This window comes from Staphylococcus hyicus, assembly GCF_000816085.1.
Classification (GTDB): Bacteria; Bacillota; Bacilli; order Staphylococcales; family Staphylococcaceae; genus Staphylococcus; species Staphylococcus hyicus.
This window is the reverse complement of sequence record NZ_CP008747.1, coordinates 1,441,789-1,557,131: the sequence shown is the minus strand read 5'-3', so window position 1 is coordinate 1,557,131 and position 115,343 is coordinate 1,441,789. Positions and strand designations below refer to the sequence as shown.

The following is a 115,343-nucleotide window of genomic DNA, read 5'->3' as shown; positions in this document are numbered from 1 at the left end:
AAAGTCGTAACGGGTTACTTACGTGATGCTGGTTTACAAGACTATTTAGATCAATTAGGCTTTAACTTAGTGGGCTATGGTTGTACAACATGTATCGGTAACTCTGGACCGTTACTAGAGGAAATTGAACGTGCTGTAGCTAAAGAAGATTTATTAGTGACATCAGTACTTTCTGGTAACCGTAACTTTGAAGGACGTATCCATCCATTAGTTAAAGCGAACTATTTAGCATCTCCACCCCTTGTAGTGGCATACGCTTTAGCGGGTACAGTGGATGTAGATTTACAAAATGAACCACTTGGACAAGATAATCAAGGTAATGACGTTTACTTAAAAGATATTTGGCCTTCAATCCAAGAAGTATCTGATACAGTAGATAGCGTCGTTACACCTGAGTTATTTAAGGAAGAATATAAAAATGTATATGAAAACAACGAGTTATGGAACGAAATTGATACAACGAATCAACCATTGTATGATTTTGATCCGTCATCAACATATATTCAAAATCCTACATTTTTCCAAGGTTTATCTAAAGAACCAGGTCGTATTCAACCTTTAAGTGATTTACGTGTCATGGGTAAATTTGGTGATTCTGTAACGACGGACCATATTTCTCCAGCAGGCGCCATCGGTAAAGATACGCCGGCAGGCAAATATTTAACAGACAATGGTGTATCACCTCGTGACTTTAACTCATACGGGTCACGTCGAGGTAACCATGAGGTGATGGTGCGAGGTACGTTTGCGAACATTCGTATTAAAAACCAATTAGCACCGGGCACAGAAGGTGGTTATACAACTTATTGGCCAACAAAAGAAGTAATGTCAATCTATGATGCAGCGATGAAATACAAAGAAGACGGCACAGGTCTTGTTGTGTTAGCTGGCAATGACTATGGTATGGGTTCTTCTCGTGACTGGGCAGCGAAAGGTACGAACCTTTTAGGTGTGAAAACAGTTATCGCGCAAAGTTATGAACGTATTCATCGTTCGAACTTAGTGATGATGGGTGTGTTACCGTTACAATTTAAACAAGGTGAGTCTGCAGATACTCTTGGTTTAGATGGAACAGAACACATTTCAGTCGACATCTCTGAAGCGGTTCAACCAGGTCAAGAAGTGAAAGTTACTGCGAAAAAAGAAGATGGACAAGTAATTGAATTCCATGCAGTTGCTCGTTTCGACTCGAAAGTTGAAATTGAATACTATCGTCACGGTGGTATTTTACAACTTGTATTACGTAAAAAATTAGCTTAAGTCAATATCGTATTGATGTTATCTTGAACAGGGATGGACGTAGGTGTGCCATCCCTGTTTGTTTATAGCGCAAGAGGTTGACGTTCAATTAGAAATTTATCATCATGTTTAAATGTTCAATATGGTATAAGCATCATTTTAAATGAACATAACCTTGTACAAAGTGCTTAGAGTTTTATGTCGTGATTTAAAACCGATGTATGGTACACTAGGCGTGAATGAATGATAGAAAGAGGGACGGCATATGTTGTATGCATTAACTGAGATAGAATCTCGATATCAAGAAACAGATCAGATGGGTGTTATTTATCACGGGAATTATGCAACGTGGTTTGAAGTGGCACGTACAGATTATATTCGCAAATTAGGATTAGATTACAGTGAGATGGAACAAAAGGGTGTCGTATCACCTGTGACGGAATTAAACATTAACTATAAAAAAAGTGTGACGTATCCGGAAAAAGTAACTGTTAAAACATGGGTTTCAAAATTTTCGAAATTACGCTCAAGATATCAATATGAAATATATAATGAAAATGGTGAAATTGTGACTACAGGTTTTACTGATAATGTCATTATTACAAAAGATGATCGCAAACCATTACGCCTCGATAAACGTTTTCCGAATTGGTTTGATGTTTATCGTAAAGTTGATGAGCAAAACCAAGCAGGTGTAGAAAAAGAGTTGACATTAAACTAAATCAAAAAAAGGTTGAGAATACATCTTCTCAACCTTTTCTATAAGGAACAAAATAGAGATATGTTCCTAGTTCTCATGTTTTTTATTTTGATTGGGCTTCATACGTAATTTCGTCATGTTTAACGTCAATATTGAGCTGATCATCATCAAAATACCATACGTCTTTTTCAGCTACAACGACATATAAGCCATCTAATGTTTGTTCGTATCCAATTTCGTCAATATCTTTTACATTTTCAATATTAAAAGCAGGACTAAATCCTTGTTTTAATTGGAATTCGCCACCATAGCGAACAAAAAAATGAAGTGCTTTGCCTTCTTGAGGTAATTCTAACTCTTTTTTGAACCATTCAATTGCTTCAGTTGTAAATTCTAATTGCATCCTTTAAAACTCCTCTCGTAAATAAGGCTTGGTATAAGCTTATTTTATATGGAAAACTCAAGGAAATAAATCGATAAGGGTTACATCCATTTGATTTTTGGTTCTGTACCTTTAATTATGCGTTTAATATTACTGATATGTCTGATAACCAGTAAAGATGCTACAACTAGGCTTATTAGTAATAATATTTTATCATTAATAATAAAAGAACCAATGACACAGCAAATGCCTGCAATAATGCTTGATAGTGATACATATTTTGTTAAATATAAAATACCAAAAAATATGGCGATTAATATTAAGCACATAATTGGGTTAACACCAAGCAACACACCGGCGCTTGTAGCAACAGCCTTACCCCCGCGGAATTTTAAATATACAGGAAATACATGGCCGATAATTGCAAAGATACCAATTAATATACCATGGATATCTACATGAAATAATGCGGGTAAAAATACAACGATAAAACCCTTGAAAATATCAAAAAAAGTAACAGCGAATCCAGCAGGTTTACCTAAAACTCTAAAACTATTTGTTGCACCTGTGTTTCCGCTACCATATTGACGAATATCTTTTTTAAAGAAAATTTTACCAATTAAATAACCACTCGGAATTGCCCCAATAAGGTAACTCAAAACGATTACTAGGAAAATTGACATGTACATTCACATCCTTTTAGTACCTACTACCATTTTACCATATTTTCTGAACGCGTCATGTTTTTTTGTGTTACTAAAAAAGTAATTTCCCATTATAAATGGATGAAATTAAAGGTCAATACCAATTGTGACTTGCATTTTAATGCGATTTATATAAGAATAACTATTGTATAGTTTGATGAACGAACGTATGTTTGTAGGAGGGGAATTGAGTGTCAGCAAAAACGAATCATAACTATTCTGATGATGCAATACAAGTACTTGAGGGTCTTGAAGCTGTTCGTAAAAGACCAGGAATGTACATTGGATCGACAGATAAGCGTGGACTACATCATTTGGTTTATGAAGTTGTAGACAATTCTGTCGACGAAATTTTAAATGGATACGGTGATGAGATTAATGTCACGATAAATCCAGACGAAAGTATCACTATTTCCGATAACGGACGTGGTATGCCTATAGGAATGCATCAATCAGGTAAACCTACTGTGGAAGTCATTTTTACTGTACTTCATGCAGGAGGTAAGTTTGGTCAAGGTGGATACAAAACTTCTGGTGGTCTTCATGGAGTAGGTGCGTCCGTTGTGAATGCATTAAGTGAATGGCTCACTGTTCAAATTCACCGTGACGGTAAAATTGTTGAACAACAATTTAAACATGGTGGTGTGCCACAAACTAAATTAATTGCAAAAGGTAAAACGAAACGAACTGGTACGACTGTTACGTTTAAACCAGATCCTGAAATCTTTAAAAATGCGACCGCATTCAATTTTGATACGTTAAGTGAACGTTTACAAGAATCAGCCTTTTTATTACAAGGGTTAAAAATCACTTTAGAAGATCGTCGTGCGGATAAAGCACGAACGGGAGTATATCATTATGAAGAAGGTATTAAGGAATTTGTAAAATATGTCAATGAAGGAAAAGAGACACTTCATGATGTAGCATTGTTTCAAGGGCAGTCCAACGAGATAGAAGTTGACGTATCTTTTCAATATAACGATCAATATTCAGAAAGTATCATGAGTTTTGTTAATAATGTACGTACGAAAGATGGGGGTACGCATGAAGTAGGCTTTAAAACTGCTATGACGCGTGTGTTTAATGATTATGCACGCCGAATTGGGGATTTGAAAGCGAAAGATAAAAACCTAGAAGGTAACGACATTCGTGAAGGGCTTACAGCTATCATATCAGTGCGTATTCCAGAACATCTCCTGCAATTCGAAGGTCAAACCAAATCAAAACTTGGAACGCCTGAAGCAAGAAGTGCAGTTGATGCAGTTGTAGCTGAAAAATTGCCTTATTATCTAGAAGAAAAAGGGCAATTGTCTAAGGCATTGGTTAAAAAAGCAATTAAAGCGCAGCAAGCGAGAGAAGCAGCTAGAAAAGCACGTGAAGATGCGCGTTCTGGTAAGAAAAACAAGCGTAAAGATACGTTGCTATCTGGTAAACTGACACCAGCTCAAAGTAAAAATACAGACAAAAATGAACTGTACCTTGTCGAAGGGGATTCTGCAGGTGGTTCTGCTAAACTTGGACGTGACCGCAAGTTTCAAGCTATTTTACCTTTACGTGGTAAAGTCATAAATACAGAAAAAGCGAAACTAGAAGATATCTTTAAAAATGAAGAAATTAACACCATCATTCACACGATTGGTGCAGGTGTTGGAAATGACTTTAATATTGAAGATAGTAATTATAATCGTGTTATCATTATGACCGATGCAGATACAGATGGTGCTCATATTCAAGTCTTATTACTTACTTTCTTCTTTAAATATATGCGACCGCTCGTTGCGGCAGGGCGTGTATATATTGCTTTACCTCCTTTGTATAAATTAGAAAAAGGTAAAAATAAGAATAAAAAAGTAGCGTATGCTTGGACTGATGATGAACTTGCATCACTGCAAAAAGAATTCGGCAAAGGTTTTATTTTACAACGTTATAAAGGTCTTGGTGAAATGAATCCAGATCAGCTATGGGAGACGACAATGAATCCTGAAACACGAACGTTGATTCGTGTTCAAATTGAAGACGAAGTTCGCTCTTCAAAACGTGTGTCAACACTAATGGGGGACAAAGTTGCCCCACGTCGAGAGTGGATTGAACGTCATGTACAATTTGGTATGCAAGAAGACCAAAGTATTTTAGAAAATGACGAAGTTCAAATTTTAAATGATGAATCGGAAGAGGAGAATGCATAATGGCTGAAATCATCCAAAGTTTACCATTAGAAGATGTTATTGGTGATCGATTTGGGCGTTACAGTAAATATATCATTCAAGAACGGGCATTGCCTGATGTGCGTGATGGTTTGAAACCTGTACAACGTCGTATTTTATACGCGATGTATTCAAGTGGTAATACGTATGATAAAAATTTCCGAAAAAGTGCAAAAACCGTCGGGGATGTCATTGGACAATTTCATCCTCATGGTGATTCATCGGTATACGATGCGATGGTCCGTCTCAGTCAAGACTGGAAATTACGCCATGTTTTAGTTGAAATGCATGGGAATAACGGGAGTATTGACAACGATCCGCCTGCTGCAATGCGTTATACAGAAGCAAAATTAAGCTTACTTTCGGCACAATTATTACGTGATATTCATAAAGACACTGTAGACTTTGTACCGAACTATGATGATACCGAAATGGAACCTATGGTATTGCCAGCACGTTTTCCAAACTTGCTAGTGAATGGCTCCACGGGGATTTCAGCAGGTTATGCTACGGACATCCCACCGCATAATTTATCAGAAGTGATTACAGCGACGTTAAAATTTATAGATAATCCTGATATATCAGTAAAACAGCTTATGAAATACATTAAAGGTCCTGATTTTCCAACTGGCGGTATTATTCAAGGTATCGATGGTATTAAGAAAGCGTATGAGACTGGTAAAGGAAAGATTATCGTACGTTCTAAAACAGAGATAGAACCTTTACGTAATGGGCGTTCACAAATAATTGTTACGGAAATTCCATATGAAGTGAATAAGAGTAGTTTAGTTAAAAAAATTGACGAGTTACGTGCAGATAAAAAGGTAGATGGCATTGTAGAAGTACGTGATGAAACAGATCGAAGCGGTTTACGTGTAGCGGTAGAGTTAAAAAAAGATGTAAATGCGAATGCGATTTTAAATTATTTGTTTAAAAATACGGATTTACAAGTTGCATATAATTTTAATATGGTTGCAATTAGCGATGGTCGTCCAAAATTAATGGGCATTAAATCAATGATTGATAGTTATTTAAATCATCAAATAGAAGTTGTAACACATCGTACACAATATGATTTAAAACACGCTGAATCGAGAATGCACATTGTTGAAGGCTTGATTAAAGCGTTATCTATTTTAGATGAAGTGATTGCAATCATTCGAAACTCAAAAAACAAAAGTGATGCCAAAAATAATCTTGTTGCTGAATTTGAATTTAGTCAAGAGCAAGCTGAAGCAATTGTCATGTTACAGTTATATCGTTTAACGAATACGGATATCGTTGCACTTCAAGATGAACATAAAGAGCTTGAAACATTAATTGCTAAATTGAAACATATTTTGGATGACCATGGAGCTTTGCTTGAAGTCATTAAAACAGAATTGATTGAGATTAAAAATCAATTTAAATCCCCGCGTTTATCGGTGATTGAAGCTGAAATTGCTGAGATTAAGATTGATAAAGAGGTTATCGTCCCTAGTGAAACAGTGATGATGAGCTTGACGCGCGAAGGCTATATTAAACGAACTTCTTTGCGTAGCTTTAATGCAAGTGGCAAAGATGAGATTGGTATTAAAGATGAAGATCACATATTAACTATCCAAGAGGTTAACACACAAGACACTGCACTCGTATTTACCTCTAAAGGTCGTTATTTACTTATTGCAGTGCACAAATTGCCAGATATTAAATGGAAAGATTTAGGACAACACGTGTCACAAATCGTCCCAATTGATGAAGATGAAAGTATTGTTCAAGCTTTTGTAGTGTCACAATTTACGGATGATGAGGCAATTATTACAGCTACACGTAACGGTATGATTAAGAAGAGCCTGCTTTCAGGATTTAAATCAACGCGTACAACGAAACCCCTTGTTGCTGCTAAAGTAAAAGATGGGGATGATGTGATAGCTGTTATGAAAGTCAATGCCAAAAATGATTTACAGTTGTTAACGATATTTACACATAAAGGTATGTCACTTACTTATCCATTATCTGAATTACCTGACACGGGATTACGTGCTGCTGGTGTAAAAGCCATTAACCTTAAAGATCAAGATTACGTAGTCATGGTCAATACAATTGATTACGATGATACAATTTTGATTGCTACACACCGTGGGGCATTGAAACGCATAAAAGCTTCTATACTGCAATCAGCTAAACGTGCACAGCGTGGCATTACGATACTTAAGGAATTGAAGAAAAATCCACATCGTATTGTAGATGCTAAAGTATGTCGACCAGAACATGCGTTTTTTACATTGTGTTCTGATAGCAATCAGTTTGACGGAAATATTAACGATATACACTTATCTGAACAATATACTAACGGCAGTTTCGTCGTAGATGTGGCTGAATTTGGTGAAATTAAGCATCTTGAAATACAGTAGCTTTTAAAAAATTTATAGTCACTTCACTTATTCAATGGTAGAATAAACCTAGTTGTTTTTAAAATTGAGTATATTTGAAAATTTGATAAGTAAAGAGGGATTAAAGTGAAAGATTTTGATAGTTTAATTCCGGATTGGTTCAAAACACTCGTAACTGAAGGTACAGACTTAATTTGGTCTCAATATTTAATTGGATTGTTACTAACTGCTGGACTTTTTTTCTCAATTAGTTCAAAGTTCGTTCAAATTAGGTGGCTACCTGAGATGTTCAGAGCCTTAACGGAGAAACCAGAAACTTTAGATTCTGGTGAAAAGGGAATTTCACCTTTCCAAGCATTTGCTATCAGTGCGGGTTCTCGTGTAGGGACGGGGAATATCGCTGGGGTTGCGACTGCAATTGTATTAGGTGGTCCTGGTGCAGTGTTTTGGATGTGGATTATTGCCATCATTGGTGCAGCAAGCGCATTTATCGAAGCAACTTTAGCACAAGTGTATAAAGTTCCTGATAAAGAAGGTGGCTTCCGAGGTGGTCCTGCATATTATATTACTAAAGGTTTAAATCAAAAATGGTTAGGTATTGTATTCGCTATTTTAATTACCATCACATTTGCCTTTGTGTTTAATACAGTTCAATCAAATACGATTGCTGAATCATTGCATACGCAATATAGCATTAGTCCTGTCATTACAGGTATTGTTTTAGCAGCACTCACGGCTATCATTATATTCGGTGGTGTACGAAGTATCGCTACATTGTCATCATTTATTGTACCGATTATGGCCATTGTATACATCGTGATGGTATTGTTTATTTTAGTCACACACATTGATCAAATCGTACCAATGATTTTAACAATTATTAAAAGTGCATTTGGCATTGATCAAGCTGCAGGTGGTGCGCTAGGTTTTGCAGTTTTACAAGGTGTTAAACGTGGGTTGTTCTCCAATGAAGCAGGTATGGGTTCTGCGCCTAATGCAGCAGCTACAGCAGCGGTTACACATCCTGTTAAGCAAGGTCTAATTCAATCACTAGGTGTATTTTTTGATACTTTACTCGTTTGTACTGCAACAGCGATTATGATTTTATTATATTCTGGCTTAGAATTTGGCGAAGGTGCTGCGCAAGGTGTTAAAGTAACGCAATCCGCGTTGAATGAACATTTAGGAAGTGCTGGCGGTATCTTCTTATCTATCGCAATTACGCTATTTGCATTCTCGTCAGTTGTGGGTAACTACTACTACGGTCAATCTAACATCGAATTTTTATCTCAAAATAAAATCGTATTATTCATTTTCCGTTGTTGTGTTGTGTTATTAGTCTTTGTTGGTGCAGTTGTGAAAACAGAAACAGTTTGGAATACTGCAGATTTATTTATGGGTTTAATGGCCATTGTAAACTTAATTGCTATTATCGGTCTTTCCAATGTAGCTTTTGCTGTAGCAAAAGATTACCAACTTCAACGTAAAGCAGGTAAACGACCTATCTTTAGACCTGAAGAATTAGAAATTAATTTATTCGGCATTGAATGTTGGGGCGATGCTCAAAAACGTTTAAAGCAATACGATAAATTTTAATTTGATCTCATCATATAATAAATAAAGTGTTTTAAGCTTTCAAAGTTCATTTTTAGTATGGATTTTGAAAGCTTTTTTACAAATTGCAATCGTCCCTATTAATATAAAAAATGTCACTTTATTTATTCTATCTTTCAATATATAATCATTATGAAGTGGTGGAGGAGATTAAAATTATGCCGTCATATTTAATAAAAAAAGTCCTCAACAATAACGTACTCATATGTGAACATCATAATGAGGAAGTGATTATTATTGGCAAAGGGCTCGGCTTTAATCAAAAAGCGGGCAAGCAGATTCAACCAGATAAAGTTATTGAAAAGGTCTTTACATTACAAAATAAAAAAGAACAAGATCATTATAAAATGGTGATTGCACACACCGATGAAAATGTACTTAAAGTCGTTATTGAATCTGTGCAATTGATTATGTCACATTTTGATTTAAGTCAGAATGAGTCTTTTATCGTATCTATCACAGATCATATTGTATTTGCTTTAAAGCGCTATCAACAAAAACAATATATACAAAATCCATTTCTTAGCGAAACGAAATACAGTTATCCTGAAGCATATACCATCGCTAAACGTGTTGTAGCGCGTATTAATTTGCAATTAAATGTCGATTTTCCAGAAGATGAAGTTGGTTTTATCGCATTACACATCGCTTCACAAACGAATCAAATTAATATTGAAGAAACGGAACAAGTTCCAAAACTCATTAATAAAGCGGTGCGCATTATTGAACATGATTTACAAATTAAAATACCGATTCAGTCGATTCAATATCAACGTTTTGTCCGCCATATTCATTTTTTATTACAGCGGGTTCGTAAAGGAGAACATGCACAAGTTCAATTAGATTTTGAAACGCTATTGAAATCCCAGTATCCTTTATGTTACAATGTAGCTGTTAAAATAGTAAAAATGATTCAAACACAAAGTAGTTTGGAAGTGTACCAAGCTGAAATTGCATATTTAACAATGCATATTCAACAACTTTCAACGACTTCTCAATCAAATACGTAACGTGTTACTAAGCGGGATTAGGCATGAGGTTAAATCTGTGGATACATATCCATAGCTTTTTGCTCATGCCTTTTTGTGTAAGATTCATTAAAAAATTGGAGGTATTACTGTGGGAAAGAAACTATTTGGACAGTTGCAGCGTATAGGTAAAGCCTTAATGTTACCTGTTGCGATTCTACCAGCTGCTGGTTTGCTATTAGCATTTGGTGTAGCTTTACAAGGGGAAGCTTTACAACACTATCTTCCGTTCATTCAAAACGAAGGTGTGCAAAACGTCGCATCCATGATGACGGGTGCAGGTGGTGTTATCTTTGATAACTTGCCGATTATTTTTGCAATGGGGGTTGCCATAGGTCTTGCTGGTGGCGACGGGGTTGCAGCTATCGCAGCGTTTGTTGGTTTTGTAATTTTAAACAAAACTATGGGTGCCTTTTTACACGTGACGCCTGAAATGGCGGGTCAAGCAGATAAAGGCTTTGCAAGTGTACTTGGTATTCCAACACTTCAAACAGGTGTTTTCGGTGGTATTATCATCGGTGCACTTGCAGCGTGGTGTTATAACAAGTTCTATAATATTTCATTACCGACGTATTTAGGGTTCTTTGCAGGAAAACGATTTGTACCAATTATGATGGCAACATTGTCTTTCATTCTTGCGTTTCCAATGGCATTAATTTGGCCAACAATTCAAGGTGGATTAAACGCTTTTAGTTCAGGTTTACTTGATTCTAATACAGGTCTCGCTGTATTTTTCTTTGGTTTCATTAAACGTTTATTGATTCCATTTGGTTTACATCATATTTTCCATGCACCATTCTGGTTTGAATTTGGTTCATATACAAATGCAGCAGGAGAAATTTTTAAAGGGGATCAACGTATTTTCTTAGAGCAAATTCGTGAAGGGTCTCAGTTAACAGCTGGTAAATTCATGCAAGGTGAATTCCCAGTAATGATGTTCGGTCTACCGGCAGCAGCGTTAGCGATTTATCATACAGCGAAACCTGAAAACAAAAAAGTTGTTGCAGGTTTAATGATTTCAGCAGCATTAACATCGTTTTTAACAGGAATTACTGAACCATTAGAATTCTCATTCTTATTTGTAGCACCATTATTATTCTTTATTCATGCAGTACTTGATGGTTTCTCATTCCTAATTTTATATTTACTTGATTTACATTTAGGTTATACATTCTCTGGTGGCTTTATTGACTTTGTACTCCTAGGAATTTTACCAAACAAAACCGCTTGGTGGCTTGTTATCCCAGTTGGTTTAGTGTATGCGGTGATTTACTATACAGTATTCCGCTTCTTGATTACAAAATTCAACTTTAAGACACCAGGTCGCGAAGATAAAAAATCAGAAAGTGCTTCAGTAGAAGCAAGCGAATTGCCTTATGCTGTACTTGAATCTATGGGTGGTAAGGAAAACATTAAACATTTAGATGCTTGTATTACACGTTTACGTGTCGAAGTAGCTGATAAAGGGAAAGTAGACGTTGCACGTTTAAAAGATTTAGGTGCATCCGGAGTCTTAGAAGTGGGCAATAACATGCAAGCAATCTTCGGACCGAAGTCTGATCAAATTAAACATGAAATGCAACACATTATGGACGGTAAAACAGTGAAGCCTGTATCTTTAGACGATCATGACGATGAACCGGTTGTGATTGATGAAAATAAACAAGCAACTTCAGATGACACAATTATTGCGTCTCCATTAGAAGGTAAGTTTGTACCACTTTCTGAAGTGCCTGACCAAGTATTCAGTGAGAAAATGATGGGTGACGGTATTGCGATTCAACCAACGAAAGGTGAAGTTCGTGCGCCATTCAATGGTAAAGTTCAAATGTTCTTCCCTACAAAACATGCGATTGGTTTAGTATCTGATGAAGGTACAGAACTCTTAATCCACGTTGGTTTAGATACAGTTAAACTTAATGGTGAAGGCTTTACAATGCACGTTGAAGAAGGTCAAACGATTCAAACGGGTGATGTATTACTTACATTTGATTTGGATTACATTCGTCAACATGCGAAGAGCGATATCACGCCAATTATTTTAACGCAAGGACAGATTAATGATGTGACGGTTTCAGAAGGTCAATCATTAAACTTTGGAGATACATTATTTAAAGCTTAATTAAAAATGGGGTGTGCCTAATTTAGGCGCGCCCTTTTTGTATTGTTGCTAATACATTACTAAATACCTTCAAAGTCAGTGTCGATGACTTTGAAGGTATTTTTTACAAAGGATACTGAGACGTGATTAAATCATACTTGTTTGTAGGTATTGTGTATGTGGTATATAAACGAGAACTTATATATGTATAAGTATTTAATGGTGATACACTATGTTAGGTTTCCGTTTTAATATAAAATGATTTATCATATAAGCACTTATAATATAGGCGTAGAAGAGCATGTGCACTGTTTGAATATACTATCCTGTAATAATAGTACTATTTCCGATATGTATACTAATTCTAAGGTAGATTTAAAGTTTTTACTGTAGTTATATGTTTTAATTTTTTTTAAAAAACGATACACTATAATTAATTTAAGTAAAGTAGGGTGAGAGTGTTATGTCTAATCAAAAAGAAACTCAAGGGGTGGAACGTAAAAACCTTGATTTTCGTGAGAGCCGTTTTATGAAATTTTTCGGAGGGAAAGACTTACTTTTTGCTTTAATGATATTTATTCTTTTAGGCATTGTGATTTTTATATTTGACAAAGTCTCATACGTCTTCCAACCATTTATTATTGTATTTAATACCATCGCTGCACCGATCATTATAGGTTTAATATTATTCTATTTGTTTAATCCTATTATTAACTTGATGGAACGATATAATATTAAACGAATTTGGGCGATTACTATATTATTTGTGGCAATTGCTGGTATTATTACAATTATTGTTAATTTGCTGATTCCGCTTGTTTCAATTCAACTGGAACGTTTAATTTCAAATGCGCCTAATTACATTCATAAAGTAACAGACTTTGTGAATCGTGTTATGCATTTTCCATTTTTAGAAAAGTATTCTACACAAATTGAAAGTACGTTAACAACATTGCAAGAACGTTTACCTAAGATGTCAGACAGTATTGCACCTAGACTGCGTACATTTGCAGAAACACTTGTCAATGCGACGGTTGTACTTATCACTGTGCCATTTGTATTATTCTTCATGTTGAAAGATGGTCATAAATTTAAGGGGTTTATCAATCATGTGACACCACCTAAATTTCGCAAAGATGTGCATGATTTACTTGATAAGATGAGTCACCAAGTTGGGTCTTATATCCAAGGTCAAATCATTGTTTCGTTTTGTATCGGCTTTCTCTTATTTATAGGTTATTCTATCATTGGTTTAGATTATGCTTTAATCCTTGCAAGTATTGCTGCAGTGACAAGTGTTGTGCCATATTTAGGACCAACTATTGCAATCTCACCAGCAATCATCATTTCAATTATTACATCGCCTTTCATGCTTATTAAATTGATTATTGTATGGACTGCTGTACAGTTTATTGAAGGTCATTTTATTTCACCTAATGTTATGGGTAAAACATTAAAAATTCACCCATTGACTATTATTTTTGTTTTATTAAGTGCGGGTAATTTATTAGGCATTGTTGGTGTTATTTTGGGTATTCCAGCTTATGCGATTTTGAAAGTCCTTGTATCACATATATTCCTGTTATTCAAACGTCGTTATAATAAATATTATGCCGAAGATGCGGGATTATACGAAATGCCCGATGATGAATATGCTAGTGCTCAAAGTAAGCCAGCATCTCCGAAATAAAATCAACATCAATTTAGCTCTACAAGACTTGCATAAGTGTCACCCTATCATGTATCATCACAATTTCAGTCAGTTTTTAAATGTTGAAGGTTGATATGAGAGATAAATCTATCAACCTTTTGCATGAATTCAGTCAGAAAGGTAGTGTCATATGTCTTTAAATAAAAATTTAGTGAAATATTTAAAAATTGTATTTGTTTTGGTATTAATTGTAATTGTGACGTCAGTATTAACGAAAGAATTGTCACATATTGATTTTAAGAAAACATTTATACTGTTTAATCACATTAATCGTTTTGAACTTATTGGTTTATTCTTGCTAGGTGCCTTTGCACTTGGATTGTTATCATTATTTGACTGGGTTTTAGTAGCACGATTCAAATTACCAGTGTCTAAATTTAAAGCATTACGTGTTGGTTACATCATTAATGCTTTTAACAATATTATTGGTTTTGGTGGTTTTATTGGCGCAGGTGTTCGGCTATGGTTTTATAGTAACTATTCAAATGAACGTAAAAAACTTGTGAAGTTCATTTCTTATATTTTGACTTCAATGCTTACGGGTTTAAGCTTTCTATCTTTACTTATTGTCACGCATATTCTCGATGTGAGTTTTCTAGATAATACGTCAATATGGGTTAAAATTTTACTCTATATTGTGGCATTGTTGTTACCAGCGTTTATTATAGTGTCTTTAATTTCACCAATTGATCAAAAAGCACGTTGGTTAGGAACACTATTTACAGTAATTTCAAGCGTTGAATGGATTTGTGCCAGTGTGGTACTTTATTTATCGTTACATATTGTTGGGGCGAACCCGCCGTTTCCAGTCGTACTTAGCGTATTTATTGTGGCGGCTATTTCAGGTTTAGCATCGTTTATCCCAGGTGGATTTGGTGCTTTTGACTTAATTATTTTATTAGGTTTGAAATATATCGGTATTCCTGAAGAAAAGATTGTTTTAGCGTTGCTTGTGTATCGTTTTGCTTACTATTTCTTCCCGTTATTCTTTGCACTTGTTATGACGGTATTTGAATTCGGTCCACATGCTAAAAGCTTCATATCAGATTCAAAATACTTTGTTCCAGCTAGAGAAGTGACAGGGTTTATCTTTTCATTCCAAAAAGATTTTGTAAATATTTTTCCATCATTAATTTTAAGTATTTTAGTAGGTATTACGAGTTTAACGTTTTTATTGGTAAATGTGCTTATATTGGCAGATGCGGCGATATCTAAACACCACATTGTGTTCCTTATCCTCTATATATTTAACGTAAGTGCTTGTTTGATTTTAATGTTAAATTTACGAGGGATTGTCGAACGAAGTCAGCGTGCCATGCTTTTTGTCATCGTCGCGATGTGTATTTTAATCATTTCTAATTTCTATGTGTATGGTATTACAATTGAAGTACTGATTGCCGCATTAATTTTAGCACCTTTAGTGTTTGCATATCGTAAATCTCATGTTTTAAAACGTGCGATTCGAATCAAATCAATCTTTTACATTATTTTAGTGAGTGTAGTACTTTTACTTTTAAACCAACATTTTGCAAAACGATTTTTAGATGCTTTTAATATCCAAATGCCAAATGTAGATTATTTTGTATTACGTTCAACATTTTGGCTTTCAATTATAGGGATGTCACTCATCGTAGGTATCATTATTTATATCTTTGAACGTCATTATCGTACGCCGCTTGAAAACGTAGATTTAAAAGTAGGTCAAAACATATTGGGACAATATGGTGGTCATAATTTGAGTCACTTATTGTTCAGTGGTGATAAAAATATGTTTGTTAATGAAGCGCAAGATGCATTTATCATGTACCGCTTTTATCGTAATTCATTAATTGTTTTAGGAGATCCTGTGGGCAATGAAGAGCACTTTGCAGAACTTTTAGAAAAGTTTTATGATCATGCCTCTTATTTAGGTGCAGAAGTCATTTTCTATCAAGTTTCTGAAAAGCATTTATCGTTATACCATGACTTTGGTAACCAATTCTTTAAACTAGGCGAAGAAGCGTTAATTGATGCTCAAGCCTTTACGACGTCAGGCAAAAAACGTCGTGGATTCCGAGCAACGTTAAATAAAGTAGAGTCAATGGGATATACATTTGAAATGTTACAATCTCCAGTTGATGAAGCAACGTTTAATCGACTTAAAGAAGTGAGCGACGATTGGCTTGGGCAAGATAAAGAGTTTTATTTCTCGGTAGGGCATTTCTCTCGTGCGTATCTCGATACTGCACCTATTGCCGTTTTGAAAAATGAAGAAGGACGTATTGATGCATTCTGTACGCTCATGCCGGTTAAAGATAAAGAGATTGTATCTGTGGATTTAATTCGATGGGACAAGTCTATTGATGTACCATTTATGGATGCGTTGTATTTACACATGTTGCAATGGTCTAAAGAAAATGGCTACGCATACTTTAATATGGGTATGGCGACATTATCTAATGTAGGTCAAATGCCATATGGTCATTTGCGTGAAAAATTTGCAGGACGTTTATATGAACACTTTAACGGTTTGTATAGCTTCCAAGGATTACGTAAATATAAAAGTAAATTTAATCCAAATTGGGAATCACGCTTTTTAGTGTATCACCGACGTCAAAATGTTTGGGAAAGTTTAATTAAAGTTACGCGAGTTATTCGTAAAAATGTTTAAATAAAAAATGGATGTAGCCTTGTCGCTACATCCATTTTTTATATGTTAATGATGTTTAGATTGATATTTTGCACGATCTTCTTTTTCTTGTTGATATCGTTCGGGATGCTTTTTATAAAAATCTTGATGATAATCTTCTGCTTCGTAAAATGTGGAAGCTGGTAATATTTTTGTAGCAATGGCTTTGTCATGGTCCAATGTATTTTTCAAAGATGCAATGTAAGCTTCCGCTACTTCTTTTTGATCGCTATTCGTGTAAAAAATAGCTGTTTGGTATTGAGGACCACGATCTTGATATTGACCTCCAGCATCTGTTGGATCTATGACAGAAAAGAAAATTTCTAGCAATTTTTGATATGAGAATAGGGCGACATCGTATTCAATGCGTACGGTTTCGTAATGGCCTGTTTCTCCTGTTTTAACATCTTCGTAAGTTGGGTGTGCGAAATGTCCACCCATGTATCCTGAAGTTACATTTTCAATGCCTTCATTTGTGTCAAATGGTTGAACCATACACCAAAAGCAACCTCCAGCAAAGTAAGCAACATTGATATTCATGTGGACACCCTTTCCCTTTTTTTATTTTAGACCTTAGTCCGATTTTTACAGTTTTCACTTGATTTTTAAAATAATTTTATATAACGTTAATATGTATTAATGATAGTACAGACTATCCCAATTTTGAAGGTATAAGGTTGATAAGATGAGCGAAAATAAATATGAACATAGAAATCCCAAACCGCCAAAAGGAGGTATGAAACGTCGCAAAAAACGACGCATACGTAAACTTCCATTTATTATTTTGGCAATTATCCTTTTATTAATAGCAACAATTGTTTTTTCGGTTTCGAGCTATCGTTCTGGTCTTGAAGTGGCCAAAGATCATAAACAAGCACCTAAGTTACATAAATTTAATGGTACATCTAAAAATGATGCCAAAGCAACGGTACTTATTTTAGGATCTGACCGTGAAGATGGTGGTGTTTCCCGAACAGATTCCATCATGATTGCACAATATGATTTCCTACATAAAGATATGAAAATTGTATCTGTCATGCGTGATATTTATGCGGACATCCCTGGTTACAACCGTTACAAAATCAATACCGCATATTCATTAGGCGGTCCAGAATTGTTACGCAAAACGTTAAAAGAAAATTTAGGCATCGAACCAGAATATTATGCCACGCTTGATTTTAAAGGATTTGAAGCTATGATTGATGAATTAAGTCCTGAAGGTGTGCCTATTAATGTTGAAAAAGATATGTCGGCCAAAATTGGTGTATCACTTAAAAAAGGCGAGCATCGTTTGAATGGTAAAGAATTGTTAGGATATGCGCGTTTCCGACATGATGAAGAAGGTGATTTTGGACGTGTACGACGCCAACAACAAGTGATGAGTGCGTTAAAACAAGAGCTTGTTCAACCGTCGACAATATTTAAATTGCCAAAACTTGCTGGTATTATGCGTGGATACGTGGCAACGGACATGCCTGACTCTGCGATTTATCAAACGGGTATAAGTTTTATTATTCGTGGCGATAAAAACATTAAAACGTTAAGTGTGCCCGTTAAAGGTACATACGAAGATGTTACTACGAATGATGGAGGTAGTGCGTTAGGTATTGATAAAGAAGCAAATAAAAAGCAAATTGAAGAATTTTTAAATCAATAATTTTTCACAAGAGGTTAGGTTTTAAATATTTATTCCTTTGATTATTCCTTAATACGTCACTTTTATGATTACATTATTTCTGTAGAATTAAAATAATAGCCATTAACTTCATGCTTAGATGAATGTTAATGGCTTTTTGAGTTATGGGTGAAGCGATGTCAAAGCCCGAAGTTAAATATAAATATGTTACACATAATGCTTTATATTTTATTTCAAGATTTTTCATTTAATGTTTTTTTAAGATTGATCTGCTTTACGTACGCCGCCTACACCATAATGTTGTGGTTTCATTTCTTCGATAACAACAGAAATGGCATTTCGATTTGCTTTTGTCGTTTTCTCTACGGCATCTGTGACTTCAGAAACGAGAGCTTTTAATTGTTCATCAGAACGTCCTTCTAATAATTGTACTGTAACGATTGGCATGTTTGTCGCCTCCTTTTTCTTTTATTATAGCATTTTCTTAGCAGAAGACTGCCTTATCTTAAGATTTTTAAAATTTTTAGGGTATGATTTGCCAAAAGAATTCTTTTAAAGATATGATAGAGAAAACGTTTAAATCACGGAGGTAGTTTATGGGTTTTGAGAACATATTAACGTCATTAGGAATTAACGGTATGCATGTGTATATTCGGCTAGATCAAAATGAATATCAAGTGTCCGATGCCATTAGCGGGTGTATTCATTTTAAAGCTGGAGACAGTGCACAAACCGTGACACACACAGAAGTCAAACTCATTGAAAAATATGAAAATAATGATGAAACGAGTGAATTTTCACAACTAGAAAATGAATTGGATACGTTTACACTCGAAAACAGCTTCACTGTTGAAAAAGGCAAACCTCAAAAAGTTACATTTAATTTCAAACCAGAAAACCTCAATTTTCAATCTGAAGAGAGTAAAGTGTATTTAAAAGCACACGTATATATTGATTTGGGTGTGGATGAAGAAGTGGAAGAAATCATCCCTTATATCAATCATTAATAGATGTTCATCAGAGAGGCCAAATGCGTACGATTACTGCGCAATGGCCTCTTTTTTATCTACATGAAGAGAAAAATAAGATTTCATTCTTGAAAACAGAACGTATGTTCGTATATAATAAAACCATCTTTCAATATGAAAAAAATGGGGTGGTTGGATGTATGATTATCATTTATTAGAAAACAGGGATATTTTATGTGTGGATCAAAAAAGTTTCTTTGCGAGTGTTTCATGTATTGAAAAAGGTTTAAATCCATCAAAAACCAAATTAGCTGTAGTTGCAGATACGAAACGGCAAGGTTCAGTCGTACTTGCGGCGACACCAAAACTAAAAGAACTCGGGATAAAAACAGGCTCACGTTTATTTGAAATTCCGCACCGGAGTGACATTTATATTATTAATCCTAGCATGCGAAAATATTTAGAGGTATCATTGAAAATTTCTCAAATTGCCTTACGTTATGTCCCAGCAGAAGATTTACATCAATATAGTATTGATGAATTTTTTATGGATGTGACTAAAAGTTATTATCGGTTTAATACCACGCTTCAATTATTTTGCGAACGCTTAATTAAAGAGATTTTTGATGAAACACAAATACAGTGTGCCATTGGTATTGGACCAAATATGTTAATGAGCAAAGTAGCTTTAGATAATGAAGCTAAAAATAATGACAACTATATTGCTGAATGGCGCTATGAAGATGTTCCGAGTAAGCTATGGAAAATTGAACCTTTACGTGATTTCTGGGGGATTAGTAAACAAACTGAAAAAAAGTTAAACCAGCGCGGAATTTTTAATATAGGTCAACTGGCACAATATCCATATCAATATTTAAAACGTGATTTCGGTATCGTAGGTGTAGATTTACATCTTCATGCGAATGGTATAGATCAAAGTCATATTAGTGACACGTATCAAGTGATTAACCCGTCCATATGTAAAAGCCAGATTTTAATGAGAGATTATAAATATGAAGAAACAAAAGTGGTAATGCAAGAACTTATTGAGGAGGTGGCAAGTCGTTTAAGAGTACGTAACCAATTTGCGAAGACAATTCATTTCTCATATGGTTATAGTGAAGGTGGCGGCGTATCTAAACAATATACGTTACAAGATGCGACTAATTTAGATCGTGACATCATTCAAACGGTATTTCGATTGGCAGATGAAAAGTGTGATAAAACGAAATTATATCGTACATTGAGTATATCCTTAACACAATTTGTAGCGGATACAGATCGACAACTCAATTTATTTATAGATGAATATCAACGTCGACGAGATGAAAAGTTAGCAAAAGCAATCGATTATTTACATCAGAAATATGGGCGAGGCAGTGTATCGAAAGCAGTGTCATTTACAGATGCGGGAACAAAACACAATCGGCTCGGCTTAATGGCCGGACATAAAATGTAGCTAAAAATGTCACGATTTAAAAATATGTGTTATTAACGATAAGTTTAAAACAACGATAATTATATTATGTAAACTTCAATAGGTAATCTATAGATAAAACCGGGCAACTAGAGGAGCGTTGCTCGGTTTTATGGGTTAATTAATATACGTATCAAATTGATGTGACAATGCTTGACGACCGGCATCGCGATCAGCAGCCGTTTTAAAACTGATGCGTAATGCGCCATAAATATCTTCACGAACTTCTAAAATACGTAAATTACTAATTGAAATGTGATGGGTGCTTAAAATGTCGAGTACTTGAGAAATTGTGCCAGGCTTATCCGGAATATCAACATATAAATCAAACGAACTGTTCATAGCCCCCTTACTACGCAAAGGTAGTTCGTCACGGTATTGTTTTGCATTGTTAAAAAATGAATACAATCCGTTTGCATCTTGAGATTCAAGTAACATCATTACATCATCTAATTGTGTGCGTAATTGTTTCATAGCATTTAAAATATGTTGCTTGTTTTCTAAAGATATATCTCGCCACATTTCAGGACTACTACTTGCGATGCGTGTAATATCACGAAATCCCCCGGCAGCTAAGTCTTTAACCCAAGGAGAGTCATGCGCATAAAATGCATTTAAATTCACTAAACTCGATGCTACAAAATGAGGAACATGACTGACAATACCAGTGATTTTGTCGTGTTCGTCCGCAGTCATAGAGATGATTTTAGCACGGGTATATTGAAGTAACGATTGTATCTTATCAGAAGCGTGATTGTTTTCAGGCAAATCATGAACGAGTACATAATAGGCATTTTCAAATAAGTGTTTTTTAGCATTAAGCACACCACTCTTATGGCTCCCAGCCATAGGATGTCCACCGACAAGATGAATGTGCTGATCTAATAATGGACGTTCAAATGCTTGTATCGTTGACTTTGTACTTCCAGTGTCTGTCACAATAAGGCCAGGACGTGTAGCGTATTGTGACATCTCTTTAAGGTAAGTTGTCGTCGTTTGAACAGGTGTGGCAAAAATAACGATGTCAGCCTGAGTTAACCCATGTGCATAATCAGTCGTTATCGTATCGACGATTCCCATAGAAATCGCACGTTGTAATTGATGGTGATTGGCATCGTAAGCTGTAATATGAATGTCTTCGTAAAAATACTTTAAATTACTTGCTAAACTCCCACCAATTAAGCCTAAACCTACGAAAAAAATATTAGTCATAATACACCGCCTATTGTAATAATATTCAGATATTTTAACATTTTAAAGCGTTTAATTGCAATAGAATGTACGATGATTTTGTGATGAAATACAAGAAGACAGGTATAATGAAATAAAGAATACTAAAAAGGGAGTGATCAACATGATTAATCAAACAATCACATTTTTAAAAGATTTGACAGCCATACATAGCCCTTCAGGTGATACTGAACTTGCAATACACTATGTTAAAGAACAACTAATAAAAATGGGATATGCACCGGAATTAACGCGTAAAGGTGGTTTATATGTAGAAGTAGAAGGACGAAACAAAACACAAAAACGATGTATTACCGCGCATGTAGACACATTAGGCGCAATGGTGAAAGAAGTATTAGATGATGGTCGCGTACGCATTGATTTAATTGGTGGATTTAAATATAACGCGATTGAAGGGGAGTATTGCTCGATTCGCACAGCTGATGATCAAACATTTACTGGTACCATTTTATTACATGAAACATCACCACATGTTTATTTAAACAACCAAAAAATTGAACGTACCCAAGACCATATGGAAGTCCGTATAGATGCGAAAGTGATATCTAAAGAAGAAACGTTAAATCTCGGAATCAATGTAGGAGATTTTGTGAGTTTTAATCCACGTACAGAAGTGACAGCAACAGGTTTTATAAAATCACGTCACTTAGATGATAAAGTAAGTGTCGCTTTGATGCTTTCATATTTAAAAGAATTAAGTAACAATAAAATAACATTACCATATACAACCATATTTTATATTTCAAATAATGAAGAAATTGGTTATGGTGCAAATTCTAATATTGATACATCCGTTGAAGAATTTATAGCTTTAGATATGGGGGCTATAGGAGATGGACAAAATACTGATGAATATTCCGTTTCAATATGTGCAAAGGATGCTTCTGGACCATACCATAAAAAATTACGCCATCATCTCGTAAATTTATGTCGAAAAGAAAACATCCCATATAAAGTCGATATATATCCTTACTATGCATCTGACGCAACTGGCGCACTTCATGCAGGTGCGGATGTGAAACATGGTCTATTTGGTGCTGGTATTGAATCCTCTCACGCGATGGAACGTACGCATGAAGATGGGATTACTGCGACATACAATTTACTTAAAGCGTACTGTGAATCAGAAACAATGGTTTAACCATAAAAGCGTTTTCAAGTGAGGGGCAGCAGTCATTTAAGATAAATGAAGGATAATGTGTAATGCATTCAAGACAAGCCACGTAAAAAAGTTTAGCTCAAATCGTCTCAATATTGGCGTATTAAGGTTTAATACGTTAAAATATAATGAGACAAAAGTATCGATAATGACACAAAGTATTGATGAAAAACAGCATGTCTTCGAGCGATGAATGAGATTTAAAAATAAAAAACGCGTTACATCTTTGTCAAAACACCTTTCATCAAATTGGAAAAAGTCTATCCAATGTTCGAACATATATGACCATCTCCAGAAATACTTACTAAATGTTTTAGAGAAATAGGAGTTATAAAATGAAATTTACAAATTTAACAACGGCTGAATTTGGCGCATTTGCTGATGCTATGCCATACAGCCATTTTACGCAAATGGTAGGAAATTATGAATTAAAAGTGGCAGAAGGTGTTGAAACGCATCTTGTTGGGATAAAAGACAACCAAAATAATATTCTTGCAGCATGCTTATTAACTGCTACACCTGTCATGAAGTTTTTTAAATATTTTTATAGTAATCGTGGTCCAATTATTGATTACGAAAATAAAGAACTTGTTCATTTTTTCTTTAATGAACTTGCAAAATATGTAAAAAAATACAATGCGCTATATTTACGTGTTGATCCTTATTTACCTATGTTAAAGCGTAACCATGATGGAGAAGTCATTGAACGATTTAATAACGATTGGATTTTTGACAAAATGGCCGAACTAGGTTACGACCATGATGGCTTCACAATTGGTTTTGATCCAATTAAACAAATACGTTTTCATTCTGTTTTAGATTTGCAAGGTAAAACAGCTAAAGATGTTTTAAATGATATGGATAGCTTAAGAAAGCGCAATACTAAAAAAGTACAAAAAAATGGTGTAAAAGTGCGATTTTTAAAAGAAGATGAACTCCATATTTTTAGAAGTTTTATGGAAGATACATCTGAAGCAAAAGATTTCTTAGATCGAGATGATGATTTTTATTATAATCGTTACAAACATTATAAAGAGCGCGTACTTGTACCACTTGCATATATTGATTTCAATGAATATATTGAAGAATTGAAAAATGAAGAACGTACGTTAAACAAAGAAATTGCTAAAGCTGAAAAAGATCTCGAAAAACGACCAGACAATAAAAAAGCACAAAATAAAAAACAAAATCTTGAGCAACAACTTGAAGCGCAGAACGCTAAAATCGAAGAAGCACAGCAACTTCAAGCCGAGCATGGGAATGAACTCCCAATCTCTGCAGCGTTCTTCATCATTAATCCATTCGAAGTTGTCTACTACGCGGGAGGAACAGCTAATAAATTCCGTCATTTTGCGGGAAGTTACGCCATTCAATGGACAATGATTAATTATGCAATTGATCAAGGCATTCCACGCTATAACTTCTATGGCGTCAGTGGTGATTTCTCAGAAGGTGCGGAAGATGCTGGTGTTGTGAAATTCAAAAAAGGGTTTAACGCAGATGTCCTTGAATATGTTGGTGATTTTGTGAAGCCAATTCACAAACCTGCGTATCAATTATATACACAACTTAAAAAAATAAAAGATAGAAAGTAATGTAAAAGAAGGGGATTCATTGGTATGAAATTTACAGAACTCACAGTGGAAGAATATGACCAATTTGTACAAAATCCTGCTTTAGAAAGCCATTATTTCCAAGTTAAAGAAAATATTGGAACACGTGAAGCAGACGGGTTTCAAGTTGTTTTACTCGGCATCAAAGGTGAAAATAATCAAATTCTAGCAGCAAGTTTATTTTCAAAAATTCCTACAATGGGAAGCTATGTATATTACTCTAACCGAGGTCCAGTTATGGATTATTCTGACTTAGGTTTAGTCGATTTTTATTTAAAAGAACTTGAAGTGTATTTACAAAAAAATAAATGCCTATATGTCAAAATGGACCCATATTGGTTATATCAAGTTTATGACAAAGATATCAAACCAATTTCAGATAAAGATGCAAATGAAAAGCTCGTACAATTATTTAAATCGCATGGCTATGAGCATCATGGCTTTACAACATCTTATGACACATCAAGTCAAGTGCGTTGGATGGGTGTATTAAATCTTAAAGATCAAACACCTCAAACCCTAAAAAAACAATTTGATAGTCAACGTAAACGCAATATTAATAAGGCAATTAATTATGGTATTCGCGTGAAGTTCTTAAATGAAGATGAAGTTGATCAATTTTTAGAATTATACCGTGAGACAGAAGCACGTGCGGGATTTGTTTCTAAAACTGATGCGTATTTTAAAAACTTTATTACAAACTATGGTAGCAAAGCACTTATTCCATTAGCTTATATCGATTTAGATGAGTATATTACTTCGTTGCAAGATAGTTTAAATGATAAAGAAACGCGCCGTGACCAAATGATGGCAAATGAAAACAAATCGGATAAACAATTGAAAAAAATTGCTGAATTAGATAAACAAATTGACCATGATAAGAGTGAAATGTTAAAAGCGAGTGAATTACGTAAAACAGATGGACAAATTTTAAATTTAGCGTCTGGTGTGTATTTCGCAAACGGTTATGAAATTAACTATTTTTCAGGTGGATCAAGTGAAAAATACAATCACTTTATGGGCCCATATGCAATGCATTGGTACATGATTAATTATTGTTTTGAACATGGTTATGAACGTTACAATTTTTATGGATTATCTGGAGATTTTACTGAAAACAGTGAAGACTATGGTGTGTATCGCTTTAAACGTGGTTTTAACGTTCAAATTGAAGAATTAATTGGAGATTTCTACAAACCGATTAATAAACCGAAATATTTCTTGTTCAATACGCTGAATAAAGTACGCGCTAAAATAAAAAAATAATAACTAAAACGCTCACAAACGTATGATTTGTGAGCGTTTTAGTTTAAAAGCAATAAATTGTGCGGATATTTAAGAGAGAAATTTAACATATTTATATTATGTAAACCTTCAATGGATTCACTAACATCCTATTACATATAAAACGCTTGTAGGTTAATGAATTGAAGTGTTGTGGTTGCAATGTGCTGTGACATCGTGATATATAGCGGGCTTAAAAATCGTATTTTGAGATTGTGTAATGCTAATGACATGATCTAAAACTGATATACACATATATAGACATATATAACGGAATAACTGGATATAGCAATTTCAAATTTCAATTTAGTTTACATAATATATATTATAGGAAGTTAACTATAATGAGCATGCTCTACCACTTTTTAACAGCACAAAGACCTACTAGCCAATTGCTAACAGGTCTTTATGATTTATATTTTCGTTCAATACGGGATAATTCCTTTTGGTATTTTTTCTCTTGACGTTTTTTACGCCAATGACGTGTGAAGTACCATAAAATTAAACTAAGTATAAGACTAAGCACTGATACGAATGCTGCGAATCCTAACAAAGGTTCATACGTGATATTGTAGAAATTTGGTAAAATGAAAGCCAAACAACCTAAAACAACGAAGCTAAGAATTGCTATAAAAAACCATTTGTTTAAAACTAAAGTACAAAATACAGTAAGTACAATCATTATAGCAATTGATATCCATAAATAGTTAGGCATATCTAAAATCGTCATCATGGAACCCCCTTTATCATATTGTCTCTATTATACCTAACTTTAGAAGTTATGTATGTACAAAGAAATAAATTCATCTTTGAAAATAATGTATAATAGATTTAACTATTCTTAAAAGGAGGAATTTGAATGACACAAAAACTTAAACCTCGTAAGGATGTACCAGTTTCGGAAACGTGGGATTTAAGGGATATTTATGAGAGTGATGTCGCCTTCGAACATGCAATTAATACTTTAGTTACAAAGGCGGAAGTATTTCATAAACACTATGCTACGACGATACATAATGCTGAAAGTATCGAAAAGGTATTAGATGCATTATGTGAATTAACTATTGAAATTGACCGTGTTGCGAATTATGCGCATTTACAATTGAGTGTTGAATCCACTGACCCTGAAAAACAACGCCTAAATGCCCTTTTTAGTCAAAAATATGGGAAAATATCAAGCCAATTGACTTTTGTTGAATCTGAGCTGTTACATCTAGATAAAGCTGTACTTCAGAGTGCAATTAAAACATCAAAATATGATTATTATTTAAAACGTTTATTAAAAAAGCAACCGCATCAATTACATCCCGAAGCCGAAAAAGTTTTAGCAGAAATGGTTGCTGCGCTAAATGTACCGTATGATTTATATGAAGTGACTAAAATGTTAGATATTGACTTTGGGCAATTCGAAGTGAATGGCCAGGTTTATGACATGGATTACACAACATTCGAAGGGGTATATGAAGATGATCCTAACACAGAACTTAGACGACAAAGTTTCAAACATTTTAGTGAAACATTGCGCAAATATCAACATACGACAGCAGCTGTTTATCAGGCACATGTTCAAAATGAAAAATTAGAGGCAAATTTACGTGGCTATAATTCTGTAATTGATTTCTTATTAGAAGATCATGATGTGCATCCAGACATGTATCATCGCCAAATTGATATCATAATGTCAGACTTAGCCCCTATCATGCGTCGATATGCACGATTATTAAAAAAAGTGCATCAATTAGATTCCCTGAAATATGAAGACTTAAAAATCTCTATTGATCCAGACTATGAACCACAAATTTCAATCAAAGATTCTGAACAATATATTTACAACGCACTTGGTGTCCTTGGTGAGGATTATTTAAAAATGACACAAAGTGCGTACAATGAACGTTGGATTGATTTTCCTCAAAATAAAGGTAAAGAGACAGGTGCATATTGTGCAAGCCCTTACTTCACCCATAGTTATATCTTTATTTCATGGACTGGTAAAATGAATGAAGTGTTTGTACTCGCACATGAACTTGGTCATGCAGGTCATTTTCACTTAGCACAGTCACATCAAAATATTTTACACTCTGAATCTTCTATGTATTTTGTAGAAGCCCCGTCAACGATGAATGAAATGCTTATGGCACAATATTTACTAGAAAAAAATAGTGAAGATCCTCGATTTAAACGTTGGGTGCTTAGCTCGCTAATTTCTAGAACGTATTACCATAATATGGTGACGCATTTACTTGAGGCGGCCTTCCAAAGAGAAGTATATCGTTGTGTAGATCGAGGAGAATATTTAACAGCAGACAAATTAAATGCGATAAAAAAACAAGTGATTGAAACGTTTTGGGGTGATGATGTAGAGTTAACCCCAGGTTCAGAATTAACATGGATGCGACAACCCCACTATTATATGGGTTTATATCCTTATACGTATTCTGCAGGTTTAACAATTGGAACATTAATGGCGCAACGCATCAAACATGAAGGTCAGAAGGCAGTAAATGAATGGCTCGAAGTTTTAAAAGCAGGCGGTAGCATGTCCCCTGTTGAATTAGCACAAATCGCACATATAGATATGACGAGCGAAAAGCCTCTCAAAGATACGATTCAATTTATTGGCTCACTTGTCGAAGAAATTGAAAATTTAACACAGCAAATATAATTTGCCTAAGCGCTAACTTGTTTAAAATAATAGAGTTAGCGCTTATTTAGTTTGACTTAAACACTTCATCACTATATATTAAACATATAAACAACAAAATCGAACAAAAACAAACATGCATATTAATAAAATAGCAAGGATGAGTGGAATGAAAAAAGTATTAACCGTGACATTAAATGCTTCCATTGATATTAGTTATCATATGGATGCAATACGAATCGATACGACAAATCGCGTTTCTCAAGTGTCAAAAACTGCTGGAGGTAAAGGACTTAATGTGACGCGTGTAGCGCATCAATTGGGTATTGATGTTACTGCTAGCGGTATCTTAGGTGGGACATCAGGATTATTTATTAAACAACAGTTGGATCGACTTCATATTCCTCACAAATTTTTAGATAGTGGTGTAGAATCACGCTTTTGTATTGCTATGATAACACCGGATGCACAAACAGAAATATTAGAAAGCGGAACTCAATTGGAATTATCAGTTCAAGACCAATTTCTTATTTTTTATGAAACACTAGTTCAAGCGTATGATATTATTGTTATTTCAGGAAGTATCCCACCGGGTTTAACGGTATCGATTTACCAAAAGTTAATTGAAATTGCCAAACGTCAAAATAAATTTGTTATTTTAGATGTGAATGGTGCGACATTAGCAACGATTTTAAATGATCATACGTCTTTTAAACCGGATCTCATCAAACCTAATGAAGAAGAAATAGCGGAATTAACTGGTTATAACGGTCATTTTTCTATGCAAGGATTACAAGAGGCATTGAAAAAACCGCTATTTAATGATCTGTCAAACATTCTTGTGACACTTGGTAAAGATGGTGCACTGTTAAAGCATCAAGACCAGTTTTATCAAGTCAACATTCCCGAAATAAATGCAGTGAATGCTGTTGGTTCTGGAGATAGTTCAATCGCAGGTTTTTGTTCAGGGTTAACACAGTCTTCCGATATTATATCGGCCACTAAACACGCAATGGCAGCAGGCATGTCGAATGCCATGCAACATGAAACTGGAAAAATTAATCTTGATGATTTTGAAAGTTTGTTATCTCAAATCACCATTAGTCATCTATAATGTCATAAAAAATCCTTCAAAGGTCAGTAATTGACCTTTGAAGGATTTTTTAAATATATGCTACGTGTCATCTATTAAGCTTGATTATCTTGAACGTGAGCCCACCCTTTTTTAGTAAGAACAATTTTACCTGTTTCAATATTGATGAGTCGTTTTTTATATAAATGTCCAATTGCACGTTTAAATGCACCTTTGCTCATATTAAACACTTCTTTAATAGCTTCAGGGCTTGATTTATCCCAAAATGGTAATTCCCCTTCGTATTCCATCAGGAGCTGAATAATTTTTTCACCATCATCATCAAGACGTTCATGTGCTAATGGTAAAAATGATCCATTTAATTCTCCTTTTTCATTAAAACCTATAATGCGTACTTGCATCGCTTCTCCTAATCTTGGTTCCTCACGTCTTTCAGATTCATGAACAAAAATTTTGTGCCCTTTTTCTGAAAGTAAAAAAGTACCTACACGTAAGAGTCGATATGGTCGTGCTGATATAACCTTATTTTGAAATTGGTCATCATGAATAGGTGTAAACATTTGTTGCACTGTCGTTTCTGAGGCTAAACGCGCAAACATTTGTCGCTCACGGTCAATACGTAGTGTACAGAGAACGGCATCTCCTTTTTGTGGCCATAATGATTTGATTTTAGGCAAATCTTCCCATGGTATTAAAACTTCGCGGGGTAAGCCCACATCGACACGTGCACCGTCACGATCCGTACTAATCACATTTACAAAGTCGTAACGCCCTACCGTGATATCAGGCATATTTTGAGTAGCGAAAAGTTCCCCAGATCTATTAGGGAAAATAAAGAAACTGTAGGATTCACCTATTTCTAAATCATCATCGTCGTTAATCTCTGATGGATTTAATTTTACTCTTTCTTTATTTGGTCCTTCTAATATATATGTTGATCCTTCTAGTGCTTTTACTTCTAAAAAGTCTATAGTCCCAACGATTTCATTTTCTTTAAAAGACATAATTATCTCCTCATAATTTGATTAATACTATTATATCATGAGTCAAAGGTAGAAGCATTAAGTGTTCGCTTTAACTAACGGCAAATCATGTCGAAACCCTTCTAAATATATGGTATAATGCACCCGTTAGTATTAATGTATAAAGGAGAAAATGCATGTTACAAGTTACCGATGTTAGTTTACGTTTTGGTGATCGTAAATTATTTGAAGATGTTAATATAAAATTCACACCTGGAAACTGTTATGGTTTGATTGGCGCAAATGGTGCGGGTAAGTCTACTTTTTTAAAAATTCTTTCAGGAGAAATTGATTCTCAAACGGGTCATGTCTCACTAGGGAAAGATGAACGTTTAGCTGTGTTAAAACAAGATCACTTTGCATACGAAGATGAGCGTGTGTTAGATGTTGTCATTAAAGGTCATGAGCGTTTGTTTGAAGTAATGCAAGAAAAAGATGCGATTTACATGAAGCCTGATTTTAGTGATGAAGATGGTATTCGAGCTGCAGAACTTGAAGGTGAATTTGCAGAGATGAACGGCTGGAATGCTGAATCTGATGCGGCTACCCTCTTATCTGGTTTGGGTATTGCGACGGACTTACATGATAAAAAAATGTCTGAGTTAGAAAATAACCAAAAAGTTAAAGTATTGCTTGCACAGAGTTTATTCGGCGAACCCGATGTACTATTACTCGATGAGCCTACAAATGGACTTGATATCCAAGCGATTAGTTGGTTAGAAGATTTTTTAATTAATTTTGACAATACTGTCATTGTCGTGTCGCATGACCGTCATTTCTTAAATAATGTATGTACACATATTGCTGATTTAGACTTTGGTAAAATCAAGATTTATGTCGGGAATTATGATTTTTGGTATCAATCTAGTCAATTGGCACAAAAAATGGCGCAAGAACAAAATAAGAAAAAAGAAGAAAAAATGAAAGAGCTTCAAGACTTTATTGCGCGTTTCTCTGCGAACGCTTCTAAATCTAAGCAAGCAACGAGTCGTAAAAAACAATTAGAAAAAATTGAATTAGATGATATCCAACCGTCATCACGTCGATATCCATTCGTTAAATTTACGCCAGAACGTGAAATTGGTAACGATTTGTTGTTTGTTCAAAATATCTCTAAAACAATTGATGGAGAAAAAGTTTTAGATAATATTTCATTTACAATGAACCCTAATGATAAAGCAGTTTTAATAGGTCAAAGTGAGATTGCTAAAACAACGCTTTTAAAAATCTTATCTGGAGAAATGGCGCCAGATGAAGGTTCAGTAAAATGGGGTGTCACAACATCTCAAAGTTACTTCCCTAAAGACAATTCGGAGTACTTTGATAATGTGAATATGGACCTAGTTGAATGGTTACGTCAATATGCACCTGAAGATGAGCAAACGGAAACATTTTTACGTGGCTTTTTAGGTCGTATGTTGTTTAGCGGTGAGGAAGTTAAGAAAAAAGCAAGTGTACTTTCAGGTGGAGAAAAAGTACGTTGTATGTTAAGTAAAATGATGCTTTCAAGCGCAAATGTATTATTACTTGATGAACCTACAAACCATCTTGATTTAGAAAGTATTACATCAGTCAATGAAGGGTTGAAATCATTTAAAGGTTCTTTAATCTTTACTTCTCATGACTTCGAATTCATCAATACCATTGCCAATCGTGTGATTGATCTTGATGAACCTGGAAGTTTATCTAAAGAAATTTCATATGAACGTTATTTAGAAGAAAAAGGTTTATTAAAAAAGAAATAATTCATAAAGATAACGGTGTGGGCTAAAATTTTTCAAATGTGAGTGCCCATGCCGTTTTTATAGGTATAAGTTTTCAGTAAATTTTAAAAAATCGCCCTTTTCTGTTTACATGAGAAGTGCTGCTATGTATAATGATAAACATAACAAATAAATCATTACTGATGAGGCGCATCAATCATAAGTAGATATATCGTTTATTGCCTGCAAGCATGATATATCCAAAGGGTGAGATGCCGAAATAAACAGGATTTGCAGAAACTGTTTGTTGGATTCTGTGGTTAAGAGCTAAGAGTCTGTCATTATTTACGGATAATGGAGTGCATCACTTGTATATATTCTTAAACAAGTTCGCACACCGAACTTGTTTTTTTATATATTGGTGCCCTATCTATAAATGAATGATCTCAAGTAATGTCTAAATACATACAAATGGAGTGAATAAACATGACAAAATTAGCAGTTGTAGGTGCAACAGGATTAGTAGGAACTAAAATTTTAGAAACAATTGAACGTAAAAACATTCATTTTGATGAATTGGTATTATTTTCTTCTAAGCGTTCAGCAGGCCAAGAAGTAACATTTAAAGGCCAAACCTACACTGTTCAAGAATTGACTGAAGCGGCAACTGATAGTCAATTTGATTATGTGTTGATGAGTGCGGGCGGTGGAACAAGTAAACGGTTTGCCCCACTTTTTGAAAAACATGGCGCAATTGTCATAGATAATTCAAGTCAGTGGCGTATGACAGAAGATATTGATTTGATTGTACCAGAAGTGAATGAACCGACTTTTCGACGTGGTATTATCGCAAATCCTAACTGTTCGACGATTCAATCTGTCGTACCTTTAAAACCTCTTCAAGACACATTTGGTTTAAAACGTGTTGCTTATACAACATACCAGGCTGTATCAGGGTCAGGGATGCAAGGTAAAAAAGATTTAGAAGATGGTGCAACAGGTGCTGCACCTAAAGCTTATCCCCACCCTATTTATAATAATGTATTACCGCATATTGATGCCTTTTTAGACAACGACTATACAAAAGAAGAACAAAAGATGATAGACGAAACGCGAAAAATCTTAAATTTACCCGATTTAAAAGTAACAGCGACTTGTGTGCGTGTACCTGTACAAGATAGTCATAGCGTTCATATGAATGTCACGCTTCAAAAACCAACAACTGTTGAAGAAATTCGTACATTATTTGATAAAGATGATCGTGTGGTTTTAGTCGATGATCCTCGAAACAATGCTTATCCATTGGCGATGAACTCAACGGGGAAAGACGATGTTTTTGTAGGACGTATTCGTCAAGATGACTCTTTAGAAAATACATTTCATATTTGGTGTACGTCTGACAACTTACTTAAAGGTGCGGCATTAAATGCAGTACAGGTGCTTGAGCAAGTATTGAAATTAAAAGGGTAATTTTTGAAGGGAGTCAGATATTATGACGTATATTTTTGAAGGCACGGGTGTTGCTTTAATCACCCCATTTTCAAACCATCAAGTTGACTATCCAGCCATTCGTAAACAAGTTAATGATTTAATAAATCAAGGTATTCAGTCGATAGTTGTAAACGGTACAACTGCTGAGAATCCAACACTCACGCAAGATGAAAAAGATAACATTTTAAAAACTGTCATTGAAGAAAATGCATCTCGCGTGCCTATTATTGTGGGCACAGGGACGAACAATACAGCATATTCAATTCAAGCCTCATTACGTGCTAAAGCACTTGGCGCAGATGCGATTATGTTGATTACACCCTATTATCTAAAAACAAGTCAACGTGGTCTTATTGCTCATTTTGAAACGATTGCTAATGCCGCTGAACTACCTGTTATTTTATATAATGTTCCAACGCGTACAAATTCCACGATTGAAGTTGAAACACTCGTGCATTTAAGTAAACATCCATATATCGTGGCATTGAAAGATGCTACAAATGATTTTGATTATTTAAATGAAATTCAACGACAAATTGACACTACTAAGTTTGCTTTATATAGCGGTAATGATGACAATATTGTTGAATATTATAATCGAGGTGGCCATGGCGTTATTTCAGTAGTAGCAAATGTTATCCCTAAAGCAATTCAAGAAGTTTATACTAATCAGGCATCAAGAGCACAGTTGTTTAAACCAATTGCACAACTGTTAGATGCAATGAGTGTTGATGTTAATCCTGTACCAATTAAATACTTAGCTGCACTCGAAGGATATGGTCAATATGAAGTACGTCTTCCTCTGGTTCCTTTAAATGACAAAGAACAAGCACAATTAAAAGCAGTTTATCATCAATTTAAAGAAGGTGTTGAAACTTGAATATCTTATTGATAGGTTACGGTGCAATGAATCAACGTGTTGCACGATTAGCAGAAGAACAAGGGCATCATATTATAGGAGTCATATTAAAAAATCAAAATCGCGATATCCCCTACCCGATATATAGTAAATTAAGTGACGTTGAATTTGCAGATGTCGCCATAGATTTTTCACATCCAGACTTATTACTACCTTTGTTGGAAGATACGTTTAAACTACCATTAGTAGTTGCAACTACAGGTGAAAAGGAACGTATTACCTCAAAATTAAAAGACGTAAGTGAACATATGCCGGTATTTTTCAGTGCTAATATGAGTTATGGTGTGCATGTGCTCACTAAACTATTAGAAGTGGCGGTACCGCTATTAAGTGATTATGATATAGAACTCACTGAGGCGCACCATAATAAAAAGGTAGATGCGCCTAGTGGTACTCTTGTTAAACTTTATGATGTAATTAAAGATTTACGCGAACAAAGTTATCCTGTATATGATCGTCATGAAAAAACAGAAAAACGAAATGCTGATGAAATCGGTGTGCATGCCATACGTGGTGGCACAATTGTAGGTGAACATGACGTGCTTTTCGCTGGCATTGATGAAACGATTACAATAACACATCGTGCGCAGTCTAAAGATATATTTGCGAATGGTGCTTTAAATGCAGCAGCAAAATTAATCAATAAAGAAAATGGGTATTATACATTTGATCATTTATAAAGGAAGTGACACCTACTATGGTACAAAACTTTACAGCTGAAGAAATTATTAACTATATTAGTGAGGCGAAAAAATCTACACCAATTAAAGTATATATTAATGGTGAATTTAGTGAAGTACAGTTTCCAGATACTTTTAATGTATTTGGCGCTGAAAATTCAAAAATCATTTTTTGTGAAGCAGATGATTGGAAGGCATTTTATGAGGAAAATCATATGTTGATAGAAGATGTAGAAATTGAGATGGATCGTAGGAATTCAGCAATTCCGTTAAAAGATTTAACAAACACAAATGCGCGAATTGAACCCGGTGCGTTTATTAGAGAACACGCAGTGATTGGTGATGGTGCTGTGGTGATGATGGGAGCCACAATTAATATTGGAGCAGTAGTCGGTGAAGGAACGATGATTGACATGAACGCGACATTAGGTGGACGCGCGATAACGGGTAAACACGTACATGTTGGTGCTGGTGCTGTCTTAGCGGGTGTGATTGAACCACCAAGTGCCGAACCAGTTGTTATTGAAGATCATGTGCTCATTGGTGCAAATGCTGTCATTTTAGAAGGTGTACGTGTCGGCAAAGGTGCAATAGTGGCTGCTGGTGCTATTGTTACGCAGGATGTTCCTGCTGGCGCAGTTGTAGCTGGTACGCCAGCTAAGGTGATTAAACAATCGCATGAAGTCAAAGATTCTAAACGTGAAATTGTAGCAGCACTACGCAATTTAAATGATTAACACTCTAAAAGTGTTACTGTAAAGTACTGTATTTTTAAACGTTTTTATAAAATGAATCACATACGTGTATTAATTTACTCCGTGGGGTGCAGCGTGTTAAGTCGACAAAGTTGTCTTACGCTTAACTGCGCCCCTCTTTATACATAAGTAGAGGTGAAAAGAAATGGACGAACTTCAATTTGTAACAATGCACCGTAGATATTTGCATCAACATCCCGAGTTGAGTTTAGAAGAATATGAAACAACAAAGTATATTGAATCATTTTTAAAAGAACTGAATATTCCCTACCAACGCCCTTTGAAAACGGGAATTATTGGTTATCTTGAAGGAAATAGTCATCACACATTAGCTTTTCGCGCAGATATTGATGCGTTACCAATTCACGAACAAAATACTGTAGATTATCGGAGTCAATATGACAATAAAATGCATGCATGTGGTCATGATGGTCATACCACAGCTCTAATGTTATTTGTAAAACGTTGTAAAGCACTATTTGATGCTGGGAAATTACCTCACAATGTAGTGTTTATCTTTCAACCAGCTGAGGAATCAGGTGGTGGCGCCAACCTTCTCATTAAATCAAACGCACTCGCACAATACCAAATCAACGCAATTTATGGCGTCCACATCATGCCCTTTATAAATGAAGGTACTATAGCCATTCGAAATGATGAGATTACAGCAAGTGCGACGGAGTATCGTTTTTATTTAGAAGGTCAATCGAGTCATGTTGCAAATAAAGAACAAGGGCGTTCTGCAGGTGAAGCATTGCATCATGTCATTACGCAATTGGCTCAAATACAACAATATCATCTCAATGGGCTTCAACGAAATATTGTACATGTTGGCCATTTTAAAGCAGGTGAAGCCATTAATACTGTTCCATCGAATGGCTATTTAGAAGGAACCATTCGCACCTACAGTATGAATGATTTAGCAGTGATAAAAAACCAAATGCAAAAAATTTCTGAAAGCGTGCATCATTTATTCAATGTAAAATGTGATGTGACATTTGCTGAGGGATATCCACCTACGATGAATGATCCAAGTTTAAAGAAATATGTTGTAGACAGTATTGAATTTAATGGCAATACAGTTATAGAAAATGAAACACCCTACTTATTTGGTGAAGATTTTAGCTTTTATGGTCAGGTAGCCCCAAGTTATTTTGTTTTTGTAGGGACTAAAAATGAATTAAAACAGTATGTAAGTGGATTACACACCCCACACTTAAATTTTGATGAACATATTTTAATCCGTGTTGCGGATTATTATCAACGATTGTTAATGAATTACAATGAGGTGTAAGAATGACAGCAATATGGCAAGTAAACACGCAACTTTTTCGTGAAAATATTCAAAATGTGAAACAACATCATAATATTATGGCTGTAGTTAAAAATAACGCATACCATTATGGCTTGGCATTTGCTGTAAAGATATTTATGAAAGAAGGTATTGATACATTTAGTACGACTTCTCTTTCTGAAGCGGTTCAAATAAGAAAACTTGCACCAACAGCAACGATATTTTTAATGAACCCATCCCAGCAATTTGATGTGTTACGAGACTATAAAATTCATGTCACCCTTCCATCTAAATCCTATTATGAGAAATATAAAAAAGAGTTGTGGGGAATACATGTACATTTGGAATATGAAAATTTGTTACATCGATCGGGTTTTAAAAATCTAGAAGAAATTCAAGAAGTACTTCAAGACCATTTTAAAAATGAAAACAATAAAATGATTGTGGCAGGATTATGGACGCACTTCGGATATGCAGATGAATTTGATGTAGATGAGTATGATATTGAAAAACACAATTGGATTACTCTCGTTGAGACACTCCTTCAAGCAGGTTTCGAATTTAAATATATACATGCTCAAAATAGTGCAAGTTACTATAGAGAATACGGCATCTTGCCACATCATACTCATGCGCGTGTAGGTATTGCACTATATGGATCGCGACCTTATTCTAAGGTTCCTCGTCATCAAATTAAGCAATCACTTAAGGTAAAAGCTCAAGTGATTCAAGTTAGAACTGTTCAAAAAGGTGAACATTGTGGATATAGCTTTGCTTATACCGTGGAGAATGATGATACGAAATTGGCAGTGATTGATATTGGATATGGTGATGGGATATTGAGAACGCGTGCACAACACGATGTACTTATTAATGGAAAACGCTACCCTATTCGTGCATTGATGATGAGTCACATGTTTGTGGAAGTCGATGATACTGTAGAGCCTGAAGATGAGGTTATCATTTACAATGATATTTTACGAATTGACGATTATACGTTTAAAGGCGTTGGTGCAAACTCTGAGCAGTTAAGCGCGCTAAATGTAAATTCTTTAAAAAAGGAGTATTTGTAATGACAATACAATACAATAATAATGGTGAACTGACTTTAGGTCATACTAATTTAAAAACGCTTGCACAGAGCTTTGGCACTCCGACCATTGTTTATGATGAAACATATATTAGAAATCAAATGAGACGCTATCATCGTGCTTTTCAAAACGTGGGTGTGGATTATGTTTTATCTTATGCGTCGAAAGCCTTTACTTGTATTCAAATGGTTAAGTTAGCTGATGAGGAAAAATTTGACTTAGATGTGGTCTCTATAGGTGAACTTTATACCGCAATTGAAGCTGGATTTGATCCTCAACGTATACATTTTCATGGGAATAACAAAACGTTAGAAGAAATCCAATACGCTTTAAAAAGTGATATAGGTTATTTTGTTGTAGATAGTCTTGATGAAATTGCGTTAATTGATAGGTGTGCGACTAAACCGGTTGATGTACTTTTACGTGTGAACCCAGGTGTAGAAGCGCACACTCATGAATTTATTCAAACAGGACAAGAAAAAAGTAAATTCGGCTTATCTATTAAACATGGATTAGCCAATAAAGGTGTTGAATTGGTGCAACAAAGTAAGCATCTTCGTCTAAAAGGCATACACTTTCATATTGGCTCACAAATTGAAGAAACTACAGGCATGAAAGAAACAGCTAAAATTGTTCTCAACTGGCTTCATAATTCTCAAATTTACATAGATATGTTAAATATTGGTGGCGGCTTTGCCGTAAAGTATGTAGATGGAGATTGTGCATTTAATATTGAAAAAGGTATTCCTGAAATTGTGGAGAATATTAAATCAACTTGTTTAGATTTAGGCTACGTACTCCCTACAATTAGTATTGAACCTGGGCGGTCAATTGTTGCTGAAGCAGGTGTTACATTATATGAAGTGGGTTCGATTAAAGAAATTCCCCAGGTGAATAAATATGTTTCAGTAGATGGAGGTATGAGTGATCATATTCGTACAGCGCTCTATGACGCAAAATATAATGTAATGCTTGTCAATCGTGAAGAAAAAACTGAAGAAACGGTTTCAATTGCAGGGAAATTATGTGAATCGGGTGATATTTTAATTCACGAAGCAAAACTACCAAAAAGTGTTCAACGTGGCGATTATCTTGCAGTATTATCTACCGGTGCTTATCATTACAGTATGGCATCAAACTATAATCAAATTCAAAAACCTGCAGTGTTTTTCGTATGTAATGGCAAAGCCAGAGAAGTCATAAAAAGACAATCTTTGCGTCAATTGATAATCAATGATATAAGGTAATAGCGCTTGGGACTGAGCCATAGATTTTCTCGTTTTAAAAGTTTCCCAAGGTCGTGCTTTTATATCTCTTATTTATAAGGTGTTTCGGTTTCGGAAAATGCTTGAGACGTTTCAACTAAAAAATCAAAATAAATGTTTCATAGTTTTTCACCTTACCCCCTCGACGTCATCACTTTACGTTGTTTATAAACATTAATAATGATAGCCACCAAAATTCATAAATACGATATGAATTTTGGTGGCTATTATAATGACAAGAGCTACTATGTCACAGTTTCATATAATGGACAGGACAAACGTAAATAAACATGGAACGTGTTCTCCGAGTTTAGGATGGGCTTTTTCATTGAAGATATCTCGTTGGTATGGAGACGGCTTTAATAAAAATAAAAAAACAGTGAAGCAGTCCTCACTGTTTTGTATTAGTCAATATTGCATCTATTTATTATAGTTTTACAACGTTTGCAGCTTGTGGACCGCGGTCGCCTTCAACTACTTCAAATTCAACTGATTGACCTTCTTCTAATGATTTGTAACCTTCTTGGTTAATTGCTGAGAAGTGTACGAATACATCGTTTTCACCTTCAACTTCGATAAAACCAAAACCTTTTTCAGCGTTAAACCATTTTACTGTACCTTGTTTCATAATCTGTGAAACCTCCAAGACTAAAATTCAATATGCGTTATTCGCATATTACAAAAAATACTATTTTAACCATATAAAGCATGAAAATATTCTTTGCAATATGGAATAATGCCATTGCTTAAAAACTATTATACGTGAACACTACACTATTTGCAATATCGAAATGAAATTTTTTAAATTAGTCAATTAAAGGTAGATTATAATAAATTTTTTCATTGTTTAATATGATAAAGCTATCAAATATTTGGAGATCTTCATCACAATGTTCACAATAATTCATATCACAATTATTATAAAATGCATACATATGGTACTTACCTACGATGCAATTATCATAAGATGCTTGTGCCTCTTTAATCAAATGTGCGTATGTATTGATAAATGAAGCGTATGTCTCAAAGTAGTAAGTTTCGATACGAAAGTCTCTCCAATCGTCAAACAGCCACCATCCCTCATAATCGGTGCGTATTTTTACAACTTCCCACATTGATTTAGCCCCCTATTCGTGCAAGTGGTAATAACTATCAAAATAAGCTTTTTTGTATGAAATTGCAAGTGTAACAATAAGGATTCCACTTTTTAATTGATGTAAGCAGTTAAACAATTTAAAAATCATATGCAGCGTAAAAATTGCTCATAATCATGCGATTTTACTATATGAACGCACGTATTATTTCTACATATATATAGATTAAACGAATTTGATATGAAATTGCACAAAAATTGCTTAATGAAATGTGACTATTAGCGAATGTTACCATGTTAGTGCACTGCTAACGTACCATTATTTTGTATAGTACAATTTTGTTGCTTTGGTTTGGCAAATTATTAGTTTTTAAGTTCGAAAATACGTATAATTAATGTAAGAGGTGGTAGTTATGAAACATAATTTCATCAGAGTATATGGACGTGTTCAAGGTGTCGGTTTTCGTTATTTCACCCAAAGATTAGCCCATAAATATGATATCGTTGGCTATGTAAAAAATGTTCAAGATTTTGTAGAAGTCGATGCACAAGGGTCTGCTAATAACTTAAAGTTATTCACAGATGCTGTTATAAACGGTGCTTCTCCTGCGTCTGATGTTACTGATTATACAGTTGAAACTAAAGAAATAGATACGACTTTAAAGGAATTTAAAGCAGTATGATGATAAATGAAGGAAGATGACTATGAAATATCAAATTTCAAGACTTTTTGGAGGACTTGTAGGCATTCCAGTAGCTATTGGTGCTTTTTTAACAAGTATTTTTACGTTAGATATTATGTTTATTTATGATATCTTAATTGGATCAGCTGGATTTATTATTGGATATATCCCTACTCAAAGATTAACATCAAGAAGTTACTTGAAGGAATTAAATTTAACGCGTAAGGACTATCGATATATTACGCATCAAATTCATACGACACAAGGTAAAATTAAACGTATTTTCAAAACATTTATCAATGTTCGTTCTATTAATGATTTTAAGCTTGTAAATGATATTTATCGTATTTCTCGAACAGTAAATGCGACTGTACGACAAAGACCAGACCTTTTCTATAATATTGAAAGTTTTTATTACACACATATAGACAATGCCTTGAATTTAATAGAAAGTTACACACGACTAGCTAAAATGCCTGTAAAGTCAACGGAAGAACGTCAAATGTTGCAACAAACACGCATCACATTAGAAGAAGTAAGAAGAAATTTAGTAGCGGACTTAAAAGAAGTGAATGCACAAGATTATAATCAATTAGACACTGAGATGAAACTTAATAAAATTTATCAAAAACGCAAAGAAATGGAGCATAAAAAATGAGAGAATATGACAATTCTAAAGTGGATCAAGGTCATCCTCTAGATCAATATTTTAATTCATTTGATAGTAATGATGTGAAACCTAAACATGCTCATATAGAAGCAATGCATGAAAAACAGCCACAATTTTCTAAGGAAGATCAAGATAAAATAAAAAGTTTATCGCAACAAATTAAACCTTTAGATCATGACAGTTTATTACATTTTGGCTCAAATGCACAATCTCACCTTTCTCAATTCTCCCATCAGATGTTAAATGAAATTCAGTCAAAAGATGTTGGACCTATTGGGGATACTTTAGAAAACTTGATGAAAAAATTAAAAGAAGTCAACCCAGAAGAATTGTCTCAAAAAGATGATGGTATTTTGAAAAAGTGGTTTAAACGTTCTAAAAATTCAATGCAACAACTCTTTTCCCGTATGCAATCTGTGAGTGCGCAAGTGGATCGCATTTCTGTTGAACTCGATAAAAACAAATCATTACTCGTTAAAGATATCAAGTTATTAGATCAACTGTATACTCAAAATAAAGATTATTATGATGTACTAAATTTATATATTGCAGCAGCCGAAGAAAAAAAACAAGAAATCGTTACCCAAGTGTTACCTGATATGCGTGCAAAAGTAAATCAAACTGAAAATCAAATGGCTGTCCAAGATGTTGCGGATATGGAGCAATTCGTAGACCGATTAGAAAAACGCATATATGATTTACAATTGTCACGTCAAATTACATTACAATCAGCGCCACAAATACGCATGATTCAAAATATTAACCAAGCACTAGCTGAAAAAATACAAAGTTCTATATTAACTAGTATTCCATTATGGAAAAATCAAATGGCTATTGCACTCACGCTACAACGTCAAAATAAAGCAGCTGTTGCTCAAAAGCAAGTGACGGATACTACGAATGAAATACTTCTAAGAAACTCAGAAATGTTAAAACAAAATGCACGTATTACGGCTGAGGAAAATGAGCGTGGTATTGTGGATATTGAAACATTGAAGACGACACAGGACAATATTATTCAAACGATTGAAGAGACACTCCAAATTCAAGCTGAAGGAAGACAGAAACGCATGCAAGCTGAAAAGGACTTGCAACAATTAGAGGCGAATTTAAGAGAGCGTCTCGGTGATGCTGAAACGCACCGCAAGCAAACTGATTTATATGAACAGTCATAATATAACGCCCTCAATCATCAATAAAATGATTGAGGGCGTTATTGTTTTATTCTTTTTCATATACGATAATGTCTGACTTTTTGATAAACGCTCCAATGATATATGCAATGATGAGTGTTACGACCATGATTGGGAACCACTCTAAAGCGAATTGATGTAATGGTAATTTGCTAATAAAGCTAAGGTTTGCCCAACCATTTGCGTGTATTACACTAAGAATAGATTCGAGTGAAATTACGGCAACGGTAATTTGTTGTGTAATGCGTCGTGTTGGAATAAAACGCGCAATTAAAATGAGTAAAACCGTTGTAATCGCGATTGGATAAATAATTGATAGCACAGGTACAGACAGTTTGATCACATCATTTAATCCTAAATTAGATAAGAATAAACTGATAAGTGTAAAGATGATTACAAAAAATTTGTAAGATATTTTTGGAAATAATTTATGGAAATATTCACTAACTGCAACAACTAAACCACAAGCAGTTGTTAAACAAGCCAATGCAACAATAATTCCAAGAAGGTATTTCCCGAATGCACCATAGCCGGTATTTGCCATGGTTACAAGCAAATATGCTCCAATGTTTTGATCATTCGCTACGAGTTTGTTCATCGTCGCCTCAGATAAAACAATATGATTGCCGATAAATCCTAATGAAATATAAATAACTGCTAATGCAAAAGCAGCAATTAAGCCAGCTAATGCTGTTTGTTTAAAAATTTGATTCGCATGTTTAACACCTGTTGCTTTAATAGCATTAATTACAATCATTGAGAAAGCAATTGCTGCGATGGCATCCATTGTTAAATAACCATCAGTAAAACCTTTAGAAAAACCAGCTAAATTAGAGGTATACACTTCAGGGTCTGCTTGGTTGTTCGGTTGACCACCAAAATCGATGAAACCTTTAACAATCATTGCAAGTATCGTAATGAGCAGTAATGGCGTTAAGATTGCACCAATACGGTCTACGATTTTGCCAGGATTTAAACATAAGTAAAGCACAATCGCAAAATAAATAATTGTGAATATTAATAAGGCGATAGGATTACTCGTGCCAATAATCGGTGTGATTGTCATTTCGAAAGACGTAGATGCTGTACGTGGAATCGCAAACAATGGACCAATTGTTAAATAAATGGCAACTAAAAATAAGATCGAAAATCCTGGGTGGATTTTATTAATAGCACCTACATAACCTTGTTTATCAAGTGCCCCTACTACTATTCCCAATAGCGGAAGACCTATACCTGTTAAAACAAAGGCTAAAATAGATGGCCAGAAATATTGGCCGCTTGAAAGGCCTAAATTTGGTGGGAAAATCAAGTTACCTGCACCAAAAAATATCGCAAATAACATAAACCCAATAACAAGTGTATTTTTGTTCATATTGCTACTCCTTCAATCAACTTTTAAAATTTATGTCTCATTCTATCACATAATATATATAGACGTCTATAAGAATTCAGAAAATTTGAAAATATTTTCGTCGTTTTTAGCTTTAATGCGTTAAAATGCTTTAAGTAATAGTTTTTTTAATAGTGGTGATAGTAAACTTGGCAAATTTTCAACACCTTCTACAAAAATTGCAAAAGCACCATATATATTATGAATGGTTTGTTCTGTAGATTCAGTTATTGCGTTTTGACTTAAGAAGACATTAAACACTTCAATACCGAGTTTACGGCTATTTTCTACGGCTTCATATGTGTCCAAAATACCATCTTGACTATAGTTAAATGCCGAAGGTTCCCCATCTGAAAAGACAATTAAAAATTTTTGTTGCTCAGCACGCGTTAGCAATCGTTCACTCGCTATACGAATCGCCACGCCATCACGGTTATCATCTTGCGGGGTTAAGGTCATTATTCTAGGTGCTTCACTATGGTAAATCGATTGATGGTATTGAATGATTTCATCGATAATGTTAGGTTGATATGTTTCATCAGCGTCAAAAGCATCTTCATTAAATGCAAGAATTTCATGACGCACATTGAGCGTTTTCAATGTTTCGTGAAATAATACAACGCCTTTAATGGTTTCATCCATTTTGTCATGCATACTAGCGGAAACATCAATTAATAATGTAAAAGTTGCATCAAAAGTTTGACTCATATCAGCTTTTTTATAGAAAACTTTATATTGATCATCTACAAACCAGTTGATTAAATTTTTTTGTAGTCGACCTTTCGTCAAATTATTACGATGGTCTTGATATTCACGATCAATGGTCTTTTTAATAATTTGTATTAAATCCCGTGTTTCATATTGTATGGATTGTTGCACTTGTGTATAAGACGCAATGTGTTCAGGTTTAATTTCTGGTGTATTCCATTTTATATCTACATATTGATTGATACCAGTTAATGCCAAGAGTGGTTGGCGACCATGTATCATACCGCCATCTTCATGGTTAATGTTGTCTTTAGTACCTTGTCCCTTTTTGGCTTCCATGTTAGTCATGTCATCGGTACTATCACCTTCTCTTGCTGTGTCACCATCATTTAAAACATCACTATTTTGCCCTTCGTGAAGTTCCATTTCTAAATATGCGCCTCCAGATGTTTCACTATCAGCGGATTTTGTTTCGAGAGATTCTGTATTTGTTTCGCTTGACTCTTTAGATTGGCCATCCGTTTGAGCTGCATCCATACGCTTTATATCATCTAGCGTTAAATGGCGAAGGGCTTCATAGACTTGACGTGGAATATGATAATATTCATTCAGCATATCTTCAGATAACCATTCATCAATTTGAAACATAATACGCTGTGTTAATAATAAGCTATCTTCACTATGTTTTAAGTTGAAAAAATCAGGCAAGTAGTGATACATATGTTGTAAGATACCGCTTAATTCATCGTGTATAATTGGAACGTCATAAAAGTTTTCAGTTAAAAAGGCTAATTCTAAATTTAAAAACAATAAATCTGAATAAATAGTTTTAGTTCGATATACCTTAATTTGTGTTTCACAATATTGTTGTCGAATGTGACGCCGTGTTCGAATCAATTTAGACGCACTAGGACGTTCATTTTCGATTAAATGAAGGATGCGCATTTCTTCAATAAGTTTAAAAAGTTGTCTGTATAATTTAGGATGCTGAAATCCTTCTTCGTTATTTAGTACCTCATTTACGATTTGTGGTGACATATTAAAATAGCTGTAAGTCGCCAATAACACATCTGTTTTTAAGCCTGTTTTTTCAATATGTTCGGGGCGATGCGCCCAAAATGAACTACAAATCACATTGTTTTCAATCGCATCATAATATGGGAATTTATGAATTTTAACTTGTGTGTCCGGATTTTTTAACAATAAACGGGATAAATCTTGTAACATCATCACTTTCATAGCGTCTAACTGTTCATCGTTAAATAGTATAAAACGATCACTCATTATGTCACCTTCTAAAAGTTTAGTTCTACAGCATTTTGAACAGCTTGTTGTTCTCTTTCATCTTCTAACTTATCTATAATAGTCCGTTGAATCGCACGCTCGATTGGAATCGCTGTTGCTAAATCGCTCAAATCTATGAGTGCACGAATACTGGCTGCCTCTTCAGATAGTTGTCCTTGTTTCGTCATCGTACGTAAATCTTCGTTGAATTTTATAATTTGATAAATTAATTTTGAGTCTTGCAATAAGCTTTGCGCTTTTATAACATCGTGTAACGTTGCACCATCAATATAGTCTACGTTTATAACTACGAAGCGATTTTTTAATGCTTCATTCATAGGTAAAGTGCCGACATATCCTTCATTAATAGCAGCAATTACTTTAAAGCCTTCAGCTGCTTTAATGACTTCACCAGTAAAAGGATTTGTTAGTTGGCGTCTGTAGTCTAATACACCATTTAATATAGGTAGCGTTTCAGGTTTGGCCATGTTAATTTCATCAATATATAAAATGTGGCCCTGTTTCATCGCTTGGATCACTGGTCCATCGATAAAAATAATTTCTTGCTGTCCATTTTCGTTCGTCTTAATCGTTTTGAAACCTAATAAACTTTCAGTATCAAGATCAACAGAACAGTTTACTTGATGCATAGGTATATTAAGTGTTTGGCTCAATGTTTCTGCAAGCTTTGTTTTACCTGATCCTGTAGGACCTTTTAATAAAATATTTTTATTCAATTGGAATAGCTTTACTGCATCTCCAAATACATTTTCATCAGCATTAATATATCGTTTCATTTGTTGTGTCACTTCATTCACCCTTCTTAACAAGAAAAAAGACGTGAGTACTAATGTACCCCCGTTTTTTTCGACATTTTTAAATTTTAAAGTTCTTCAAAATACGTTTTATAGTAGCCACCTACTAGTCCTGAATTATCAATAATTTGATAATATTCTTCAGTTTCATTAACGACATTATATACTTGGCCTACCGTTAACATATGACTGACTTTAAATTTTTTGGCATCCACATGGACGACCTTCACTTGTTTAATTGGCGTGTTTTCTTTCCACGTTTCATGTAACATATAATCACCTTTTAAGATTCATCTAGAGTTAATATAAACGACATGCCGCTCACATCATTGATACGAATTGCACGTGTATTATCTTGCTCATTTTTAAGTTGTTGATAAGGAAGTTCGTTTAAGTCAAGTTGCTTTATCGCAGTGTTAAAATGGTGTTCGTCGCGAGCAGTAAATTCAAGTTGTTCTATAATACCAACCTCAGGAAATTGCACAGGTGTTGAAGGTGTATATAAATGTACCTCTGTACCTAATCCCCCATTATCTTGATGTAAAACAATGACTTTATTCTCCTCATGGTCCTTTGTGTATTCACCCAGTGGTGTGAAATCAAATATTTGAGTGAGCAGTGAATATGTAACCATGATTTCATTTGTTTTTAAGACAATAGGACCTAATCCTTGAATTTGATGAAGTGGATTAACATTACTCTCATCGTAAGGCATACCCAAACCGATACCAGTATTATGTTCATTTGAGAATATTGAAAAGTTTTGTTGCGTAGTGTCTTTAAATTCAAAATATGCATGACCATTAAGCAAACGCGGGTCAGAATAGTGAATTTCGGCGTTTTCTAAAATGTGCGTATAATGTTCTAACCCTTCATTTGAAGGTGTTCTTAAGCCAACCGTCTCAAAATGACGATATGGACTTTGTAAACCATTTGGTACTTCTACGAATTGAATACGTGTGCCGGGTGAGAGTTCACCGTCGCCAAATTGAACAGACCCTTTATATTTTTTATAATTAAGTCCTAGCGTTTTATGAAATAATTGTATTGTTTGACTTATATCATTTGTAGCTAACGTAACACTTCGAATACCACTCATGAGACAACCTCCACCTTAATCAACACTTCATATATGCATTAGTGTACCATAAAGCACTAATTTTGTAGAGATGACAGATTAAAACTTAATAAATAAGATTAATCAATTTATTACATTAAATGTTAATTTCTTGCCATTCTACAGTGATGTAAGCGCCTTTTAACTGTTGATACTACAAAAGTGAAAGCGTATCATAATTATGGTATGCGTAAATATGAAGAATCCCCACCTAGCACACGTGTAGGTGGGGAAAGTTAACGCGTTACTTTTAAGATTCTAAAAGTAAATCTTCAGGATTTTCAATTAAATCTTTAATCGTTTTTAAGAACCCTACTGCTTCTTTACCATCAATAATGCGATGATCATAACTTAAAGCTAAATACATCATAGGGCGATTTTCAATTTTATCGCCATCGACTGCAATTGGACGCGTAATAATGGAATGCATGCCTAAGATTGCTGCTTGGTTTCCATTTATAATTGGTGTAGACATCATTGAACCAAAAATTCCACCATTTGTAATCGTAAATGATCCGTTCATCATATCGTCGAGAGAAAGTTTATTATCGCGCGCTTTGGCAGCTAAGTTCGCGATTTCTTCTTCAATTTCAGCAAAATTCTTTTTATCACAGTCACGAACATTCGGTACGAGTAAACCACCTGGCGTTGATACAGCGACACCAATATCATAAAACTGTTTCGTTACCATGTAGTCACCATCAATTTCTGCATTCACCTCAGGATACTTCTTCAATGCAGCGACTGCAGCTTTAGTGAAAAATGACATGAAACCTAATTTTGTGCCATTATGGTCTTCCATAAACTTTTCTTTTTTGCGTTTACGTAGGTTCATTACATTCGTCATGTCTACTTCATTAAATGTCGTTAACATGGCAGTTTGATTACTAACTTCGAGTAATTTTTTAGCTGCTGTTTGTTTTCTGCGTGTCATTTTTTCTCTAATGACCGGTTTTGAAGGTGTTGATGGTCTTTGCGGTTTCGATTCAGTTTTAGATGTTTTATCGCTATTAGTTGAAGCTTGTTCTTGAGAACCGCGTTCTACATCTTCTTTACGAACGATACGATTCACTTCATTTAAGCTAATACCTTTTTCACGTGCAGCACGACGCGCTGATGGTGTTGCATTGATGCGTTCTTTTGAAATTGATTCTTGTTTTTCAGTTTGTGATGATTTCTCTGACGCTTGTTTCGTTGTCTCGTGATGTACTTCTGAAGATTTTTCTTCAGATGACGATGGTTTTGTAGTTTGACTGCCACCTTCACCAACGATTGCAATAGCTTGACCAACTTCAACTGTGTCACCTTCATTGGCTAACAATTCTTGAAGTGTACCTGCTTCTTCAGAAACAACTTCTACATTGACTTTATCTGTTTCTAATTCGAGAATGGCTTCACCTTTTTCAACTGTGTCACCAACTTGTTTTAACCATTCTGCAATGGTACCTTCTGTAATAGATTCAGCTAATTCTGGAACTTTTACCTCTGCCATTTTCAAATGCCCCCTAGATATTTAAACTTTTTTCAATAATGATATTTTGAACGAGTTTGTGTATTTCTCCATCACCTTCAGATGGTGCTGCACGATGTTTACGACCTTCGTATTGAAGGGCAATATCTTTATCAAGAATGCGTGAAAGAATCGGATAAACATAATGCCAAGCCCCTTGGTTTTGCGGTTCTTCTTGAACCCATGTCATGGTTGTGATGCCATGAAGTGAATTTAAGATTTGCATCACTTCCTCTTCTGGGAAAGGATAAAGGCGCTCAATTGCGACTAATAAAATTTCTGGGTTAGGTTCTTTTTGAAGACGCTCTTTAAGGTCTATAAACACCTTACCTGTTGCTAAAATGACTTTTTTCACTTTAGAGGCATCATAATCTTCTACTAAGATTGGTTCAAACCCACCTTGAGTAAACTCTGATATCGGCTTCGCTACAGTTTTATTTCGTAATAAGCCTTTAGGTGACATAATCACCAATGGTCTCATTGCATCAGTATTTAAGCTTGCTGCTTGTGCGCGCAATAAGTGGAAGTAATTACTAGAGCTTGATAAGTTACATACTGTCATATTATTTTCAGCAGCAAGTTGTAAGAAACGTTCTAATCGTGCTGATGAATGTTCAGGACCTTGCCCCTCAAATGCATGTGGTAAAAAGAAAGTAAGACCAGAGCGCTCACCCCATTTTGCATTTCCTGAGAAGATAAAGTTATCAAAATACATTTGGGCCATGTTAGAGAAATCACCAAATTGGGCTTCCCAAATGTTAAATGATGAAGGATTTTCCACATTGTATCCATATTCAAACCCAACTACAGCTGCTTCAGATAAAGGTGAATTGTGGATGTCGAATGTCGCTTTTTGATTCGGTACATGTTGAAGAGGAACGAATACATTACCATTTTCTTGATCATGTAATACAGCGTGTCGATGACTAAATGTACCACGTTCGCTATCTTGTCCAGTCATACGTATCGGTGTACCTTCTTGCATAACTGTAGCAAAAGCAAGTTGTTCAGCGTGTGCCCAATCTACAAGACCTTCTTCATTATCAAATGCGTTACGACGTTGTTCTAGTATACGATTTAACTTTTTAAATACGTTAAATCCTTCTGGGTAAGTCAACATTGCATCATTGATTTCTTTTAAGCGTTCAAATGAAAGTGCACTCTCATTACTTTCTAAAGGTTTAGAGATGCCTTCTGGAATATTCATATCTGTATTATTATTTTTATCGTTTTTATCTATCGCATCATGTGCCTCACGCATTTCTTTTTGAACATTAGAAATGACTGTATTCATTTCATCTTTTGTTATAATGCCTTCGTCTATAAGTTTATGACCATATATTACATCGACAGTATCATGCTTTCTAATGTGTTTATAAGGCAATGGATTGGTAAGTGAAGGTTCATCCATTTCGTTATGGCCATAGCGACGGTAACCGACTAAGTCGATAACCACGTCTTTATTAAACGTTTTTCGGAATTCCATTGCGATGTCGATTGCCTCTATTGTAGCTTCAACATCATCCGCATTCACATGCATAATCGGAACATCGTAACCTTTAGCAACATCTGTAGCGTATGTGGTAGAACGGCCATCAATTGGATCAGTTGTGAAGCCGATACGGTTATTTGTAATGATGTGTAGCGTGCCACCTGTCGTATAACCTTCCAAACTTCCAAGGTTCATTGTTTCAAAGTTAACGCCTTGCCCTGGATAAGCAGCGTCACCATGTATAATAATTGGCATACCTTTATTAAAGTCTGTTTCGATATGGCCTGATTGGTTTGCGTTATCTTGGGATGCACGCGTTCGGCCAGTCACAACAGGCGCTACGACTTCTAAATGACTCGGATTATTAGCTAAAACGATGCGTTGTTTTTGCCCGTGGTCATGTATCGTTTTAACACCGCCTAGGTGATATTTCACATCACTTGTCCAACCTGAAGTTAAATTTAAGCTACCATCTTCTGGTAAAAATTTCATTGCATCTGTATGCATAAATTCAGAAAGCATCATACTATATGGCTTTTTAAGAATATGTGTTAATACATTTAAACGACCTCGATGTGCCATCCCAATTTGAATGTTCGAGATGTTTTCTTCAGATGCACGTTTAATCGTGCGTGATAACATTGGCACCAATGCATCTACACCTTCAATAGAAAAGCGTTTTGCACCGACGAAATTCTTATGCAAATATTTTTCAAAACCTTCAACATGAGCAAGTTGGTTAAATAATGCTTTTTTCTCTTCAGTGTTGAGATTTGCTTTGTATGGAGTTTCTATACGACGTTTTAACCAAACACGTTCTCTATTGTTATTAATATGTGTATATTCGAACGCAATAGGTCCTTTGTATCGTTGCTCCATTCTTAAAATTGCCTCATAGGCATTATCATAAATATCTTTAAAATGTTCTGATACGATGTCGGCAGATATACCTTCGAGCGTTTGTTTATCTAAATCAAAATCTTCAATCGTTAATTTAGGTAAATGTTTACGTTCAGGCTTATTTACAGGATAAATATCTGCTTGTAAATGCCCATATTGCCTGATGTTATCAATCAACCTCATAACACGTTTAATCGTGCTATCTCCTGAGCTTGTTTGATTTGACTTCTGTGATACTGTTGCATCGCCATCTTTGATTGTGCTAAAGAGCACTTGTAAATCTTCAGTGACTGAACTTGGATCTTCTAAAAACTGATCATAGAGTTCTAACATTAATCCTAGATTCGCTCCGAAGTTTACAGGTGCCTCAGTCACCTGTTTATCGTTCTTCATAATCCACCCTCCACTGTATAAATAAAAACGCTTACAGGACAATCATAGCATTAATTTGTGAACATTTAAAGGCAAAAAAACCGTGCAATTTCTAGTTTTGACCAGCATCAAAATGGATTGTAAAAGTTGTAAATTTACCCACGTCACTTTTTACTGAAATACGGCCATGATATTGCTTTACAAGTTTTTCTGCAATCGATAAACCTAATCCATTCCCACCTTGATGACGTGATCTAGACTTATCAACGCGATAGAATCGGTCAAAGATGTAATTAATATCCTCTTTTGGGATCCCAGTCCCGTGATCAGTAATGTCAATTAAAACCTGGTTGTTTATAAAACGTGTGGAAATGTCAATTTTTTTATTAATCGTGTCGTACTTAATTGCATTATCAAAAAAGATCAACAATATTTGTTCGAAGTGAAACGCGTTAATATTTAAATAGATGAAATCTTGGTTTGTATTAAAAGTAAAAGTGTAAGCATCATGTATTTTACGAATCGCACGTATGCGTGTTTTGATTTCTTCATTAATGTCCACTTTTTCAATTTGATGGTCTGCTTGTCGCATATCATTTTTAGTAAGTAACAGTAATTCTTCAACTAATTTTGAAATACGATTCATTTCTTCTATTGAAATCGACAATGATTCTTCTAAAATATCAGGGTCTTTTTTGCCCCAACGTTTAATTAAACTTAAATGTCCTTGAATAATTTGAAGTGGTGTTCTCAACTCGTGAGATGCATCTTCTACAAATTGACGCTGTTGGTTAAATGAGTCTTCAAGTTTTAACATCATACTGTTGAACGTATCAATAAGGGCGTCAGTTTCTTCATAATTCGTAGGCACAGCTAATTTCTCTTGAAACCCATCACGTCGAATTTGAGTCATTCTTTCTGTTATGATATTAATGGGTTTGGTAATTTGGGATGAGAAAATATAACTAATAATGGCTGTGACGAAAAGTGCAATCAAACCAAAAATTAAGGCCAAATAAGCGATAAATGTTAATAAATCATCATAAACTTCTAGTGAATGAATGACAGTTACATATCCTTTAAAATAAGGTGTATCAACAGGGGTGCTAATGATGATAAATGACCCTTCATTATTTTTAATAATATTAATATGACGAGAGTCAAAAGCATGGAATTCAGGTGTGAATTTTATAGTAGATGTGCTAGAATTTTCAAAAATTTTGCGATGATAGTGGTCATGCAGCACAACTTTTTGATAACTGTTTGTTACTGCATTAAATTCCACTGTTGTAATCCTTTGTATAGGCTTAGTTTCTAATAAATTATAAATGTCATCTACACTGCGCTCTGCTTTTTCAAGTTCATTTTGTTTTAATAAACTACTAATTGCATAGATAATAAGTAAGCAAAAAATAAAAATAATTAAAAAAGTAATGATTGTTGTTACAAGCGTCCATTTTGTTTTAAGCGTTGATTGTTTCATTTTCTTATCACGTATCCTACGCCTCTAACTGTTTCGATTAATTTTTGTTTGCCAATCGGTTTTAGTTTATTTCTTAAATAACGAATATATACATCAACTACGTTTGTTTCTACAGCAGACTCATAACCCCATACATGATCTAAAATTTGTTCACGATGTAAAACGTGATTTCTGTTTTCAGCTAAAACGAGCAATAAATCAAATTCTGTTTTTGTAAGTTCTATATTTTGTGTATCATATGAAACACTAAATCCATGTTTATCAATGATTAAACCATCAATATTAATGATGTCAGGATTAGTTTGATTATCTTCTGAATAGCGTCTCACTAATACACGCATTCGAGCTAGCAATTCCTCGATTTCAAATGGTTTTACAATGTAATCATCTGCTCCGATATCTAAACCAGTTACTTTATCATATATCTCGCCTTTCGCTGTAATCATGATGACAGGAGTATCTTTTTGAGTACGAATTCGTTTACATACTTCGAGCCCATCCATCTCAGGGAGCATTAAATCTAATAAAATAACATCGTAATTTTGTTGTAATGCTTTATTTAGCCCAGATAAACCATCATACGTGATGTCAACCTCATAATTTTCATGTTTTAATTCCAATTCTATAAAACGTGCTAAGTTTTGTTCGTCTTCTATTATAAGTACCTTTTTCATTATGCCACCTCACATCTATCATATTTCAAAACGAGCCCAGATAAAAGTTTTTTAAGAAAAATACGAGATTTTAATTGACAATCATTCTCAATAAGGTATAATGTAATTGAAAATGATTCTCAATCGTAACGACCCCCCACTACAATTCGTTCTTTTTGATTGAGGCATTTTCAAGTACTATCCCCTTTTATATGCCCGTATAAAAAAATAGTCGTTTTGATTAAACGTTAAATTTAAGCTGCTACACTTATGTGTAGTAGCTCCTTTTTGTATCAAAAAAGTTAACTTCTAAAAGATTTTCGGTTGAGTATAATATTCGTTATCATGTAGTTCAAGCTAATTCAACCATTATATTTATGTATATATATAGCCTTCAAAAGTTCATCGTAAAATGATTTTTGAAGGCTATATCGAGATTGGAATATATTTATTATATTAAATGACATTAAAGCTTACATGTAATGCTATATCTTCAGTGGCTTACGTAGGATGATTTGTGTTAATACGATACAGAATAATCCACCGATGATACCAGCAATAATATCTGTTGGATAGTGCACGCCTAAATACACGCGAGATGTAGAAATGAGTAAAATCATAAGTGCGCATAAAGACATGATCACCATTTTAGATTTACCCTTTAAAATTCTACGGCAAATATATATTAAACTTCCAAAAAAGGCGGTTGAACCCATTGCATGTCCACTTGGAAAGCTAAAACCTGTGATGTCGATGAGTCTTAAAATGGTTGGTCTTTCTCTATCAAAAATATTTTTTAAGATTGGGTTCGTTGCCCCAGAAATAATCATTGTCAAGGCGAAAAATAATGCCTCAATTTTGTATTTATAAAACATTAATAATGCAATCATTAATAAAGATAAACACATCATTGCCCATACTTCTCCAATTTGAGTCGCCCCAAAGAAAATTGAAGTAGAAATAAAACTTTCAGATGAATAGATAAATTCATAAACTTCATTATCAATCCATTTGCCAAGTCTCGACTCATGGAACATTGCAATCACTGCAAATATGAGTGTAAAAACAATAAGTAGCGAAATTCTTTTCCAATGATTCACGTTATCCCCCCTTTATTTTGATGTTGCATCATCTATAATTTTATGAAGTAAAGCATCTTTCGTTAAACTTTCAGTAAAAGCACTCATATTTTGTATAATTTGTTGGCGCGTATTTTCTATTTTAGAAAGTTCAGGGTATAGTGTTTCAATTGAAAGTTCTGATTCGTCTAACATCGTAGCATAACCTTGCTTTTCAAAATATTTAGCATTATCAATTTGATCGCCACGAGATTGATCAAGGCCTAAAGGTATTAAAAGCATCGGTATTTTTAAAGTTAAAAATTCATAGATGGCATTAGAACCGGCTCTAGATATAACTGTATCAGTAATGGCCAAAACATCAGTGAGGTCATCTTTCAAAAACTCATATTGAATATACCCTTCTTGATTTATCGTATCATCTTTTAAATTTTTGCCAGTTAAATGTACAATCTGATATGTTTTAAGCAAGGCTTTTAATTGTCGACGAATCGCTTCGTTTATTTTTAAACTTCCCATGCTTCCTCCCATAACAAGGAGTACTTTTTTCTTATCACTGAATCCCGTAAGCGCATAGCCACGTTTGGCATTACCATGTTTTAAATCTTCGCGTATCGTCGCGCCTACAAAATCGGCTTTATCTTTCGGGACATATTTTAATGTTTCTTCAAAAGTAACATATAATTTTTTTGCAAACCTCATACTGATTTTATTCGCGAGCCCAGGTGTTAAATCTGACTCATGTATGATGGTAGGGATATTAAGACTTTTAGCAGCCAAAACAACTGGAACAGAGACAAATCCCCCTTTAGAAAATAAAATATCTGGTTTTTCTTTCTTTAAAATACGACGTGCATCGCCAATTCCTTTTATCACTTTAAATATATCCTTAGCATTTTCTAAAGATATATACCGTCTCAATTTACCACTTGAAATCGCGAAATAAGGTGTTGATGGCAATTGAGAGGTGATCATTTCACGTTCAATACCATGATGTGAACCAATATAAATTGTCTCGTGTCCATATTGTTCAGCGGTCGGAATTAGACTTAAATTAACTGAGACATGACCGACCGTACCGCCACCAGTAAATGCAATTTTAACCATATTAACCCTCTATTCATTCAAATTTTTATAGTATGCGAAAAACGGTTTTCCTTTGTCAAAAGGGAATTCATTACTTGTCATTTCACCTGTTTTAATGAATCCATTCTTTTCAAACAATCGTTGTGCACGTACGTTGAGCGAAAATGTATCTGTGAGTAATACATGCACGCTGTGAGAATTAGCGATGTCAAATGCAAAGTCAAACAATTGTTGTGCGACACCTTTATATTTTGTCGAAGCTACTAAACGATGAATAACATACGTATTTGAAATATCAATAGGCCAATTTATATTTTCATACCAATCGGGCACTTTTTGATCGATTACGATAAACCCTTTAATGACATCTTCTTCATCAACGACAAACATATTGTTGGTTTTTATATCAGTCTCAAAATGTGTTTTTAACGGATAACGATGGTCCCATTGTGGATTTTCATCTTTTTCCATTAAGATTTTGGCATCTTCGGTTAAATTAACAATTGTATCAATATCATCAAAAGTAGCGCGTCTTATCATTTCAATTGCTCCTTAATCTGTTTAATCGTTTTTTCTAATACTGGATCTTCTTTTGTTGCTTTCTCAACGAGTAATTGGGTGAATTTATGGTTCGTTTGTTTATCAAATTCACCAGTAGTTTTTAATTGATGTGCCTCTTGAAATTGAATGACAGCTGCTCTAAGACTACTATCAAAGTTGGTATCTGATGTATCAATTTGATATCCTAAAGCATTCAACCCTATTTTAATGGATTTAACATGCTTATCGTTATCGCCTTCTTTAAACACTTTATCAGATGGGATGACAGTTAATGTTTCGAATGGTGCGCCTTTAATATCAATATCAGGCTGAATACCTTTACCATGAATGAACGTTTTGTTCGGTGTAAGCCACTTCATCTCCGTAAATTTTAATATAGATCCGTCGTCAAACTCCCTAGTAGTCTGTACAATCCCTTTTCCAAAGGTTTTGCTACCATATGTTTTAGCAATTTTATGATCTTTCATAGCACCTGTAAATATTTCTGATGCACTTGCAGAACCTTCATTCACAAGGACGGATACGTTTAATTCAGAGGCGTGTGCAAGAGGCTTGTTTGGTGTTTGAACAGCTTCTTGTTGCTTGCCTTTCTCTAAATATAGTACAGTTTTGCCTTTATCCAAAAAGATGTTAGACATTTTAATCGCTTCATCTAATAGACCACCAGGATTATTCCTTAAATCAATCACTATGTTTTTATGACCTGCTTCTTGAGATTTTTGAACCGCTGTTTTCAATTCATTTGCAGTACCTTCTTGAAATTTGTTCACTTTAAATACAGTAACATTTCCTTTAGTTTCTACTTCAACACTTTTAACATGAATGGTATCTCTCTTAACAGTAAAATCTTTTGATGTGTTACCTCTTTCAATTGTTAACGTAACTTGGGTGCCTTTTTCGCCCCGGATTTTTGGAATGATGTCATTTAAATTTTTACCTTTTATGGATTTGCCATCGACAGCTTTTAAAATATCTTTAGGCTTAAGACCGGCTTTTTCAGCTGGGGAACCTTTCATAGGGCTTGTGATAATGATTTGATTCCCTTTTTGTTGCATTTCAGCCCCTATACCGACAAAATCTCCAGTGACATCTTCATTAAAGGCTTTAGATTTATCTTTTGGAATATATTCGGTATATGGGTCATTTAACCCTTTTGTCATACCATTAATCGCATTTTGTAATAATTTATCTTTATTTGGTGATTTATAATAATCTTTTGCAAGCACTTCATAAACTTGTGTTAATTTATCACTATTATTTGAGATTTGTTTGTTTTTTTCATTAAGATGCCACAAATAAATACTGCCTATAATGACAATTGTAGTCAATATCATCGTTAAAATTATACCAATGATGAATTGAGATAATGGCACATACTTTTTGTTTTTTTCATTGTGTTGCTTTTTACGAGGCCACATTGTAACACCCTTTCTTTAAATATGTAAAATAAAAAGAGTGAGCCTGAAATCAAACGCATATGGATTTGATTTCTACGCCTCACTCCCGAATATAGACTTAATGTCATAATAATGTATACGTTGTATTTGCATTAAAACTTATATTAAAATAGCATAAATTTGATTGTTAAAAGCGACGCCATTCTTGATACTCCTCAAATAATGTATCAAATATGGACATGGAAAGTGTGTAGTTTCCTTCTGTTTCAATATAATTAGACAATTTATTGAAGTCAGACGTTTGTTTAGGGAAATCTAAATCATCGTACACCATTTCTGCAAAAGTTCCTTCTTCGTTAGGACGACCTCTCACTGTGAGGAGAAAATGATAAAAAGAGGCATCTTTCATTATTTCACCGTGACATCAACGACTTTTGACTCGCCTTTAGTCAAAGTTGTTTGTGGCAGGATTGAAATCGTTTCTGTTTGATCTGTGTTTGTTATAATCACAGGTGAAATCGTGGATTTTGCGTTTTGATCAATATAATCGATGTCAAATTCTACTAATTTATCGCCTACTTTTACATGATCACCACTTTCAACGAATGTTTTAAAACCTTCACCGTTGAGTTGTACTGTATCTAATCCGATATGAACTAAAACTTCAAGACCATTGTCCGCTTTAAGACCAATGGCATGCTTCGTAGGGAAAACATTATCTACAACACCTGAAATAGGTGATACCACGATACCTTCTGTTGGTTTAACACCAAACCCTTCTCCCATCATTTTTTGTGCGAAGACAGGATCAGGAATGTCATTAATTTTCACATAATCCCCTGTAATTGGCGCGTAAATTTCAATATCTTTACTCGCTTCATTTCCTTTGCTGAATAATTTTTTAAACATAGTAATCGCTCCTTTATTGTTCAAAATGCTTGATTAAATCTCCATATCCAAGTTCTTCTAATTTATGGAAAGGAATAAATTGAATGGCTGCAGAATTGATACAATAGCGTAATCCACCACGTTCACGAGGGCCATCATTAAAAACATGTCCGAGGTGGCTATTGCTTTCTTCTGAACGGACCTCAGTACGAACCATTCCAAAGGATTTGTCGACAAGTTCTATAATATCCTCGTCATTAATTGCTTTGGAAAAACTCGGCCAACCACAACTTGATTCAAATTTATCATTTGAAGTAAATAATGGTTTTCCTGAAATTTTATCTACATAAATGCCTTTTTCATAATGGTTCCAATATTCATTGTCAAAAGGTGGCTCAGTACCATCTTGCTGTGTCACTAAATATTCTAAGTCAGTTAGATCTTTTTTATCTTTTTTAATCATTGTGATCACTCCAATGTCGATCTATAAATGCTTTACGACCTGAACCGAGCTGATATTGTGCATAATGTAACGGGTTTTTCTGATAATAATTTTGGTGGTATGCTTCAGCTGGATAAAAGTTTTTATACGGTTCTACAGGTGTGTTGACAGGCTTGTCAAAGATTTTAGCAGCGTTTAAAGCTTGTATTTTAGCTAAAGCTAACGCTTTTTGTTCGTCATTATGATAAAAAATGACTGGACGATAATGATCTCCACGATCAAAAAATTGTCCATTATTATCAGTAGGGTCAAATGTTTTGAAATAAATATCTAACATTTGTGAATAGCTAATTTGATTTGGATCATATTCAATTTGAACTGCTTCAACATGACCTGTTGTATCAGAACAAACAGCTTCATACGTTGGATTTTCAACGTGACCGCCACTATATCCTGAAATAACAGATTCGACTCCCTCGTAAGAATCAAATGGTTTTACTAGGCACCAGAAGCAGCCACCAGCAAAAGTAGCTAACGCCATACTATCACGCCCTTTTATGAGTTCTTTTCTTTTAAAACAACGACACCAATTGCGCCTGTACCAGTGTGCGTTGAAATAATCGGTGTTGTAAAGTTCGTATCAAAATTTGAAAAATCAAAAGTTTCTTCAATTTTGTCTTTAACTTTGTCTAAAAAGTCATTTGCATTGGCATGTACAATTGCCGCAGATTTAATTTTATCATTACCTAAAAATGTTGCTAAATCTTTAGCTAAATATTTGGCACATGCTCCTTGTGTTCTAGAGCTATGGATAATTTCTAAATTGCCATCAATTAAAACGCCGACAGGTTTGATTTTCATCAAGTTTCCGAGCATACCTTTCGCCTTGCTAATACGGCCACCTTTAATTAAGCGATCTAATTTACCGATAACGACATAGAGCTTAATGTTTTTTTGTAGTTGATGCACTTTTTCAACAATTGTTTCTGTTGCTAGGCCTTCTTCAATCCATTGAATAATGTGTTGAATTTGATATCCTAACCCATAAGTGATGGATTTCGAATCAATCACAGTCACTTTTCCATCTACCATTTCGCTTGCTTGTACGGCAGTTTGATAAGTTCCGCTAAGGCCAGATGATAAATGAATACTAATCACTTCTGCGCCATCCTTAGTTAAATCTTCATAAGTTTCAACAAATCTCCCTAAAGGGGGTTGGCTTGTTTTTAAATCATTGTTGTCGTCTTCTAAATAATCTGTGTATGTTTCTGATGAGATCTCCTCTTGATCAACATAAGACTTACCATTTACGGTTACACTTAATGGTACGATATGAACATTATGCTGTTCTAAAAAACTTGGATTTAAATCTGATGTTGAATCTGTTACTAATATACGTTGCATTGATTAAACCTCCGTGATTACTTTCTAACTAAATGTAGAAAAGTATGTGGGTATTTATTTTTTTCGTCAATTTCGCCCTCAATTGCTGATGCCACTTCCCAGTCTTCAAATGAATATGGGGGGAAGTAAGTGTCAGCTTGAAATGTGTCATCGATAACGGTGATATACATATCATCCACTTTATCGATGAACTTTTCAAATAATGTCTGGCCACCAAATATAAAAACATGACCTTCTAATTTATCTATATCTTTAATATCATGAATCACTTCAACACCGTCTGCTTTAAACGCTTTATTACGTGTTAAAACAACATTTTTACGGTTTGGCAAGGCCTTACCGATAGAATCAAAAGTCGCACGTCCCATCACTAACGTATTTCCAGTTGATAATTTTTTGACATGTTTTAAATCATTGGGTAAGTGCCAAGGCAATTGATTATTATAGCCAATACCTCTGTTTTTATCATGTGCAACTAAAATGGATAACGTCATAAGACTCACTCCTAGTTATTCTAAATTTTTATGTGTGTATGAAATTCAGTTTAAAATATGGTGTTGTACTAATTATACAGCAATTGGTGCTTTTATGATGGGATGAGATTCATAATTTATTATTTCCAAATCTTCATATTCTAAATCAAAAATAGATTTATCTGTGTTGATTTTAAGACTTGGTGGGTCATAACTTGTTCGTGCAAGTTGTGTTTCCACAGCATCAATATGATTACTGTAAATATGCGCATCACCAAAAGTATGAATGAATTCTCCTACATCCAAACCACATTCTTTTGCGATTAAATGTGTAAGTAAGCTATAACTCGCAATGTTAAAAGGCACCCCAAGAAAAATATCAGCACTTCTTTGATATAATTGACAACTTAATTTGTTATCTTGAACATAAAATTGAAATAGTGTATGACAAGGTGGTAACGCCATTGTATCAATTTCTGCAGGGTTCCATGCACTAATGATGTGGCGTCTTGAATCGGGATTTGATTTAATGTTATCAATTAATTGTGATAATTGATCAATGTGTTGACCATCAGGCCCCACCCAGTCTCTCCATTGTTTGCCATAAACATTTCCTAGATCACCATGTTTACGCATAAAATCATCGTCATTTAATATAAGTGTTTTAAATTTTGACATTTCTTCCTGGTATACTTGATTAAAATCAAGGTCTTGGATGGCACGATGACCGAAATTTGTCATATCTGGACCTGTATAATCATTTGATTGTACATATTTTTCAAAAGCCCATTCATTCCAAATATTATTATTATATTGCAATAAATACCTTAAATTCGTATCGCCTCTAATAAACCAAATTAATTCTGTAGCAATGAGTTTGAATGATACTTTTTTCGTAGTGAGTAAAGGAAAGCCTTTATTTAAATCGAATCGTAATTGATGACCAAACTTTGAGATTGTTCCAGTTTGAGTTCGGTCATCTTTTGATTCCCCAACTTTTAATACTTCTTTACATAGTTGATGATAAGCATGATCAAACGGATTCATGGGCGTCACCTCTTTTTCTTTAGTACTATAATAAATTATTTAATACTTATTATAAATTAAAAAGGGAGATATGGCTCACATTTTGAATGCCACATCTCTCTTTTTCTAACTTACAATATTTCTCTTAAGATTGAATGTTAGGTTTAGTGTTCACAATGCGTATCAAAGGCATCTTTAATATCCATTGCGATGTCATTAATATCGCGACCTTCAATATGTTCACGTGGAATAAAGTGAACAAGTTGACTACCTTTAAATAACGCAAAAGATGGACTTGACGGAACTTGTTGTATATATTCTCGCATTTTTGCTGTTGCTGCTTTATCTTGTCCTGCAAATACAGTCACTTTATGTGTTGGCTTTTTATCATTTTGTTCAGCAACTGCTACAGCTGCAGGTCGCGCTAAACCGGCTGCACATCCACACGTAGAATTAATGACAACGAAAGTTGTAGCGTCATCTTCAACTTGATTCATATATTGTTCAACATCATTGTCACTTTCTAAACTTTTAAAACCATTTTGAGTGAGTTCGGCTCGCATTTGAGCGGCAAGTTCTTGCATATATGCATCATAAGCATTCATTTTTATAACATCTCCCTATTTATTTCGATTTGCTATTTGTTTCCATACTGATCCGAGTGCTGCTTCACCGTTTTCAATACGGGTAATAGCCATTTCAATTTGCAATTTAACTTCGTAAGCTTCATCGTTTTGATGCGCTTTAAGCGCCTTTAACTGGTCATATCCACCTTCATCAAAAAGAAACATTGCAGCGCGCCAACGAACGATTTTTTGAGGGTCAGATAGTGCTTTTTCCATTTCAGGCAGTGCTTCTTTGTAGCCTAAATCACTTAGAGCGTCACCAGCAGTACGTCTCACAGCTGGATTTGTATCATTTAAACCCTTATATAAGTATGGTAAAGTTGCTTTGTCTTCTATCATACTTAATAACACAACAGCTTCACGTCGTAACGGTACTTTTTCTTCGTGGAGTGCTACATTTAAAAGTGAATAGTCTTTAACAGTAGGCTTTGGGAATGCCTTCAACATACGTAATCGTTCTTTCCAATCTTGTGTATGTCGATATGTGTCTAGTGTAACACGTTTGTACGCTTTTTGCGGTACCGTGATATTACTTTCTTGTGCTTTTTGAACAAGACTGCGAAGTATATCAAGAGGATATAGTGCGTTTATTTCTGCCTCGACATGTGTCATAATTTCATCCATGTCTCCAAAGCGTACACCTAGTGATTCCCAATTTCGCATAAATACCACGTTATCATTCGGCTTTTGGGCAGAAGTCATTGCTTGTATAAAATCATCAGATAATTGATGACGTAACTCTTCGTTACCAGAGGTTAATTTAATCTGATATGGAATGTTTTTGAATTTTAAAATTTCTACTGTGACTTCACCAAAATGAATATCTGGTTCTTCAACTTGTTGGGGAGCTATACTTTCATTGGATAATGATTCAGTAATTTTTGGTAATACATTTTCCCAATCCGCTTTTGAAACTTTGTCTACAGATATAAAGTCTAATACGTGAAATATAGACTTTACATCTTGAATTTCTAAAAGTTGGTTTATAAAAGCAGGTTGTTCTTTTTTGATTTCAGTATACGTGTTGGATTTATTGTCTTCTCTTTTTTGAGACAATATGATTTTCATTGTATTTGGACTCGGTGTAGGTTCAATTTTTACAATTTCCATATGATGTCCCCCTATTGTAATTCATTGCCTAGTTGTTGGATTTGTTTACCAACTGAGCACTCTTTGATACAAAAATGATGTGCCCGAGTTTTATTTTGTGATTGTCTAATATGTGTTTTAATCATACATTGGTCACAATACTGGTTCATCAACTGGTCGATTTTTGAAACGGCACGTTTTTTTGTTTCTGTCAACACATATATCACTCCTTAAAATAGCACACACAGTAATCATTATCGTAACATGTATCATGTTTTCAATGAAACAATTAAATTTCTCAAACCTACGATTTAGTGCACATAAGTAAAACTTTTATCGGGGCTATTGATATTTTTATTTATTTTAATTATTATTATTAAGTTGAGATTGATTAAATTGTTATCATGTATACATTGGTAAAAGATAATCATATAAGTTTAAAATCAGTAGTTAATGATAAAGAAGCGGTTTCTAAACACCCGCATTATCAAAATTTAGGAGGAATTTCATGTTTAATGAATGGTTAGGTCTTGCTGCATTTTTAACAACATTTTTGCTTTTAATTGTGATGTTCCGATTGTTTGGTCCACAAGGATTGATCGTATGGGTTGCGATAGGAACAATCATTGCAAATATTCAAGTTATCAAAACAGTAGATATTTTCACGATATCAGCCACGTTAGGCAATGTGATGTTTGCTTCAATTTATTTAGCAACAGACATTCTTAATGATATATATGGTCGAAAAGTAGCAAAACGAGCGGTTTGGATGGGCTTTTTTTCAACTTTAATTCTGATTATTTTGATGCAAATCTCATTAAGTTTTCAGCCGAGCTCAGAGGATATTGCGCAAGGTGCATTAGATACTATTTTTGGATTGGTGCCTCGTATCGCTATAGCATCTGTTATTGCATATGTTGTAGGACAATACATTGACGTTTTTATCTTTAGTTGTATTAAGCGTATTTTCAGCTCAGATCGAACGTTTTTTATACGAGCCTATGGCAGTACGATGTTGAGTTCAATAATAGATACGGGTATTTTTGTTGTTATCGCCTTTCTAGGTGGTCCCTTACCTAATGATGTTGTATTTGAGATTTTTGTAACGACATACGTCCTTAAGTTGGTAGCTACAATTTTTAACGTTCCATTTGGGTATTGGGCGAAATGGTTATTTCGTAAAGGTAAAATCAAACCTTTTCATACAGAGTAAATGAACAGGTCAAAATTTTGGGTGCCAGGACATAAATCATTCAATTTTTGTCCTAGTGCCTCGCTTTTCTAGGTACTTTATCTTAACTAGGTAGCATTACAGAAATCTACTTGATTTTGTAGTAATGCCCACCGGTACATCAAGACGTTAGACATGCAATGTGTTACGCCTTCATTACACCTATGAACATGGGTGAATAGGTGGTCTGCGTAAGTTACGGAAAGCTTTCTAAGCGCATACGCAATCCAGTCAGCTACTGCCTTATATATTGTAAAAGCCAATAGACTTGAACTTCTGTGCTCAAAATGGATTTTCGGTTTCGGCATAATGCCTCAGAAGTCTCGACTAAGGGATCAATCACAATTTATATCAGGGTCCAACACTCAAATTAAAATTATTAATATAGATAGATAATAGCCAACAAAGTTCATGTATGAAGAATTTTGTTGGTTTATTTTTAAATAACAGGGCTGCTATGTCCCCCTTTTTTTAACTTCGTGTTACTATGATGTTGAGGTGTTCATATGGCAAAAATATATTTTGATGCTGCATCTAAAGGCAATCCAGGATTAAGTACTTACGGTGTTGTTATTGTAGAAAATAACCAGCGTTATCAATATGCAGATATCATTGGTGAAAAAGAAAACCATGAGGCTGAGTGGGAAGCTTTATTATTGGCTTTAACAAAAGCTGAACAACTGAGTGTCACCAATGCGTTGATACATACAGATTCAAAACTCATAGAAGATGCAGTGAATCGTGAATTTGTTAAAAATAAGAGGTATAAGCCCTATTTAGATACATACGTATCACTTTCCAATCGTTTTAACCTTTGTTTTGTAAAATGGGTTCCTAGAGAACAAAATAAAGAAGCTAACATGTTAGCTCAAACGAAGCTTTATGAATATACAAAAAACATCACTAACATGTTGATTGAATAATCACTGTGGTTTATTATTTTCTATTTTTAATCAATCAAAGTGCGAACAAGATTCGATGGTTTATGCAAGGACTCTAGATAAAACGAAACATAACAAGCCTTCAAAATTCAGGGTTGAATGAATTTTGAAGGCTTGTTATATCGTAATAAAGCTATGCGCTATTGTGTTGTATTTAATGAAGAGATTTTAAATAACGATGAGAAACTCGTAATTCATGCGTTTCACATACTTGTAAAGCATGCATAAGATTATGTTCATACGTCATGAGTTGTTCAAGCGATTCAAAATTTAATGGAATGTTATCTTCTATACGTGCTAACTGCTTAGATAATTTTAAATCGTCTAAGTGTGTGTGGATTTTCTTTTGTTGACCTGGCGAAAGCGTATGCATATTTTCTAATACACCTTCGACAGAATGATACGCTTGAATTAACTTAATTGCTGTTTTTTCTCCGATACCTTTAACGCCAGGATAACCATCTGCACTATCTCCCATAAATGCTTTAATATCAATTAATTGTTTTGGTTGTAAACCATATTGATTAATAAATGTTTCTTCATCGACTTTTACATATTCAGTAAACCCTTTTTTAATTAACCAAATTTCAACGTTTTGTGTTGCGCATTGTAGTAAATCTCGATCACCAGTAACGATTGTAACTCGTGTATCAGGTGAAGTTTGGTAAAAATTGGCGATAGTTCCCATAACATCATCTGCTTCATAATTAGAAACACCAATATTATGGAAACCTAAAGCTTCAGAAATTTGTTTTACATGCTCAAATTGTGGAATCAAAGCTTCTGGTGGTTCCGTACGATTTTGTTTATATCCTTCAAAGATTTCATTTCTAAAGGTTGCTTTTCCCATATCCCAACATACTGCTACATGTGTAGGGTTTGACTGTTTTATTGCTGTGAAAATATGACGTACAAAGCCTTGCGTTCCGTTTGTGGGCATTCCATGCGATGTTAGCATGAATTGCTTATGGACGCTTGTTGCATAAAAATGTCTAAATAATAGTGCCATGCCATCGATTAATAATATTTGTTTACTCATGTGTATCCTCAATTTCTAAAGTATTTTCTAGTGTTGGTAAAATATGCTTAATTGTATCAATTAGATTATTATCAATACGGTATGATAATACGCGATCGATTTCATTTTGAGCTTCAGATTCTAAATTTTTTAAAAGAGCATTCCCTTGATTTATTAATACTTGTAGGCATTCATCTAATGCTTGATGTAAGTCCTTTAAAGGTGTATCTAGAAGTTGGAGTGTTAGCACTTTAATGGACTCATGTATTTCTTTTTGGCCTTGTGCTTGAAGTAGTCGTTTTTTCGAAAATAATTTAGGTAATGCTTGTACAAATGGTTCTAAATCAATTTTTAAATAAGGTGTTTCGAGTTGCTTTAAATCGAACGATAATTTGGGTTGTAATAAGACATGTCGTTCTTGTAGCGCCTTTAAAGTTGGAATTAATTGATGTTCAAAATGATTCGCAAAACATCGTTTGAGTCGTTCAACAATTAAAGTTTGTTCTAAGTACAATCTTTGATGTATTTGATCTAAATAGCGTTTGGATGCTATAGTTTTTTCTTGTTTAAAATCATCTGTATTTGTCATTTGTCCATTAAAAACGGATTTAATTTCGTCTAATAATTGAATGTTAAGGCGTTCACGCAAATGATAAAGTTGATCAGAAATTTCATTTTTTGCTTGTTGTTGTGTGGTGATTAACAAGTGTGAATCAAAAACATGTGGCGTTCTTAATAATTTAAGGTGTGCATGTTGTTCAGCGACCTTAGTGTGATTATCTTCTTCATCATGAACCATTGTTTTTAAAGCGTCACACATATAATCGAGTTGGTGTTTCATTTGTGACGTTAGCACTTCTTTTGATTCAACTTGAGCAAACTGATCAATGCGTGATTTTAATTTGTTAATCCCTTTATCACCATCTTTTAACGCATTGCGACTTGAAACGCCAAATAATTCAGGTGTCATGCCGACCTCGTTTAAAGCATTCTGCACGTATGTCATAACAGCATGATAATCTTCATCAGATTCTGCCAAATCTGTAGCATTAACGACCATCTTAAATGCTTGATGTTCCATTAATTGATTCATATCTTTCATATGTTGAATAAACGCCTTATCATTATCGGTAAATGAATGATTGAAGTAACTCACGTAAATGATGAGATCAGACGTTGTTAAAATTTTTTCAGTTTCATTTGTATGGCGTTGGTTATTCGAATGGAGCCCTAATGAATCAACAATGATTTTATCTTTCAACCATTCTATAGGCAATTGTAACTGGACAGTGCTTACAAATGTTGCAAATTGATCTTCTGCACTCCATTTCTTAATGTCTTCTTTAGGAATGGCCATTGATAAGCTATCTTTTGTTAATTGTAAATATAAATCATAATTTTGTTCTATTGCATGAATAAAAGCGAGTCGATTTTTGTCAATTTTTAATTTTAGCTTTGATGTATCACTTTTTAGAAAATCCTCAATGGATTGGAATGAATATCCAGCAACTTCTGAAACATCATTAATTTCTGCTAGCAATGTTGATGGTGATTTGAATGTAATTGAATTTTGACTTCCGTATGTAATTTCAGTAGTTGCAGCAGTTGTTGGATTTGGAGAACTGACTAAATAGGAATCTCCTAATAAAGCATTGATTAAACTACTTTTACCAGCACTAAATGTTCCGAATACGCCAATTTTAATCAATTGTCGGTCGATGCGTTTCAAGGTTTGGTTGATATTATTTTTGGTTGATTGAAATAACGGTATATCTTGTAATAAATGTAAAGCTGTTTCAATTTTATCGCGATTGGATTCTACTTGATTTGTATTGTAACCTTGATGCACTTTCTCAACAGAATCCACGTTAGTGAATGGTTTCGGTTCATAAGTGATTAAAGTACGGTCTATTAATTTGTCAAGAGAATCATCTAGGTGAATGTAATAATGCTGGTAGTTTTTAGTGTTTAAAGATGTTTTTAAGTCGCGAAGTTGTATATATTGTTCAAAATAACGGGCATCGCTAGTGTTTTCAGCAGTTTCAGTAGTTTCGTCGGTGATTTCAATAGCATTGACGATACGCGCGTCTAATGTTTCGCTTGCTTTTAAAATATATTGTCGAATATGTTTCATTAAATTTTCTGAAAATGTAAGTACATATTGATTGCTGATTTGAATTTGTGTCTGATATAAATTGGAAACAAGTTCTGTTGGAATTTCAAATTTTTGATTTAGGATTAAGGCATTTAATTCTTGATCATGGATAAAGCGCGTCAAATAAGCCATATCTTCACGCATAGGTTTTGCTATTTCTTGAGTGACTTTACTTTGAAGTGCCGTCATTAATAAATTTAAACGCGTTTGCTGTGTTTCTTCTAATTTTCTTGACTTATTAAACCATCCACTTACTTTAAAGTCTTTTGCTAAGCTTTCTAAATATTGCCGTATGTGTTCACGCATCTCATGTGTCATTACATAGGCATTGTCTATAATATGTTTGCGTTTTTTTGTCAGATCGGTTTTTAAAGCTGTTGTGTTACTTAGCAACTTTGATTCTTCATGAACCGCTTGATTTTGTAAAAATGACGCATATGCATCGTCAAATCCTCTAGCTTCGATGTTTAATTGCGCTAATATCTCGTTCATTTTTTGATCGAGATAGTTGGATTGATGTTGTGTAATAAAATGAACCATGCGATCTACGTAATCATTAATGGATTCTCTTTCTTTATCTTGCTTGTGGATAAATGCTTTTAATGCCTCGAATTGATTTTCTTTATGTGAAAATTTTGTAATGTAAAACGTTGCTTCTAATTGAATATTCCACTCTTTAATTGAATCCTCTACACGCTTTTTAAATGTTTCAAAAGAAATTTCTGAATCTTGATGCTTATCAATTTGATTAATTATGAATACAACGGGAATGTGAGCATGATTGAGCCGTTTCATAAATTGAAAGTTTAAAGCCGACTGAACATGATTATAATCAACTGTATAAAAAACCATATTACTCGTGTATAAAAAGCTTTCGGTACTTGCACTGTGTGTTTGCACATTTGAATCTACTCCAGGAGTATCTTGAAAAGTGAATCCTTTTTGAAATTGATGGGATTTAAAACGTATATCGATTGACTCCACATTGTAGTTTTCGCGATTCATTTGTTTAACTTCATCGTATGAATTCAAATTAGTATATTTTTGGCCTTCAATGTTAGCAGTAATCCCCTCTTCATCAGAGATGGTTAATAAAGCCGTGTTGCTAGTCGTAGGTACAGGAGAACTTGGTAAAATATCTTGTCCGATTAACCGATTGATGACTGTTGATTTACCTGCTGAAAAATGACCTACAAATGTCATCGTATAATGTTCTAAATATACTTTTTTTATGATTTGATTGATTGTATGAATAAATGAAGTGTGGTTTGATTTTTCCACTTCTTTTTTTAATTTATATAAAATATCCAAGTGTGCTTGGTTATGCATGATAAACTCCCCTTGTTTAAATCGTTCTATATGATTGTATTATAGGTGACGTATTAAAAAAAACCAACAACACGATTTGAAAATCTAACTCACTTTCATTTTTTCTGACGTTTTTTATAACGAATAAGCCTTCAAAGTTCATTTACGCATGAATTTGAAGGCTTGAGCGAAACACTCATAAAATATTGTGAGATAAATAGCATACTTGATGAGCCACCATACATTAACTTCAAATAGTTAAAAGACGTTACCCTACTTTTATTGGTATTTTAAAGGTGTTGGTCTTTTATATATTTTAATGATTTGAGAGAGGATGTAGATGAATATTCCAGACCATATAAAGCAAAATGTAATAAATTGATCTGTATTAAATGGCTCATTAAATACAAAAATTCCTAATATAAAAATTAATGTTGGTCCAACATATTGAATGAATCCCATTAATGAGAGGGGGATGCGTATAGCACCTGCTGAAAATGATAAAAGTGGGACGGCTGTGACTGCACCTGAAAACAGCAACCAAAATGTGGACATATTTAAACCAATACTCAAATGACTATGTAGCGCCATATAGACAATATATATGAGTGCCATTGGTGTTGTTACAATAGTTTCAATTGTGATACTACTTAACGCATTTAAAGGCACTAATTTTTTTAAGAGACCATAAATTCCAAATGAGAAAGCCAATAATAAGGATATGTATGGAAACTCTCCAATTTTGATGGTCATGTAGAGTACACCAGTTAAAGCAATAAGAATGGCTCCCCACTCTAGGCGATTAAATCGTTCTTTGAAGAAAATCATCGCCAGTAAAATGCTAACTAATGGATTAATATAATAGCCCAAACTTGTTTGTAGAACATATCCAGCTTCAATGGCATAAATGAATGTGCCCCAATTTAAAGTTACGACATACCCAGCGACGATGATGATGATTAATTTTTTAGGTGAAGCAATAAGGCTGTGAAGATCATTTTTAAATGTCGTCCACTGTTTCATGATTGGGAGCAATATTAACATGAAAATGAGAGATAAAATAATCCGTATCATAAGTGTTTCTATCGCATTTATCCCTGTTATTAAAGCCCAATAAAGGGGAAGCGTACCCCAGAGTATATACGCGATGAAAGAAAACATAATCCCCTTTTTAAAACTTGAATCTTGCATAGTCATATCCCCCTCTATCTATCTTCATGAAGCTAAATCATGATTTGTGTTCTTGTATATACATAAACTTTTGAATTTTTATGGATAAGATTTTAACACTTAATGTTACTATATATTTCATTTAATGTGCAGGTTTTTTAGATGCCCAATATTGATAATATGTTGTTTCAATATAGCCATTAAACAATTTGCGACGTTTCGTTGCTTTTCGATTCGCTAAATACTCAAAATCTTTATGACTCGTCATAATATAAAGCGACAATTGATCATGTTTATGAAGTAACGTACCCAAATAACGATACATTTCTTCCACTTCGTCACGCTCTCCAATCCGTTCTCCATATGGTGGGTTACCTATAATCCCCACAGGGCCATCCTGTGATATTGTTAAAGTATTCACGTCTTTCACACTAAAATGAATGATATCTCCCATGCCTACTTCCTCTGCATTTGCTTTAGCAATTTCAATCATTGCGGGGTCAATATCTGAAGCGTATATCTCAATTTTTTTATCATAATCGGCGGCTTCGTCAGCTTCAGCACGTAAAGTATCAAATAAATTGTCCGGCATGATATCCCACTGCTCTGATACAAAAGAACGGTTAAAGCCAGGTGCAATATTTTGAGCAATCATACATGCTTCGATGGCTATCGTTCCAGAGCCACAAAATGGATCAATCAGCGGTGTATCGCCCGTCCAATTGGCTAATTTAACTAAAGCGGCAGCTAAAGTTTCTTTAATAGGTGCTTCCCCTTGTTTTAATCGGTAACCGCGTCGATTTAACCCTGAACCTGATGTGTCAATTGTGAGGAGTACTTGATCTTTTAAAATATTAACTTCTATAGGATAATTTGGTCCAGACTCTTCTAACCAACCGGGGATTTGATACGCATGTTTCATACGTTCTACGATTGCTTTTTTTGTTATAGCTTGAACGTCTGGTACACTAAATAATTTTGATTTCAAACTGCGTCCTTGAACTGGAAATTTTCCATTTTCACAAATAATAGTTTCCCAAGGCAAGGCTTTTGTTTTTTCAAATAATTCATCAAACGTCACCGCATGAAATTGACCTACAATAAGTTTGACACGATCTGCAGTCCTTAACCATAAGTTCGCTTTTACGATTGCGCTTTCATCTCCCTCGAAATAAATGCGACCATTTTCGATACGTGTGTCATATCCTAAATCTTGTACTTCTTTAGCGACGATGGATTCAAGTCCCATAGGGCATACTGCTAATAATTGGTACATAGTAAACCTCCTCTATATGCTTATAAATTTGAGTTATGTAAAAATTAAATGAATTGTACCATACTTATGTCAAAGATAATGTCTTTTTGTTTTTCCTTCAATGAATAAGTGTTGACAGTACAATTGGGTTGCGTCATGCAAAAAAATAAAAGTGTATTACATCGCCTAAAATTAATGATTTAATGCTTAATTAGCATATGACAAACATCGTAAAGACGAATTTAAAATTAAACAAATGATGGGGCTGGAACATGTTGTCCCAGCCCCTAACTAGTAGTGATATTTTTATAAGCCATGTTCTGTCCCGTAGTACTCATGATGTGCACTAGTTACACTGGTACGCCGGTCGTAATCATCTGTCTGAAAAGCATTACTACTTTTCCTCATCTATACGTTCATTTCCGTTAGATAAGTGCTCCTACCAAATTTGGATTGCTCACTCGAGGGGTTTACCGCGTTCCACCTTCGTTATTTCTAACTGAAGCTACGTCACTGTGGCACTTTCAAACTAATGTAACCATATCTAAAGACTTAGGTTAGGTCGTTGCCGTCAATATAGCTATTGCCTTGACTTATGGTTTCATCAAGCACGAACACTACAATCATCTCAGATTGTGTGAGCATGGACTTTCCTCTATATTTACTATAGCGATTACGCAAAATATCACTCAAAAATTATATCATTTTGTTTCATAAAAGCAATGATTATTTGCCAAATACAGCCTTTTCAAGGTTAGAGATACGTTTTAGGATGTCTACATTGCTATTTTGATTTGCACTTTGATTAGCAAAACTTTTGTTATCATGTGAGCGACCGGAAGCCACTCGAATACGTAAATCTTCAATTTCTTTTTTTAACTTGTTATTTTGCTCGGATAATTTAATGACTTCACTATTTAAGTCAGCCATTTTTTGATAATCCGCAATGATATCATCTAAAAAAGCATCTACTTCTTCAGGGCGGTAACCGCGTACCATTGTTTTTTCAAAATCTTTCTCATAAATATCTTTTGCAGATAACTTTAAAGAAACATCTGACATGATTTCTCCACCTCATTTGATTCAATTTTCTTCAGACCATTGTAAATCATTGATAAAGCTTGTAATTTCGTCAAACGCCACAATATCACAAGTATAGTTTGTTTTTTCTGTAAAATCAACTAACTTACGCTTGAAAAACTTTGGACTAGCTTCTTGATCTTCGTCATAAATTAAAATTGTAATATCCGTATGGTCTAACATAAATTGATCTGCTGCTTGAAATTGATGTGGTCCTTCATAAGGGCGTTGAAATATACTACTTACAAAATCTGCTTGAGCTATAATTTGTCGATAACGCATTTGATTCGTTTCATTCCATTTCTCAGTATGATGATGAAATGGTGTAATAATCCCTAATTTTATATCAGGATAGTTTTCTTTTAAGTCAATCACACATTCTGCCGCCCATAATTCAATACCCAATTGACCTTGAATTAACACCCATTCAAGCCCCTCTTCTATATAGCTGATTAATTTGTGCGTTATAAATTTCTTTAAGTAGTGTACTTCTTGTGCTGTTTCATTAAAAATATTAAGTTCATAGGACTTATAACCTGTGATATACATGGTTTTAAACATTTTTTTGTTCACTCATTTGTTTTAAATAATTTAAATCATGTGTAATTACTTTGATTTTGTCATTGAAAACTTTAATGCTTGTATTTTTGTAATGACATTCAACTGATACTTCTTCTATTAATTGGATGAAACGATTAAATTTGTGCGAATTAAAATAAGGATACGATGTCACTATATGGAATTGTTGTTTAAAAGATGACACCAATGCGTCCACTTTAGCAACAAAGGGTTTTATTTCAGTTTCAAAATTAAAAGTATGGCCTTGTTTGGCTAATTGAAAGCGTTGTTGTATCGCTTGGTTGACAGCAATCATGTCATTATACATACATATTTTCCTCCTTCTATATGTATCTTCTTAGACGTGCTAAATTCAATCGGATTAAGGTTAACGCATTTATAGCATTTGTGATACAATAATATCAGTTTATGATTACTTTAATTGCGTCGTATTATATACGAACATAATATTGATTTGCAAAGTTTTTTGTAAAGTATTGTGACAGAAATTAAAAGTTATCATACGAATATAGTAATGTATTGAAAATGTCCTAAATATCAATATTTTATGATTTATGTGAGATGATTGAAAACATTACTAAAAAGAAAGAACTTTAGACGTTCTAACTTATTTAAGAATTTAGGTGGCAAAATGAACTATCCTAATGGTAAGCCTTTTAAGCCAAATCAGACTCGAGGCGGAATCATGAACGCAAGTCAACATAGTAAAATTGAATACGGTGGACGCGGGATGACATTAGAAAATGATATCGAGCGTTCAAATCAATTTTATATGAAACAGCGACGTGCAGTCATTCATAAAAAGCCTACACCTGTTCAAGTAGTGCATGTAGATTATCCAAAACGCAGTCAGGCTGTTATTAAAGAGGCTTATTTTAGAACGCCTTCTACAACCGATTATAATGGGATTTATAAGGGGTACCACATTGATTTTGAAGCGAAAGAAACAAAAAATAAAACGTCTTTTCCGTTACAAAATATTCATGAACACCAAGTGATGCACATGTCTCGTGTGTTAGACCAAGGTGGCATGGTGTTTTTACTCATTCGATTCAAAGTGTTTGATGACGTATATTTACTCCCTTTTAAAAACTTTCTTCCTTTTTGGGAACGGTATCTCCAAGGAGGAAAAAAATCTATTTCGGTTGAAGAAATTCAAGAAAATAGTTACTATATTCCTTATCAATATCAACCAAGATTAAATTACCTCGATGCAGTTGATAAGTTGATATTAGATGAAAGTGAGGACCGCGTATGACGGAAAAGAAAAGGACTTCTAATAGTTCATCTCAGAAGTCCGGTCAAAAAAAGAATAGAAACATCAAGCGCACAATCATTAAAGTGTTAAGCTTTATGGTGCTGGCTGGAGTTATTTTAGGCTTACTCGCAATACTTCTTTTTGCATATTATGCATGGAAAGCACCAGCCTTTAATGAAGCGAAATTACAAGATCCAGCACCAGCAGAAATTTTTGACAAAAATGGACAACTTGTTAAAAAGCTTGATAATGGTGCAAGACGTGAACATGTTGACTTAAAGGATGTCCCTCAGCAAATGAAAAATGCCGTTTTGGCAACTGAGGATAACCGTTTTTATGACCATGGTGCCCTTGACTACAAACGTTTATTTGGAGCAGTATTAAAAAATGTCTCCGGTGGCTTTGGTGCTCAAGGTGCGTCAACTCTAACACAACAGGTGGTTAAACGTACTTTTTTAACGGATCAGAAGTCAATTGAACGTAAAGCACAAGAAGCATATTTATCCTATCGTTTGGAACAGGAATATTCTAAAGATGAAATATTCCAAATGTACTTAAATAAAATTTATTATTCTGATGGTGTATATGGGATTAAAGCTGCTGCTAAATATTACTTCAACAAAGATTTAAAAGATTTAAATCTCGCTGAATCTGCCTATTTAGCCGGTTTACCACAAGTCCCTAATACGTATAATATTTACGATCATCCTGAACAAGCAGAACAACGTAAGGATACTGTATTATACTTGATGGCGTACCATAACCGCATCTCTGAAAAAGAGAAAAAAGAAGCTCAGAATACGCCTATTACTGAAAATTTAGTACAGCGTACGTCTAAGGAACGTCAAATCAAACCTGATGATAGTACAAAACAATATGATTCATATGTGAACTTCATCAAGCAAGAATTAATGGCGCACCCAGATTTTAAAGGTGAAAACTTATCAGACCTTTTAAATAGTGGTATTAAAATTTACACTAATATGGATAAAAATGTTCAAGATACATTACAAGAGCGTGTAAATAATGGTGGCTATTATAAGAATGAAGACCAACAAGTTGGTGCAACGATTGTTGATAGTAAGACAGGTGGCCTAGTTGCTATTTCTGGTGGTCGTAATTATGAGGATGTCGTAGAAAGAAACCAAGCGACAGACCTACACCCTACCGGCTCTACATTAAAACCTTTCTTAGCATACGCACCTGCCATTGAAAATCTCCAATGGGCGACGAATCACGCATTACAAGATGAGTCTGCGTATAACGTAGACGGTGGTACGTTTAGAAACTATGACCAAAAGAGTCATGGTACGGTTGCACTGTATGATGCCTTACGTCAAAGTTTTAATATTCCTGCCCTTAAAACTTGGCAACAAGTAAAAGAACAAGCAGGTAGCAATGCACCTACTGATTTCGCTAAAAAAGTTGGTTTAGAGTACGAAAACACGAATATTGGTCCTTCTGAAGTATTGGGTGGCTCATCTTCTGAGTTCTCACCTACGCAACTCGCTTCAGCTTATGCATCATTTGCAAATGGTGGCGAGTATAATAAAGCACACGCAATTAAACGTGTTGAAGAAGCCAACGGCAATACGATTGAATTTGATCATACGAGTCATAAAGCAATGGAAGACTACACTGCTTACATGATTACTGATGTTTTAAAAGGCACATTTAAAGCGTACGGATCAGCATACGGAAACAATCCTGGCTTTAACGTTGCAGCAAAAACAGGAACGGGTACTTATGGATCTGAAGTCTATCAACAATACAATTTACCTGATTCAGCTGCCAAAGACGTTTGGATTGCAGGTTATTCTCCTAAATATACAATGTCGATATGGATGGGCTTTAACCAAGTAAAACCATACGGAACAAATTCGTTTGTAGGTAGTAGTGAACAAAAATTACCACAAGAATTATTTAGAGAAGTTATGTCAGGCATTCACCCACCAGGTTATAGTGAGGACTTTAAACGTCCTGATTCTGTTGGAGGTAGTGATAAGAGCTTGTATGTTGCTAAATCACCAGACCATAATACAACAAGTAATTTCACTGAAAATAGTGGAGGTACAAACGCAGGTGGTTCTTCAACAAACTCAAATAGTTCAACGGCAAATTCACAAAGTGGTACAACAGGTAATAGCGGAACGACGACTCAACGAAGTACACCGACTGGTCCAAGTGGTACCATTCGCAGCTTCTTTGGTTTTTAACATTAACAAACGCCTAGACAATTTTTTCGTCTAGGCGTTTGTTTTTTCTTTTATATTAAATCCCTATTGTACTACGATGCCCCATCATCTTCATAGCGCACACGATATGCGGCATGCATTTTTATAAGTTCGGATTTTAACGTTTTCATTTGTTGATAGCCCATGTAGTGATGCTTACGTTGTAAGATATAAGTTAATCTTTCTTCTAAATTAAAAGGTTTAATGATTAAATGAACGTCATCAAGAGCCTCGATAGATGAGATATGATTGATATCCTTGAAATATGATATGAGCAAATGATAATAATCATCTAATAATTCAAATGATGGAGGCTTACCAACTAAACGTTTTGTTGCAAGTGCATCCAATTGATGTTCTAAATCAAGAAACTGAGATTTATAATCTATCATGAAACCCCTCCTGCAGCTCTAAGGGATGCTTTATACCGTTTTTGTCCCTCTCTACAATCATCAAACAATGGACATTCTCCACACTTCGGTTTACGTGCTAAACAATGATAACGTCCGAAAAAAATTAATTGATGATGGCTCTTAGTCCAACGATCTTTAGGAATGATAGATGTGAGTTTACGCTCCACTTCTAGTACACTATCTTTCCATCGACAAATTCCGAGTCTTTTAGATACACGTTCGACATGCGTATCCACTGCTAACGCGGGTGCACCAAATGCGACACTCATGACGACGTTCGCAGTTTTTCGCCCTACACCAGCTAAACTCTCCAATTCTTGATGTGTTTCTGGTACTTTACCATCAAATTTTTCAATTAAAGACTTTGATAATTTTTGAATGTTTTTTGCTTTATTGCGATATAAACCGATACGTCGAATATCATTTTCCAATTCAGAAAGGTCGACGTTTAAATAGTCTTCAGGTGTGTGATACTTTTGGAATAAATCGTGGGTCACTTTATTTACAGTGTTATCTGTGCATTGTGCTGACAATAAAACTGCAATCGTGAGTTCAAAAGCATTATTATGTTTTAATTCGCATTCTGCATCTGGAAACATGTTATCAATTGTATCAATCATCTCTAAAGCTTTTTTCTTACTTACCATTTGGTGACTCCCCATTTAACCAATCAAATTTAGGGAAATTTTCTATTTTTTTTGGTCCCTCTTGTGATTGTTTTTTGAATTTTGCCCGAATAGGTTTTGCGTCCTCTGCGGTAGTGACGTTATTTTTTTGCCAGTTTAACAATATCCTATCAATATATTTCAAACTTAATTTATTATGACTCAATGCTTCATCAATTGCAGCTTCGATTAACTGGTGTGGATAGTGATTGACGTCTATCCATTGTGAAAGTGTTTCAATTTCTAAAGGTGACAATGCTCTCCCAAAACTAGATTCAACTTTTGAGAATAAGCGTTTAAATTGAGCTGTTTCGTTTTCACTATCAAGTTGTTGTTTTTCATGTTCTAATAATTGTGCGAATTGATTAAAAAAGCCATCTAAATTGATGAACTCAGAGAATTTGCCTTCGCTATTTTTTTCTACTTTCATTGATAATAAATCTAAACGAATAAGTTTTTGGATGATCATCGTTACTTCAGTTTCTTGCATAGTCGTACCTTGCTTAAGAATATCAATGGAAGGTTGTAAATTAGAGATTTCATAGGCATGCAATATTTTGATTAGAATAACCAAATCTGCTTCATTTAATCCGAGTGCTTGATAATAATTAAGCAACTCGTAGCGAATAACTACAGGACGTATTTGGAGTTCTCTTGCATTCATATCGTCACCTCGTTTCATTTTGATATAAAAAGACCAAGCTCAAAAACGCGTCATGAGACTTGGTCAATTGTCGTTAAATTTCTATGGATATAAACGATTTAATAAACGCGGGAATGGAGATGTTTCACGTACATGTTCAACACCTGAAATCCACGCTACAGTACGCTCTAAACCAAGGCCAAAGCCACTATGCGGTACAGAGCCATATTTACGTAAGTCTAAATAATATTGATAACTCTCAGTATCTAATTGATGTTCATCAATACGTTTTTCAAGCAATTCAATGTCATTTATACGTTCTGAACCACCGATAATCTCACCATAACCTTCAGGTGCAATTAAATCAGCACATAATACAGTTTTTTCGTTTTCTGGATTTGGTTGCATATAAAACGGTTTAATTTGAGTTGGATAATTCACAATAAATACTGGTAAATCATAATGATTCGCTATCGCCGTCTCATGAGGTGCACCGAAATCATCCCCCCATTCAATATCATCAAATCCTTCTTTATGTAAGAAGTCAATCGCATCATCATATGAAATTCTTGGGAATGGTGCTTGAACTTTTGCTAGTTTAGACGTATCACGGTCAAGAGTTTTAAGTTCAATTTCACAATTTTTAAGTACAGATTGTACAATAAAGGATACATATTGTTCCTGAACTTCTAAACTTTCTTGATGTGTCGTAAACGCCATTTCGGGCTCAATCATCCAAAATTCAATTAAATGACGACGTGTTTTAGATTTTTCTGCACGAAATGTTGGTCCGAATGAGAATACCTTTCCGTAAGCCATTGCTGCAGCTTCCATATATAATTGACCACTTTGTGATAAAAATGCATCTTCATCAAAATATTTTGTATGGAATAATTCACTTGTGCCTTCTGGAGCACTTGCAGTGAGAATCGGTGGATCAATTTTAGTGAAGCCATTATTGTTAAAGAATTCATAAGTCGCACGAATGATTTCATTACGAATTTTCATCACAGCATGTTGTTTTTTTGAACGTAACCATAAATGACGGTGATCCATTAAAAATTCAGTGCCGTGATTTTTGGGTGTAATTGGATAGTCATGTGCATCATGTATTACTTCAATTGATTTCACTTGCATTTCATATCCTAAATCAGAGCGTTGATCCTCTGTGATTTCACCTGTGATATATAAAGAAGTTTCTTGCGTAATTGATTTTGCAAGTTTGAACGTTTCTTCTTCAACTGCTGCTTTAACGACCACCCCTTGCATAAAACCAGTACCATCACGCAACTGCAAAAATGCAATTTTACCGCTTGAGCGCTTGTTTGCAAGCCAGGCGCCAATGGTAACCTCTTGACCTATATAATTCTTAGCTTCTTTTATCGTTGTTTTCATAACCAGTCTCCTATAACAATTTACTCATTCTTATTTTATCAAAACTTACTTATTAGTGCTACAATCGTAAAAATGCCAAACAAAAAACATTTAATCTTTCTTTTTAGACTGTAATTGTATTAATAATTTATCAAAATCATGGATAGTGCCATAATGGTTTTGGAATGGTTCAAGAGCTTCGTCAAAAAAATGTTTATAGTGCTGTTCTTTTAATCTATTATCAAAAGATACAACTATACCTTTATCATTTTCGTTTCTTAGCAAGCGCCCTAATCCTTGTTTGAATCTTGAAACAGCTTCTGGTAAAACATAATCTTTAAATATGTTATCGAATTCATCTTTTAAGAGCACTGGTTTTGCATGATATTGACTCATGAATGGTAATTTTGTAATCATGACACATTTTATGCCATTTGCTTGATAATCAAATCCTTCAAAAAACATTGTTGTTCCTAACAAAATTGCTTTTTCAAAGTGGTTAAATTGTTGAACGATTTTGAAGTTTTGACTTGGCTGTTGTGATAATATGACATAATCTTCAAGTGATTCTAAGTCTTGTAGATAATTCATGACTTCATATAACATTTTATAACTTGTAAATAAAACCAGACACTTTCCTTGAACAATATCTGCATAGTCGATAATGTACGATACGATAGATTGAATATAATCATCATGGTTGTAGTAATCAAAGCGTTCTATATCAGACGGAATAAACAAATGACCTTTTGTATTAAATGGCTGTTGAGGTTTAATCGTAAATGTTTTAAAGGATTCATTTTCAAACCACTGCTTATAGGTTTCAAATGAGCCATTAAAAGTTAAAGTCCCAGATACAAAGGTGATTGAGTCAAATTTTTGAAGTACTTTTTGGGTCAAAATGGTCTTGATTTTGTTTTCTTTAATATGAACTTTTAATGTTGATTTCTGATGTGTATTTTTAAGAGATATATATAAAGGTTGCTGGCGTTGAATTGCATTATCAAATTGCTTCATCATATCACGAATGTAAAGTAAGTGTTTACGAATTGCTTTTATAGTGGCATGTTTCATACTATTAAAGTTTTCAAGTGTTAAATTAATTTGCTGTGTAAGACGACGCAATGGTTTTGTAATCTGATCAGCATCTAAATCGTAGATGTAAAACGTTTTGGCCGTTTCATCTTCATAAATTTTGGATTGATGCGCACATTCAAATAATACATTAAATAAATGCTCATTTTCCTCATGGATGCGCTCAATATCTTCTTTAATTTGAAAAACATTTATAGGTGGGATATCTAATTTTTTTTCAATACGTTGTTGCTCTAAAATATCTAACTGGCGCAATAGTTTTTCATTTTCAGTTTTACCTATTAATCCGAGTTGGTATTTTATGTCAGCATAATCCACTTGTTTTATTGCTCTGTCAAACGCATAATCAGGTAAACGGTGCGCTTCGTCAATAATACAATGATTAAATAATTGATAGATTGAATTATCGGGTGATGAATACATTAAATGTGCATGGTTGGTCACGCCGATTTGTATACGCTGTGCATTCTGCTTAATATGGTGATAATAATGAACATCATTCTTAACGGGGATGTATGTCTCGGTTTTTTGAGAAAAATACATTTTCTGTCCCCCGCGTAAATTAAGCTCATGAATATCACCCGTTTCTGTTTGCAAAATCCATATGAGGAGTTGCATTTTTAATACATTCACTTCATAGTTCGGTGTGGATTCTTCGAGGATTTGACGAACAAGGCCTAAAGAAATGTAATCTTGCTTACTTTTAATCATACGTGCATGTAATCGAGTGTTTAGTGCACGATTAATCAAAGGAATATCATGATTTAGTAATTGATTTTGCAATAATTTAGTGTTTGTTGAAATCATGACATGTTCCCCAGTTTCAATATGAAACATAAGTGCAGCAATAAGATACGCCAAAGATTTGCCGCTTCCAGTATCCGCTTCAATTAATGTTTTTTTACTATGCATGATCTGGTTATAAATCGTTTCTGCCATATACAACTGTGTCTCACGCCATTGATAACCTGCTGCATCTATAATCGTGCGATATAAAGATTTAATATCCCCGTCAAACGTTAAACGCGTTTCTTTTAAATCTGGTATAGGTTTGTAATAGAGTCCATTAAAATGCTGATATGTAGAAACTTGATGATGATCTTTATGTTGACGGACTAACTCAAAGAAATAATGATCCAATTGATACTTTAAATGTTTACTTAAAAAGTAAAGTTGTTTCATTGTTTCTAAAGGAAGTTGTTCAAACTGCTTAAAGGCCATTATCATAAGTTGGGCAGTCGTATGTGCATCTTCATCTGCCCGGTGTGCTTGTTCTAAAGGAATGTCCTTTGCATCTGCGAGTTCACTCAACTGATAACTTTTTTCCATAGGGAAAGCAATTTTAAATAACTCAAGTGTATCTATAATTTGTGGAGGTTCATAATTGATATGTGCACGTTTAAAAGCGTGTTGAAGAAAATTTAAATCGAAATTCACATTATGTGCCACAAACACACAATTTTTAAGCTTTTCATGAATAAGCGGCGCAATCTCTTTAAAATAAGGTGCGTGGTCAAGCATATCTGCTTCAATAGAAGTTAAGGCTTGAATAAAGGTTGGAATTTCTAAATCTGTTTTGACCATGGAATGAAATTGATCGACAATTGTTTGGTTTTCAACAAATGATATGCCAATTTGAATAATCTCATCATAGCCGGCTTGATTTCCGGTCGTTTCTAAATCGACAATAGCATATCGTGTTATTGACATAACACCCCTCCTTTCTATTTATTTATAATTCAATATCAGCACTCATTAATCGATGTATCGTCCCAGTTTTATCGACCACATGCAAAAAGCCATCGTCATCTATTTCTATTACTTTTCCATAAAATTGACGGTTTCCTTCAGTAAAACGCAATTGACGATTCCATATATTTGATGCAGCCATATATTCATCTTTAATAGCTATAAAAGATGATGTTAAAAATTGATTGTAACGATGTGCGATGTGTTTTATTAGAGTGTCTAAAAATAAATAACGTTCAACTGATTGTCCATGCAGTATTTGAATACTCGTAGCAATTTTACGAACATCCTCATCCCAATCAGATTCAGTTTGATTTATATTGATACCTATCCCGCAAATCACAGCTTCAATGCCATCAGCGTTCGCCACCATTTCCGTTAAGAAGCCGCAGATTTTTTTGTCGCCTATATAAATATCATTAGGCCATTTAATTTTAACATCTTGATCAACATAAGACTGAATGGCATCTCGTATAGCTAATGATATAAATAAATTAAAGGTAGTTAACATAGAATATGAAATTTGAGGTCTAAGGACAAGTGACATCCACAGTCCTTTTCCTTTCGCTGATTGCCAAGGTCTTTTAAATCTTCCACGACCTTCAGTTTGAGTATCACTTAGAATAAGCATTGGCGCTTCATGGTCTACTAACAAATGTTTTGCTTCTAACTGTGTAGAGCCCACCGTATCATAACAATGTACAATATCAAACAAAGATTGTTGTGATAACACGGATTTTACAATACTTGTATGCCACGTGTTTGGAAACCGATTTAGACGATGACCTTTATTATGTACAGAATCAATAGAAATACCATCTATTTTTAGTTGATCGATGACCTTTTTAACAGTCATCCTTGAAATGTCTAGTTTTTCTGCTATTGTTTGTCCAGAAATGTAGTTTGGTCGTTCGTCCGTTAATAATTTTAATATGGGGTCTCTATACTTCGACATTTAACTTCACCCATTCTATAATATCAGATTGTTTATTTTGAGTTTTTTGAGTTACAACCGCGCATTCAATACTTCTTAAAGCGCCTTTTAACCAAGGGCCACTCGGTTGTTCAAAGATATCCATTAAGACTTTGCCATCGATAGGAATATCTTTTCGAGATTGGATAGGTAAACTTTCATAAAGTGTTTGAATACTAGTTGTATTAAAAAATAATGGAGATGGTATGGTAACACCATGATTTTGAAATAGCGTACGCAGGTTAAGCACTGTATGTGCAAGGTGTATACCATAATCATACAGCCATATTTGCAGTTCTTGTTTTGTATGAAGATCTTGTAAGACTTGAACCGCTTGGTATAGCGTGTCAGCTTCTTTTAGGGTTTGATTGCTTAATTTTAGAGCACGTATATGCTGCTTTTTGCCTTCAATGAGATGAAGTAATGCTATAAATTGTGAAAGAGATATGGGTTGCGATAATGATATGTGTTGCCATTCAAAACGATTGAAATAAGGTATGTGCGCCATTAAATGAAGGTCTTTAACCGCTGTGAATGCTTTTTCAATACCTTCCCCTTTTAATAATTTTTCCATTTCCACCATAATGCGCTCGATTGATAAATATGCAATATCAGCAGCGGCATTACGCATTGCTTCATACGTATCCGTTGCAATATTAAAACTTAATTGGGATTGAAAACGTACCCCTCTGATGATGCGTAATGCATCTTCAGAAAAGCGTAATTGTGCATCCCCGACAGTTCGAATGAGGCGTTGCTCAAGATCGTGACGCCCTTCAAAATAATCATATAATTTAAACGAAGTATCTAATGCCATCGCATTAATCGTAAAATCTCGGCGGGCAACATCTTCATATAACGATCTAACAAACTGTACATGGTTAGGTCGTCGATGATCGTTATAGTCCCCTTCTGTACGAAACGTCGTAATTTCATAATTATCTCCATCCCATACAACATTTATCGTACCATGCTCTTTGCCAACTGGGATGGTGTGATTGAATATGGCTTCAATTTCATCGGGCGTTGCACTTGTTGCAATATCGATATCATGAATGTCTCGTTGAAGGTAATAATCACGTACAGCCCCTCCGACAAAATAAGCCTCATACCCATGTTCTAAAATGTGTTTCATTACGGGTATCGCTTTATTAAAAGCATTTTTAGCCATGTTTAAGAGAATCTCCTATCATTTTTTCATAATAATATTCATATTGGTCTGCAATTTTAGTGGAATGAAATCTATGTTGAATATCATGTAACATTGTTCTTTGCATACGTTGATAAGCTTGCTTATCCTGTAGGATTGACACAGCGTATTTTGCTGCAGTAACACAATCTCCAATATCAACTAAGAAACCAGTTTCTTCATGTTTTATGACTTCTTTAATGCCACCAGCTCTTGTACCAATGGGTAAAACACCAGAGTTCATTGCTTCTAAAAGTGTCAAACCAAAACTTTCTTTTTCACTCATGAGAAGCACGAGGTCAGAAATTTGGTAAAAATTACTCATACAGTCTTGTTTTCCTAAAAATAGAACATCATCAGTTAAATCGAGTGATTTGACGAGTTGACGCATATCCAATAACTCAGGTCCATCGCCGATTAAAAGCAACTTCGCTTTTAAATCTTTACGGATGTGTGCAAATGTTTGGATGATGGTATCAATACGTTTTACTTTTCGGAAATTAGAAACATGGATAATGACCTTTTCGTCTTGCGCAATGCCATAGCTTGCACGTAAGTTTGGTTGACGTCCAATCGGAAAGTCTTGCTCTTTAACAAAATTATAGATTGGAACAATCTCTTTATCAGGTTGAATAATTTGATACGTTTCATCTTTGAGTGACTGACTTACACTTGTAACGATATCACTTTTTTCGATACCAAATTTAATCGCATTTCTCAATGCATGATCGTATCCTAATACGGTAATATCAGTCCCATGTAAAGTTGTCATAATTTTTATGTCTTTTCCTGACATTTGACGTGCGAGTATACCACAAATCGCATGGGGAATTGCATAATGCATATGAAGTACATCTAAATCATGTTCATTAATCACATTTGCAATTTTAGTACTTAAAGAAATATCGTAAGGCGGGTATTGAAATACTGCATATTGATTGATATCAACTTGATGAAACGTGATGTTCGGTACAGGTTTATTAAGTCGAAACGGCATATTTGAAGTAATGAAATGAACTTCATGGCCACGTTCTGCCATTAATATGCCTAATTCTGTTGCGATGATACCTGATCCGCCAACCGAAGGATAACACGTAATTCCTATTTTCACACTGGCACACTCCTTTATTTACGTTCAAAACGATGTTTATCTCTTTGATTGAATTTATCCATCGTTTGATTAAAACTATCAGTCATATCTATATTCAAAGAATTTGCTAAACATAACAATACAAAAAGATTGTCTCCAAGTTCAGCTTCAATAGTATTCGCATTTTCTGAAGCTTTTTTAGGTTTTTCGCCGTGATAATGATTGATTTCTCGTGCGAGTTCTCCTACCTCTTCAGTTAGGCGAGCTAAGTTCGCAAGTGGTGAGAAATATCCTACTTTGAATTGCGAAATGTATGCATCCACTTCTCGCTGCATCGTTTTCATAGATTTTTCCATTATACTCACCCTTTCGTCGTCTTAATCTTTATCTTACATGATAGTCTAGGGTGTCGGCAATTTTGGGACATTGTTTCATAAAATAAGACATAATAAAACATCCATTCTAACAAGAAAGAATGGATGTTTTATGTTAAAAACTATTCTTCTGAACGTGCGATAAGAATTAATCTTACCAACTCAGCAACTGCCACTGCAGTAGCGGCTACATATGTCATTGCTGCTGCACGTAACACACGACCGGCATGTTTATATTCTTTTTCATTTACAATATTCAAGCGTTGAATTTGTTTCATTGCGCGTTTACTTGCATCAAACTCTACTGGTAACGTAATGATAGAGAACAATACAGCAAATGCCATAAAGAAAATACCAATCCATAATAATGTTGAACCGAATGCAATGTGCAACATTGTAAGCACAAAACCAGCAGTTATAAGTAAATATGATAATGAACTACCTAAATTTGCGACCGGCACTAATGCAGAACGGAAACGTAAGAAGAAATACCCTTCATAATGTTGAATAGCATGACCCACTTCATGTGCTGCAATAGCTGTGCCTGCAACACTTGGTCGATTATAGTTAGAAGGTGATAAAACGACTACTTTTTTACTTGGATCGTAATGATCTGTTAAAAAACCGTCGCCTTCTTTCACATCTACATCGTAAATGCCATTTGCATGTAAAATTTCTAGTGCAACTTCTCGTCCCGTCTTGCCACTTGTAGATCTAACTTGTGAGTATTTTTCATAGTTAGATTTAACTTTATGTTGAGCATACATTGGGAGGATCATAAGTATTACAAAATAAATAATTAAAGACAAAAAAGACATTATGTTCACTCCTTTAATACTATTGTAAGTGGTTGATTAATAATGGTCAAACTTTTTAACCTTTCGTTTATGGTAGATATAAAATGCCAATGAGATTGGTACAGCGCTCAACCAAAATGCGATGTAACCAATGACAGATTCAAAGTGAAATAAAGAACCGTATTTCGGATATTGATGAAAGACGTAATCAATAACATCGTTATGAAATACCCAAACCACGGATAATGTGAGACTCAAGCACGTAAACTTGAAGCGAGGTAAGAATAGAAATGCTTGAATTGCCATAATCCCGTGGGACATAATCAACATGATGCCAGGTAAATAAATCGTTTGGTCATGAATGAACATAAAGAGATTCATGATGACGGCCCAAATACCATACTTAATTAAAGTAATAAATGCAAGTGAATCTAGTAGTGCACTTTTTTTGTGAAGTAACATTAAAAATATACTTATTGTTAAAAATAACGAAGCTGTAGGACTATCAGGAATAAACAACCAATAAATCCAATGTGACTGTGATAATTGTGGTACATACCAAATATAGCCGTACATAGTCCCGAGTAAATTACATAGTAACAAAATGATTAATACCGCGCGATTATAAATTAAGATTGAATGAATCGTAGACCAACTCATAATTGTACTCCTTAAATCATACGTCTACATCATTTAATCATACGTATTAACTGTGCATAGTAATTAAATTGACTTTGATCTTTCATTTGTAAACTCAAATCAATTTGTGAATCGATAATATGGATTAAATGTTGGCGTGCATCGCGAGTCAAATGAATCAAAGATGCATCATTTAAATAACTTTGATCATGATGTGACGTTAATAGTTGATGTAATATCATATGATCAAGACGAAGATCGCGATAGGTTGTGTGTGAAAAATGTATTTTCAGATCGATAGGTGCCGTATCATGAATGATGCGAGTGAAAATTTCATTTGAATTAACGTATGACGTTCCGTGCATCGTTAAACGTATAGCAGGATAAACACTGTTTTCAATAGAAATTTCTAATGTATTATGTGTATTAATGATGCAATCAACAAAATGTACCCGACGTAAATGATGTATATCCGATTTTAAATAATTCAATATCCAAACTGAAATCCGAGATTTAAACTGATATTGAAATAGTAAATAATCAAGCAAATGTGCTTTGTCTTGATCTATAGGCACCTCAAACATTTTATCCCCCTAATTCAACCTTGCATACTCGTCGTGCCATCTTTCTTCATGAGGTTCTTTTTGAAGCAGTAGTTCTAAGATTGTTTTGGCTTCACCAACATGACTGATTTCAATTAAATAAGTGTAGTAATCTTTTAAGAAGTCGGCGTTATCCTTCAATGCTTCATAAGCTAAATCGTAAAAATGTTGCGCTTCCTTATCGCGTTCTTCTTGTCCTAACGCATATGCCAGTTGCCATGTAAATGTAGGGTCTAAATCTTCCTCATTCGCATATTGTAAGAGCTCGATTAATGCTACATAATCCTCTTGATGACGGTAAAAATCAGCTAGCATTAACAATGGTTCTTGATAGCTTGGGTCTACTTCAAGTGCTTGTTTTAATAAGTTGACCGCTTCATTTTGATCACCATGTTCAATTTTTAATGCGCCAGTACTATACATCAGTTCTTTATAATATTGGTTTAATCTTAGCCCCTCATCTCCAATTTCAATGGCATCTGCAAACATTTTTTCGTTCTCATATAACTGTTGCAAATAAAAATAAGCTTGAATAAAATCTGGATCTTTATTCAATAATGATTTCGTAATCTTAATAGCTTCTTGAGTTCGGTCATTTTTCTCATACGCGACCGCTTTCTTTAAATAATCTTCTGGAACCATTTCTTGTTCATTAATCTCATCATACCACTTTAAAGCATCTTGATAGTTTCCGCTTTGAAGACTACTGTCCGCAAGTCGTGAAAATAAATTAACGCCATTCACTTCATATTCTCCACTTTCTAAAACAGTGTCATATTCACGGGACGCTCTTAAATACTGTCCATCGAAATAAAGCAGTTCAGCAAGTGCAAAATGTATGATTGGATCATTAGGTTGTATCTGAAGTGCTTGCTCTAACTTATCTGTGGCAACCTCAAGCATATTAATTTGTTGATACAAATCTGCTTCAAGTAATAATTTTTCTGGTGAGACAGGGACCTCATTTAAGTATTCTAACGCTTCATCTATTTGATTTTCAGTTACGAGTCCCTCAATAAAATAACTGAGCACATCACCTTCATCAGGAAATTTATGATACAACGCGCGAAACACCTCAAGACCCTGAGGTGTTAAACCGTATTGATATAAGGTTTCTCCTAGTGCAAACAACCCTTCATCGTCATTAGATTGAAGTGCTTCTTGTACGCGTGAATCGAGGTTTTCTAATTTTTGCAAATTGATATCATCTATAATCTTATAGATATCTTCCATGTTATCCCTCATTCTCTAATTGTTTTAAAATAGGTAAGAATCCAGGAAAAGAAACGTTTACACTTTCGAATTGATTGATTTGAATTGATTGCGTGTGCAATAAAGATGCTACCGCAAGCATCATACCTATTCTATGGTCGGTATGACTATCAACGTCGCACGGCGTTAGTAACTTTGATGGGTGGATAATCATGCCATCGTCTGTAGGTTCTAAGTGGAAACCGAGTCGGTTCAATTCGCTCGCAGTGGTATCTATTCTATTAGTTTCTTTTACCTTTAATTCTTCGGCATCTCTTATAATACTTGAACCTTGTGCCTGTGTACAGAGTAAAGCGATGATTGGAAGTTCGTCGATACAACGTGGAATGATATCGCCACTAATCTCTATAGGTTTTAAATGAGGTGTATATTCAACGTGTAACGTTGCTGTTGGTTCAGGGGCGTTTGTTTGATTTATGATTTCAAGGTTACCCCCCATTTGTTTTACTATTTCAATGATGCCATCACGAGTCTCATTCATTCCTACATGATGTAAATAAACGTTACTTCCAGGTGTAATCAACGCCGCTACAATAAAGAAAGCTGCCGAAGATATGTCACCAGGGACTTCAAAATCTGCGGGTCTAATTTGCTCAATACTGTTTCCTGGTAACGTGATGTGACGAGGTGCAGTTATGATTGGAATACCAAAATGTGCGAACATGGTTTCAGTATGATTTCTAGATATATCTCGTTCTTCAATAACTGTATCATCATGTGCGAATAAACTGGCGAATAAAATTGCGCTTTTCACTTGAGCGCTAGCTACAGGCATTTTATAATGAATCCCTTTGATGGCGCCTTTCTCAATGACTAATGGCGTATAATTATTGTCGATTCCTCTAATTTTAGCTCCCATACGTTGAAGCGGTTGTATCACTCTATTCATCGGTCTGTTTCCTATAGAATAATCTCCAGATAGCACACTTTCAATGCCTAAGCCACTTAATAAGCCGGCCATTAGTCGTGTAGTTGTGCCAGAATTCCCCGTATATAAGGCTTGGTGTGGCGTTTTAAATTGTTGATATCCTGGTGAAGTGATTTGAATCTGATCGTCCAAAAATTGCATTTTAACGCCTAGAGTTTGGAAAATTTCTGCAGTTCTTAAGCAATCTTCTCCCAATAACGGTTTGTGAATGATGGAGGTTCCTTTGGCTAACGATGCTAGCATGATGGCACGATGTGTCATTGATTTATCGCCGGGTATTGTTATATGGCCTTTTAAAGGTCCTTGAATTGAGATGGTTTCCATTTATTTTACCTCCCGATGATAGTGAAGCATTGCTTCAAAAGCTTGATTTAAAATAGGTTTCGGAATGTGTTTCACTGTAGCATGCCCGATACTTTCGAGTAAGACCATTTGTACTCCTGTTGCATCATTCTTTTTGTCTGACAACATAAATGTATACAAAGTATCAAAATCAAATGAATCTAACAAAGTTAAAGGATACTCGAGCTGTTTTAAATAGTGATAAAACTGTTCTGTTGAAAAATGAGTGTCTAATACAATATTAGCAACATAATATTGATATAAAATCCCAATCATAACAGCGTGACCGTGAGGAATATGGTGTGCATATTCAATTGCATGACCAAAAGTGTGGCCTAAATTTAAAAATTTTCGTTGCCCTTTTTCTTTTTCGTCCTCAATAACGATATCCAATTTTGTTTTAATACCTTGGATGATGTGTTGATCTATGTGGTTGAGTTGTTTTAAATGTTGTAGTGAAGCGTAGTGCTTTTCTAATGTATCAACCGCTACAGGACTTGTGAGCAATGCATGTTTATATATTTCAGCATACCCACTTTGAATTTCAGTCGTAGGTAAAGTTGTTAAAAAGTTCAAATCATAAATAACGGCTTTAGGTCTATGAAAAGCACCTATTAAATTTTTCCCATATGATGCGTTAATTCCTACTTTACCACCAACACTAGAGTCGTGTGCAAGCAAGGTAGTAGGTACTTGGATGAAATCGACGCCTCTTAAAAGTGTGGCTGCTATAAATCCCGCAAAGTCACCTGTGGCACCGCCACCAATAGCTACAATACATGTGTGGCGCGTAGGATGATGTTGAAGTATTTCATTCATATATTGATCATAATGTTGGATATATTTTACTTTTTCTCCCTCAGGAATATCGATAACGATATAAGATTTAAATCGGTCTTTAATCGATGGCCATAATGTGGACACATGCTCATCAATTAATATGAACACATGTTGATAATTTGAAATATAAGACTCAAGCGAATCAATTGCACGGTGTTCAACGATAATGGGATAATTATTTGAGACATAACGTGTATTCAATTTCATAGCATAGCCCCTTAATATGTTTTGTTACGCACTCTTCGCGCCTCTACTTGTGCTTTTAAAGTATCAAAATCATTTGATTCAAATTCTTCTAATAGCGCTTTTGTGATTTCAAATGCTACAGCATGCTCGCATACGATACTTGCTGCAGGTACTGCACAGCTATCTGAACGTTCAATGGTCGCTTTAAAAGGTGCCTTTGTTTTAATATCTACGGAGGCTAACGGTTTATATAATGTAGGAATAGGTTTCATCACACCGTTAACGATGATTGGCATCCCATTTGACATACCTCCCTCTAGACCACCGAGATGATTACTTTGGCGATAGTACCCTTTTTCCTTATCATACAAAATTGGGTCTTGAACTTCTGATCCTAATAATGATCCCGCTTTAAATCCAACACCAAAGCTTACGCCTTTAAAGGCATTGATTCCCACAACACTCTGAGCAATTCGACCATCTAATTTGCGATCATAGTGAACATAACTGCCAATTCCTACAGGCATATGGTCCACAATGACTTGAACAACACCACCGATTGAATCACCCTCTCGTTTTGCTTGGTCAATTTTATCGCGTATCTCTTGTGCGATACCTTCATCAATCACGCGTACATCATTTTTATCTACAAGAGATTTAATCGTTTCAATATCGTAGTCGCCTTCATCTTTAATACCACCAATTTCCACTACACGACTATAGAGTTGTATATCTAATTGTGCAAGTAGACTTTTGCATATTGCACCAACTGCTACCCGAGCCGCTGTTTCACGAGCGGAGGAACGTTCTAAAACATTTCTTAAGTCATGATGGTTATATTTCATGCCACCAACTAAGTCTGCATGACCAGGTCGAGGTTTAGTAATCACACGTTTCATATTTTCTTGTTGTTCTTCTGATATAGGATCTGCACCCATAATATTTTTCCAATGCGTAAAGTCATCGTTTTTAATAATAACGGTCACAGGACTGCCTAATGTATAACCATGCCGCACACCGGAGACGATGGCTACATTATCTTTTTCGATTTGCATTCTGCGTCCACGTCCGTAGCCACCTTGACGTTTAAACATTTCACGATTAATTTGATCTATATCAATTTTCATATTGGCGGGAAGCCCTTCAATAATTACTGTAAGTTGAGGGCCATGTGATTCACCTGCAGTTAAAAATCTCATTTTTAGGCATCTCCTTTGATTAAGACTATTGTTGATATAAGCTTATCATAGCTCTAACTATCATCATACGTAAAAAAATAAATATGTTACCTATATTAGCATAAAATAAGTGATAAATTAACAGAAAAATGCGAAAAAGTTTAGTGCTTTTAACAACTAAAGTAAAATGTAAAAAAAGAGAACAGCTATAATCGCACTAACTGTTCTACTTAAAATATATTCATGTCGAAGTTTAGAAATATAAACGTGAGCGGTTATTCGTACAACCAAATTTCGTCTGGAGTTTGGTATTGGCTCAATTCTTCTGGTGTGAACCATAATTTGATTTCGCGTTCTGCAGATGTAACAGAATCTGAACCGTGTACGACATTTCTGCCGACCGTTAAACCTAAATCTCCACGAATAGAACCGGGCGTTGCTTCTGAAGGATTTGTAGCACCAATAATGTGACGAGATACAGCTACAGCATCTTCACCTTCTACAACCATTGCGAAAACAGGTGCTGATGTGATGAAAGAAATCAGTTTTGAATAGAAGGGTTTATCCTTATGTTCGCTATAATGCGTTTCTGCTAATGATTGGGGAACAGTCATTAATTTAGCCCCAACAAGTTTTAATCCTTTTTGTTCAAGGCGTTGAACAATTTCTCCAATCAACTTTCTTTGTACAGCATCTGGTTTAATCATTACAAATGTTTTTTCCATTTTCGAGGATCCCCCTGTATTTATGTATAGATTACAAGATTATCCTACCATGATAATAAAGCGCTTTCAATTATTTTATCATCTATTTCATGCGGTTTTGAAGTTTTAATATTAATTTATTAAATAAAGGTTTGGCTTCATTATCAGGCAACGTTTCTAACAGTTGTTTTGCTCTTTGTAAATATTTTTCACTTACTTGTTTTGATTTAGCAATTGCATCGGAATGTCGTATTTGGTCCACACAATCATCGAACATGTCCTGTGGTGCGTTAACATGAAGCGCTTCAATACGTTGCTTAAATGTCGCATCTTTTTTCATTTCAAGCAATGTAGGTAATGTTAAATGGCCGTTACGCAGGTCACTACCAACCGGTTTGCCTAATTTTTTTTCAGTACTTGTGAAGTCTAAGATGTCATCTACAATTTGAAAACTCATCCCAATATTATAACCAATATCACGCATTCGCTTAATGGTTGCTTGATCGGCATTAGCACACATTGCACCTACTTCTGTAGCTAATTGAATGAGTAGTGCGGTTTTTCTTTTTATACGTCGTAGATAATTTGTTATGGACTGTGGTGTCCGGAACTGATCTTGAAATTGAAAAAGTTCACCACGACAGACTTCTATTATTGCATTTGATAACGTCTTGTGAATATCATAGTTTTCGATAGAAGCTAAATGTTCAATTGCCCGTGAAAGTAAAAAATTGCCAGTAAGTATAGCTGTAGATTGGCTCCATGCTACTTCTACTGTTGATTTGCCACGTCTTTTATCACTTAAATCTATGACATCATCATGAACCAAAGTCGCCATATGTATCAATTCTAAAGCAGCTGCAACACGATACGTATCATCTGTAATACGTGCGTTGCTTAAATAACTACTTAAAATAACGAATAGAGGACGTACCCGTTTGCCACCTGAAGACAACAAATGTTCTGAGGCTTGTTGTAAGGTTGGGTCTTCACAATGCATTAATTGCGCTAATGAAGTTTCTATATATTTTAATTCACGATTCATGTTAATTTTAGACATGGTTCCTCACCTTTATTTAATTCGTTTTAGGTTTTTTAGCTAAATGCATTGCTGCAACGCCACCAGTAAAGCGGCGTACTTTTACATTTTCAAATGCTACAGATTCAAATAGCGTTTTTAAAGTTTCGCTATCTGGAAAATCAAATGCTGATTGTTGTAACCACTCATATTCTTGTTTTGATTTTGCAAATATTTTACCGAATAAAGGCATTATAAATTTGAAGTATAATTTATATCCTTGTTTGAAAATCGGAGTTGTAGGTTGGCTTGTTTCTAAACAAACGACCATTCCCCCAGGCTTTAATACGCGGTACATTTCAGATAGTGCTTTTGTATAGTCGGGAATATTACGTAACCCAAAACCAATTGTGACGTAATCAAAGCTATTATCCTCAAAAGGTAATGCCATTGCATCGCCTTGGACGAGGCGAATGTTGGACATGTTCGACGTTTTCGTTTCGCCAACTTTCAACATATTTTCACTGAAATCTAATCCAGTCACTTCACCAGTAGGTCCAACTGCTTTACTGAGTGCAATCGTCCAGTCAGCTGTCCCACAACAAACATCTAATGCTGTCGTTCCAGGCTGTACATTCATTTCCTTCATTACTTTTTTTCGCCATACTTTATGTTGTTCGAAACTGATGATGTTATTAAGTTTGTCATATTTACCTGATATATTTTGGAATACTTCATGAACTTGTTCTTTATTCGCTTTATTTTTCATTTAAACCACTCCATTTAGGATATTTTGAGTGTAACGTCTGAATTACTTGTGAAATTTCTTCCTCGGTATAGAAATTGAGGTATGTGAGTTGTTCAACTTTGATTTTGTTAAAGATAGCTTGACGTATGCCCGCTTTATCTTCGTGTAGTTCATATATATCGATAAGCGCGTCTAATAAACACATTTCTACATTCATGATTGATTCTAGAATTTCAGCTTGTGACATACGCTTATAGTTTTGTTGAAGATTAGATTTTAAAGCATTCATATGCACAAGCGCTTGACTCATCAATTTTTGAAAATGCGTCGATTGAATCTGAGCTATCAAATGGTAATAGTGTGCACTATATAAGTCGCCAATTAAAATGGCATCTCGGTCATAATTAAAGTAACTAATGCGATCAAGATGCGTCATCGCAGTATATATTGAAAATACAGCATCCTTAGATAACTCTGGAATACTGAGACAATCCAGAATCACACTTAAGTCGTGATTGATATAGACATTATTTGGTTTATGTATTTGAAATAAAATTTGATCCATTTGTTTTTCTATGCGTTCAAACGTTTTGTGCATCAGTCACACCCCAATTTATAATCACTCTCTATCTTAACATTAACAATATGAAATTAAAATCTGAATTGTTTCGTAAAGTGGTGAAACGACCCTATAGCTGTTTAAAGCTTTCGTATAAAAATCAAAATAAAATAAAATCACTGGTATGTATCGTTTAAATTGTATTATAAATAAAGAAAAAAGCCCTATAAAGAAGGGCTTTCAAAGTAAATAATTGAATTATTTCACTGCATCTTTTAAAGCTTTACCTGCTTTGAAAGCTGGAACTTTACTTGCAGGAATATCAATTTCTTTACCTGTTTGAGGGTTACGTCCTTTACGAGCTGCACGCTCACGTACCTCAAAGTTACCGAAACCGATTAATTGTACTTTGTCACCTTTTGCTAGTGATTTTTGAATTGATTCGAAAACGGCATCAACAGCTTGACCAGCTTCTTTTTTTGTTAAGTCAGCTTGTTCAGCTACAGCGTTGATTAAGTCAGTTTTGTTCATGTCAATTCACCTCCTAAAGGTTTATGTAATGATAATTCAATTATCATTATGCTATGACTTTAACACAAGCAATAGCGATACTGCAACGATTTATATAAGAAAAACACTGATTTAATGCGTTTTTCTTAAAATTTATGTGCATTAAAGTTACAAGTACCTATTATTGAGTGGAAAAGTTGTAAAAAATGCCAAAATTGGCGTTACGCATATAGATACGCGCTTTTATTGTACCCTTAAGATCTTTGGCATAAACAATCAATTTACAAAATATTTATCGTTTTGAGGTTATTCCGCTTTTTTATCTCGTCCCATTAAAATTTTCAGTTCTTTTTCAACGGGTTGATCTTCAAATAAGACGCGATATAATGCGTTTGTAATAGGCATTTCCACACCCTCTTGTTGTGCGAGGTTATATACGGATTGTGTAGTATATACACCTTCTGCAACCATAGTCATATCTTTTAAGATATCATCCAGTTTTTGACCTTTCCCTAGTTTATATCCTAACGAAAAGTTTCGAGAATGCGTTGATGTACATGTAACGATTAAATCGCCAATTCCACCCAAACCTTGGAAAGTTAGTGGATCTGCCCCTAATTTGACACCTAAACGTGTAATTTCAGCAAGGCCACGTGTAATTAATGCGGCCTTCGCATTATCACCATAGCCCATACCAGAAACCACACCACTCGCAATTGCGATAATATTTTTAAGTGCGCCTCCAAGTTCTACACCGACCAAATCCTCGTTTGTATAAACACGTAAGTAATCCGTCATAAATAAATCTTGGATAAGTTGACGAAGTTTGGGGTTCTCAGATGCAGCGGCAACTGTCGTAGGTTGTTTAATCACAACTTCTTCCGCATGGCTTGGTCCGGATAAAATTCCAATGCCTCCATTAAACTCTGGAGAAATGGTATCATCTAGCATTTCTGAAACACGCTTAAACGTGCCGTTTTCAATACCCTTCGTCACATGAATGAACGATTTTTTTGAATGAAGTTTGTTATTGACGTTGCCCATTACTTCACGAATAGCTTTTGTTGGTAGAGCGATGATAAAAATATCAGAATAATGAACGGCTTCCTCTAAATTTGTAGTCGCTTTAATTGAAGCATCTAACTGTGCCTCTTTTAAATAACTTTTATTCGTGTGATGTGTATTAATTTCGTTAATCGTAGTTTGATTTTTCCCCCACATTAATACGTTATGACCGTTTTCGGCTAGAACGTTGGCAAGTGCACTACCAAAACTTCCAGTACCGAATACTGTAATATGGCTCATTTCCTATCCCTCCGAATCTAATTTCGTTTTCTAGCAATGATATGAACAGGTGTGCCTTCAAATCCGAATGCTTGTCTAATTTGATTTTCTAAATAGCGCTTATAAGAAAAATGAAGTAGTTCCACATCGTTAACAAACACTACAAAAGTTGGCGGCTCAATTGCAACTTGCGTCGCATAGAAAACATTTAATCGACGCCCTTTATCGGTTGGTGTCGGGTTCATAGAAATAGCGTCTGTGATGACTTCATTTAATGTCGAACTTTGAACACGTTTTTTATGATTTTCGCTAGCTTCATTAATTAATGGGAATAACGTCTGTAAACGTGAACTTTCTTTTGCTGAAACGAAGGCAATCTGAGCATAGTCTAAAAATTGGAAGTTTTGACGAATATCGTCCATGAACTTTTTCATAGTTTTACTGTCTTTTTCAACAGTATCCCATTTATTTACTACGATGACGATAGCTTTACCCTCTTCGTGAGCATAACCTGCCACGCGCTTGTCTTGTTCAATGATACCAGTTTCAGCATCGATGACTACAAGCACTACATTTGACCGTTCGATGGCTTTTAAAGCCCGTAGCACAGAATATTTTTCTGTAGATTCATAGACCTTCCCTTTTTTACGCATTCCTGCGGTATCAATTAATACATATTTTTGATCATCATACGTATATTCCGTGTCGATTGCATCTCGCGTCGTACCAGCTACATTAGAAACGATAACGCGTTCTTCACCAAGAATTGCATTAACAAGACTTGATTTCCCTACATTTGGACGTCCAATTAAAGAAAGACGGATGGTATCTTCATCGTATTCATCCTCTATGTCTTCTTTAAAGTGGCTTGCAACAGCGTCTAATAAATCTCCTAATCCTAAACCGTGTGATCCGGACAAGGGATAGGGTTCACCAAATCCTAATGAATAAAAATCATAAATATCATTTCTCATTTCAGGGTTGTCTACTTTATTAACGGCTAGGACAACAGGTTTTTTAGATTTATAGAGCATTTGTGCGACCATTTCATCACTTTGAGTTAACCCTTCACGAACGTTCACCATAAAAATAATGACGTCTGCTTCTTCTATTGCAAGTTCAGCTTGCGCTCTAATTTGTGTTTGGAAAGGTGCATCTCCAATTTCGATACCACCTGTATCGATAATATTAAATTCATGTGTAAGCCAATCGCCACTTGAATAGATTCTATCACGTGTTACACCTGGTGTATCTTCAACGATTGAAACACGTTCCCCAACGATGCGATTAAAAATTGTTGATTTCCCTACATTGGGTCTACCAACAATCGCTACAACTGGTTTCGTCATGATTGTTCTTCCTCTCTTTAAATATCCTTATTATTTTAGCACAAAGAATGACCTTTTTAAAAGGTCATGTGTAAGACTGTTCATACAGTAGTATTTGAATTTAATCAAGATTCACTTTAATACAATATAATTTATCTAAATGTTTTGATTACGGTACATTATATCATGACTTTCTCATTCTATTAAAAATAAAAAAGTAGAGACACATACTGTACATGTCTCTACTTTTTGGATTATAGATTTAAATCTTTAAATTTGTCTCCAAAAACATCTCCAAGAGTGGGATTGTTGTCATTTTCATCTTTCGAAGATTGAGTATAACTTTTTGTTGTTTCTTCTGAAGCTTCATTTGTTTCTTCTTGAGGTAAAGCGCCTTTAATTGAAAGTGAAATGCGTTCCTCTTCAGGATTAATACCTAAAATTTTCACTTTAACCTCTTGACCTGGTTCTAATACTTCGTTTGGTGTGCCAATGTGTTTGTGACTAATTTCCGAGATGTGAACTAAGCCTTGTAAACCTTTGCCAATTTCTACAAATGCACCGAAATTTGCCAGTCTCATCACTTTGCCATCTACAATGTCACCTTCACTGTATGTTTCTTGAATCGTTTCGAAAGGACTTGGTAACGTATCTTTAATTGATAATGAAATACGTTCTGAATCTTGTTCTACTGAACGCACTTTCACTTTAACAGTATCCCCGATTGAAACAACTTCCTCAGGTGATTTTACATGTTCATGAGATAACTCAGATACGTGTACTAATCCATCTACGCCACCAAGATCAATGAATGCACCAAAGTTCGTTAAACGTGCAACTTTCCCTTCGATTACGTCGCCAGCTTTAATAGATTTTAACAGTTCTTCTTTTTTCTTTGTGTTTTCTTCTGCTTCTACAGCTTTACGGCTTAGGATGACACGATTATTAGATGGATCAAGTTCTTCCACTTTAAGTTCAAGAACTTTCCCCTCATAATCTGAGAAATCTTCAATGAAATCAGTAGAAATTAGCGATGCCGGAATGAAACCTCTTTGTCCAACGTCAACAACTAAGCCACCTTTAACAACTTCGGTTACTTTAGCTTCAATTGTTTCGTTATTATCTAATTTTTCTTGTAGAAATTCATAAGATTTCTCTTCTTCTAATTGTCTTTTTGAGAGAATGTAACTACCAGTGTCGTTTTCTTCATCTACTTCGATTTTAGTTACATACGCTCCGATTTCATCTCCGACTTTTACAACTTCATTTGCATTATCAATATGGTGTGTGGATAACTGACTAATAGGAATTATACCGTTATACTTACCACCATTTACGTGCACAACAACATGTTTGTCTTCAATTTGTTGCACTTCGCCGGTTACTTTATCGCCCTCTTTAATGTCTTTAATCATTGATTCATTGAATTCTTCAGTCATCATGAATGCCTCCTTATACTACTACATACTACTAACATCTTATAAAAGTGTAAAATTGTCAAGAAATTTAGATAAGTTAGAATTAAGCGCTTTGTGAATACAAAATGTGTTAAATTTTTATAAAAAATTAAAAATGCATGTCATTATGTGAAATTATTCTATCGCCAATTAACTAAAAAATTATTTGAGTTAATTTAACGTAGAAACCATTCAAAATGAAGTTGTCAAAAGTGTGTTAAGCTTGCTGACGTGCTTCTTTTGCTAACGAAATAATTCGTTCAGTCACTTGGTCAATAGATAAACCTGTCGTATCGATTTCAATCGCATCTTCTGCTTTTCTTAAAGGTGAGATTTCACGATTCATGTCATAGGCATCACGGTCGGCAATATCTTTCATGAGTTGTTCGTATGTCGATGCGATGCCACGCTCTTCATTGTCTTTCAAACGGCGCATGGCGCGTTCTTCAACTGAAGCAATCATATAAACTTTTACCTCAGCATTAGGCAGCACAGTAGTTCCTATATCGCGGCCATCCATCACAATTCCTTTTTCAATTGCTAGCTTTTGTTGTGCTTCAACTAAAAATTCACGCACTTCTTGAATTGAGGAAACATATGAAACATTTTGTGTAACTTCATTTTCTCTTAAATAATCTGTAATATCTTCTTGTTGAAGGAATACACGTTGACCCTTATCATAATCATATTTTAATTCTAATTGAATATCAGATATGAGGTCTTTAAAATTTGTGAATTGTGATTGGTTCTTTAAATAATGGTATGTAATGGCACGATACATTGCACCTGTATCGACGTAAATCATACCTAATTGTGCAGCAACGCGTTTTGCAATTGTACTTTTACCTGCTGCTGCGGGTCCATCTAAAGCAATATTTATAGCTGTCATTCTATACCTTCCTTGTTGTTTAGTTAATAATATTTTATCATAATAACGTACGTTTTATCGAGGAGGAAACTTATGAAATCATTATTAGTCATTCATACTGGTGGCACTATCAGTATGTCAGAAGACGAATCTAATAGAGTTTCAACAAATGATGAAAATCCAATCGCCCAACATCAGAACGTCATTGAAAAATATGCTGCAATTGACGAAGTGATGCCTTTTAATGTGCCCTCACCACATATAAATTTATCACATGTTAAGACATTAAAAATGCTCATTGAGCAGCGTGCATCTCAGTATGATGGATTTGTGATTACTCATGGGACTGATACTTTAGAAGAAACAGCCTATTTATTAGACCTGACAGTAGAAACGTCAAAACCTGTTATTTTAACAGGCGCGATGCGTTCGTCAAATGAAATTGGTTCTGATGGACTATACAATTTTATCTCTGCTATTCGTGTAGCTATCCATGATGACTCACATGATAAAGGTGTGATGGTAGTTTTTAATGATGAGATACATACCGCGCGTAATGTGACTAAAACACATACATCTAATACGAATACGTTCCAAAGTCCTAATCATGGTCCACTCGGTGTGATTACGAAATCAGGAATTTTGTTTCATCATAGTCCATACCGTCAACACGTTTTACCAAATATTGACGAAAAATTGAACGTCGCATTAATTAAAGCGCATATGGGGATGCAAAGCGATATACTTTCTTTTTATGCACAGAGTCATGTGGACGGCATTGTGATAGAAGCGCTTGGACAAGGGAACATTCCACCAACGGCCATGGACGGTTTAAATGCATGTTTACAAAAGAATATTCCTGTTGTATTAGTGTCACGTTCTTTTAATGGCATTGTAAGTGCGGTTTATGCTTATGAAGGTGGCGGTCATCAATTACAAGAAAAAGGTGTCATATTTTCTAATGGGCTGAATGGTCAAAAAGCACGACTAAAATTATTAGTCGCACTGAGTCAACAACTTGAGAAAGATGCTTTACGTTTGTATTTTAATAAATAATATAGGAGCTATAACGCAGTAGCTCCTATAATCATAATAGTCAACAGATTTTATGGGTGTATGAATGAACATCACCCTATAAAGTTTTCACTTTTTAAGTGTCTACTTTATAGGGTGCATATCATGAATTTGTTGGCTATTGTTTATTCTCTTATATAACTAATCATGAAGGCATAAAAATAAGATGAAAAAATGGGTTTAATGATGTTCTAAAGCGTTGTGTTTATGATTCTAGAGGCGCTTGCTTTTTTGACAATATGTCATTTGCGATATCATTCGCATGATATTTTCCATTTTCAATAAAAATGGTATTTGCGTCATTGCCCGCAGCAATCACACCTGCAATATAACAATTATGAATATTCGTTTCATATGTGTCTTTATTATAAACCGGTGCTGTGCCAAACTCATTCGTATGTGTTTTAATACCGATTGCATTTAAAAATTCGTAATCTGGATGGTAGCCAATCATTGCAAAAACATAATCATTTTTAATCGTTGTTTCTTCACCGTTTGTTTCAAAAGTAACACTATCATCAGTTATTTTTGTCACATTGCTATTAAAGTGCATTTTGATGTTATTTCTGCGAACGAGTGAATCAAAATTAGGTAATATCCACGGTTTAATTGAAGGTGAATAATTTGCACCACGGTAAATTACAGTAACGCGTGCACCCGCTTTTTCTAATTCTATCGCTGCGTCTACGGCTGAATTTTTACCACCAATGATGAGAATATCTTGATCGAAATAAGGATGCGCTTCTTTAAAATAATGCATCACTTTTGGTAATGTTGCACCATCTACTTCCAGTGTGTTGTGTTGACCGTAATAACCAGTTGCAACAGTTAAAAATCGACATTGATAGACGTTTTTTGTCGTAGTTATTGTAAAATGATCGTCTATTTTGCGAACTGTTAAAACTTCTTCAAAGGCATTAATGGATAGTTGATGATGCTTCACAACTTCACGATAGTAAACTAATGCTTGATTTCTACGTGGTTTTAAATCCTCTACAATAAAAGGAACATCTCCAATACTTAATTTATCACTTGATGAAAAAAATGTTTGGTGTGTTGGATAATGATAAATTGCATTTACAATATTGCCTTTTTCGATAATTAAAGTCTCGATGCCTTTTTTCTTTTGTTCTATTGCGGCGCTTAATCCACAAGGTCCGCCACCTATAATAATACTTTCAATTTTAATCATAATTCGCGATTCCTTTTCATGACTTTCGGGTCACTGAAGTTAGGAATCTACCTCCTTACCGTTCTAAACGATGACATCGTTCTATTTCATCCATGATTTATTATAGCAATATCATGGATAGAACAAAATGGAAATGATTGCCGTTAATAAAGTTGACAATGTTTGAGAAAATAAATAAAAAGTGATACAAAAATAACTTTGATTTTTGTATCACTTAAATTAGTTGAATTGCAAAAAATTATGGAATAATTAAGTGTTGACCGTTACTAATGTTATTACCGGAAATACCATTGGCTCTTCTAATTTTTTCAACATTTTCAGGTGAGCCATTACCGTAGTAGCGAATTGCAATACGATATAAATTCTCGTTACCTGTAACAGTATGCGATTGACCACCAGCTTGGTTTTGTTGGTTTGGATTTTGTGTGTTTTGTGTATTTTGCTGTGACTGGTCTTGTTGATTGATACCATTTTGTTGGTTGTTTTGTTGTGAAGCGTCATTGTTTTGAGATGAAGCTTCTTCAGTCGTCTTTTTATCTTTTGACGCATCGTTTTCCTTAGATGCTTGATCTTTATCAGCAGCTTTGTCCTTAGCCTCTTTATCTTTTGCATTATCTTTTTTAGCTAGTTCTGTTTGATTATCTTTATCATGATTATCGTTACTACCTTGATTAAACAAATAGATGCCACCAAATATTGCTAACGCACCTAATAATAATAACGCAGCGAGAAGCGGAATGATTCTCTTGAAACAGCCACCACGTTTTTCATTTGAGTGATTGTCATGACCGTGGCCACGATGAGCACCAGCAACACCCGTAGTACCCGCTCCGGTCTCTGTGGCTTTTTGATGTTGTTGTTCTTTTTGTGCATGATCAGCTTTTTGATTATGTTGATGTTTAGCAGCTGCACCAGCAACACCCGCAGCGCCAACACCCGCAGCAACTTTTTTGCCTTTATGAGATTGACGTTCGTCCTGCGTTTGATTATGACGGCGATCATGTTTCGGGTCATTTGCATGACGATTCTCATTGTGGTGATCACCGCGATGTGCGTCTTTTTGATCATGATGATGTTTAGCAGCTGCACCAGCAACCCCCGCAGCGCCAACACCTGCAGCAACTTTTTTGCCTTTTAGATCAGGTTTTGATGTATGTACACCTTTTCCAGTGGCATCAGGTTGTTTGGCTTTACGGTGCTTATCATCAATATGCTTAGATTGGTTTTCAAGCTTTTGTGAGTCGTTTGTTATGGTTGCTTTGTCACGTTTATCTCTAGGAGAAGCACTCATATTTCGCGTTCTTTCTTGTGCATCATGATTTGAAGCATGTGCTGAAGTTGAGTCATTCGGGGAATCGATTTTCTTGTCATCTCCGATATGAGCTTGTGGCTGATTGGTGCTTTTATCTGAATGAATTTGTTCACGGTGTTGACCACCATGATGCTCTGGACGGCCATCATCACGGACGTCTTTATGTTTATTTTGTGTATCCTCTTTAGCATAGTCTCTAATCTTTTCGCCACGGTTTGATGTGTCGGCAGAATTTTGATCATGTGATGCATGATTCGTTTCATCTGAAGATTGTTTTTTATTAACAAATCCTCCTAGAATTCCTGGACGTTTACCTTGTCCTTCATTCAACTCATTTTTATCATTGCTTTCAGAAGGTTGATTTCTATCCGATGTTGGCCCTAAATCACGTTTGCGATGACGTCGAGAAGCATTTCTCGGTGGAAAATGTTGATGTTCGTCTCTAACATCAAAAGAAGAAGTATCTTCATCTACATCAGTTTGTGATGGTTCAGATTGTTTTGGTTTGATTTCTTGACGGTTACGTTCAAAATCGTCTTTAAAGTTATCTTTTGACAAAGTATTCACCCTTTCTATTACTGTATATATAGCTTATCTCGGCACTTTTCAAACATTATTTAGCTATTTCATGTTTGAATTCAAGAAAGTAACTCAACTTAACAGTAAACCATGCCTAGATGATCATAGTTGTGTATTAATTATAGCGACTTTAAATTTGTAAAGTAAAGTGAATTGAGGCTATTCAAGTAAACTTTTGAGCTTTTCAATATAATTTATTTGTCTTTTTACTTTTTTACCATTTTTTTCAGAAATATGTAAGATATTGTCACATATATCACAACAATGTTGGTCTTGTGTAGCCGATGAATTAAAATAACGCAAAATAATAGAACGTCTACATTGTTTCGTCATTATAAAATGCATCATATGACGGTATGCCCGATGTTTTAATAGGTATTGCTTATTAAATATTTCTACTAAGTCTTTCATAGAGAAACGTTGTCTTAACGTTTCAATAATTTGGCGTTTTTCTTCATCAATGAGTTGGCTTTGTTGATACAAATCTATATCTGTTGTATTTATGGCATTTAGTGTCATCAAGTTTTGCATTAAAAATTGATCGTCTGGCTGATACAATACAATGGCCTGACTCATTCCCCCATCACGACCAGCTCTTCCGACTTCCTGGATATAATTGGACGGGCTATATGGTGCATGAAAATGTACGATAGAGCGAATATTAGGTTTATTAATACCCATCCCAAATGCACTTGTAGCGACAATGATTTTAATCTCATTATTGATAAATTGATGTTGCACGGTCTGGCGTTCTTGATAGGATAAATCTCCATGATAAAGGCCAGTTAAATGCCCTGCCGCATAAATGCGTTCTGCTAATTGCAGTCCTACTTTTTTCGAAGATACATAAATAATTGTGGGACCACTATCTTTGATGAAATTTAGAAGCCAGTCAAGCTTATCTTCATAGGATGACATGAATTTTACATCAAATGCAATATTAGTACGATTAACACTTGAATCATATAATTCAAATGGCAAGTTAATAACAGTAGTTAAATCTTGTAGTAATTGCGGTGTAGCAGTCGCGGTTAGAGCTAGAATCGTGGTATGTTGGAAATGTTGTATCACATGACCTACCAATGCATAATGCGGTCTAAAATCAAAGCCCCATTCGGACAAACAGTGTGCTTCATCAAGTACAATCAGTCCCAATTTCAAGTTTTTAAATCGGTTAAAATGATGAGGCTGCATTAATAACTCGGGACTTACAAAAATAAAGCGTGCAGATGTGAGTTGTTTGAAAGCAAGTTGTCTTTCGTTTTCCTCCATACCAGAATGAATGGCGATAACACGTTGTTCACCATTCATTTTCATTTGCATCACTTGATCATCCATTAATGATATCAATGGTGAAATGATTAAAGTGGGTTCTCCTTTAATATATGTTGGAAGTTGATAACATAAACTTTTACCACTGCCGGTAGGCAATACACCCAATGTATGTTTTCCAGCCATTACATTTGCGATAATATCCTTTTGTCCAGGTTTGAAAGAATCAAAACCAAAATAGTGTTTTAGCGCTTTAGTTAGCATGGTGTACTCCTTTAGAGATGTAAATAATCATTAATTTAAGTTCGAAATAACTAAACATCTCAAATGCATTTTTATAATATTTCAGGCGTTGTTTCGGGTTTTCTTGGTAGTACTGTATAAAGTTGTTACATTCTTTAGTATTTGAAATAAATGGTGTAATATCAGTGAGATAATTGTTTATAAATAAATCAACGATGTGATCATATACAGTATTTAGTGATATCCTGTGCATTTTTGCTATTTTATCGATAGAATGACCTTCGTTCAAATCGAGGAATGTTCGGTACACTGCCTTAGAAACATTTAAAGAAGCGCAACATTGTGATAAAAATGGGAAGCGCTCTGAATCTTTAAGTAGTGCATGAAGATAAAACAAATCGAAATAAATGTATGTTTTAAGTAAATCACTTTCTATGCCTTCTATTAGAGAAACTTGATGAGGTGTATACATAGATTCATCATAGCCTGTTAAAAAATAATGAATTACCATGTGTTTATGTTTGCTTTTAAGTTGATCGAATAAATTATATATTTCATTTTTGACATTGTATTCAAGTTGTCTGCTTTTAATCTGAAAATAAAGATTTTTAACGTGTTGATGAATATGCACGTGTGAGGTCGTTGGCATGAATTGAGTGTGGTGATGCTTTATATTTGAAAGTGTTTGAATGAGTAATTGAAGACATTCAAATGTGAGCGTCAATGTCTCGTACGTTGCTTCATTGGATGTTGGTATTGTTTTAATTTTAATATTCGTATCATCAATATAAGATTTAAATGTATTCCATGAGAGATTTTTATTTATACCATAAAACGAAAAAAGCTTTAAAGAGACTGCATCAAAAAAAGTTTGATGTGATTTTTTACCTATGATAATATTATATATGCTTTTTTCAGTTTTATACGGTGAGGCTTGTGTATAAGCATATTGGATTAGGGTTTTCATAGCGTGCACCTCATTCTATAAACGAAAATATTGAAAATTAATTTACACCCATCTACAATAAAATTATAATGTGAGTGTGGTACTTTGAAAAGGGAGGCGAAAAAATTGGCTAAATACACAATCGTGGATATGGATACATGTATCGCATGTGGAGCATGTGGTGCTGCTGCGCCTGACATTTATGATTACGATGATGAAGGTATCGCATATGTCATTCTAGACGATAACCAAGGGACTAAAGCTGTGCCAGAAGAATTATATGAGGATCTAGAAGATGCATTTGAGGGTTGTCCTACTGATTCTATTAAAGTAGAGGAAGAATCGTTTGACGGCGATGCCCTTAAGTTTGAATAGTGAATATCATTTCATTGGTATGATATAGATGAGTATAAAACACTCGAGCGATAAAGATGCGCTCGAGTGTTTTTGTGATTAAAAAATTAATCTAATTCAATCAATTAACGTTTTAAGATACTTGAGATACGTGGATAAAGTAATAAAAATACAATTGAAATCAGTAACCCTTTAATCAAATTAAAAGGAATTATACCGGCTGTAATAATAATTTTTAAATTATGAACGATATCAGTAAGATTCATAATCAAACCATAAAGTGGTAAAAGTACAAAATAATTCATCACACTCAAAACGATCGTCGTAATGATCGTAGCACTGATTAAACCGATGATTAAAGCCCTTTGTGTACGTGATTTTTGGTAAATTAAATAACTAGTTAATAGGAAACTAGTTCCTGCTAAAAAGTTCGCGACAGGTCCAATAGGATCACTCATATTGAAGAAAAAGTTAAGTAAATTTTTAATGAGTTCTACCATAATACCCGCGATTGGCCCGAATAGAAATGTTGCTATCAATGCTGGGGCATCGCTAAAATCAATCGTTAGATAGGGTGGTAAAAATGGCAGTGGAAATTTTAAAAACATAAGCACAAAGGCTATAGCACTTAACATGCCAACAAGTATCATACGTCTTGTTTGACGTTGTTTCATTAGGTTCCCCCCTTTTAATTGTTTAAATTTAAGATAAGACATACTTTAAAAGTTATGTTTGATTCATTATAAATTAATATTTAATCTATTTGAAATGTAAATGTTTGGACAGGACGTGTTGTGAATAAGGGTTAACCTTTAGGTAACTTGATTTTAAATTGTGTTCCAATGTTCACTTTACTCATTACGGATATATGTCCCCCATGTGCCTCGACAATCATACGAGTTATGAATAACCCTAAACCAGTTCCTTGTTTGCCCCGCTTTCTCGATGCATCCACCTTATAAAAGCGATCAAACACTTTTTCGAGGTGTTCTGGTGAAATGCCAACGCCAGTATCAGAAACAGTAAGAATAAAGTCTGTTGCCGTTTCTGTTGCTGAAATAGAAATACAATCTCCTGGTTTGGTGTGTCTTGCAGCATTATCCACCAGATTTGTTAAAACTTGTTCCATTCTGTCGAAATCATACTGCCAATTGCATGTCATGATACCATCCATTTGAAAATTTAAAGTCAAGCCTAAATCCAGCGCTTCTTGCTTATATTTTATTGCCATTTTTTGAATTAAATCTTGCATAGGCTGTTCTGTTTTACTTACTGTTACACCTTCTGCATCGATTTTTGCAACGTCAAGTAATTCATTAACTAAGCGAGATAAACGTCTGGATTCGTCTAACACGATGAGTAAAAACTCTCTGATTTCATCAGGTTCGGTCACGACGCCATCCACGATAGACTCTGTATATCCTTGTAATAATGAGATGGGTGTACGAAGCTCATGTGAAACACTAGCAATGAAATCTTTTTTTACCTGATCCATATGATGCTCATTTGTCATATCACGCATAACCACAACTAATCCACTCTCACCTGTTGGCTGAATGCGTTCGATATAACTCATAATAATGACAAAATAGCGTTTATTAATTTCATATTCTTGATATTCAGTACGTCGTGTTTTAAATGTTTGGTTCGCTTGTGCGTCATATTTATCTTTAAGGTCTTTAGGCATTTCTTGGAGTAAGTTCGTTGCCATTTGGTTAGATAAAATGATCTCCCGACGATGATTCATACCAAGTACCCCTTCGACCATCGCATCGATTAATGTATCACGTATATTTTTTGATGTGGTGATTGCATCAATATGTGTTTGAATACTGCGACTCATTTTATTAAACGTCATTGCCAATGCGCCAATTTCATCTTTTGTTTGAACAGGCACACGTTTTGCATAATTTCCTCTCGCTACTTCTCTGGCTTGTGTTTGTAAATCTCTTAATGGATTTGTAATTCTTGTGGAAAGGAAAAAAGCAAAAACAGTCGATATACCCAAGAAGATAAGCGCAGTGATTAAAATAATAATGGTTATGACATTATTCGTATCTTCAATACTTTTTAAATCCTGATAGATAAAAACAGCAGATGCTTGCCCTTGATAATCTTTCGCCGGATACCCAAGTAATACGTAAGTACGATCAATTCCTTTTACATTGACTGTAATATGCTGAAGTACAGACTGCTTTTCAGAAAGCACTTTATCAAACGCTTTATTTTCTTTAATTTCTTCAAGCATTTTTTCTTTAATTGAGTTTGTGTTTCTAAAATGGACAAAATCAGGAATGATAATTAAACCTTTATTTTTTTCCAACATGATATCACTTTGTCGGATGGCACTTTGTCTATCTTTACTTTCATCTAAAACTTGATTGATGCTTTTTGCATTTTCAAATAATGTATTCTCTGTTTGTTGCGTGAAATAATACTGCATAAATGTAATAAGGGCTGCACTTAATAAAATTAAAACTGTCGTTACTATTAGCAAAATAGTTAACCACAGTTTTATAACCACGTTATTCAGGCGTTTCATTATTTTCATTGACTTCAAATTTATAGCCAACGCCCCATACAGTTTGTATCATTTGTGCAGCATCACTTGATACACGATTAAGCTTTTCACGCAAACGCTTTACATGTGTATCGACAGTTCTCAAGTCACCGTAAAATTCATAATGCCAAACTTCTTTTAATAATTGTTCACGGTCAAACACTTTATTAGGTGTTTTTGCTAAATATATTAAAAGTTCATATTCTTTAGGTGTTAAATTAACAGGTGTATCATCAGCTAACACTTTATGTGCATCATTATCGATTGTAAGATGTTTAAATGATATGACATCACGTGCATGTGGCTCGTTATGATCTGTAAGTTGTGATTGCGTGCGACGTAATAGTGCTTTGACACGCAATACTACTTCTCTTGGAGAGAAGGGTTTAACGATATAATCGTCAGCTCCAGATTCAAAGCCTTCTACACGATTGTTTTCTTCACCTTTGGCAGTCAGCATGATAATCGGTGTTTCTTTCGTTTCGCGTAAAACAGTCGCCACTTCAATGCCGTCACGTTTAGGTAACATTAGATCTAATAAAATACACGCATAATCATGCGCTTGTGCAAGAAGAAGTGCTTCTTCACCATCTGTAGCTTCAACTACTGAGTAACCTTCTCTTTCAAGATATATTTTTAATAATTTTCTGATACGTTCTTCATCATCCACGACTAAAATTTCGTTAGTCATTATGACATACCTCCCACGCCTACTGACAATTCATTCATATGCCTAGTATAGCATATGGAATGTTTAAATAGATAATCAAACAATAATACTTAGATTTATATTGAGTTAGTTTTCAAATTTTGTGCGATTTATTTGGTAGCGCCTTGCGTTGCAAGTTGTCGCAACGTTTTAACTTCATGCGGCGATAATACTCGACCTTCACCAGCACCAAGACCTTTTAAATCAAGAGGTCCAAATGATACACGTGAAAGTTTGGTTACTTTAAAACCAAAATGCTCAAACATACGGCGAACTTGACGGTTGCGTCCTTCTGTAATCGTAATTTCGATTAATGAGCTGTTTTTCGTTTTATCTTGCTTTTTAACTTTAACTTTCGCAGGATGCGTCATTCCATCTTCTAATTCGATACCGCTTTCTAAAGCTTTAACTTGTTCACGTAAAATATAGCCTTCAATTTTTGCGATATACGTTTTAGGTATTTTATATCGCGGATGCGTCATTAAATTGGTGAATTCACCATCATTTGTTAATAGTAAAACACCAGATGTATCATAATCCAAGCGT

At 34.7% G+C, this 115,343-nt stretch carries 106 protein-coding genes, 1 other RNA gene and 1 riboswitch (2 of these 108 only partly in view); of the genes, 34 read left to right on the top strand and 73 right to left on the bottom strand.

Annotated elements, in window-relative coordinates; all coding sequences use genetic code 11:
* Together acnA and menI are read left to right on the top strand one after the other, a co-directional pair.
* Positions 1 to 1,260 carry the 3' end of an aconitate hydratase AcnA gene (gene acnA / locus SHYC_RS07425; protein ID WP_039645881.1) on the top strand. It extends 1,440 nt beyond the left edge of the window, so 1,260 of the gene's 2,700 nt are visible here — the last part of the coding sequence; the start codon falls outside the window, past its left edge; it ends in the stop codon at positions 1,258 to 1,260.
* A gap of 244 nt (positions 1,261 to 1,504) precedes the next feature.
* Positions 1,505 to 1,960, top strand: coding sequence for a 1,4-dihydroxy-2-naphthoyl-CoA hydrolase MenI (menI, locus tag SHYC_RS07420; protein ID WP_039645879.1), 456 nt, complete (start codon positions 1,505 to 1,507; stop codon positions 1,958 to 1,960).
* Positions 1,961 to 2,042: 82 nt separating this feature from the next.
* Here the strand turns inward: menI and SHYC_RS07415 are convergent, their stop codons facing one another.
* Both SHYC_RS07415 and plsY read right to left on the bottom strand, forming a co-directional pair.
* Positions 2,043 to 2,342, bottom strand: a complete 300-nt coding sequence (locus SHYC_RS07415; RefSeq protein WP_039645877.1) for a HesB/YadR/YfhF family protein — start codon at positions 2,340 to 2,342, stop codon at positions 2,043 to 2,045.
* An 80-nt stretch (positions 2,343 to 2,422) separates the two neighbouring features.
* Positions 2,423 to 3,004: a glycerol-3-phosphate 1-O-acyltransferase PlsY gene (plsY, locus tag SHYC_RS07410; RefSeq protein WP_039645874.1), complete on the bottom strand. Its 582-nt coding sequence runs from the start codon at positions 3,002 to 3,004 to the stop codon at positions 2,423 to 2,425.
* A 212-nt stretch (positions 3,005 to 3,216) separates the two neighbouring features.
* On the opposite strand from plsY, the gene parE reads away from it, so the two are divergent.
* The 7 genes from parE to mprF all read left to right on the top strand — a co-directional run bounded on the left by parE (position 3,217) and on the right by mprF (position 16,705).
* Positions 3,217 to 5,211: a DNA topoisomerase IV subunit B gene (gene parE / locus SHYC_RS07405; protein ID WP_039645872.1), complete on the top strand. Its 1,995-nt coding sequence runs from the start codon at positions 3,217 to 3,219 to the stop codon at positions 5,209 to 5,211.
* On the top strand, positions 5,211 to 7,622 hold the full coding sequence (gene parC, locus SHYC_RS07400; RefSeq protein WP_039645870.1) for a DNA topoisomerase IV subunit A: 2,412 nt from the start codon (positions 5,211 to 5,213) through the stop codon (positions 7,620 to 7,622). The genes parE and parC overlap by 1 nt, the downstream gene beginning before the upstream one ends.
* A gap of 105 nt (positions 7,623 to 7,727) precedes the next feature.
* Positions 7,728 to 9,197, top strand: a complete 1,470-nt coding sequence (locus SHYC_RS07395; RefSeq protein ID WP_039645868.1) for a glutamine transporter AlsT — start codon at positions 7,728 to 7,730, stop codon at positions 9,195 to 9,197.
* A 176-nt stretch (positions 9,198 to 9,373) separates the two neighbouring features.
* Entirely contained in the window at positions 9,374 to 10,225 is an 852-nt protein-coding gene (gene glcT, locus SHYC_RS07390) for a glucose PTS transporter transcription antiterminator GlcT (RefSeq protein WP_039645866.1), read from the top strand.
* Between the two features lie 109 nt (positions 10,226 to 10,334).
* A complete protein-coding gene (gene ptsG, locus SHYC_RS07385) occupies positions 10,335 to 12,365 on the top strand; it encodes a glucose-specific PTS transporter subunit IIBC (protein ID WP_039645864.1) in 2,031 nt (676 codons plus the stop codon).
* A 442-nt stretch (positions 12,366 to 12,807) separates the two neighbouring features.
* Complete coding sequence (locus SHYC_RS07380) at positions 12,808 to 14,034, top strand: AI-2E family transporter (protein WP_039645863.1); 1,227 nt, start codon at positions 12,808 to 12,810, stop codon at positions 14,032 to 14,034.
* Between the two features lie 151 nt (positions 14,035 to 14,185).
* Positions 14,186 to 16,705 carry a bifunctional lysylphosphatidylglycerol flippase/synthetase MprF gene (gene mprF, locus SHYC_RS07375; RefSeq protein ID WP_039645861.1) on the top strand — a complete coding sequence of 840 codons (2,520 nt, stop codon included), beginning with the start codon at positions 14,186 to 14,188 and terminating at the stop codon, positions 16,703 to 16,705.
* Positions 16,706 to 16,750: 45 nt separating this feature from the next.
* Here mprF and msrA (SHYC_RS07370) read toward each other — a convergent pair whose 3' ends face one another.
* Entirely contained in the window at positions 16,751 to 17,263 is a 513-nt protein-coding gene (gene msrA, locus SHYC_RS07370) for a peptide-methionine (S)-S-oxide reductase MsrA (RefSeq protein WP_039645859.1), read from the bottom strand.
* 145 nt (positions 17,264 to 17,408) lie between these two features.
* Between msrA (SHYC_RS07370) and SHYC_RS07365 the strand changes: the two genes are divergently transcribed.
* Positions 17,409 to 18,380 carry an LCP family protein gene (locus tag SHYC_RS07365; protein ID WP_039645857.1) on the top strand — a complete coding sequence of 324 codons (972 nt, stop codon included), beginning with the start codon at positions 17,409 to 17,411 and terminating at the stop codon, positions 18,378 to 18,380.
* A gap of 237 nt (positions 18,381 to 18,617) precedes the next feature.
* On the opposite strand, the gene SHYC_RS07360 is transcribed toward SHYC_RS07365, so the two are convergent.
* A complete protein-coding gene (locus SHYC_RS07360; RefSeq protein ID WP_039645855.1) occupies positions 18,618 to 18,806 on the bottom strand; it encodes a 2-hydroxymuconate tautomerase in 189 nt (62 codons plus the stop codon).
* A gap of 149 nt (positions 18,807 to 18,955) precedes the next feature.
* Between SHYC_RS07360 and SHYC_RS07355 the strand changes: the two genes are divergently transcribed.
* The gene (locus SHYC_RS07355) at positions 18,956 to 19,366 is read left to right on the top strand and encodes a sporulation protein (RefSeq protein WP_039645854.1); all 411 of its coding nucleotides are present in this window, start codon (positions 18,956 to 18,958) and stop codon (positions 19,364 to 19,366) included.
* Between the two features lie 157 nt (positions 19,367 to 19,523).
* Positions 19,524 to 20,786 (top strand): Y-family DNA polymerase, encoded by a 1,263-nt coding sequence (locus SHYC_RS07350; protein ID WP_039645852.1) that lies wholly within the window; start codon positions 19,524 to 19,526, stop codon positions 20,784 to 20,786.
* 135 nt (positions 20,787 to 20,921) lie between these two features.
* Here the strand turns inward: SHYC_RS07350 and SHYC_RS07345 are convergent, their stop codons facing one another.
* Positions 20,922 to 22,016, bottom strand: a complete 1,095-nt coding sequence (locus tag SHYC_RS07345) for a prephenate dehydrogenase (RefSeq protein WP_039645850.1) — start codon at positions 22,014 to 22,016, stop codon at positions 20,922 to 20,924.
* Between the two features lie 142 nt (positions 22,017 to 22,158).
* Here SHYC_RS07345 and SHYC_RS07340 point away from each other — a divergent pair, with 142 nt between their 5' ends.
* The 3 genes from SHYC_RS07340 (at position 22,159) to SHYC_RS07330 (ending at position 26,093) form a co-directional block, all read left to right on the top strand.
* Positions 22,159 to 23,196 (top strand): M42 family metallopeptidase, encoded by a 1,038-nt coding sequence (locus SHYC_RS07340; protein WP_039645848.1) that lies wholly within the window; start codon positions 22,159 to 22,161, stop codon positions 23,194 to 23,196.
* 353 nt (positions 23,197 to 23,549) lie between these two features.
* Positions 23,550 to 24,809, top strand: coding sequence for an aminoacyltransferase (locus SHYC_RS07335; RefSeq protein ID WP_039645845.1), 1,260 nt, complete (start codon positions 23,550 to 23,552; stop codon positions 24,807 to 24,809).
* Positions 24,810 to 24,833: 24 nt separating this feature from the next.
* Positions 24,834 to 26,093, top strand: a complete 1,260-nt coding sequence (locus SHYC_RS07330; protein ID WP_039645843.1) for an aminoacyltransferase — start codon at positions 24,834 to 24,836, stop codon at positions 26,091 to 26,093.
* A gap of 424 nt (positions 26,094 to 26,517) precedes the next feature.
* Here the strand turns inward: SHYC_RS07330 and SHYC_RS07325 are convergent, their stop codons facing one another.
* Complete coding sequence (locus SHYC_RS07325; protein ID WP_039645839.1) at positions 26,518 to 26,841, bottom strand: hypothetical protein; 324 nt, start codon at positions 26,839 to 26,841, stop codon at positions 26,518 to 26,520.
* A 129-nt stretch (positions 26,842 to 26,970) separates the two neighbouring features.
* On the opposite strand from SHYC_RS07325, the gene pepF reads away from it, so the two are divergent.
* Together pepF and SHYC_RS07315 are read left to right on the top strand one after the other, a co-directional pair.
* Positions 26,971 to 28,773: an oligoendopeptidase F gene (gene pepF, locus SHYC_RS07320; RefSeq protein WP_039645837.1), complete on the top strand. Its 1,803-nt coding sequence runs from the start codon at positions 26,971 to 26,973 to the stop codon at positions 28,771 to 28,773.
* Positions 28,774 to 28,921: 148 nt separating this feature from the next.
* Positions 28,922 to 29,866 (top strand): 1-phosphofructokinase family hexose kinase, encoded by a 945-nt coding sequence (locus SHYC_RS07315; protein ID WP_039645836.1) that lies wholly within the window; start codon positions 28,922 to 28,924, stop codon positions 29,864 to 29,866.
* A 74-nt stretch (positions 29,867 to 29,940) separates the two neighbouring features.
* On the opposite strand, the gene SHYC_RS07310 is transcribed toward SHYC_RS07315, so the two are convergent.
* The gene (locus SHYC_RS07310) at positions 29,941 to 30,849 is read right to left on the bottom strand and encodes a CvfB family protein (RefSeq protein ID WP_039645833.1); all 909 of its coding nucleotides are present in this window, start codon (positions 30,847 to 30,849) and stop codon (positions 29,941 to 29,943) included.
* Positions 30,850 to 31,004: 155 nt separating this feature from the next.
* On the opposite strand from SHYC_RS07310, the gene SHYC_RS07305 reads away from it, so the two are divergent.
* The 8 genes from SHYC_RS07305 (at position 31,005) to lysA (ending at position 40,047) form a co-directional block, all read left to right on the top strand.
* Positions 31,005 to 32,612 carry an ABC-F family ATP-binding cassette domain-containing protein gene (locus SHYC_RS07305; RefSeq protein WP_039645831.1) on the top strand — a complete coding sequence of 536 codons (1,608 nt, stop codon included), beginning with the start codon at positions 31,005 to 31,007 and terminating at the stop codon, positions 32,610 to 32,612.
* A 153-nt stretch (positions 32,613 to 32,765) separates the two neighbouring features.
* Positions 32,766 to 32,943, top strand: a riboswitch (Lysine riboswitch).
* Between the two features lie 113 nt (positions 32,944 to 33,056).
* Positions 33,057 to 34,040 carry an aspartate-semialdehyde dehydrogenase gene (locus tag SHYC_RS07300; RefSeq protein WP_039645830.1) on the top strand — a complete coding sequence of 328 codons (984 nt, stop codon included), beginning with the start codon at positions 33,057 to 33,059 and terminating at the stop codon, positions 34,038 to 34,040.
* A gap of 22 nt (positions 34,041 to 34,062) precedes the next feature.
* Positions 34,063 to 34,941, top strand: coding sequence for a 4-hydroxy-tetrahydrodipicolinate synthase (gene dapA, locus SHYC_RS07295; RefSeq protein WP_039645828.1), 879 nt, complete (start codon positions 34,063 to 34,065; stop codon positions 34,939 to 34,941).
* A complete protein-coding gene (dapB, locus tag SHYC_RS07290; protein ID WP_039645826.1) occupies positions 34,938 to 35,660 on the top strand; it encodes a 4-hydroxy-tetrahydrodipicolinate reductase in 723 nt (240 codons plus the stop codon). Before dapA ends, dapB begins: the two co-directional genes overlap by 4 nt.
* 17 nt (positions 35,661 to 35,677) lie before the next feature.
* The gene (gene dapD, locus SHYC_RS07285) at positions 35,678 to 36,397 is read left to right on the top strand and encodes a 2,3,4,5-tetrahydropyridine-2,6-dicarboxylate N-acetyltransferase (RefSeq protein ID WP_039645825.1); all 720 of its coding nucleotides are present in this window, start codon (positions 35,678 to 35,680) and stop codon (positions 36,395 to 36,397) included.
* Positions 36,398 to 36,560: 163 nt separating this feature from the next.
* Complete coding sequence (locus tag SHYC_RS07280) at positions 36,561 to 37,709, top strand: M20 metallopeptidase family protein (RefSeq protein ID WP_039645822.1); 1,149 nt, start codon at positions 36,561 to 36,563, stop codon at positions 37,707 to 37,709.
* A gap of 2 nt (positions 37,710 to 37,711) precedes the next feature.
* The gene (alr, locus tag SHYC_RS07275; protein WP_039645820.1) at positions 37,712 to 38,782 is read left to right on the top strand and encodes an alanine racemase; all 1,071 of its coding nucleotides are present in this window, start codon (positions 37,712 to 37,714) and stop codon (positions 38,780 to 38,782) included.
* Positions 38,782 to 40,047, top strand: coding sequence for a diaminopimelate decarboxylase (lysA, locus tag SHYC_RS07270; protein ID WP_039645818.1), 1,266 nt, complete (start codon positions 38,782 to 38,784; stop codon positions 40,045 to 40,047). The genes alr and lysA overlap by 1 nt, the downstream gene beginning before the upstream one ends.
* Positions 40,048 to 40,492: 445 nt before the next feature.
* Here lysA and cspA read toward each other — a convergent pair whose 3' ends face one another.
* Entirely contained in the window at positions 40,493 to 40,693 is a 201-nt protein-coding gene (gene cspA / locus SHYC_RS07260; protein WP_001831260.1) for a cold shock protein CspA, read from the bottom strand.
* A gap of 178 nt (positions 40,694 to 40,871) precedes the next feature.
* Positions 40,872 to 41,180 (bottom strand): DUF1033 family protein, encoded by a 309-nt coding sequence (locus SHYC_RS07255; protein WP_039645810.1) that lies wholly within the window; start codon positions 41,178 to 41,180, stop codon positions 40,872 to 40,874.
* 391 nt (positions 41,181 to 41,571) lie between these two features.
* Between SHYC_RS07255 and SHYC_RS07250 the strand changes: the two genes are divergently transcribed.
* From SHYC_RS07250 to SHYC_RS07240, 3 genes are read left to right on the top strand one after another with little or no spacing between them, the layout of a single operon-like run.
* Entirely contained in the window at positions 41,572 to 41,841 is a 270-nt protein-coding gene (locus tag SHYC_RS07250) for an acylphosphatase (protein WP_039645808.1), read from the top strand.
* 22 nt (positions 41,842 to 41,863) lie between these two features.
* Positions 41,864 to 42,499 (top strand): 5-bromo-4-chloroindolyl phosphate hydrolysis family protein, encoded by a 636-nt coding sequence (locus SHYC_RS07245; protein ID WP_039645806.1) that lies wholly within the window; start codon positions 41,864 to 41,866, stop codon positions 42,497 to 42,499.
* The gene (locus SHYC_RS07240; RefSeq protein WP_039645804.1) at positions 42,496 to 43,686 is read left to right on the top strand and encodes a toxic anion resistance protein; all 1,191 of its coding nucleotides are present in this window, start codon (positions 42,496 to 42,498) and stop codon (positions 43,684 to 43,686) included. The genes SHYC_RS07245 and SHYC_RS07240 overlap by 4 nt, the downstream gene beginning before the upstream one ends.
* Positions 43,687 to 43,732: 46 nt before the next feature.
* On the opposite strand, the gene brnQ3 is transcribed toward SHYC_RS07240, so the two are convergent.
* The 23 genes from brnQ3 to SHYC_RS07125 all read right to left on the bottom strand — a co-directional run bounded on the left by brnQ3 (position 43,733) and on the right by SHYC_RS07125 (position 65,726).
* Positions 43,733 to 45,079, bottom strand: coding sequence for a branched-chain amino acid-like transporter carrier protein BrnQ3 (gene brnQ3, locus SHYC_RS07235; RefSeq protein WP_039645802.1), 1,347 nt, complete (start codon positions 45,077 to 45,079; stop codon positions 43,733 to 43,735).
* A gap of 120 nt (positions 45,080 to 45,199) precedes the next feature.
* Positions 45,200 to 47,089 carry a vWA domain-containing protein gene (locus tag SHYC_RS07230; protein WP_039645800.1) on the bottom strand — a complete coding sequence of 630 codons (1,890 nt, stop codon included), beginning with the start codon at positions 47,087 to 47,089 and terminating at the stop codon, positions 45,200 to 45,202.
* Between the two features lie 11 nt (positions 47,090 to 47,100).
* Entirely contained in the window at positions 47,101 to 47,886 is a 786-nt protein-coding gene (locus SHYC_RS07225) for an ATP-binding protein (protein ID WP_039647641.1), read from the bottom strand.
* Positions 47,887 to 47,972: 86 nt separating this feature from the next.
* Positions 47,973 to 48,176: a DUF6501 family protein gene (locus SHYC_RS07220; RefSeq protein WP_039645798.1), complete on the bottom strand. Its 204-nt coding sequence runs from the start codon at positions 48,174 to 48,176 to the stop codon at positions 47,973 to 47,975.
* Positions 48,177 to 48,187: 11 nt separating this feature from the next.
* The gene (locus tag SHYC_RS07215) at positions 48,188 to 49,003 is read right to left on the bottom strand and encodes a VOC family protein (protein WP_039645796.1); all 816 of its coding nucleotides are present in this window, start codon (positions 49,001 to 49,003) and stop codon (positions 48,188 to 48,190) included.
* Between the two features lie 268 nt (positions 49,004 to 49,271).
* Positions 49,272 to 50,513 carry a dihydrolipoyllysine-residue succinyltransferase gene (gene sucB, locus SHYC_RS07210; RefSeq protein ID WP_039645794.1) on the bottom strand — a complete coding sequence of 414 codons (1,242 nt, stop codon included), beginning with the start codon at positions 50,511 to 50,513 and terminating at the stop codon, positions 49,272 to 49,274.
* Between the two features lie 13 nt (positions 50,514 to 50,526).
* Positions 50,527 to 53,316, bottom strand: coding sequence for a 2-oxoglutarate dehydrogenase E1 component (locus tag SHYC_RS07205; RefSeq protein ID WP_039645792.1), 2,790 nt, complete (start codon positions 53,314 to 53,316; stop codon positions 50,527 to 50,529).
* 91 nt (positions 53,317 to 53,407) lie between these two features.
* A complete protein-coding gene (locus SHYC_RS07200) occupies positions 53,408 to 54,778 on the bottom strand; it encodes a HAMP domain-containing sensor histidine kinase (protein ID WP_039645790.1) in 1,371 nt (456 codons plus the stop codon).
* Entirely contained in the window at positions 54,775 to 55,452 is a 678-nt protein-coding gene (locus tag SHYC_RS07195; protein ID WP_039645788.1) for a response regulator transcription factor, read from the bottom strand. The genes SHYC_RS07200 and SHYC_RS07195 overlap by 4 nt, the downstream gene beginning before the upstream one ends.
* A 464-nt stretch (positions 55,453 to 55,916) precedes the next feature.
* On the bottom strand, positions 55,917 to 56,531 hold the full coding sequence (locus SHYC_RS07190) for a phosphatase PAP2 family protein (RefSeq protein ID WP_039645786.1): 615 nt from the start codon (positions 56,529 to 56,531) through the stop codon (positions 55,917 to 55,919).
* Between the two features lie 12 nt (positions 56,532 to 56,543).
* Positions 56,544 to 57,617: an undecaprenyldiphospho-muramoylpentapeptide beta-N-acetylglucosaminyltransferase gene (locus SHYC_RS07185; RefSeq protein WP_039645784.1), complete on the bottom strand. Its 1,074-nt coding sequence runs from the start codon at positions 57,615 to 57,617 to the stop codon at positions 56,544 to 56,546.
* 9 nt (positions 57,618 to 57,626) lie between these two features.
* Positions 57,627 to 58,136: a GNAT family N-acetyltransferase gene (locus SHYC_RS07180; RefSeq protein WP_039645782.1), complete on the bottom strand. Its 510-nt coding sequence runs from the start codon at positions 58,134 to 58,136 to the stop codon at positions 57,627 to 57,629.
* Positions 58,133 to 59,575, bottom strand: a complete 1,443-nt coding sequence (locus SHYC_RS07175) for a S41 family peptidase (RefSeq protein WP_039645780.1) — start codon at positions 59,573 to 59,575, stop codon at positions 58,133 to 58,135. The genes SHYC_RS07180 and SHYC_RS07175 overlap by 4 nt, the downstream gene beginning before the upstream one ends.
* Before the next feature lie 166 nt (positions 59,576 to 59,741).
* The gene (locus SHYC_RS07170; RefSeq protein ID WP_039645778.1) at positions 59,742 to 59,963 is read right to left on the bottom strand and encodes a YozE family protein; all 222 of its coding nucleotides are present in this window, start codon (positions 59,961 to 59,963) and stop codon (positions 59,742 to 59,744) included.
* Positions 59,963 to 60,463 carry a PTS sugar transporter subunit IIA gene (locus SHYC_RS07165; protein WP_039645775.1) on the bottom strand — a complete coding sequence of 167 codons (501 nt, stop codon included), beginning with the start codon at positions 60,461 to 60,463 and terminating at the stop codon, positions 59,963 to 59,965. Before SHYC_RS07165 ends, SHYC_RS07170 begins: the two co-directional genes overlap by 1 nt.
* A 13-nt stretch (positions 60,464 to 60,476) precedes the next feature.
* On the bottom strand, positions 60,477 to 60,905 hold the full coding sequence (gene msrB, locus SHYC_RS07160) for a peptide-methionine (R)-S-oxide reductase MsrB (protein WP_039645773.1): 429 nt from the start codon (positions 60,903 to 60,905) through the stop codon (positions 60,477 to 60,479).
* Complete coding sequence (msrA, locus tag SHYC_RS07155; protein ID WP_039645771.1) at positions 60,898 to 61,425, bottom strand: peptide-methionine (S)-S-oxide reductase MsrA; 528 nt, start codon at positions 61,423 to 61,425, stop codon at positions 60,898 to 60,900. Before msrA (SHYC_RS07155) ends, msrB begins: the two co-directional genes overlap by 8 nt.
* Before the next feature lie 14 nt (positions 61,426 to 61,439).
* On the bottom strand, positions 61,440 to 62,288 hold the full coding sequence (locus tag SHYC_RS07150) for a DegV family protein (RefSeq protein ID WP_039645769.1): 849 nt from the start codon (positions 62,286 to 62,288) through the stop codon (positions 61,440 to 61,442).
* 17 nt (positions 62,289 to 62,305) lie between these two features.
* Entirely contained in the window at positions 62,306 to 62,782 is a 477-nt protein-coding gene (locus SHYC_RS07145; RefSeq protein ID WP_039645767.1) for a dihydrofolate reductase, read from the bottom strand.
* Between the two features lie 72 nt (positions 62,783 to 62,854).
* Complete coding sequence (locus tag SHYC_RS07140; RefSeq protein WP_039645765.1) at positions 62,855 to 63,808, bottom strand: thymidylate synthase; 954 nt, start codon at positions 63,806 to 63,808, stop codon at positions 62,855 to 62,857.
* A 143-nt stretch (positions 63,809 to 63,951) separates the two neighbouring features.
* On the bottom strand, positions 63,952 to 64,392 hold the full coding sequence (gene brxA, locus SHYC_RS07135) for a bacilliredoxin BrxA (RefSeq protein ID WP_039645763.1): 441 nt from the start codon (positions 64,390 to 64,392) through the stop codon (positions 63,952 to 63,954).
* A gap of 15 nt (positions 64,393 to 64,407) precedes the next feature.
* Positions 64,408 to 65,523, bottom strand: coding sequence for a virulence factor (locus tag SHYC_RS07130; protein ID WP_039645761.1), 1,116 nt, complete (start codon positions 65,521 to 65,523; stop codon positions 64,408 to 64,410).
* An 11-nt stretch (positions 65,524 to 65,534) separates the two neighbouring features.
* Complete coding sequence (locus SHYC_RS07125; protein ID WP_407696131.1) at positions 65,535 to 65,726, bottom strand: zinc-finger domain-containing protein; 192 nt, start codon at positions 65,724 to 65,726, stop codon at positions 65,535 to 65,537.
* Between the two features lie 284 nt (positions 65,727 to 66,010).
* On the opposite strand from SHYC_RS07125, the gene SHYC_RS07120 reads away from it, so the two are divergent.
* A complete protein-coding gene (locus tag SHYC_RS07120) occupies positions 66,011 to 66,715 on the top strand; it encodes a queuosine precursor transporter (protein ID WP_039645757.1) in 705 nt (234 codons plus the stop codon).
* A 524-nt stretch (positions 66,716 to 67,239) separates the two neighbouring features.
* On the top strand, positions 67,240 to 67,656 hold the full coding sequence (locus SHYC_RS07115; RefSeq protein ID WP_039645755.1) for a ribonuclease HI family protein: 417 nt from the start codon (positions 67,240 to 67,242) through the stop codon (positions 67,654 to 67,656).
* Positions 67,657 to 67,828: 172 nt separating this feature from the next.
* Here SHYC_RS07115 and SHYC_RS07110 read toward each other — a convergent pair whose 3' ends face one another.
* The 8 genes from SHYC_RS07110 to SHYC_RS07080 all read right to left on the bottom strand — a co-directional run bounded on the left by SHYC_RS07110 (position 67,829) and on the right by SHYC_RS07080 (position 76,546).
* Positions 67,829 to 68,713: a 5'-3' exonuclease gene (locus SHYC_RS07110; RefSeq protein ID WP_039645753.1), complete on the bottom strand. Its 885-nt coding sequence runs from the start codon at positions 68,711 to 68,713 to the stop codon at positions 67,829 to 67,831.
* Entirely contained in the window at positions 68,706 to 72,176 is a 3,471-nt protein-coding gene (locus SHYC_RS07105) for a dynamin family protein (RefSeq protein ID WP_039645750.1), read from the bottom strand. Before SHYC_RS07105 ends, SHYC_RS07110 begins: the two co-directional genes overlap by 8 nt.
* A gap of 258 nt (positions 72,177 to 72,434) precedes the next feature.
* Positions 72,435 to 73,346 carry an EamA family transporter RarD gene (rarD, locus tag SHYC_RS07100; RefSeq protein ID WP_039645748.1) on the bottom strand — a complete coding sequence of 304 codons (912 nt, stop codon included), beginning with the start codon at positions 73,344 to 73,346 and terminating at the stop codon, positions 72,435 to 72,437.
* A 121-nt stretch (positions 73,347 to 73,467) separates the two neighbouring features.
* Positions 73,468 to 74,601 carry a THUMP domain-containing class I SAM-dependent RNA methyltransferase gene (locus tag SHYC_RS07095; RefSeq protein WP_039645746.1) on the bottom strand — a complete coding sequence of 378 codons (1,134 nt, stop codon included), beginning with the start codon at positions 74,599 to 74,601 and terminating at the stop codon, positions 73,468 to 73,470.
* A gap of 283 nt (positions 74,602 to 74,884) precedes the next feature.
* An RNA gene (rnpB, locus tag SHYC_RS12035) (RNase P RNA component class B) lies at positions 74,885 to 75,265 on the bottom strand.
* A gap of 41 nt (positions 75,266 to 75,306) precedes the next feature.
* The gene (gene gpsB / locus SHYC_RS07090) at positions 75,307 to 75,642 is read right to left on the bottom strand and encodes a cell division regulator GpsB (protein WP_039645744.1); all 336 of its coding nucleotides are present in this window, start codon (positions 75,640 to 75,642) and stop codon (positions 75,307 to 75,309) included.
* A gap of 21 nt (positions 75,643 to 75,663) precedes the next feature.
* Complete coding sequence (locus tag SHYC_RS07085) at positions 75,664 to 76,221, bottom strand: SLOG family protein (RefSeq protein WP_039645742.1); 558 nt, start codon at positions 76,219 to 76,221, stop codon at positions 75,664 to 75,666.
* Positions 76,214 to 76,546 carry a DUF1798 family protein gene (locus SHYC_RS07080; protein WP_039645739.1) on the bottom strand — a complete coding sequence of 111 codons (333 nt, stop codon included), beginning with the start codon at positions 76,544 to 76,546 and terminating at the stop codon, positions 76,214 to 76,216. Before SHYC_RS07080 ends, SHYC_RS07085 begins: the two co-directional genes overlap by 8 nt.
* 324 nt (positions 76,547 to 76,870) lie before the next feature.
* Between SHYC_RS07080 and recU the strand changes: the two genes are divergently transcribed.
* Both recU and SHYC_RS07070 read left to right on the top strand, forming a co-directional pair.
* Positions 76,871 to 77,497 (top strand): Holliday junction resolvase RecU, encoded by a 627-nt coding sequence (gene recU / locus SHYC_RS07075; protein WP_039645737.1) that lies wholly within the window; start codon positions 76,871 to 76,873, stop codon positions 77,495 to 77,497.
* On the top strand, positions 77,494 to 79,713 hold the full coding sequence (locus SHYC_RS07070) for a transglycosylase domain-containing protein (RefSeq protein ID WP_039645736.1): 2,220 nt from the start codon (positions 77,494 to 77,496) through the stop codon (positions 79,711 to 79,713). Before recU ends, SHYC_RS07070 begins: the two co-directional genes overlap by 4 nt.
* Positions 79,714 to 79,784: 71 nt before the next feature.
* Here the strand turns inward: SHYC_RS07070 and SHYC_RS07065 are convergent, their stop codons facing one another.
* From SHYC_RS07065 to cmk, 25 genes are all read right to left on the bottom strand, one after another.
* A complete protein-coding gene (locus SHYC_RS07065) occupies positions 79,785 to 80,123 on the bottom strand; it encodes a YpoC family protein (protein WP_039645734.1) in 339 nt (112 codons plus the stop codon).
* Complete coding sequence (gene nth, locus SHYC_RS07060; protein WP_039645731.1) at positions 80,120 to 80,791, bottom strand: endonuclease III; 672 nt, start codon at positions 80,789 to 80,791, stop codon at positions 80,120 to 80,122. The genes SHYC_RS07065 and nth overlap by 4 nt, the downstream gene beginning before the upstream one ends.
* On the bottom strand, positions 80,781 to 81,473 hold the full coding sequence (locus SHYC_RS07055) for a DnaD domain-containing protein (protein ID WP_039645729.1): 693 nt from the start codon (positions 81,471 to 81,473) through the stop codon (positions 80,781 to 80,783). Before SHYC_RS07055 ends, nth begins: the two co-directional genes overlap by 11 nt.
* A gap of 81 nt (positions 81,474 to 81,554) precedes the next feature.
* Positions 81,555 to 82,847, bottom strand: a complete 1,293-nt coding sequence (gene asnS, locus SHYC_RS07050; RefSeq protein ID WP_039645728.1) for an asparagine--tRNA ligase — start codon at positions 82,845 to 82,847, stop codon at positions 81,555 to 81,557.
* 90 nt (positions 82,848 to 82,937) lie between these two features.
* Complete coding sequence (locus SHYC_RS07045) at positions 82,938 to 85,631, bottom strand: helicase C-terminal domain-containing protein (RefSeq protein WP_039645726.1); 2,694 nt, start codon at positions 85,629 to 85,631, stop codon at positions 82,938 to 82,940.
* Positions 85,632 to 85,653: 22 nt separating this feature from the next.
* Complete coding sequence (locus tag SHYC_RS07040) at positions 85,654 to 86,625, bottom strand: biotin--[acetyl-CoA-carboxylase] ligase (protein WP_039645724.1); 972 nt, start codon at positions 86,623 to 86,625, stop codon at positions 85,654 to 85,656.
* Positions 86,612 to 87,814, bottom strand: coding sequence for a CCA tRNA nucleotidyltransferase (locus tag SHYC_RS07035; RefSeq protein ID WP_039645722.1), 1,203 nt, complete (start codon positions 87,812 to 87,814; stop codon positions 86,612 to 86,614). The genes SHYC_RS07040 and SHYC_RS07035 overlap by 14 nt, the downstream gene beginning before the upstream one ends.
* Positions 87,807 to 88,943, bottom strand: coding sequence for an N-acetyl-alpha-D-glucosaminyl L-malate synthase BshA (gene bshA / locus SHYC_RS07030; protein WP_039645720.1), 1,137 nt, complete (start codon positions 88,941 to 88,943; stop codon positions 87,807 to 87,809). The genes SHYC_RS07035 and bshA overlap by 8 nt, the downstream gene beginning before the upstream one ends.
* 14 nt (positions 88,944 to 88,957) lie before the next feature.
* On the bottom strand, positions 88,958 to 89,278 hold the full coding sequence (locus SHYC_RS07025; RefSeq protein ID WP_039645718.1) for a nucleotide pyrophosphohydrolase: 321 nt from the start codon (positions 89,276 to 89,278) through the stop codon (positions 88,958 to 88,960).
* A 140-nt stretch (positions 89,279 to 89,418) separates the two neighbouring features.
* On the bottom strand, positions 89,419 to 90,114 hold the full coding sequence (locus SHYC_RS07020; protein WP_039645716.1) for a zinc metallopeptidase: 696 nt from the start codon (positions 90,112 to 90,114) through the stop codon (positions 89,419 to 89,421).
* Positions 90,115 to 90,150: 36 nt separating this feature from the next.
* Positions 90,151 to 90,753 (bottom strand): DUF1405 domain-containing protein, encoded by a 603-nt coding sequence (locus SHYC_RS07015; protein WP_039645714.1) that lies wholly within the window; start codon positions 90,751 to 90,753, stop codon positions 90,151 to 90,153.
* Between the two features lie 29 nt (positions 90,754 to 90,782).
* A complete protein-coding gene (locus SHYC_RS07010; protein WP_039645712.1) occupies positions 90,783 to 91,316 on the bottom strand; it encodes a YpiB family protein in 534 nt (177 codons plus the stop codon).
* Positions 91,317 to 91,325: 9 nt separating this feature from the next.
* Positions 91,326 to 92,567 carry a tetratricopeptide repeat protein gene (locus SHYC_RS07005; protein WP_039645710.1) on the bottom strand — a complete coding sequence of 414 codons (1,242 nt, stop codon included), beginning with the start codon at positions 92,565 to 92,567 and terminating at the stop codon, positions 91,326 to 91,328.
* Between the two features lies 1 nt (position 92,568).
* Entirely contained in the window at positions 92,569 to 93,858 is a 1,290-nt protein-coding gene (gene aroA, locus SHYC_RS07000; RefSeq protein WP_039645708.1) for a 3-phosphoshikimate 1-carboxyvinyltransferase, read from the bottom strand.
* Positions 93,859 to 94,923 (bottom strand): 3-dehydroquinate synthase, encoded by a 1,065-nt coding sequence (aroB, locus tag SHYC_RS06995; protein ID WP_039645706.1) that lies wholly within the window; start codon positions 94,921 to 94,923, stop codon positions 93,859 to 93,861. It abuts the gene before it with no gap.
* A gap of 11 nt (positions 94,924 to 94,934) precedes the next feature.
* Positions 94,935 to 96,101, bottom strand: a complete 1,167-nt coding sequence (gene aroC / locus SHYC_RS06990; RefSeq protein WP_039645704.1) for a chorismate synthase — start codon at positions 96,099 to 96,101, stop codon at positions 94,935 to 94,937.
* Positions 96,102 to 96,355: 254 nt separating this feature from the next.
* Positions 96,356 to 96,805 carry a nucleoside-diphosphate kinase gene (ndk, locus tag SHYC_RS06985; protein WP_039645702.1) on the bottom strand — a complete coding sequence of 150 codons (450 nt, stop codon included), beginning with the start codon at positions 96,803 to 96,805 and terminating at the stop codon, positions 96,356 to 96,358.
* A gap of 82 nt (positions 96,806 to 96,887) precedes the next feature.
* Positions 96,888 to 97,844: a polyprenyl synthetase family protein gene (locus SHYC_RS06980; RefSeq protein ID WP_039645700.1), complete on the bottom strand. Its 957-nt coding sequence runs from the start codon at positions 97,842 to 97,844 to the stop codon at positions 96,888 to 96,890.
* Positions 97,845 to 97,860: 16 nt separating this feature from the next.
* The gene (locus SHYC_RS06975) at positions 97,861 to 98,571 is read right to left on the bottom strand and encodes a demethylmenaquinone methyltransferase (RefSeq protein WP_039645698.1); all 711 of its coding nucleotides are present in this window, start codon (positions 98,569 to 98,571) and stop codon (positions 97,861 to 97,863) included.
* Positions 98,561 to 99,148 (bottom strand): heptaprenyl diphosphate synthase component 1, encoded by a 588-nt coding sequence (locus tag SHYC_RS06970; RefSeq protein ID WP_039645695.1) that lies wholly within the window; start codon positions 99,146 to 99,148, stop codon positions 98,561 to 98,563. The genes SHYC_RS06975 and SHYC_RS06970 overlap by 11 nt, the downstream gene beginning before the upstream one ends.
* A 219-nt stretch (positions 99,149 to 99,367) precedes the next feature.
* On the bottom strand, positions 99,368 to 99,640 hold the full coding sequence (locus SHYC_RS06965) for an HU family DNA-binding protein (RefSeq protein WP_037564282.1): 273 nt from the start codon (positions 99,638 to 99,640) through the stop codon (positions 99,368 to 99,370).
* Positions 99,641 to 99,925: 285 nt separating this feature from the next.
* A complete protein-coding gene (locus tag SHYC_RS06960; protein ID WP_039645693.1) occupies positions 99,926 to 100,924 on the bottom strand; it encodes an NAD(P)H-dependent glycerol-3-phosphate dehydrogenase in 999 nt (332 codons plus the stop codon).
* A gap of 17 nt (positions 100,925 to 100,941) precedes the next feature.
* Entirely contained in the window at positions 100,942 to 102,252 is a 1,311-nt protein-coding gene (gene der, locus SHYC_RS06955; RefSeq protein WP_039645691.1) for a ribosome biogenesis GTPase Der, read from the bottom strand.
* A 233-nt stretch (positions 102,253 to 102,485) separates the two neighbouring features.
* Entirely contained in the window at positions 102,486 to 103,670 is a 1,185-nt protein-coding gene (gene rpsA, locus SHYC_RS06950; protein WP_039645688.1) for a 30S ribosomal protein S1, read from the bottom strand.
* A 235-nt stretch (positions 103,671 to 103,905) separates the two neighbouring features.
* Positions 103,906 to 104,577 carry a (d)CMP kinase gene (gene cmk, locus SHYC_RS06945; protein WP_039645686.1) on the bottom strand — a complete coding sequence of 224 codons (672 nt, stop codon included), beginning with the start codon at positions 104,575 to 104,577 and terminating at the stop codon, positions 103,906 to 103,908.
* A gap of 72 nt (positions 104,578 to 104,649) precedes the next feature.
* On the opposite strand from cmk, the gene SHYC_RS06940 reads away from it, so the two are divergent.
* The gene (locus tag SHYC_RS06940; RefSeq protein ID WP_039645685.1) at positions 104,650 to 105,612 is read left to right on the top strand and encodes an asparaginase; all 963 of its coding nucleotides are present in this window, start codon (positions 104,650 to 104,652) and stop codon (positions 105,610 to 105,612) included.
* Positions 105,613 to 105,835: 223 nt separating this feature from the next.
* Here the strand turns inward: SHYC_RS06940 and SHYC_RS06935 are convergent, their stop codons facing one another.
* The 4 genes from SHYC_RS06935 to SHYC_RS06920 form a co-directional block, all read right to left on the bottom strand.
* Positions 105,836 to 106,822, bottom strand: coding sequence for a YpdA family putative bacillithiol disulfide reductase (locus tag SHYC_RS06935; protein WP_039645683.1), 987 nt, complete (start codon positions 106,820 to 106,822; stop codon positions 105,836 to 105,838).
* A 238-nt stretch (positions 106,823 to 107,060) separates the two neighbouring features.
* The gene (gene ebpS, locus SHYC_RS06930; protein WP_456114807.1) at positions 107,061 to 108,701 is read right to left on the bottom strand and encodes an elastin-binding protein EbpS; all 1,641 of its coding nucleotides are present in this window, start codon (positions 108,699 to 108,701) and stop codon (positions 107,061 to 107,063) included.
* A gap of 171 nt (positions 108,702 to 108,872) precedes the next feature.
* Entirely contained in the window at positions 108,873 to 110,249 is a 1,377-nt protein-coding gene (locus SHYC_RS06925; RefSeq protein WP_039645678.1) for a RecQ family ATP-dependent DNA helicase, read from the bottom strand.
* Entirely contained in the window at positions 110,239 to 111,195 is a 957-nt protein-coding gene (locus SHYC_RS06920; RefSeq protein WP_039645676.1) for a helix-turn-helix domain-containing protein, read from the bottom strand. Before SHYC_RS06920 ends, SHYC_RS06925 begins: the two co-directional genes overlap by 11 nt.
* A gap of 105 nt (positions 111,196 to 111,300) precedes the next feature.
* Between SHYC_RS06920 and SHYC_RS06915 the strand changes: the two genes are divergently transcribed.
* Complete coding sequence (locus SHYC_RS06915; protein ID WP_037573797.1) at positions 111,301 to 111,549, top strand: ferredoxin; 249 nt, start codon at positions 111,301 to 111,303, stop codon at positions 111,547 to 111,549.
* Between the two features lie 104 nt (positions 111,550 to 111,653).
* Here SHYC_RS06915 and SHYC_RS06910 read toward each other — a convergent pair whose 3' ends face one another.
* The 4 genes from SHYC_RS06910 to SHYC_RS06895 form a co-directional block, all read right to left on the bottom strand.
* Positions 111,654 to 112,202 (bottom strand): ECF transporter S component, encoded by a 549-nt coding sequence (locus tag SHYC_RS06910; RefSeq protein WP_039645673.1) that lies wholly within the window; start codon positions 112,200 to 112,202, stop codon positions 111,654 to 111,656.
* A gap of 131 nt (positions 112,203 to 112,333) precedes the next feature.
* Positions 112,334 to 114,070, bottom strand: coding sequence for an ATP-binding protein (locus tag SHYC_RS06905; RefSeq protein WP_039647639.1), 1,737 nt, complete (start codon positions 114,068 to 114,070; stop codon positions 112,334 to 112,336).
* On the bottom strand, positions 114,054 to 114,779 hold the full coding sequence (locus SHYC_RS06900) for a response regulator (protein WP_039645671.1): 726 nt from the start codon (positions 114,777 to 114,779) through the stop codon (positions 114,054 to 114,056). The genes SHYC_RS06905 and SHYC_RS06900 overlap by 17 nt, the downstream gene beginning before the upstream one ends.
* A gap of 128 nt (positions 114,780 to 114,907) precedes the next feature.
* Positions 114,908 to 115,343, bottom strand: the 3' portion of a protein-coding gene (locus SHYC_RS06895) for a pseudouridine synthase (RefSeq protein WP_039645669.1). Its footprint extends 305 nt past the window's final position; the window shows 436 of its 741 coding nt (coding positions 306-741); its start codon lies off the right edge, out of view; the stop codon is at positions 114,908 to 114,910.

Coding starts and splice junctions, on each gene's coding strand:
- SHYC_RS07175 (WP_039645780.1), bottom strand. CDS start 59,575: ATGTGGCCTCGTAAAAAGCAACACAATGAAAAAAACAAAAAGTATGTG.
- SHYC_RS07230 (WP_039645800.1), bottom strand. CDS start 47,089: ATGAGTGATCGTTTTATACTATTTAACGATGAACAGTTAGACGCTATG.
- lysA (WP_039645818.1), top strand. CDS start 38,782: ATGACAATACAATACAATAATAATGGTGAACTGACTTTAGGTCATACT.
- alr (WP_039645820.1), top strand. CDS start 37,712: ATGACAGCAATATGGCAAGTAAACACGCAACTTTTTCGTGAAAATATT.
- SHYC_RS07310 (WP_039645833.1), bottom strand. CDS start 30,849: ATGTCTTTTAAAGAAAATGAAATCGTTGGGACTATAGACTTTTTAGAA.
- SHYC_RS07080 (WP_039645739.1), bottom strand. CDS start 76,546: ATGTATAATGACATGATTGCTGTCAACCAAGCGATACAACAACGCTTT.
- recU (WP_039645737.1), top strand. CDS start 76,871: ATGAACTATCCTAATGGTAAGCCTTTTAAGCCAAATCAGACTCGAGGC.
- dapD (WP_039645825.1), top strand. CDS start 35,678: ATGGTACAAAACTTTACAGCTGAAGAAATTATTAACTATATTAGTGAG.
- parC (WP_039645870.1), top strand. CDS start 5,211: ATGGCTGAAATCATCCAAAGTTTACCATTAGAAGATGTTATTGGTGAT.
- SHYC_RS07035 (WP_039645722.1), bottom strand. CDS start 87,814: ATGGCTAAAAATGCTTTTAATAAAGCGATACCCGTAATGAAACACATT.
- SHYC_RS06920 (WP_039645676.1), bottom strand. CDS start 111,195: ATGAAAACCCTAATCCAATATGCTTATACACAAGCCTCACCGTATAAA.
- SHYC_RS07220 (WP_039645798.1), bottom strand. CDS start 48,176: ATGTTACATGAAACGTGGAAAGAAAACACGCCAATTAAACAAGTGAAG.
- aroB (WP_039645706.1), bottom strand. CDS start 94,923: ATGAAATTGAATACACGTTATGTCTCAAATAATTATCCCATTATCGTT.
- SHYC_RS07145 (WP_039645767.1), bottom strand. CDS start 62,782: ATGACGTTATCCATTTTAGTTGCACATGATAAAAACAGAGGTATTGGC.
- SHYC_RS06935 (WP_039645683.1), bottom strand. CDS start 106,822: ATGATTAAAATTGAAAGTATTATTATAGGTGGCGGACCTTGTGGATTA.
- cmk (WP_039645686.1), bottom strand. CDS start 104,577: ATGACAGCTATAAATATTGCTTTAGATGGACCCGCAGCAGCAGGTAAA.
- cspA (WP_001831260.1), bottom strand. CDS start 40,693: ATGAAACAAGGTACAGTAAAATGGTTTAACGCTGAAAAAGGTTTTGGT.
- SHYC_RS07005 (WP_039645710.1), bottom strand. CDS start 92,567: ATGGAAGATATCTATAAGATTATAGATGATATCAATTTGCAAAAATTA.
- SHYC_RS07020 (WP_039645716.1), bottom strand. CDS start 90,114: ATGTCTTTTTTGTCTTTAATTATTTATTTTGTAATACTTATGATCCTC.
- asnS (WP_039645728.1), bottom strand. CDS start 82,847: ATGAAAACAACGATAAAAGAAGCTAAGAATTATATAGGTCAAGAGGTT.
- SHYC_RS07115 (WP_039645755.1), top strand. CDS start 67,240: ATGGCAAAAATATATTTTGATGCTGCATCTAAAGGCAATCCAGGATTA.
- SHYC_RS07105 (WP_039645750.1), bottom strand. CDS start 72,176: ATGCATAACCAAGCACACTTGGATATTTTATATAAATTAAAAAAAGAA.
- msrB (WP_039645773.1), bottom strand. CDS start 60,905: ATGATTAAAAAAGATAAAAAAGATCTAACTGACTTAGAATATTTAGTG.
- msrA (WP_039645859.1), bottom strand. CDS start 17,263: ATGAATATCAATGTTGCTTACTTTGCTGGAGGTTGCTTTTGGTGTATG.
- rpsA (WP_039645688.1), bottom strand. CDS start 103,670: ATGACTGAAGAATTCAATGAATCAATGATTAAAGACATTAAAGAGGGC.
- SHYC_RS07010 (WP_039645712.1), bottom strand. CDS start 91,316: ATGTTTGAGGTGCCTATAGATCAAGACAAAGCACATTTGCTTGATTAT.
- SHYC_RS07255 (WP_039645810.1), bottom strand. CDS start 41,180: ATGTGGGAAGTTGTAAAAATACGCACCGATTATGAGGGATGGTGGCTG.
- SHYC_RS06905 (WP_039647639.1), bottom strand. CDS start 114,070: ATGAAACGCCTGAATAACGTGGTTATAAAACTGTGGTTAACTATTTTG.
- SHYC_RS07200 (WP_039645790.1), bottom strand. CDS start 54,778: ATGAAACAATCAACGCTTAAAACAAAATGGACGCTTGTAACAACAATC.
- SHYC_RS07025 (WP_039645718.1), bottom strand. CDS start 89,278: ATGGAAAAATCTATGAAAACGATGCAGCGAGAAGTGGATGCATACATT.
- SHYC_RS06970 (WP_039645695.1), bottom strand. CDS start 99,148: ATGCACAAAACGTTTGAACGCATAGAAAAACAAATGGATCAAATTTTA.
- SHYC_RS07300 (WP_039645830.1), top strand. CDS start 33,057: ATGACAAAATTAGCAGTTGTAGGTGCAACAGGATTAGTAGGAACTAAA.
- SHYC_RS07305 (WP_039645831.1), top strand. CDS start 31,005: ATGTTACAAGTTACCGATGTTAGTTTACGTTTTGGTGATCGTAAATTA.
- SHYC_RS07315 (WP_039645836.1), top strand. CDS start 28,922: ATGAAAAAAGTATTAACCGTGACATTAAATGCTTCCATTGATATTAGT.
- SHYC_RS07065 (WP_039645734.1), bottom strand. CDS start 80,123: ATGATAGATTATAAATCTCAGTTTCTTGATTTAGAACATCAATTGGAT.
- SHYC_RS07180 (WP_039645782.1), bottom strand. CDS start 58,136: ATGATAAGACGCGCTACTTTTGATGATATTGATACAATTGTTAATTTA.
- SHYC_RS07110 (WP_039645753.1), bottom strand. CDS start 68,713: ATGAGTAAACAAATATTATTAATCGATGGCATGGCACTATTATTTAGA.
- SHYC_RS06910 (WP_039645673.1), bottom strand. CDS start 112,202: ATGAAACAACGTCAAACAAGACGTATGATACTTGTTGGCATGTTAAGT.
- SHYC_RS07330 (WP_039645843.1), top strand. CDS start 24,834: ATGAAATTTACAGAACTCACAGTGGAAGAATATGACCAATTTGTACAA.
- SHYC_RS07245 (WP_039645806.1), top strand. CDS start 41,864: ATGAAATATCAAATTTCAAGACTTTTTGGAGGACTTGTAGGCATTCCA.
- SHYC_RS07120 (WP_039645757.1), top strand. CDS start 66,011: ATGTTTAATGAATGGTTAGGTCTTGCTGCATTTTTAACAACATTTTTG.
- plsY (WP_039645874.1), bottom strand. CDS start 3,004: ATGTCAATTTTCCTAGTAATCGTTTTGAGTTACCTTATTGGGGCAATT.
- SHYC_RS06975 (WP_039645698.1), bottom strand. CDS start 98,571: ATGAAAAATAAAGCGAATAAAGAACAAGTTCATGAAGTATTCCAAAAT.
- menI (WP_039645879.1), top strand. CDS start 1,505: ATGTTGTATGCATTAACTGAGATAGAATCTCGATATCAAGAAACAGAT.
- SHYC_RS06940 (WP_039645685.1), top strand. CDS start 104,650: ATGAAATCATTATTAGTCATTCATACTGGTGGCACTATCAGTATGTCA.
- SHYC_RS07150 (WP_039645769.1), bottom strand. CDS start 62,288: ATGCAACGTATATTAGTAACAGATTCAACATCAGATTTAAATCCAAGT.
- SHYC_RS07085 (WP_039645742.1), bottom strand. CDS start 76,221: ATGTTTAAAACCATGTATATCACAGGTTATAAGTCCTATGAACTTAAT.
- nth (WP_039645731.1), bottom strand. CDS start 80,791: ATGGTAAGTAAGAAAAAAGCTTTAGAGATGATTGATACAATTGATAAC.
- SHYC_RS07070 (WP_039645736.1), top strand. CDS start 77,494: ATGACGGAAAAGAAAAGGACTTCTAATAGTTCATCTCAGAAGTCCGGT.
- SHYC_RS07355 (WP_039645854.1), top strand. CDS start 18,956: ATGGGTTTTGAGAACATATTAACGTCATTAGGAATTAACGGTATGCAT.
- SHYC_RS07360 (WP_039645855.1), bottom strand. CDS start 18,806: ATGCCAATCGTTACAGTACAATTATTAGAAGGACGTTCTGATGAACAA.
- SHYC_RS07365 (WP_039645857.1), top strand. CDS start 17,409: ATGAGCGAAAATAAATATGAACATAGAAATCCCAAACCGCCAAAAGGA.
- SHYC_RS06925 (WP_039645678.1), bottom strand. CDS start 110,249: ATGCTAACTAAAGCGCTAAAACACTATTTTGGTTTTGATTCTTTCAAA.
- msrA (WP_039645771.1), bottom strand. CDS start 61,425: ATGGCGTTAGCTACTTTTGCTGGTGGCTGCTTCTGGTGCCTAGTAAAA.
- SHYC_RS06900 (WP_039645671.1), bottom strand. CDS start 114,779: ATGACTAACGAAATTTTAGTCGTGGATGATGAAGAACGTATCAGAAAA.
- SHYC_RS07015 (WP_039645714.1), bottom strand. CDS start 90,753: ATGAGTTGGTCTACGATTCATTCAATCTTAATTTATAATCGCGCGGTA.
- aroA (WP_039645708.1), bottom strand. CDS start 93,858: ATGGAAACCATCTCAATTCAAGGACCTTTAAAAGGCCATATAACAATA.
- brxA (WP_039645763.1), bottom strand. CDS start 64,392: ATGAATGCTTATGATGCATATATGCAAGAACTTGCCGCTCAAATGCGA.
- SHYC_RS07415 (WP_039645877.1), bottom strand. CDS start 2,342: ATGCAATTAGAATTTACAACTGAAGCAATTGAATGGTTCAAAAAAGAG.
- SHYC_RS07240 (WP_039645804.1), top strand. CDS start 42,496: ATGAGAGAATATGACAATTCTAAAGTGGATCAAGGTCATCCTCTAGAT.
- rarD (WP_039645748.1), bottom strand. CDS start 73,346: ATGCAAGATTCAAGTTTTAAAAAGGGGATTATGTTTTCTTTCATCGCG.
- SHYC_RS07095 (WP_039645746.1), bottom strand. CDS start 74,601: ATGTACCAATTATTAGCAGTATGCCCTATGGGACTTGAATCCATCGTC.
- ndk (WP_039645702.1), bottom strand. CDS start 96,805: ATGGAAAAAACATTTGTAATGATTAAACCAGATGCTGTACAAAGAAAG.
- SHYC_RS07380 (WP_039645863.1), top strand. CDS start 12,808: ATGTCTAATCAAAAAGAAACTCAAGGGGTGGAACGTAAAAACCTTGAT.
- SHYC_RS07140 (WP_039645765.1), bottom strand. CDS start 63,808: ATGAATCCGTTTGATCATGCTTATCATCAACTATGTAAAGAAGTATTA.
- SHYC_RS07225 (WP_039647641.1), bottom strand. CDS start 47,886: ATGAAACGATATATTAATGCTGATGAAAATGTATTTGGAGATGCAGTA.
- der (WP_039645691.1), bottom strand. CDS start 102,252: ATGACGAAACCAGTTGTAGCGATTGTTGGTAGACCCAATGTAGGGAAA.
- brnQ3 (WP_039645802.1), bottom strand. CDS start 45,079: ATGAACAAAAATACACTTGTTATTGGGTTTATGTTATTTGCGATATTT.
- sucB (WP_039645794.1), bottom strand. CDS start 50,513: ATGGCAGAGGTAAAAGTTCCAGAATTAGCTGAATCTATTACAGAAGGT.
- SHYC_RS07250 (WP_039645808.1), top strand. CDS start 41,572: ATGAAACATAATTTCATCAGAGTATATGGACGTGTTCAAGGTGTCGGT.
- SHYC_RS07055 (WP_039645729.1), bottom strand. CDS start 81,473: ATGAATGCAAGAGAACTCCAAATACGTCCTGTAGTTATTCGCTACGAG.
- SHYC_RS07205 (WP_039645792.1), bottom strand. CDS start 53,316: ATGAAGAACGATAAACAGGTGACTGAGGCACCTGTAAACTTCGGAGCG.
- SHYC_RS07345 (WP_039645850.1), bottom strand. CDS start 22,016: ATGACTAATATTTTTTTCGTAGGTTTAGGCTTAATTGGTGGGAGTTTA.
- glcT (WP_039645866.1), top strand. CDS start 9,374: ATGCCGTCATATTTAATAAAAAAAGTCCTCAACAATAACGTACTCATA.
- SHYC_RS07040 (WP_039645724.1), bottom strand. CDS start 86,625: ATGTCGAAGTATAGAGACCCCATATTAAAATTATTAACGGACGAACGA.
- pepF (WP_039645837.1), top strand. CDS start 26,971: ATGACACAAAAACTTAAACCTCGTAAGGATGTACCAGTTTCGGAAACG.
- SHYC_RS07045 (WP_039645726.1), bottom strand. CDS start 85,631: ATGTCAATAACACGATATGCTATTGTCGATTTAGAAACGACCGGAAAT.
- SHYC_RS07195 (WP_039645788.1), bottom strand. CDS start 55,452: ATGAAAAAGGTACTTATAATAGAAGACGAACAAAACTTAGCACGTTTT.
- SHYC_RS06965 (WP_037564282.1), bottom strand. CDS start 99,640: ATGAACAAAACTGACTTAATCAACGCTGTAGCTGAACAAGCTGACTTA.
- SHYC_RS07130 (WP_039645761.1), bottom strand. CDS start 65,523: ATGGAAATTGTAAAAATTGAACCTACACCGAGTCCAAATACAATGAAA.
- SHYC_RS07215 (WP_039645796.1), bottom strand. CDS start 49,003: ATGAGTGGTATTCGAAGTGTTACGTTAGCTACAAATGATATAAGTCAA.
- SHYC_RS07165 (WP_039645775.1), bottom strand. CDS start 60,463: ATGTTTAAAAAATTATTCAGCAAAGGAAATGAAGCGAGTAAAGATATT.
- SHYC_RS07340 (WP_039645848.1), top strand. CDS start 22,159: ATGATTAATCAAACAATCACATTTTTAAAAGATTTGACAGCCATACAT.
- SHYC_RS06960 (WP_039645693.1), bottom strand. CDS start 100,924: ATGAGCCATATTACAGTATTCGGTACTGGAAGTTTTGGTAGTGCACTT.
- mprF (WP_039645861.1), top strand. CDS start 14,186: ATGTCTTTAAATAAAAATTTAGTGAAATATTTAAAAATTGTATTTGTT.
- SHYC_RS07280 (WP_039645822.1), top strand. CDS start 36,561: ATGGACGAACTTCAATTTGTAACAATGCACCGTAGATATTTGCATCAA.
- SHYC_RS07325 (WP_039645839.1), bottom strand. CDS start 26,841: ATGACGATTTTAGATATGCCTAACTATTTATGGATATCAATTGCTATA.
- SHYC_RS07350 (WP_039645852.1), top strand. CDS start 19,524: ATGTATGATTATCATTTATTAGAAAACAGGGATATTTTATGTGTGGAT.
- gpsB (WP_039645744.1), bottom strand. CDS start 75,642: ATGTCAGATGTTTCTTTAAAGTTATCTGCAAAAGATATTTATGAGAAA.
- SHYC_RS07335 (WP_039645845.1), top strand. CDS start 23,550: ATGAAATTTACAAATTTAACAACGGCTGAATTTGGCGCATTTGCTGAT.
- aroC (WP_039645704.1), bottom strand. CDS start 96,101: ATGAGATTTTTAACTGCAGGTGAATCACATGGCCCTCAACTTACAGTA.
- SHYC_RS07185 (WP_039645784.1), bottom strand. CDS start 57,617: ATGGTTAAAATTGCATTTACTGGTGGCGGTACGGTCGGTCATGTCTCA.
- dapA (WP_039645828.1), top strand. CDS start 34,063: ATGACGTATATTTTTGAAGGCACGGGTGTTGCTTTAATCACCCCATTT.
- SHYC_RS06980 (WP_039645700.1), bottom strand. CDS start 97,844: ATGTCTAAAATTAACATGAATCGTGAATTAAAATATATAGAAACTTCA.
- SHYC_RS07170 (WP_039645778.1), bottom strand. CDS start 59,963: ATGAAAGATGCCTCTTTTTATCATTTTCTCCTCACAGTGAGAGGTCGT.